The sequence below is a fragment of the Nonomuraea sp. NPDC049709 genome (assembly GCF_040674815.1).
Taxonomy (GTDB): domain Bacteria; phylum Actinomycetota; class Actinomycetes; order Streptosporangiales; family Streptosporangiaceae; genus Nonomuraea.
Window position 1 is genome coordinate 55059 of record NZ_JBFANM010000001.1, and the last position, 111427, is coordinate 166485.

Annotated in this window: 110 protein-coding genes, 4 tRNA genes, 4 pseudogenes and 1 riboswitch (2 of these 119 only partly in view); of the genes and pseudogenes, 54 read left to right on the forward strand and 64 right to left on the reverse strand. The window is 69.6% G+C overall.

The features are described from left to right. Positions 1-426 carry the 5' portion of a hypothetical protein gene (locus tag AB0J69_RS00285; protein ID WP_364111196.1) on the reverse strand. 171 nt of this gene lie to the left of the window's left edge, so only the first 426 of its 597 coding nucleotides appear in the window; its start codon is at positions 424-426; its stop codon lies beyond the left edge, outside the window. 235 nt (positions 427-661) lie between these two features. Here AB0J69_RS00285 and AB0J69_RS00290 point away from each other — a divergent pair, with 235 nt between their 5' ends. The 3 genes from AB0J69_RS00290 to AB0J69_RS00300 all read left to right on the forward strand — a co-directional run bounded on the left by AB0J69_RS00290 (position 662) and on the right by AB0J69_RS00300 (position 1819). Continuing rightward, entirely contained in the window at positions 662-946 is a 285-nt protein-coding gene (locus AB0J69_RS00290) for a DUF3027 domain-containing protein (protein ID WP_364111198.1), read from the forward strand. 188 nt (positions 947-1134) lie between these two features. Then, positions 1135-1401: a hypothetical protein gene (locus tag AB0J69_RS00295; RefSeq protein WP_364111200.1), complete on the forward strand. Its 267-nt coding sequence runs from the start codon at positions 1135-1137 to the stop codon at positions 1399-1401. Between the two features lie 79 nt (positions 1402-1480). After that, positions 1481-1819, forward strand: a complete 339-nt coding sequence (locus AB0J69_RS00300) for an Imm51 family immunity protein (RefSeq protein WP_364111202.1) — start codon at positions 1481-1483, stop codon at positions 1817-1819. A gap of 175 nt (positions 1820-1994) precedes the next feature. Here the strand turns inward: AB0J69_RS00300 and AB0J69_RS00305 are convergent, their stop codons facing one another. Further along, positions 1995-2183: a hypothetical protein gene (locus tag AB0J69_RS00305; RefSeq protein WP_364111204.1), complete on the reverse strand. Its 189-nt coding sequence runs from the start codon at positions 2181-2183 to the stop codon at positions 1995-1997. Positions 2184-2394: 211 nt separating this feature from the next. Here AB0J69_RS00305 and AB0J69_RS00310 point away from each other — a divergent pair, with 211 nt between their 5' ends. Next, positions 2395-3615: a tyrosine-type recombinase/integrase gene (locus AB0J69_RS00310; protein WP_364111206.1), complete on the forward strand. Its 1221-nt coding sequence runs from the start codon at positions 2395-2397 to the stop codon at positions 3613-3615. 334 nt (positions 3616-3949) lie between these two features. Here AB0J69_RS00310 and AB0J69_RS00315 read toward each other — a convergent pair whose 3' ends face one another. The 4 genes from AB0J69_RS00315 to AB0J69_RS00330 all read right to left on the reverse strand — a co-directional run bounded on the left by AB0J69_RS00315 (position 3950) and on the right by AB0J69_RS00330 (position 6448). Further along, the gene (locus AB0J69_RS00315) at positions 3950-4771 is read right to left on the reverse strand and encodes a hypothetical protein (protein WP_364111208.1); all 822 of its coding nucleotides are present in this window, start codon (positions 4769-4771) and stop codon (positions 3950-3952) included. Positions 4772-4854: 83 nt separating this feature from the next. Then, the gene (locus AB0J69_RS00320) at positions 4855-5724 is read right to left on the reverse strand and encodes a helix-turn-helix transcriptional regulator (protein ID WP_364111210.1); all 870 of its coding nucleotides are present in this window, start codon (positions 5722-5724) and stop codon (positions 4855-4857) included. 3 nt (positions 5725-5727) lie between these two features. After that, complete coding sequence (locus AB0J69_RS00325; protein ID WP_364111212.1) at positions 5728-6246, reverse strand: DUF6879 family protein; 519 nt, start codon at positions 6244-6246, stop codon at positions 5728-5730. Continuing rightward, complete coding sequence (locus tag AB0J69_RS00330; RefSeq protein ID WP_364111214.1) at positions 6224-6448, reverse strand: hypothetical protein; 225 nt, start codon at positions 6446-6448, stop codon at positions 6224-6226. The genes AB0J69_RS00325 and AB0J69_RS00330 overlap by 23 nt, the downstream gene beginning before the upstream one ends. A gap of 181 nt (positions 6449-6629) precedes the next feature. Between AB0J69_RS00330 and AB0J69_RS00335 the strand changes: the two genes are divergently transcribed. Together AB0J69_RS00335 and AB0J69_RS00340 are read left to right on the forward strand one after the other, a co-directional pair. After that, a complete protein-coding gene (locus AB0J69_RS00335) occupies positions 6630-6848 on the forward strand; it encodes a hypothetical protein (RefSeq protein ID WP_364111216.1) in 219 nt (72 codons plus the stop codon). Next, positions 6845-7495, forward strand: a complete 651-nt coding sequence (locus tag AB0J69_RS00340) for a hypothetical protein (RefSeq protein WP_364111218.1) — start codon at positions 6845-6847, stop codon at positions 7493-7495. Before AB0J69_RS00335 ends, AB0J69_RS00340 begins: the two co-directional genes overlap by 4 nt. 97 nt (positions 7496-7592) lie before the next feature. On the opposite strand, the gene AB0J69_RS00345 is transcribed toward AB0J69_RS00340, so the two are convergent. Both AB0J69_RS00345 and AB0J69_RS00350 read right to left on the reverse strand, forming a co-directional pair. Beyond that, complete coding sequence (locus AB0J69_RS00345) at positions 7593-8360, reverse strand: hypothetical protein (RefSeq protein WP_364111220.1); 768 nt, start codon at positions 8358-8360, stop codon at positions 7593-7595. Between the two features lie 53 nt (positions 8361-8413). Then, a complete protein-coding gene (locus tag AB0J69_RS00350; RefSeq protein ID WP_364111222.1) occupies positions 8414-8818 on the reverse strand; it encodes a hypothetical protein in 405 nt (134 codons plus the stop codon). Between the two features lie 27 nt (positions 8819-8845). Between AB0J69_RS00350 and AB0J69_RS00355 the strand changes: the two genes are divergently transcribed. Beyond that, positions 8846-9541 (forward strand): site-specific integrase, encoded by a 696-nt coding sequence (locus tag AB0J69_RS00355; protein ID WP_364111224.1) that lies wholly within the window; start codon positions 8846-8848, stop codon positions 9539-9541. A 94-nt stretch (positions 9542-9635) separates the two neighbouring features. Here AB0J69_RS00355 and AB0J69_RS00360 read toward each other — a convergent pair. After that, positions 9636-9724, reverse strand: a tRNA-Ser gene (locus tag AB0J69_RS00360). 185 nt (positions 9725-9909) lie between these two features. Next, positions 9910-10473: a YceI family protein gene (locus AB0J69_RS00365; RefSeq protein WP_364111226.1), complete on the reverse strand. Its 564-nt coding sequence runs from the start codon at positions 10471-10473 to the stop codon at positions 9910-9912. Between the two features lie 104 nt (positions 10474-10577). On the opposite strand from AB0J69_RS00365, the gene AB0J69_RS00370 reads away from it, so the two are divergent. After that, a complete protein-coding gene (locus AB0J69_RS00370; RefSeq protein WP_364111862.1) occupies positions 10578-11084 on the forward strand; it encodes a MarR family transcriptional regulator in 507 nt (168 codons plus the stop codon). On the opposite strand, the gene AB0J69_RS00375 is transcribed toward AB0J69_RS00370, so the two are convergent. Continuing rightward, positions 11050-11550: a SigE family RNA polymerase sigma factor gene (locus AB0J69_RS00375; protein ID WP_364111228.1), complete on the reverse strand. Its 501-nt coding sequence runs from the start codon at positions 11548-11550 to the stop codon at positions 11050-11052. The genes AB0J69_RS00370 and AB0J69_RS00375 overlap by 35 nt on opposite strands. Positions 11551-11771: 221 nt before the next feature. Between AB0J69_RS00375 and AB0J69_RS00380 the strand changes: the two genes are divergently transcribed. After that, positions 11772-12719, forward strand: a complete 948-nt coding sequence (locus AB0J69_RS00380; protein WP_364111230.1) for a hypothetical protein — start codon at positions 11772-11774, stop codon at positions 12717-12719. 4 nt (positions 12720-12723) lie between these two features. Then, positions 12724-13515, forward strand: coding sequence for a MauE/DoxX family redox-associated membrane protein (locus tag AB0J69_RS00385; protein WP_364111232.1), 792 nt, complete (start codon positions 12724-12726; stop codon positions 13513-13515). Between the two features lie 103 nt (positions 13516-13618). On the opposite strand, the gene AB0J69_RS00390 is transcribed toward AB0J69_RS00385, so the two are convergent. Then, positions 13619-14800, reverse strand: a complete 1182-nt coding sequence (locus AB0J69_RS00390) for an ATP-binding protein (RefSeq protein WP_364111234.1) — start codon at positions 14798-14800, stop codon at positions 13619-13621. A 283-nt stretch (positions 14801-15083) separates the two neighbouring features. On the opposite strand from AB0J69_RS00390, the gene AB0J69_RS00395 reads away from it, so the two are divergent. Further along, positions 15084-15542, forward strand: a complete 459-nt coding sequence (locus AB0J69_RS00395; protein ID WP_364111236.1) for a MaoC family dehydratase — start codon at positions 15084-15086, stop codon at positions 15540-15542. Between the two features lie 403 nt (positions 15543-15945). Here the strand turns inward: AB0J69_RS00395 and AB0J69_RS00400 are convergent, their stop codons facing one another. The 7 genes from AB0J69_RS00400 to AB0J69_RS00430 all read right to left on the reverse strand — a co-directional run bounded on the left by AB0J69_RS00400 (position 15946) and on the right by AB0J69_RS00430 (position 21798). Beyond that, entirely contained in the window at positions 15946-16242 is a 297-nt protein-coding gene (locus tag AB0J69_RS00400; protein ID WP_364111238.1) for a hypothetical protein, read from the reverse strand. 26 nt (positions 16243-16268) lie between these two features. Further along, the gene (locus tag AB0J69_RS00405) at positions 16269-17795 is read right to left on the reverse strand and encodes a radical SAM protein (RefSeq protein ID WP_364111240.1); all 1527 of its coding nucleotides are present in this window, start codon (positions 17793-17795) and stop codon (positions 16269-16271) included. After that, positions 17792-18523: a prolipoprotein diacylglyceryl transferase family protein gene (locus AB0J69_RS00410; protein ID WP_364111242.1), complete on the reverse strand. Its 732-nt coding sequence runs from the start codon at positions 18521-18523 to the stop codon at positions 17792-17794. The genes AB0J69_RS00405 and AB0J69_RS00410 overlap by 4 nt, the downstream gene beginning before the upstream one ends. Position 18524: 1 nt before the next feature. Beyond that, the gene (locus tag AB0J69_RS00415; RefSeq protein ID WP_364111244.1) at positions 18525-18797 is read right to left on the reverse strand and encodes a hypothetical protein; all 273 of its coding nucleotides are present in this window, start codon (positions 18795-18797) and stop codon (positions 18525-18527) included. Positions 18798-19432: 635 nt separating this feature from the next. Next, positions 19433-19615, reverse strand: a complete 183-nt coding sequence (locus AB0J69_RS00420; RefSeq protein WP_364111246.1) for a hypothetical protein — start codon at positions 19613-19615, stop codon at positions 19433-19435. Positions 19616-19858: 243 nt separating this feature from the next. Next, positions 19859-20524 carry a response regulator transcription factor gene (locus tag AB0J69_RS00425; RefSeq protein WP_364111248.1) on the reverse strand — a complete coding sequence of 222 codons (666 nt, stop codon included), beginning with the start codon at positions 20522-20524 and terminating at the stop codon, positions 19859-19861. Positions 20525-20559: 35 nt separating this feature from the next. Next, a complete protein-coding gene (locus AB0J69_RS00430; protein ID WP_364111250.1) occupies positions 20560-21798 on the reverse strand; it encodes a histidine kinase in 1239 nt (412 codons plus the stop codon). 382 nt (positions 21799-22180) lie between these two features. Here AB0J69_RS00430 and AB0J69_RS00435 point away from each other — a divergent pair, with 382 nt between their 5' ends. Together AB0J69_RS00435 and AB0J69_RS00440 are read left to right on the forward strand one after the other, a co-directional pair. Further along, on the forward strand, positions 22181-22579 hold the full coding sequence (locus AB0J69_RS00435; protein ID WP_364111252.1) for a hypothetical protein: 399 nt from the start codon (positions 22181-22183) through the stop codon (positions 22577-22579). 120 nt (positions 22580-22699) lie between these two features. Continuing rightward, a tRNA-Arg gene (locus AB0J69_RS00440) sits at positions 22700-22772 on the forward strand. A gap of 102 nt (positions 22773-22874) precedes the next feature. Here AB0J69_RS00440 and AB0J69_RS00445 read toward each other — a convergent pair. From AB0J69_RS00445 to AB0J69_RS00480, 8 genes are read right to left on the reverse strand one after another with little or no spacing between them, the layout of a single operon-like run. Then, on the reverse strand, positions 22875-24143 hold the full coding sequence (locus tag AB0J69_RS00445; protein WP_364111254.1) for a glycosyltransferase family 4 protein: 1269 nt from the start codon (positions 24141-24143) through the stop codon (positions 22875-22877). After that, positions 24140-25408, reverse strand: a complete 1269-nt coding sequence (locus AB0J69_RS00450; protein ID WP_364111256.1) for a hypothetical protein — start codon at positions 25406-25408, stop codon at positions 24140-24142. Before AB0J69_RS00450 ends, AB0J69_RS00445 begins: the two co-directional genes overlap by 4 nt. Then, positions 25405-26763 (reverse strand): glycosyltransferase family 4 protein, encoded by a 1359-nt coding sequence (locus AB0J69_RS00455; protein WP_364111258.1) that lies wholly within the window; start codon positions 26761-26763, stop codon positions 25405-25407. The genes AB0J69_RS00450 and AB0J69_RS00455 overlap by 4 nt, the downstream gene beginning before the upstream one ends. After that, complete coding sequence (locus AB0J69_RS00460) at positions 26751-27503, reverse strand: NTP transferase domain-containing protein (RefSeq protein WP_364111260.1); 753 nt, start codon at positions 27501-27503, stop codon at positions 26751-26753. Before AB0J69_RS00460 ends, AB0J69_RS00455 begins: the two co-directional genes overlap by 13 nt. Continuing rightward, positions 27496-28149 (reverse strand): HAD family phosphatase, encoded by a 654-nt coding sequence (locus AB0J69_RS00465; protein WP_364111262.1) that lies wholly within the window; start codon positions 28147-28149, stop codon positions 27496-27498. Before AB0J69_RS00465 ends, AB0J69_RS00460 begins: the two co-directional genes overlap by 8 nt. A gap of 8 nt (positions 28150-28157) precedes the next feature. Then, positions 28158-29351 carry a 2-phospho-L-lactate transferase CofD family protein gene (locus AB0J69_RS00470; RefSeq protein WP_364111264.1) on the reverse strand — a complete coding sequence of 398 codons (1194 nt, stop codon included), beginning with the start codon at positions 29349-29351 and terminating at the stop codon, positions 28158-28160. Next, on the reverse strand, positions 29348-30106 hold the full coding sequence (locus tag AB0J69_RS00475) for a glycosyltransferase family 2 protein (RefSeq protein WP_364111266.1): 759 nt from the start codon (positions 30104-30106) through the stop codon (positions 29348-29350). Before AB0J69_RS00475 ends, AB0J69_RS00470 begins: the two co-directional genes overlap by 4 nt. 59 nt (positions 30107-30165) lie before the next feature. Beyond that, positions 30166-30879: a hypothetical protein gene (locus AB0J69_RS00480; protein WP_364111268.1), complete on the reverse strand. Its 714-nt coding sequence runs from the start codon at positions 30877-30879 to the stop codon at positions 30166-30168. A 1358-nt stretch (positions 30880-32237) separates the two neighbouring features. Between AB0J69_RS00480 and AB0J69_RS00485 the strand changes: the two are divergent. Further along, positions 32238-33428 (forward strand): annotated as a pseudogene (locus AB0J69_RS00485) (BTAD domain-containing putative transcriptional regulator); the annotation flags it as partial. A gap of 1680 nt (positions 33429-35108) precedes the next feature. Here AB0J69_RS00485 and AB0J69_RS00490 read toward each other — a convergent pair. The 6 genes from AB0J69_RS00490 to AB0J69_RS00515 all read right to left on the reverse strand — a co-directional run bounded on the left by AB0J69_RS00490 (position 35109) and on the right by AB0J69_RS00515 (position 43178). Continuing rightward, positions 35109-35945 carry an ABC transporter permease gene (locus tag AB0J69_RS00490; protein WP_364111270.1) on the reverse strand — a complete coding sequence of 279 codons (837 nt, stop codon included), beginning with the start codon at positions 35943-35945 and terminating at the stop codon, positions 35109-35111. Then, positions 35942-36946, reverse strand: a complete 1005-nt coding sequence (locus AB0J69_RS00495) for an ATP-binding cassette domain-containing protein (RefSeq protein ID WP_364111272.1) — start codon at positions 36944-36946, stop codon at positions 35942-35944. Before AB0J69_RS00495 ends, AB0J69_RS00490 begins: the two co-directional genes overlap by 4 nt. Before the next feature lie 56 nt (positions 36947-37002). Beyond that, a complete protein-coding gene (locus AB0J69_RS00500) occupies positions 37003-41043 on the reverse strand; it encodes a trypsin-like peptidase domain-containing protein (protein WP_364111274.1) in 4041 nt (1346 codons plus the stop codon). A gap of 13 nt (positions 41044-41056) precedes the next feature. Next, positions 41057-41380 carry a trypco2 family protein gene (locus AB0J69_RS00505; RefSeq protein ID WP_364111276.1) on the reverse strand — a complete coding sequence of 108 codons (324 nt, stop codon included), beginning with the start codon at positions 41378-41380 and terminating at the stop codon, positions 41057-41059. 185 nt (positions 41381-41565) lie between these two features. Continuing rightward, complete coding sequence (locus tag AB0J69_RS00510) at positions 41566-42873, reverse strand: phosphatase PAP2 family protein (RefSeq protein WP_364111278.1); 1308 nt, start codon at positions 42871-42873, stop codon at positions 41566-41568. Between the two features lie 86 nt (positions 42874-42959). Beyond that, on the reverse strand, positions 42960-43178 hold the full coding sequence (locus AB0J69_RS00515; RefSeq protein ID WP_364111280.1) for a hypothetical protein: 219 nt from the start codon (positions 43176-43178) through the stop codon (positions 42960-42962). A gap of 92 nt (positions 43179-43270) precedes the next feature. On the opposite strand from AB0J69_RS00515, the gene AB0J69_RS00520 reads away from it, so the two are divergent. From AB0J69_RS00520 to AB0J69_RS00540, 5 genes are all read left to right on the forward strand, one after another. Then, positions 43271-45796, forward strand: a complete 2526-nt coding sequence (locus tag AB0J69_RS00520) for a glycoside hydrolase family 2 TIM barrel-domain containing protein (protein WP_364111282.1) — start codon at positions 43271-43273, stop codon at positions 45794-45796. Positions 45797-45806: 10 nt separating this feature from the next. After that, positions 45807-46607, forward strand: coding sequence for a PAS domain S-box protein (locus AB0J69_RS00525; RefSeq protein WP_364111284.1), 801 nt, complete (start codon positions 45807-45809; stop codon positions 46605-46607). Beyond that, positions 46597-47046, forward strand: a complete 450-nt coding sequence (locus tag AB0J69_RS00530) for a hypothetical protein (protein ID WP_364111286.1) — start codon at positions 46597-46599, stop codon at positions 47044-47046. Before AB0J69_RS00525 ends, AB0J69_RS00530 begins: the two co-directional genes overlap by 11 nt. A 96-nt stretch (positions 47047-47142) precedes the next feature. Next, positions 47143-48207 carry a DUF6745 domain-containing protein gene (locus tag AB0J69_RS00535; protein ID WP_364111288.1) on the forward strand — a complete coding sequence of 355 codons (1065 nt, stop codon included), beginning with the start codon at positions 47143-47145 and terminating at the stop codon, positions 48205-48207. A gap of 9 nt (positions 48208-48216) precedes the next feature. After that, positions 48217-48654 (forward strand): hypothetical protein, encoded by a 438-nt coding sequence (locus tag AB0J69_RS00540; protein ID WP_364111290.1) that lies wholly within the window; start codon positions 48217-48219, stop codon positions 48652-48654. On the opposite strand, the gene AB0J69_RS00545 is transcribed toward AB0J69_RS00540, so the two are convergent. From AB0J69_RS00545 to AB0J69_RS00555, 3 genes are all read right to left on the reverse strand, one after another. Next, positions 48651-49643 (reverse strand): LLM class flavin-dependent oxidoreductase, encoded by a 993-nt coding sequence (locus AB0J69_RS00545; RefSeq protein WP_364111292.1) that lies wholly within the window; start codon positions 49641-49643, stop codon positions 48651-48653. The two genes, AB0J69_RS00540 and AB0J69_RS00545, sit on opposite strands and share 4 nt — an antisense overlap. Positions 49644-49762: 119 nt before the next feature. Next, positions 49763-51094 (reverse strand): glycoside hydrolase family 6 protein, encoded by a 1332-nt coding sequence (locus tag AB0J69_RS00550; protein WP_364111294.1) that lies wholly within the window; start codon positions 51092-51094, stop codon positions 49763-49765. A 139-nt stretch (positions 51095-51233) separates the two neighbouring features. After that, positions 51234-51791, reverse strand: a complete 558-nt coding sequence (locus tag AB0J69_RS00555; protein ID WP_364111296.1) for a TetR family transcriptional regulator — start codon at positions 51789-51791, stop codon at positions 51234-51236. 97 nt (positions 51792-51888) lie between these two features. Here AB0J69_RS00555 and AB0J69_RS00560 point away from each other — a divergent pair, with 97 nt between their 5' ends. The 8 genes from AB0J69_RS00560 (at position 51889) to AB0J69_RS00595 (ending at position 60620) form a co-directional block, all read left to right on the forward strand. Continuing rightward, entirely contained in the window at positions 51889-53697 is a 1809-nt protein-coding gene (locus tag AB0J69_RS00560) for an MDR family MFS transporter (RefSeq protein ID WP_364111298.1), read from the forward strand. Further along, entirely contained in the window at positions 53694-54119 is a 426-nt protein-coding gene (locus AB0J69_RS00565) for a hypothetical protein (protein WP_364111300.1), read from the forward strand. The genes AB0J69_RS00560 and AB0J69_RS00565 overlap by 4 nt, the downstream gene beginning before the upstream one ends. Further along, positions 54116-54352 carry a hypothetical protein gene (locus AB0J69_RS00570; protein ID WP_364111302.1) on the forward strand — a complete coding sequence of 79 codons (237 nt, stop codon included), beginning with the start codon at positions 54116-54118 and terminating at the stop codon, positions 54350-54352. Before AB0J69_RS00565 ends, AB0J69_RS00570 begins: the two co-directional genes overlap by 4 nt. A gap of 13 nt (positions 54353-54365) precedes the next feature. Continuing rightward, complete coding sequence (locus tag AB0J69_RS00575) at positions 54366-54845, forward strand: universal stress protein (RefSeq protein ID WP_364111304.1); 480 nt, start codon at positions 54366-54368, stop codon at positions 54843-54845. Positions 54846-54874: 29 nt separating this feature from the next. Continuing rightward, positions 54875-55600 carry a M15 family metallopeptidase gene (locus tag AB0J69_RS00580; RefSeq protein ID WP_364111306.1) on the forward strand — a complete coding sequence of 242 codons (726 nt, stop codon included), beginning with the start codon at positions 54875-54877 and terminating at the stop codon, positions 55598-55600. A 111-nt stretch (positions 55601-55711) separates the two neighbouring features. Continuing rightward, complete coding sequence (dnaE, locus tag AB0J69_RS00585; RefSeq protein WP_364111308.1) at positions 55712-59266, forward strand: DNA polymerase III subunit alpha; 3555 nt, start codon at positions 55712-55714, stop codon at positions 59264-59266. Further along, complete coding sequence (locus AB0J69_RS00590) at positions 59263-59604, forward strand: DUF6300 family protein (RefSeq protein WP_364111310.1); 342 nt, start codon at positions 59263-59265, stop codon at positions 59602-59604. The genes dnaE and AB0J69_RS00590 overlap by 4 nt, the downstream gene beginning before the upstream one ends. A 170-nt stretch (positions 59605-59774) precedes the next feature. Further along, positions 59775-60620 carry an NUDIX domain-containing protein gene (locus AB0J69_RS00595; RefSeq protein ID WP_364111312.1) on the forward strand — a complete coding sequence of 282 codons (846 nt, stop codon included), beginning with the start codon at positions 59775-59777 and terminating at the stop codon, positions 60618-60620. Positions 60621-60671: 51 nt separating this feature from the next. Here AB0J69_RS00595 and AB0J69_RS00600 read toward each other — a convergent pair whose 3' ends face one another. After that, positions 60672-60998, reverse strand: coding sequence for an STAS domain-containing protein (locus tag AB0J69_RS00600; RefSeq protein WP_364111314.1), 327 nt, complete (start codon positions 60996-60998; stop codon positions 60672-60674). Positions 60999-61049: 51 nt separating this feature from the next. Here AB0J69_RS00600 and AB0J69_RS00605 point away from each other — a divergent pair. After that, positions 61050-61136, forward strand: a tRNA-Ser gene (locus AB0J69_RS00605). Between the two features lies 1 nt (position 61137). Here the strand turns inward: AB0J69_RS00605 and AB0J69_RS00610 are convergent. Further along, positions 61138-63228, reverse strand: a complete 2091-nt coding sequence (locus AB0J69_RS00610; protein ID WP_364111316.1) for an AAA family ATPase — start codon at positions 63226-63228, stop codon at positions 61138-61140. Positions 63229-63381: 153 nt separating this feature from the next. On the opposite strand from AB0J69_RS00610, the gene AB0J69_RS00615 reads away from it, so the two are divergent. Both AB0J69_RS00615 and AB0J69_RS00620 read left to right on the forward strand, forming a co-directional pair. Continuing rightward, positions 63382-64338 carry an NAD(P)H-quinone oxidoreductase gene (locus AB0J69_RS00615; protein WP_364111319.1) on the forward strand — a complete coding sequence of 319 codons (957 nt, stop codon included), beginning with the start codon at positions 63382-63384 and terminating at the stop codon, positions 64336-64338. 5 nt (positions 64339-64343) lie between these two features. Beyond that, on the forward strand, positions 64344-64865 hold the full coding sequence (locus AB0J69_RS00620) for a bacterial proteasome activator family protein (RefSeq protein ID WP_364111321.1): 522 nt from the start codon (positions 64344-64346) through the stop codon (positions 64863-64865). A 258-nt stretch (positions 64866-65123) separates the two neighbouring features. Here the strand turns inward: AB0J69_RS00620 and AB0J69_RS00625 are convergent, their stop codons facing one another. Next, positions 65124-65921 (reverse strand): Cof-type HAD-IIB family hydrolase, encoded by a 798-nt coding sequence (locus tag AB0J69_RS00625; protein ID WP_364111323.1) that lies wholly within the window; start codon positions 65919-65921, stop codon positions 65124-65126. A gap of 223 nt (positions 65922-66144) precedes the next feature. On the opposite strand from AB0J69_RS00625, the gene AB0J69_RS00630 reads away from it, so the two are divergent. Beyond that, positions 66145-66348 carry a cold-shock protein gene (locus AB0J69_RS00630; protein ID WP_043619750.1) on the forward strand — a complete coding sequence of 68 codons (204 nt, stop codon included), beginning with the start codon at positions 66145-66147 and terminating at the stop codon, positions 66346-66348. A gap of 160 nt (positions 66349-66508) precedes the next feature. After that, positions 66509-68077, forward strand: coding sequence for a hypothetical protein (locus tag AB0J69_RS00635; RefSeq protein WP_364111325.1), 1569 nt, complete (start codon positions 66509-66511; stop codon positions 68075-68077). On the opposite strand, the gene serS is transcribed toward AB0J69_RS00635, so the two are convergent. The 4 genes from serS to AB0J69_RS00655 all read right to left on the reverse strand — a co-directional run bounded on the left by serS (position 68038) and on the right by AB0J69_RS00655 (position 72409). Beyond that, a complete protein-coding gene (serS, locus tag AB0J69_RS00640) occupies positions 68038-69303 on the reverse strand; it encodes a serine--tRNA ligase (RefSeq protein ID WP_364111327.1) in 1266 nt (421 codons plus the stop codon). The genes AB0J69_RS00635 and serS overlap by 40 nt on opposite strands. 275 nt (positions 69304-69578) lie before the next feature. Further along, positions 69579-70499, reverse strand: coding sequence for a prephenate dehydratase (pheA, locus tag AB0J69_RS00645; protein WP_364111329.1), 921 nt, complete (start codon positions 70497-70499; stop codon positions 69579-69581). A gap of 262 nt (positions 70500-70761) precedes the next feature. Then, entirely contained in the window at positions 70762-71181 is a 420-nt protein-coding gene (locus AB0J69_RS00650; RefSeq protein ID WP_364111331.1) for a DUF4446 family protein, read from the reverse strand. A gap of 22 nt (positions 71182-71203) precedes the next feature. After that, on the reverse strand, positions 71204-72409 hold the full coding sequence (locus tag AB0J69_RS00655; RefSeq protein ID WP_364111333.1) for a glycosyltransferase 87 family protein: 1206 nt from the start codon (positions 72407-72409) through the stop codon (positions 71204-71206). 58 nt (positions 72410-72467) lie between these two features. On the opposite strand from AB0J69_RS00655, the gene AB0J69_RS00660 reads away from it, so the two are divergent. After that, positions 72468-75089, forward strand: coding sequence for a hypothetical protein (locus tag AB0J69_RS00660; protein WP_364111335.1), 2622 nt, complete (start codon positions 72468-72470; stop codon positions 75087-75089). 382 nt (positions 75090-75471) lie between these two features. Here the strand turns inward: AB0J69_RS00660 and mptB are convergent. The 4 genes and pseudogenes from mptB to AB0J69_RS00680 all read right to left on the reverse strand — a co-directional run. After that, positions 75472-76839, reverse strand: a pseudogene (gene mptB / locus AB0J69_RS00665) (polyprenol phosphomannose-dependent alpha 1,6 mannosyltransferase MptB); the annotation flags it as partial. Positions 76840-77122: 283 nt separating this feature from the next. Beyond that, positions 77123-77662, reverse strand: a complete 540-nt coding sequence (locus AB0J69_RS00670; protein ID WP_364111337.1) for a DinB family protein — start codon at positions 77660-77662, stop codon at positions 77123-77125. 50 nt (positions 77663-77712) lie between these two features. Continuing rightward, positions 77713-78468: a glycosyltransferase gene (locus tag AB0J69_RS00675; protein WP_364111339.1), complete on the reverse strand. Its 756-nt coding sequence runs from the start codon at positions 78466-78468 to the stop codon at positions 77713-77715. Then, positions 78465-78812 carry an STAS domain-containing protein gene (locus AB0J69_RS00680; protein WP_364111341.1) on the reverse strand — a complete coding sequence of 116 codons (348 nt, stop codon included), beginning with the start codon at positions 78810-78812 and terminating at the stop codon, positions 78465-78467. The genes AB0J69_RS00675 and AB0J69_RS00680 overlap by 4 nt, the downstream gene beginning before the upstream one ends. A 310-nt stretch (positions 78813-79122) precedes the next feature. Between AB0J69_RS00680 and AB0J69_RS00685 the strand changes: the two genes are divergently transcribed. Beyond that, complete coding sequence (locus AB0J69_RS00685; RefSeq protein ID WP_364111343.1) at positions 79123-79395, forward strand: hypothetical protein; 273 nt, start codon at positions 79123-79125, stop codon at positions 79393-79395. Positions 79396-79411: 16 nt separating this feature from the next. Here the strand turns inward: AB0J69_RS00685 and AB0J69_RS00690 are convergent, their stop codons facing one another. Then, a complete protein-coding gene (locus tag AB0J69_RS00690) occupies positions 79412-80518 on the reverse strand; it encodes a HAMP domain-containing sensor histidine kinase (protein ID WP_364111345.1) in 1107 nt (368 codons plus the stop codon). After that, positions 80515-81210: a response regulator transcription factor gene (locus AB0J69_RS00695; RefSeq protein WP_364111347.1), complete on the reverse strand. Its 696-nt coding sequence runs from the start codon at positions 81208-81210 to the stop codon at positions 80515-80517. Before AB0J69_RS00695 ends, AB0J69_RS00690 begins: the two co-directional genes overlap by 4 nt. Before the next feature lie 94 nt (positions 81211-81304). Between AB0J69_RS00695 and AB0J69_RS00700 the strand changes: the two genes are divergently transcribed. From AB0J69_RS00700 to yidC, 3 genes are all read left to right on the forward strand, one after another. After that, the gene (locus tag AB0J69_RS00700; RefSeq protein WP_364111349.1) at positions 81305-81475 is read left to right on the forward strand and encodes a hypothetical protein; all 171 of its coding nucleotides are present in this window, start codon (positions 81305-81307) and stop codon (positions 81473-81475) included. Beyond that, positions 81472-81672 (forward strand): DUF6412 domain-containing protein, encoded by a 201-nt coding sequence (locus AB0J69_RS00705; RefSeq protein ID WP_364111351.1) that lies wholly within the window; start codon positions 81472-81474, stop codon positions 81670-81672. Before AB0J69_RS00700 ends, AB0J69_RS00705 begins: the two co-directional genes overlap by 4 nt. Before the next feature lie 84 nt (positions 81673-81756). Then, positions 81757-82398 carry a membrane protein insertase YidC gene (gene yidC, locus AB0J69_RS00710; RefSeq protein ID WP_364111353.1) on the forward strand — a complete coding sequence of 214 codons (642 nt, stop codon included), beginning with the start codon at positions 81757-81759 and terminating at the stop codon, positions 82396-82398. On the opposite strand, the gene AB0J69_RS00715 is transcribed toward yidC, so the two are convergent. Together AB0J69_RS00715 and AB0J69_RS00720 are read right to left on the reverse strand one after the other, a co-directional pair. Beyond that, the gene (locus tag AB0J69_RS00715) at positions 82382-82804 is read right to left on the reverse strand and encodes an ATP-binding protein (protein WP_364111355.1); all 423 of its coding nucleotides are present in this window, start codon (positions 82802-82804) and stop codon (positions 82382-82384) included. The genes yidC and AB0J69_RS00715 overlap by 17 nt on opposite strands. 151 nt (positions 82805-82955) lie before the next feature. After that, on the reverse strand, positions 82956-84824 hold the full coding sequence (locus tag AB0J69_RS00720) for an ATP-binding protein (protein WP_364111357.1): 1869 nt from the start codon (positions 84822-84824) through the stop codon (positions 82956-82958). A 95-nt stretch (positions 84825-84919) separates the two neighbouring features. Here AB0J69_RS00720 and AB0J69_RS00725 point away from each other — a divergent pair, with 95 nt between their 5' ends. Then, positions 84920-85498: a methylated-DNA--[protein]-cysteine S-methyltransferase gene (locus AB0J69_RS00725; protein ID WP_364111359.1), complete on the forward strand. Its 579-nt coding sequence runs from the start codon at positions 84920-84922 to the stop codon at positions 85496-85498. Here the strand turns inward: AB0J69_RS00725 and AB0J69_RS00730 are convergent. Beyond that, on the reverse strand, positions 85458-86795 hold the full coding sequence (locus AB0J69_RS00730) for a cytosine permease (protein WP_364111361.1): 1338 nt from the start codon (positions 86793-86795) through the stop codon (positions 85458-85460). The genes AB0J69_RS00725 and AB0J69_RS00730 overlap by 41 nt on opposite strands. Beyond that, a riboswitch (TPP riboswitch) is annotated at positions 86786-86898 on the reverse strand. (Overlaps the previous gene by 10 nt.) 661 nt (positions 86899-87559) lie before the next feature. On the opposite strand from AB0J69_RS00730, the gene AB0J69_RS00735 reads away from it, so the two are divergent. Then, complete coding sequence (locus AB0J69_RS00735) at positions 87560-87928, forward strand: hypothetical protein (RefSeq protein WP_357840592.1); 369 nt, start codon at positions 87560-87562, stop codon at positions 87926-87928. Positions 87929-88087: 159 nt separating this feature from the next. Further along, entirely contained in the window at positions 88088-88537 is a 450-nt protein-coding gene (locus tag AB0J69_RS00740) for a hypothetical protein (RefSeq protein ID WP_364111364.1), read from the forward strand. Between the two features lie 11 nt (positions 88538-88548). Here the strand turns inward: AB0J69_RS00740 and AB0J69_RS00745 are convergent. The 3 genes and pseudogenes from AB0J69_RS00745 to AB0J69_RS00755 form a co-directional block, all read right to left on the reverse strand. Beyond that, positions 88549-89000, reverse strand: a pseudogene (locus tag AB0J69_RS00745) (adenosine deaminase); the annotation flags it as partial. 130 nt (positions 89001-89130) lie between these two features. After that, the gene (locus tag AB0J69_RS00750; RefSeq protein ID WP_364111366.1) at positions 89131-89454 is read right to left on the reverse strand and encodes a rhodanese-like domain-containing protein; all 324 of its coding nucleotides are present in this window, start codon (positions 89452-89454) and stop codon (positions 89131-89133) included. Further along, complete coding sequence (locus tag AB0J69_RS00755; protein ID WP_364111368.1) at positions 89451-89870, reverse strand: helix-turn-helix domain-containing protein; 420 nt, start codon at positions 89868-89870, stop codon at positions 89451-89453. Before AB0J69_RS00755 ends, AB0J69_RS00750 begins: the two co-directional genes overlap by 4 nt. Before the next feature lie 130 nt (positions 89871-90000). On the opposite strand from AB0J69_RS00755, the gene AB0J69_RS00760 reads away from it, so the two are divergent. Continuing rightward, positions 90001-91374 carry an MFS transporter gene (locus AB0J69_RS00760; protein ID WP_364111370.1) on the forward strand — a complete coding sequence of 458 codons (1374 nt, stop codon included), beginning with the start codon at positions 90001-90003 and terminating at the stop codon, positions 91372-91374. Here AB0J69_RS00760 and AB0J69_RS00765 read toward each other — a convergent pair. Next, a complete protein-coding gene (locus AB0J69_RS00765; RefSeq protein ID WP_364111372.1) occupies positions 91367-92245 on the reverse strand; it encodes a DNA-formamidopyrimidine glycosylase family protein in 879 nt (292 codons plus the stop codon). The two genes, AB0J69_RS00760 and AB0J69_RS00765, sit on opposite strands and share 8 nt — an antisense overlap. 42 nt (positions 92246-92287) lie before the next feature. After that, positions 92288-92892, reverse strand: a pseudogene (locus AB0J69_RS00770) (TenA family protein). 23 nt (positions 92893-92915) lie between these two features. On the opposite strand from AB0J69_RS00770, the gene AB0J69_RS00775 reads away from it, so the two are divergent. Next, positions 92916-93569 (forward strand): GPP34 family phosphoprotein, encoded by a 654-nt coding sequence (locus AB0J69_RS00775; RefSeq protein ID WP_364111374.1) that lies wholly within the window; start codon positions 92916-92918, stop codon positions 93567-93569. Positions 93570-93579: 10 nt separating this feature from the next. Here the strand turns inward: AB0J69_RS00775 and AB0J69_RS00780 are convergent, their stop codons facing one another. After that, entirely contained in the window at positions 93580-94845 is a 1266-nt protein-coding gene (locus tag AB0J69_RS00780; RefSeq protein WP_364111376.1) for an LCP family protein, read from the reverse strand. A gap of 244 nt (positions 94846-95089) precedes the next feature. On the opposite strand from AB0J69_RS00780, the gene AB0J69_RS00785 reads away from it, so the two are divergent. Both AB0J69_RS00785 and AB0J69_RS00790 read left to right on the forward strand, forming a co-directional pair. Then, entirely contained in the window at positions 95090-96439 is a 1350-nt protein-coding gene (locus AB0J69_RS00785) for a hemolysin family protein (protein WP_364111378.1), read from the forward strand. After that, the gene (locus tag AB0J69_RS00790; RefSeq protein ID WP_364111380.1) at positions 96436-97452 is read left to right on the forward strand and encodes a hemolysin family protein; all 1017 of its coding nucleotides are present in this window, start codon (positions 96436-96438) and stop codon (positions 97450-97452) included. Before AB0J69_RS00785 ends, AB0J69_RS00790 begins: the two co-directional genes overlap by 4 nt. 319 nt (positions 97453-97771) lie before the next feature. On the opposite strand, the gene AB0J69_RS00795 is transcribed toward AB0J69_RS00790, so the two are convergent. Next, positions 97772-97854, reverse strand: a tRNA-Leu gene (locus AB0J69_RS00795). A gap of 199 nt (positions 97855-98053) precedes the next feature. Here AB0J69_RS00795 and AB0J69_RS00800 point away from each other — a divergent pair. The 7 genes from AB0J69_RS00800 to pknB all read left to right on the forward strand — a co-directional run bounded on the left by AB0J69_RS00800 (position 98054) and on the right by pknB (position 106761). Further along, on the forward strand, positions 98054-98794 hold the full coding sequence (locus tag AB0J69_RS00800) for a DUF3662 and FHA domain-containing protein (RefSeq protein ID WP_043619792.1): 741 nt from the start codon (positions 98054-98056) through the stop codon (positions 98792-98794). Between the two features lie 17 nt (positions 98795-98811). Further along, on the forward strand, positions 98812-99282 hold the full coding sequence (locus AB0J69_RS00805) for an FHA domain-containing protein (protein WP_364111383.1): 471 nt from the start codon (positions 98812-98814) through the stop codon (positions 99280-99282). Continuing rightward, a complete protein-coding gene (locus AB0J69_RS00810) occupies positions 99279-100580 on the forward strand; it encodes a Stp1/IreP family PP2C-type Ser/Thr phosphatase (protein WP_364111385.1) in 1302 nt (433 codons plus the stop codon). The genes AB0J69_RS00805 and AB0J69_RS00810 overlap by 4 nt, the downstream gene beginning before the upstream one ends. Continuing rightward, positions 100581-101969 (forward strand): FtsW/RodA/SpoVE family cell cycle protein, encoded by a 1389-nt coding sequence (locus AB0J69_RS00815; protein WP_364111387.1) that lies wholly within the window; start codon positions 100581-100583, stop codon positions 101967-101969. Then, a complete protein-coding gene (locus AB0J69_RS00820) occupies positions 101966-103426 on the forward strand; it encodes a penicillin-binding protein 2 (RefSeq protein WP_364111389.1) in 1461 nt (486 codons plus the stop codon). The genes AB0J69_RS00815 and AB0J69_RS00820 overlap by 4 nt, the downstream gene beginning before the upstream one ends. Before the next feature lie 21 nt (positions 103427-103447). Next, positions 103448-104809: a serine/threonine-protein kinase gene (locus tag AB0J69_RS00825; protein WP_364111391.1), complete on the forward strand. Its 1362-nt coding sequence runs from the start codon at positions 103448-103450 to the stop codon at positions 104807-104809. An 83-nt stretch (positions 104810-104892) separates the two neighbouring features. After that, positions 104893-106761, forward strand: a complete 1869-nt coding sequence (gene pknB / locus AB0J69_RS00830) for a Stk1 family PASTA domain-containing Ser/Thr kinase (RefSeq protein WP_364111393.1) — start codon at positions 104893-104895, stop codon at positions 106759-106761. Positions 106762-106916: 155 nt separating this feature from the next. On the opposite strand, the gene AB0J69_RS00835 is transcribed toward pknB, so the two are convergent. The 3 genes from AB0J69_RS00835 to AB0J69_RS00845 are packed head-to-tail and all read right to left on the reverse strand — an operon-like array spanning position 106917 to position 108249. Further along, on the reverse strand, positions 106917-107489 hold the full coding sequence (locus tag AB0J69_RS00835) for a gamma-glutamyl-gamma-aminobutyrate hydrolase family protein (RefSeq protein WP_364111395.1): 573 nt from the start codon (positions 107487-107489) through the stop codon (positions 106917-106919). Beyond that, positions 107486-107641, reverse strand: coding sequence for a hypothetical protein (locus tag AB0J69_RS00840; RefSeq protein ID WP_364111397.1), 156 nt, complete (start codon positions 107639-107641; stop codon positions 107486-107488). The genes AB0J69_RS00835 and AB0J69_RS00840 overlap by 4 nt, the downstream gene beginning before the upstream one ends. Next, entirely contained in the window at positions 107638-108249 is a 612-nt protein-coding gene (locus AB0J69_RS00845) for a class E sortase (RefSeq protein WP_364111399.1), read from the reverse strand. Before AB0J69_RS00845 ends, AB0J69_RS00840 begins: the two co-directional genes overlap by 4 nt. A gap of 144 nt (positions 108250-108393) precedes the next feature. Here AB0J69_RS00845 and AB0J69_RS00850 point away from each other — a divergent pair, with 144 nt between their 5' ends. Continuing rightward, entirely contained in the window at positions 108394-108639 is a 246-nt protein-coding gene (locus AB0J69_RS00850) for a cell division protein CrgA (protein ID WP_364111401.1), read from the forward strand. Positions 108640-108673: 34 nt separating this feature from the next. On the opposite strand, the gene AB0J69_RS00855 is transcribed toward AB0J69_RS00850, so the two are convergent. Both AB0J69_RS00855 and AB0J69_RS00860 read right to left on the reverse strand, forming a co-directional pair. Beyond that, positions 108674-109534 (reverse strand): rhomboid family intramembrane serine protease, encoded by an 861-nt coding sequence (locus tag AB0J69_RS00855; protein ID WP_364111403.1) that lies wholly within the window; start codon positions 109532-109534, stop codon positions 108674-108676. A gap of 124 nt (positions 109535-109658) precedes the next feature. Then, positions 109659-110195: a peptidylprolyl isomerase gene (locus tag AB0J69_RS00860; RefSeq protein WP_364111405.1), complete on the reverse strand. Its 537-nt coding sequence runs from the start codon at positions 110193-110195 to the stop codon at positions 109659-109661. Positions 110196-110354: 159 nt separating this feature from the next. Between AB0J69_RS00860 and AB0J69_RS00865 the strand changes: the two genes are divergently transcribed. Together AB0J69_RS00865 and AB0J69_RS00870 are read left to right on the forward strand one after the other, a co-directional pair. After that, a complete protein-coding gene (locus AB0J69_RS00865) occupies positions 110355-110855 on the forward strand; it encodes a YtxH domain-containing protein (protein ID WP_364111407.1) in 501 nt (166 codons plus the stop codon). A 99-nt stretch (positions 110856-110954) separates the two neighbouring features. Continuing rightward, a protein-coding gene (locus AB0J69_RS00870) for a hypothetical protein (protein WP_364111409.1) crosses the window boundary here: on the forward strand, positions 110955-111427 show its 5' end (the start). 604 nt of this gene lie beyond the right edge of the window; the window shows 473 of its 1077 coding nt (coding positions 1-473); it begins with the start codon at positions 110955-110957; its stop codon lies off the right edge, out of view.

Consider the following 111427-nt stretch of genomic DNA (forward strand, 5'->3'; position numbering starts at 1 on the left):
GCCCTCCACCCAGAGGAAAGCGATGCTCCACAGAGGCCCACCCTCGGGTGTCCGCTGGCCGATGTCCCACATGGGCCGGAGCGCATCGTCAGGGGGTATCGGCAGTGCACGGCCTCCGTCCTCGGTGCGGGCGAGACGCAGTTCAGCCCTGAAGGCACCACTACGGGCCTCACCGCGCCGCCATTCGTACCAGTCAGCATCATTTTTGAGCCACATCAGGCGGGCGGCGTCGGCCAGCCAGCTCCAGAACTCAGGCGGCTGTGGATCCACATCACCAAGATCCTCAAGAAGGAGGAGGGCCATCTCCCAGTCGTCGTCTTCCAGACACTCCACGACGCGAGTCGCGTTGATGCCGGCCTCCTTGGTACGCGCGCCGGTGAGATAGAGCTGGACAGCCTTAAGAAGCGGGGAATCCTCGGAATCCACAGCCTGATTGTGACAGGCTCACGAACCCTGAACCTGCGGATTAAAAGATCCAGTTCGGGCCGTTCCGGATCGTTCAATGCAGGTCAACGCCTAACCGATGTCCATCCTGAACGGCTCTGAACGGCCTTGTATTGCACCCGAACTGCAACCGCGGATGGGCTGGCTGCTGGGAGGATGGGGGTCGCTGGGCAATCGCCGGAGCTGACGGTCTCGGATTTAGGTGGAGGCACCGAGAGTGGCCACTGGTGAGCCTTGGACAGGTAACGATCGAGATCACAACGATCAGTGCCATGAGCGGTGGGGTGCGTCGTTGAATCGCTCCACCGCCCAGCCTGGGTATGCGGACGAGTGGTACTACGCCCAGTGCGGAGGATGCCGTTTCTGGATCGCGCTGAGCGGTCAGCTCGGCTTGGACTACGGGGCCTGCACTAACCCCGCCTCGCCGTTTGACGGGCGGGTGCGGTTCGAGCACGATGGCTGCGGGCGGTTCGTCGGCCGCGAGGACGGCTCGTTCGGGTAGCAGCCCTGGTTGTTGCGCACCGTTGGTCGTGAACGTGGAACGTGACTACCACTTAACGCGCACGCTGTTATATGCCCTGACCGAAACTCTCCGGTTACGACCATGCTGACGCCGTTTGAGAGGGGCGCGATTCGCGGCAGAAGAGGATGTTTGGGCAGGTGCGGCGCGGATCTGCAACCATGGCCGATATGCAAGAATTCATCGACGATGATCCCGGCTATCTCGCGTGGCTCGCCGTTCATCCAAATGGCTTCGTGCTCAACACCTATCGTAGGCCCACCTCGGCGTACCTGGTCCTCCATCGCACCACCTGCCGGAGCATCAGCCTTCTGCCGAGCGGCGCTTTTACTTGGACCAAGGACTATCGGAAGATCTGCGGCGAGCGGGAGGAACTCGAATCGTACGCGCGCGACGCGGTCGGTGGCGACACCCGCCTCTGCGGGCAATGCCTATGAGTAGACCAAATGCGGCAGAAGAGTGCGTGGCCGACGAGCGTGCCTTGCAGCTCGGGATCGAAAGTGGCAGCATGCGCCGATGCACCCATTGAGGCTGATCGAGTCGACCCCGGGAAAGTACGCGCTGTTGCTGGACGCGGGAACCACGCAGGTAGACAACGTGATCGAGGAACTCGGTCACGAGCCAAACGGATATTTCTGGGAAGGCGTCGCGCAAGTGCTCGTCAGCACCGAGGCCCCTCCCCTGGAAGGCCGGTTCTCGTACGATCCCGAAGGCGGCATGTTCTGCGCGTACGGAAGGGACCGAAGCGCGCTGGAGGAGCTGGGCACCCGGATGGCGGCCATCGCGACAGATGCCGACCGCATGCGGCGGCTCGTTGCAGCCGCCGAGGCGGACGGTTTCGAATTTGACGACTGACCCGCCTGCTGCTGAGCAGCGGACGCCAAGCACGCCGGCCGTCGGGGCGCGCTCGATCCGACGTACGACCTTTGCGCACGCAGTAGGCCGAACGGTCAGCGGCATGAGCGTGTGCGTCGGCAGTGCCCCAGTATGGTGAGATGGCGGCGATGGTGATCCTGGAGCGGAGCACCGCCTACCGCTTCATGGCTCTGTAGCGCTTGAGGAGGGCCGTGATTTTGTCGTAGTCATGCGCGCCGTTCAGCTCCTCGAGCAAATCGTCGGGGCATAACTCGTAGAGGTCACCCCACCAGCGGCGCGCCTTGTTGTCCCAGATTCGGTAGCCGCCGGGAACGCCTCTGGCGACGTAGCGTCTCCTGCCCATGGTTCGTCACCCTGCAATCCGCCGGTCCGAGGGTCAAGCTCGGCGATCAGCCACGTTACTCGGTGAGCCAGGGTGAGGAACAAACCCTGGCTCGGCGATCGCCCCCAAGCACATACGGCGGCCAGCCATGCCGTGGCGATCGTAAGGGCTGCATCTGTGTGGCGGCGTGGCAACCCCGGCCAGGCCGTTCGGTCGGTGCGGAGCGGTAGGCGTGCGGCACCCGGCCCGGTGTCCCGCCGCCGTCCGGGACCGGCCCCAGGCCGCACGCCCGGACAGCGGGCGGGCGGAGGGCCGGGAGTGCGGCGGCGCGCCGCGCCGCCGCCTTGATGTGATCTGTGAACGCCTGGTGGTCTCGGGGAAGATGGCTCCGCGCACGCTCACGGACTACCGCTCCAGGACGCGCCACTGGATCATCCCGCTTCTTGGCCGACACAGACTGAACCGGGTCGCTCCAGAGCACCTCGACACCGCGTACACGACGATGCTCGACAAGGGCTTGTCGACAAGCACGGTCAAGGTGCACCGGATCATCTCCCGGGCCCTCAAGGTGGCTGTCAGGCGCGACAAGGTCACACGCAACGTGACCACCCTTGTGGAAGCACCCACGGCCGCGGAAATTGAGATCGAACCGCTGATGCGAGAGGAGGCGCGTCGGATTCTCGATGTGGCTGAGACCAAGAGGAACGGCGCCCGCTGGTCAGTGGCGCTCGCACTCGGCATCCGTCAGGGAGAGTCCCTCGGGCTCCGCTGGTCGTACATCGACATGAACACCGGGGAGATCCGGGCCTGGTTCCAGGTACAGCGCCAGGAGTGGCGGCACGGGTGCGACGACCCGCACGCCTGCGGCGAGGAGTGGCATCGTCGGCCATGTCACGCGCGGTGCAAGATCCACAAGCATGGGCCGACGTGTAAGCCGGGCTGCACGAAGCCGGGTCACGTCTGCTACAAGCGGCCTTGTCTCAAGGACTGCGCCGGTCACGCGGACAAGTGTCCAAAGCGAACCGGCGGTGGCCTCGTCTTTCGGCAGCGCAAGGGCAAGAACAAGCTCACCCTCCAGTGCCCACCCGAACTCCTCGCTCAGCTCAAGGCCCACCACGAGACGCAGGGTGCCGAACGGGAGAAGGCGGGAGATCGGTGGGAAGACCACGATCTGGTCTTCGCAACCAAGCACGGCACCGCCATCGAACGTACCGAAGACTGGAAGGTCTGGAAAGTCATCCTCAAGCAGGCCGGCGTCCGGGACGTCCGGGTCCACGACGCCCGTTACACCGCCGCGACGCTCCTCATCGAGCAGGGTGTGAACATCCGCGTCGTACAGCAGGTGCTCGGCCACACCCGGGTCACCACCACCGAGCGCTACACCCACGTATCCACACCCTTGATGCGTGACGCGGGGGAACGACTCGCCTCCGCTCTCTGGGGGAATCCGTAGCCGTTGCAACTAGCCCTGCAACTATGACGCCCTCAGAGATCAAAAAGGCCCTCTACCGAAGTTCGGTAGAGGGCCTCTCACGTGCGGAGGATCGGGGATTTTAACCCCGGATGGGCGGTAAACCCAAACCGCATTAGCAGTCCCTTAAATCTGGTTATGAGGTGTTCGGTGTCGTTCGACCTCATGGCGTTTCAGGAGGTCAATGGCTACTGCTTGTGCGGTCTGATTCGGGCTCCGATGGCACGGTGCGGCGTCGTTTGTGCCATCACGGTGCCATCTGGCACAGCGACATAAGGGTGATGTTGGCGGCGCTCGGGACGCCTCGGCGGTGGGCTCATTCAGCCTCGACCACGAGCTTCTTGGGAGGGGCGGTGATGTGCACAGGCGTTCCCCAGCCCTTGTAGAGGACGTTCGTCCTCACGGTATCAGCTCTCTGATCTGGGCCGTAGGGCTCGTAGACGATCTCGGCCTGGAATTGCCTGGGGAGATTATCCGGGCCCAACCAGAGCTTCCACGTGATGCGGCCTCCTGCCCAATCCCCTGTTCGTTTGCCGTAGTAGACGCCGGCCTGGCGCGAGCCGAGGTGGCCAACCTCAACCGAGCCGTCGTATCGGGCGGTGGGGACGCCGTCGTATCGGTCCTTGGTGGGTACTTTCTCGGCGCTGCGGGAGATCAGTTGGAGGAATTTCGGATTAAGCGCATCCACCAAGTTCTGTGACCAGAGGAAGCCTTCCGCATTCCGCCTATGACTCCACTTCTTCCCCTTGGGCAGCCTGTCCCAGAAGTTTTGGGTATAGGTGTCGCGGCCAATGTTAATCATGCGGAAAGGCTCCGGGTCTCGGTCGCCCACGGTGAAAGCCTCCGTAATGTCGCTGGCGTACACGCCAGTCTTGGCGGCGAACCGGTGCTTGCCGTGGGTGACCGTCAGGCTGGCGTCCGAGTCCAAGCCGTTGCGGGTCTTCTGGGAGAAAAGCACACCGCTCTTTTCTGCGAACTCACCCTTGAGCGCGGATATCGCCTGAGCCAGTGAACCGCTGGTCTGTGCGCGTGCCGCGCCTGCCAGAGGCGACGTGAGCAGCAGGGCCAGGACGCCTAGCAGCGCGCATAAGCTTCTCATGGGATCATCTTCGGCGATCGCTGATCTCGGCCTTGTCACCGGAGGATTGCAGGCACGACACCGGGCCGGACTTTCGCGAAGTGGACGTCTCCGATGCGTCAGCCGAGGGCAACCTTTTTCGGTCAGGGGGAAGCAGGTGTCTGCTCGTCCACTACTTGGATTGCCCTCGTAATCAGGGCGCGGGCGGCTTTGCCGTACACAGCCAGTTCGGCCAGTTCCATGAAGGTACGGGAGTACATCGCGATCTCGTGTGGCCGCGTGACCGTCAGATGGCCCGACACGAGTTCAACGGTCACCTCCTCGTCGTCGAACATGAAGAACGCTTCGGTGGGCCAGATGCTGGACCTGTCTGCGCCCAACGGGATGATGCCGAGCGACACGGAGGGCAGCGTGCTGACGGTCAGCAGGTGGCCGAGCTGGCCCGTCATGACGTCGGGGCCTCCGATCGGCTGGCGAAGGACGTTCTCCTCAAGGAGGACGACGAAACGATGATCGCCCATGTGAAGGACCTGCTGTTTGTCCACCCGGACCTGAACGGCGTCCTCCACGTCGTCGGGGAGATCGCGGCGCTGTTGGAGCGCGGTCAACACGGCGGTGATGTAGGCGCGCGTCTGGAGCGGGCCGGGTATGAGGTTGGGGGCGTAGAAGCGGAACCGCCGCGTACGCTCCCAGAGCGGCAGGACCGACTCCTGAGCGTGGCGGAGTCCTGTGCGTTCCATATGCCGCCACTCGACGAACATGCCCTCAATCGCCTCCAGGGAGGCGATGAGGTCCTCGGCCTGCTCCGGAACTCCGCAGTGCTCGCACCAAGCCCGTACGTCGTGGATCGAGGGGGGTCGATGTGCATGCTCGATCCGGCTGACCTTGGATGCGTGCCAACCCGCCAGCCGCCCGAGCTCTCGGCCCGACAAGCGGGCGTCCTTACGGATCCGGCGGAGCCGGGCGGCGAGGATTTGGAGCGCCTCGTGTGCGCTGGACGATGAGGAGCGCAAGGGTCAATCGACGTGGTAGTCGTCGTGCGGGACGGCGCGATGCCAGACCGCCTCGAAGGCTTCGCTGCACAGCTTGATCACGGCAGGGTCGGTGACATGCTCGACGTCCAACCAGTCGCCGTTGCCGCTGAAATGGTTGATCAGGAGTATCTCCTGATCGAACAGCCAGAAGTCGTTCCCGGGGAGCGCCAGATCAGTGGCCTGTCGGCGGGGAAGCCAACGCACCTGCTCACCTGCGCGGACGTTGGGAAAGGTGATGTCGTACTCGTAACGGATGTAGTCGCTCACGGGTTCGGAGACGATACGGGCCCGCCTTACTTCGGCTCCCCGCGCGACGGCGTCCACGATGTTCTGGAGCCAGGGCCGCCACCAGGAGGGCCGGTCGTCGGGATCGAGTCGGTGACCGGCTTGCCAGGCGTGGAAGTCGGGGTCGTCCAGCATGTACCCGTCGCGCATCTCCAGGTGTACGGCGGATCGTTTGCAGTGGCGTAGACCGTGCTCAATTTCTGCGCCAGTGGTCACCGTTCACCTCCGGCAGGAACTGGAGCATGCGCCGAGGGATACGGACGACTGCTTCACCGTCAGGGATCTTGCCGATCTCGGCGACCAAGTCCCGGACCGCCCAGCCCTGAATCCAGAGATCGCCCGTTTCGCTGTCTTGCCAGATGGTTGGCGAGCCCCCGTTGGGACTGTCCGGATCCTTTCCCAGGAATTCCAGGCTCATCGGAGATCCTCCTCGCCGAACGGATGCGTCATGCCTGAGTTTGCGTCCTCCCTAACCGTTCATCAAGAAAGTTGCCAAAGATTGCCCACTCCGTGTGGGCCGATCCCGAGACAAGGATCTTCACGGCAACGCTCGGCAACCTCATTGAGACACCACAGCTCACGTTCTTAGCGTCACAGTCATGCCCTCCGAACACGGTCCTCATCAGGCATGCGAGCGCAACGCCATGTCGGTTCCGATGGTCGTGGAGTTCGACACTTGGCGTGTCGGCGACATGCTGTATGGCCGGCACCGGGCGTCCAGTGACCTCATCGAGGCCGACTGCCCTCGACGGCTTGCGCTGCTCGCGATGGCCAAGAGTGTGGTTCACACCTGGCGTGAGGCGGAGACTTCCCAATGACCACCCTGCAACGACCAGTGAGCAGCGCGGCCGACAGCCCCGCACCACTGCGCGTCCCGTACGTCATCGCGTGGTCCGGCGAAGCGATCGAACACCGCCTGTTGTTCGCCAAGCAGCACCCCTTCGGCGACATCCGGCTCACCTATCCCGATCCACGTCCAAGCGATTGGATCGGGGGCATCCTTCGGGGCCGTATCCGTCAGAACCGGCGCGGCCAACCGCTGTGGCGGATGCTGAACGTCAGGCGCCAATGGCTGGCCATGCTACGCGGCCTGTGCCAGGTCTGCGGGAAGACCGGCAGGGACCCCCGAACCGGGCGCATGTGGTGGGTGATCACCGAGACCGCGTTCCGCGCGATGAGCCAAGACAGCGGGCTCACCAACGCCCCGCCCACCTGCCCCGCGTGCATCCCCGAGTCGCTGGCCTACTGTCCCCAGCTCCGCAAGTCCTCAGCGGTCTACACCGCCGCCAGCGCCGAACCGGTGGGGGTCCTGGCCGACACCTTCACCCCAGGTCCGGGCGGCACCATCATCCACACTGGGCACAACATCTACGTCGGGTTCGACGAATTCGCCCGCCACGCATCCTGCCTCGCCCTGCAAATGGTCGTCCGGTTGGACGGCATGCGCCTGGAGCCGGTCCCCTGAAGCTGCTCGGCTTGTCGCTGCGTGACCAGCGGCGGATCGAGCCGGTGGCCCCGCCCATGACATACAAGGAGGGCGTGTGCGGGGCCACCTTCCACCGCTACCGCGCGGTGTGACCTCCGTGGAACTCGCCGCCCGAGCGACCACCGGTCTTCACGAGCTGGCCATTGATGATCGCCATCCCGGTGGAATTGGCCTCCACGTCGGCCAGCCGCTCGTTCCTGCGCAGTTCTCCTGCGGGGTTGTCGGTGAGCCACTGGACGTGGTTCCGCGCCTCCGACAGGGCACGCTTCACGACCTCTCGTGACTCGCCGGTCTTGATCCTCAGCCGAGCCGCCGCGCCCTGGTCACCAGACAGGGCATCGGCAAGGCCGCGCTCGATGCCGTCGAGGATCTCCGCCACGACGCGGGGGTGGACCTCTCGGTCGGTTCCGGTGCGGACGTAGACGGGCCATTCGGTGCGGAGCGCGGTCAGGGTCGCAACGTCCTTGCTCGCCACCGCGTCCTTGATCAGGGCGCGCACGTCCATACCCTTGTCGAGCAGCGCCTTCGCTCGCGACCAAGCGCTCTGGCGCTTGACCTCGTCGAGCAACTCCCGCTGCGGGTCGCCCGGCGTGGACGACTGCTTGTCGAGCCAGGTCGTGATGTCCTGCACCGCGCGGTCGGCCTCGCGCTCGATCTGGTCGAGCTGGCCCGTAGCCTCCTCGCGCAGCTTCTCGGCCAGCTTCTCCCGATGCTCAATGGAGTAGCGGGCGTCACGTGACGTCATGCCGAGGGCCGCCACGAGGCCGTTGCGGACGGCGGTGACCTTCACCGGCAGGGCGTCGAGGTCGGTCTTGCGGAACTGGATGTCCATGGGGATGGCCATGGTCTTCTCCTTCTTCGTGCGTTTCCTGATCGGCTGGCCGCGTTCCGTGCGGCTCACCATGCGGTGTTGTCGGCCTGCGACTCGGCAGGCCAGGTGTAGGAGGCGGAGTGCCAGGTCAGCGGCCAGGCGTCCACCGGAACCCGCACCCCCAGCCGCGTCACGGTGTGGTCCACGTCGGCGACCCGCCGCCGCGCCTCCACGGGCGTCGGCCTGACGCAGGAGATCGCGTGCATGAGAGCGAGCACGAGATCGTCATGTCCGGCGCGCGCCGGGACCTCGATCCGCAGCGATCCGCCAGGCATCTGCTCGAACTCCAGGCTGCGGAGCTGCTTGAGCAGTTCCGGAACGCGCGGCAGCACGAGCTGACCGCGCTGCAACATCACCTTGAGCTTGCCGAAACCGGCCTGCTTGCGGCGGTTGTCGGTCCAGACGCCCGCCACGCCGTAGACGGCTCCCACGACGGCCAGGCGGCGTCCAAGCAGCGGGTGAAGAATCGTCCACTGCTGTGGACAACCGAGCGGGTCGAGCGGTGGAAGGAGACGGGGACCGTACCCGCCAAGGTCATGGTCTGGAGTCAGCACCACTGCGGGGCCTTGCTCGACCACATCACCGAGAGCAAGGAACGCCTCTACGCCCTGTACCACCTGGCCGCGTTCTGGGGCCTGCGTCGCGGTGAGCTTGTCGGACTCGACTGGGCAGACGTCGGATTGGAGACGCGTCGGATCCACATCCGCCAGTCCCAGCCCGACGACGAACTCGACGACACCAAGTCGGAGAACTCCGACCGCAAGCTGATGATCGACGACGAGACCACCCGCGTCCTCAAGGCGTGGCGCAAGGCCCAGCTCGAAGAGCGCATGCAGTGGGGTGAGGCGTGGGTGGACTCCGGGCGGGTCTTCACGCAGGAGAACGGGGAGCCGCTCAACCCCGACTACGTCTCCCGCCACTTCATCACCCTGTACGGCCGTGCCAAGCTGCCGCCCGTCAGGTTCCACGACCTCCGCCACGGCGCGGCCACGATGCTGCACGCGGCGGGCGTCTCCATGAAGGTGATCAGCGAGATCCTGGGACACGCCCGAGAGTCCTTCACCAGCGAGGTCTACGTCAGCGTGGCCGAAGAACTCCAGGAAGAGGCCGCGCAGGCAATCGCCGCGTTCGTGCCGCGCAAGAGCCGTATCTGACCGCCTGTGCCATCTCCGTGCCATCTGGAGCCCGAAATGATCTCCGACACGAGAAAGGGAGTATGCGATCTCTCGCATACTCCCTGCTCAAAAGCGGAGGATCGGGGATTTGAACCCCGGATGGTGTTGCCACCAAACCGCATTAGCAGTGCGGCGCCATAGACCTGACTAGGCGAATCCTCCTGGAAGCCACCGCGGCTCAGCACAGCGTACCGGCCTTCTGGCGAGGCGGCAAAGCGATTGCCCCGCCAGCCTTCATCAAGAGTTATCAACAGCCTGTGGGTAACTGCCTGTGGATGAAGCCCGCCCAGAGTTGGGGCGGGCTTCAGGGTTGTGGATAACCCGGGCGTGAAGCGGTGGACGACGGGTCAGGCGGCCGGGTTGGCCTCGCCCTCGATCTCGATCTTGACCTTCTTGCCCACGAGCACGCCGCCGGCCTCCAGCGCCTGGTTCCAGGTCAGGCCGAACTCCTCGCGGTCGAACTCCGTGCTGATCGAGAAGCCCCAGACGGCCTGGCCCCAGGGGTTCGTGCCGGCGCCGCCGTACTCGACCGTGAGCTCGACCTGCTTGGTGACGTCGCGGATGGTCAGGTCGCCCACGACGGTGAACTCGTCGCCGGAGTGGCCCACCACGCGGGTGCTCTTGAAGGTGATCTGCGGGAACTTCTCCGTCGACAGGAAGTCGTCGCTGCGCAGGTGGCCGTCGCGGTCCGGCATGCCGGTGCTGATGCTGTCGGTCTGGATGGCGAGCTCAGCGGTCGACTCGAGCGGGTTCTCCGCGATCGTGACGGAGCCGTTGAAGCTGTCGAAGTGGCCGCGGACCTTGCTGACCATCATGTGCTTGACGACGAAGCCGATGCGGGTGTGCGCTACGTCCAGGTTGTACGTGCCGGCGGCCGGGATGGTCAGGGACTCCCAGGTACGGGTGCTCATCGGGGTTCTCCTCAGAAAGCTTGCGGTGCGGATGTCTGCGGCAACAAATTTCTACACGAGGAATATTCCGCACGTCAACTATCGTCCGCTAGGGTATGAGCGTGATGAACTTTGACGACTCCCGCCTGACGGCCGTCGGGCTGCTGAGCGAGGTGCACGCCGGGTTGATGGGCCGGTTCGCGCCGGTGCTGACGGCGGCGGGGTTGTCCGAGATCGACTTCGAGACCGTCATCCGATTGGCACGTTCCCCCGGGCAGCGCTTGCGCATGAGCGACCTGGCCGCGCAGACCGGGCTGTCCACAAGCGGGATGACCAGGGTCGTCGATCGGCTCGAACGCGAGGGGCTGGTGAAGCGGGAGGCGTGTGCGAGCGACCGGCGGGCGTCGTACGCGGCACTCACCGACCCCGGGCGCGAGCGGCTGGAGTCCGTGCTGCCGCAGCACCTGCGGGACATCGACGAGTGCCTCACCGGCCTGCTGGAGGCGGCCGAGCTGGAGGCGTTCCTGAAGACCCTGCGCAAGATCAGAGACGTCGTACGCCCCTGCGCCACGGCCGGGGCCACCGAAGCCGGCGCGGTCAGCGAGTCGTCGGAAGTCCCAGTGCGGTCCTGAGCTTGGCCATCCCGCGCGAAACCGTGCTCTTGACCGTCCCCACGCTGATCCCCAGCGTCTTGGCGATCTCCGGCTCGGTCATGTCCTCGTAATAGCGCAGGACGATCGCGGCCCGCATGCGTTCGGGCAGTTCCCGCAGGGCCTGTTCGAGCGCCTCGTGAACCTCCGAGACCGCCACCGCTTCGTGGGCGACCGGCTCCGGCAACTCGTCCGACGGGTACTCCTCCAGCTTGCGCCGCCGCCACTGCGAGATGTTGATGTTGACCATGGCCCGGCGGACGTACCCGTCCAGCGCGCCCCGGTCCTCGATCCGGTCCCAGGCCAGGTACGTCTTGGTCAGCGCGTTCTGCAGCAGGTCCTCCGCGTCCAGCGGATGCCCGGTGAGCTGGTGGGCCGCGCGCAGCAGGGCGGGGCCGCGCGCCATGACGTACTCGCGGAACTCGTCTTCCCAACTGGTGGTCTGCATCGTGGCCAGAATCGCAGCCTGATGCCCGTTTAGGCCGGAACCACAATTCAGGTTTCGGCCCGCCGTGGATAAAGGTCCGTCAAGGTCGGTGGCGGTTTGTACGCCGCCGGAGATGAACTCCCTCCCCGGGGATGCGTATTTTGCTCCCATCTGGGCCACTACGGTGTGAGCCGCCCCCAAGTCGTGTGAATCTAGTACCCGATGAGGGCGAGGGAGGGTGGATGGGGTATCCGAGCGTTGAGCGCCGGCGGGTGCTCGCCGCGGCCGCGCTCGGCCGCGAGGGCGGCGTTCCCGGCCCCGACCCCGCCAACGGCGACCCCTTACGCGCGGTCGTCGGCGAGGTCTTGGACGTCAGCCCGCACCTGATCATCATCGAGACCCCCGACGGCGCCGAGGAGCGCCTCGTGATCGCGCCCTGGGCCACCGCCTGGCACGGCGCCGAGGCCGCCCCCGCCGACCTGCCCGTGGGCTCCATGGTGCTGATGCGCGCCCTGCGCGAGGGCCGCGTGGTCGAACGGATCTGGGCCGACACCACCCGCATCACTGGGACGATCCTCTCCATAGCGGGCCGCAAGGACCTGACGGTCGAGCTCGACTGCGGTCCCCACCGCGGCCACCGTACGGTCGTCATCCCCTACCGGGCGTCGGGACGGCTCCAGGTACGCCATCCCCGGTTCGAACCCGGCTACCTCTTCGACGCCATCGGCCTCAGGCGGGACGGCGCGAGCCTGGCCCTGCTGCCCGCCACCTCCCAGCCCCCTTACCCGGCGCGCTCCGTGCCGCCACCGCCCCCGGTGTACGCGGGCATGCAGTCGCGCATCTCGGGGACGGCTACCTGGTCGGACATGTTCGACGAGGAAGAGCGGGGCGCGGCCTACCCCATGCTGGAACGTTCTGACACCGGCTGCCCCCAGACGGGCGTGTCGTGCGCGGGCCTGCCGTACCTCGCGGTCGGGTCGTTGCTCCAGGTCAGGAACGTGTGCACGAACCGCTCCGCCAACGTCCCGGTGGTGGCGTGCGGCTGCATGGCCGGGCGCTTCTGCGACCGCTGCGTCGAGTGCGACACCTCGCCGCGCGGGCGGATCGCGGAGCTGTCGCCGCCCTCGTACGTCGAGCTCGGCGGTGACCTCGTCAAAGGCTGCTTCAACGCGCAGATCGGATTGGGGTAGGCCCGTGCTGGAATCGCAGCTCCCGCTCCTGGTCATGATGCTCCTCCTCGGCACGGCGGCGAAGGTGCTCGCCGTCGGCTCGGGGCGCGAGCCGGGGTCGCTGTCCAGGCTGGGGCCCGCGGTGCTGGTGCCCGGGCGCATGCAGGTCCCCGCGCTGCTGGTCTGCGCGGCCGGCGAGCTGGTGCTGGCCTCGGGGCTGCTGCTCACGACGCATCCGCTCTTCCGGTGGGGCACGGTCGCGTTCTTCGCGCTGTCCACGTACGTGCTGCTGGAGCTGCGCAGGCGGCGGCCCGACGCGGGGTGCGGCTGCTTCGGCGAGGTGAGCTCGGCGCCGGTCGGGCTGCGCTCGATCGGCCGGACGGTGGCGCTGACCGGGATGGCCGGGATGGCGCTGTGGACGCCGGTGACGGGCTGGGCGGCCGCGACCCGGCCGTCGTGGTTCACGGCCGCCGGGGTGGTCGTGCTCGCGATGTTGTCGCCGGAGATCGAGGAGCTGATCGACCGCGTACGCTATCGCGCCCCCTGCGAGCAGCGCCGCGGCCCCGCCGAGTCCGTGACCCTCGCCCGGCTCAGGTCGAGCGGCACCTGGCGGGCGCACCGGGGCGAGCTCGTCTCGGCCGAGCCGTACGACACCTGGCGCGAGCTGTGCTGGCGTTTCTTCGCCTTTCGCAACCACGACGATGACGACGTGGTCTTCGCCGTCTATCTGAGCGGCCGGCGCCCGGCGGTGCGGGTGGCCGTGGTCAGCGCGGCGGACAGCGGCTCTCTGCCGGAATATACGTCAGTATCGGCCTGACGCTAGAGAGCCCTAGATTTCCCTCGACAGGCATGACGATATAGCTCTATTGGGCTGTCTAGCTTCCCCACTAGACAGCCCAATAGAGGTCTAGGGGCGCCGCTCAGATCGGTTGAGCGCGCAGGAACTTCCCGAAGTGCGGCACCGTGAACGCGATCAGACCGCGCTCGGCGCTGTAGATGAGCCCTTTCTTGATGAGGCTGTCGCGGGCGGGCGAGAGGCTGGACGGCTTTCGCCCGAGGGCGTCGGCCACCTCGGCGGTCGCGACCGGCTCGTCGCCGATCTGCGCCATGGCGTGCATGTAGTCGCGCTCGGCCGGGGTGGCCCGCTCGTAGCGGCTGCCGAAGAACCCGACCGCGAGCTCCTCCTCGGCCTCCGGGGCGGAGACCTTGACGTCTTCGATGGTGATCGGGCTGCGCGGGGCCAGGTCCCAGGCGACCTTGCCGTACGCCTGCACGAAGTAGGGGTAGCCGTCGGCCGCCTCGTAGAGGGCGTCGAGCGCCTCCTGGGTGAACTCCACCTCTTCCTCGCGCGCCGGCAGGATCAGCGCCAGGTCGGCCGCCTCCCGGTCGAGCTTGTCGATGCGCGCGTAGCGGAAGAGCCGCTCGGAATAGCTCTTGCTGGCCGACAGCACGCTCGGCAGGTGCGGCAGCCCGGCCCCGACCACGATCAGCGGCCCGCCCGACTGCGACAGCTCGTGGCAGGCGGCGCAGAGCGCGGAGACGTCGGCGGCCTGCACGTCCTGCATCTCGTCGATGAACAGGGCGATGCCCACCGCCAGGTCGGTGGCCACGCTCGCCGCGTCGACGAACAGCTCGGTGAGGTCGATCTCGAGGTCGCCCGAGTCGGCGCGCCCGCGGCTGGCCGGCACCTCGATCCCGGGCGACCAGTGCGAGGTGCCCTTGGCCGCGGCCGGATCGCGCATCGCGAACGCCTTGAGCACCCCGAGGAACTCCTCGATGCGCTCTGGCGCGCGGTGCCGCGGGGCCAGCTCGCGGATCGCCATGTGCAGGGCCGCCGCCACGGGCCGCCTGATCGACTGGTCGGGCCGGGCCTCGATCTTGCCCGTGCCCCACAGCCGCTGCATGGCCATGGACTTGAACGTGTTGAGCAGAACGGTCTTGCCGACGCCCCGCAGGCCGGTCACGACCATGCTGCGCTCGGGACGGCCGCGGGCGACCCGCTCCAGCACGACCTCGAACTGCTGCAGCTCGCGATCACGCCCGGCGAGCTCCGGCGGGCGCTGTCCGGCGCCGGGAGCGTAGGGGTTTCGCACAGGGTCCACGCTCTCGGACTTTATTGCCGGATATAGCGGCCGTCTTAGATTTGGGAAGAAAGTGCTACGGCGTGTCCGAGCAGGGGCGGGCGCGAGCACCGTCATCGGACACACCCCCTCTCACCAGGCCGAACCTCTGTTCGATTGCGGTACCTAGAACTGTAGCGCGGACTCGAACACCTATGCGATGGTTTCGAGTAAAGATCTTCGCAACAGAAGACGCGGGCCCGGTGGCACCCTGCGGGGCACCCCGAACTTGGCAGCCGTCCGGGCCGGGCAATAGCGTTCGCCCATGCGGACGTTCGAGAATGTTCAGGAGCTCAAGGCGGCCGTCGGCGAGAAGTTCGGGCCGACCGAGTGGCGCACGGTCACTCAGGACCAGGTCAACCTCTTCGCTGACGCCACCGATGACCATCAGTGGATCCACGTGGACGTGGAGCGGGCCAAGGACGGGCCGTTCGGCGGCACGATCGCCCACGGATACCTGACCCTGTCGTTGCTGCCGGCGTTCATGTTCTCCCTGGTCAAGGTGGAGAACATCGCGATGGGCGTCAACTACGGGCTCAACAAGGTCCGCTTCCCCAGGCCGGTCCCCGTCGGCGCGCGGATCAGGGCCCTGGGCGAGCTCACAGACGTCAAGGGCACCCCCGCCGGCTACCTGTCCAGCCTGAAGATGACGATCGAGATCGAGGGCGAGAAGCGGCCGGCCTGCATCGCCGAGACGCTCAGCCTGTACGTCCCCGCCGAATAGGCGTGCAACAGACACCCCCGTTACGCGATCCCTGGGTTCGTGGAGGATTTCGACGAGCTCGTCCGGACCCGGGGCGACGCGCTTCTCCGGTACGGCTACGTGCTGTCCGGTAATTCCGAGGACGCGGCCGACCTCGGAATGGCGCCGACCCGGCCGGGCTGGCGGACTTCTGGATCATGCCCAGGGCGGGCGGCGAGGCCGAGCGCGTGGCCGAGGTCAACGGGGACGTCGACGCGATCGGGCTCACGGGCGACTCCCTGGTGTGGTCGCTGCGCAAGGGCGGCGTCCACCGCGTACCGCTGAGCGGCGGCACCCCCGAGCGGGGCTGGCCGGCACGGACGGGCTCCACCTCACGTCCTGGCCCTGAGCGGCAAGGAGTACACCGTCCTGGACCTGGCGGTCGTCACAGAATGATCGCCGCGAGCGCCGCCAGGCCGATGAGTCCGAGGTAGGCCAGCACGAGCCGGGTGTCCCTGAGCAGGCACTTGCTCCGGGTCAGCCCGGCTCGCCGCGCCTTCCAGTAACCCGCGAACCCGAGCGCCGCGAACCCCAGCACCGCCCACGGGCCGAGCAGCCAGGCCAGCAGCGCGACGGTCGCGTACACGCACAACCGGAGCGGATCGTACGGCTCGCCCCTCCCCGCGCCGCTGCTCGTCGATTCACCGCTCACGTGGTCACCGCTCACGTGGTCACCGCTCACGTGGTCACCACCCACCGATCCACCGCTCACCGGTTCACCGCCGCCACCGCCGAGAGTCGCTGGCGGGAGAGCTGCGGCCACGCCTGCACCGCGCAGAACGGCGCGCACTGGTCCTGCTCCGCCCGCGTGCCCACGTGCACGCAGCACTGCGTGAGCCGCTCCTCGATCATGGTCGAGATGTCCATGAACGGTTTGACCGTGATGCGCACCACCCGCTCCCCCAGCATCCTGCGCAGCTTCTTCCGCCGGCCGGGCAGGGCCGACGAGGCGAGGGTGAGGAGGGTGGAGACGCCGAGGTCGCAGTTCTCGCAGATGGTCCGCCACACGTCGCCGATCTGCGGATGCGACAGCGACGACTGCTCGGAGAGCAGGCCGAGCAGGGACTCCTGTACGGCCAGGCGCAGCTCGCGCGGGATCTCCGAGTCGGCGATGCGGTTGGAGACCAGGCCCAGGTTCTGCTTGAGGCGGTCGTGGCCGATCAGCTCGGTGAGGGAGCGCCACTGGCGGGCGTCGTCGCGGATGAGGTAGCCGACCGAGCAGCAGTGGGGGTGGGAGCAGGGCAGGGCGGTCAGGTCGCGCCAGGTCACCAGGCCGTCCGTCTGTGGGCCCAGGCGCTTGAGCACGCCGGTGTGGGTGAGGCGGTCCATCGGGTCGATGGTGCCCGACCTGCCCGAGCCGAACTGGGGTTGCAGGGACACGCCTCCGACGTACGGGGTGTCGAGGGCGAGGCGTACGACGTCGCCGATCTCGCCGTCGTTCACGCCCAGGGCGGCGGTCATGACGAGGGTGGTGAAGATCTCGCGCTCGGACAGGCGTCGCACCGCCTGCGCCTTGATCCGGGTCAGGTCGCCGCCCCGGTGGTGCCTGGACGCCTCGGCCGACGAGCCGTCGTACTGGAGGTAGACCTCCACCCGCTCCCGGTGCTCGGTGAGGAGGTCGAGCAGGGAGTCGTCCTTGGCGATCAGGACGCCGTTGGTGTTGAGCAGGATGCGGGTGACCGGGCGCGCGCTCAGCTCGGCGAGGAGGGTCTTGAGCTCGGGGTGGAGGGTGGGCTCGCCGCCGCTCAGCATGAGGACGTCGAGCTTGCCGTTCTCCCTCTGGAGGCGCTGGTCGACGTTCGCCAGGATGTCGGGGAGGGGGACGACGCCGGTCAGGTCGGGTGAGCTGTCGGCGAAGCAGGTGGGGCAGCGGAGGTTGCAGGCCTCGGCGATGTCCTCGAGGAGGATGCAGGTGTGCTGGGTCTGGAGTTCGGGGAGACCGCGGAGGTAGGCGGAGGGGATCGGGGCGAAGTTCCCTGAGATATCGGGTACGTGCTGCTTCGTGGGAGCGGTCCACTCCTCCAGGTACTTCAGGATTTCTGGGTCTTCGTCATACAACGTGCGGATAAGTCCGTGTTCGCGGCATCCGCGTTCCAGCCACACCCGTCCGTCGCGCTCGGCCAGATAGCCGCTCAGCCGCTCGACCTTGTCGAGGTCGCGGCCGTGGCAGCTCGGGCAGAACGCGTTGACGTACCTGAGGATGCGGTCACCCCGCAGACCCATCCCTGCACTCATGTCATGACCTTCCGCTCGAAAAGGGCATCGTAGTAGCCGCGCCGCCAGCCGTACCCGAGCCTGACGGCCAGCAGCAGCAACCCCGGGATCAGGAACCACTGGGGCCTGGTCAGGTCGAGCCAGACCGTCTCGTTGGCCCTGGTGAACTCGACGAGGAAGCGGAAGGCGGCGTACGCGGCGAGGTAGAGCGTGAACAGCTCGCCAGGCTGGGTGAGCCGCTTGCGGGCCCACAGGAGCGCGGCGAACGCGGCGAGCTGGAAGATGATCTCGTAGACGAACGACGGATGCATCGCCTGCCCGGTGAGGCAGCCTGGGCATTCGGGGACCGTCGCCGGGGCGTGCACCCCCCACGGCAGGTCGGTGGGCCGGCCCGGCGCCTCCGTCAGATGGCACCCGATCCGGCCCACGGCCATGCCCAGCGCCACCGCGGGGGCGAACAGGTCACCGGTGCGCTCCTTGTAGCCGATGATCCTCTTCGCCACCAGGACTCCGACGTACGCGCCGGTCAGGCCGCCGAGGATGCTGCGGGAGCCGTACAGCCAGAGGTTCTCGATCTCCAGCGTCTCCAGCCAGCCCGCCAGCCGCATCCCGATCGCGCCGCCGACCAGGGCTCCGGCCACCGCGATCAGCGATTGCTCGTTGAGCGCCCCGCGGCTTCTGGCCTCGCGTACGAAGACGATGGAGGCCACGAATACGCCGAGGCCGACGAATATCTCGTGGTAGGGCATGTCAGGCGTACAGGCCCGGGTTGATGCCGGTGCAGAACCCGGCGGACAGGATCGACCAGAGCGCCCATCCGATCATGAGACCCAGCCCGAGACCTCTGGCCCACGGCTTGCGGACGAAGCACAGGCCGATCCCCGCGCCGAGCCCGGACAGGGCCAGCAGCACCGTGCCGACGATCATGAAGGCGGTGCCGTCCTCGCCCATGGCGGCGAAGAAGATGAAGAAGCCGACCACGACGTTGAGGGCGCTGTAGATGGCCAGCCCGGCGAACAGCATCCCGATCAGCAGGCCCGTGGAGTTGGAGGCGGTGGTGGGCGGGAGCGGCGGCGGTGCGTACCCTGCCTGTCCGTACGGCCTGAAGGGCGGCTGTCCTGGGGGCGCCTGCCCAGGCGGGACCTGCCCTGACGAGAACTGTTCTGACGAGACCTGTCCCTGAGGCGCGCGCCCGGGATCCGGCGGCGCGAAGGACGGACGTCCAGGGCCGGGCGGCGAAACGTGCGCCGGCCGCCCAGGACGGTCAGCCTGCTCCCCTGACCCGCTCCCTCCCCTCGGGGACGGCGACGACAAAGGCCCCGGCACCCCGGATGGCGGCGGCATGAGCACCGGCTCCCCCGTGGGAGGCGGCGCCATGGGACCCGGCCCACCAGCGGAAGGCGGCATGGCCACGGAGCCCCCGGTCGAAGGCGGCGGCTTGGGCACCGACTCCCCACCCGGAGGCGGCAGGAACTCCGGCTCCCCGGCCGGCACCGCCCCTTGCCCCGATTCGTCAGGCTCTTCGGACGGCGACGACGACGAGGGCGGCGTCGGTGGTGGTGTGGTCATTGGCTTGGTCTACCCCCTGGTCATGATCAGACTAGGCGCCGCAATTGCCATCCGATCAACGCCTTCATCACAAAGTCGCACGAGTAGACCTACGTATACATCCCGGGATTGAGCCCGGTGCAATAGCCCGCCGACACGATCGACGCGAGCCCCCACCCGATCATCGTCCCCAGCCCCAGCCCCACCGACCACGACTTCCGCAGTCGAACGAGCAGCAGCCCGCCCCCGACACCCAACAGCGCCAGAACCCCGGCCCCCACCCCGATCGCCACGCTGGACTCCAAGCTCAGAACGACAAGCCCGACAGCCACGTTCACGACCAGATATGCGAAGACCCCCGCGACCGCCAACGCGACGACCACTCCTGGCCGCCGAGGCGGCTCAGAAGACCCCGACGAGGGCGGCAACGGCGGCGAAGGCGGCGAACTGCTCACGCCACGAACCTTACGCCCCAAGCCCCTCCATCCCCAGTACCCCTGCACCCCCAAGAGCCCTCGAAGGCCCAGCCCCCATCCCTAATCCGAGTAGTAATCCGAATAGTAGATCGCCGCCTGCACCCGGCTCCGCAACCCCAGTTTGTTCAGCACCCGACTGACATGCGTCTTGGTCGTCGCCTCGGCCATATCCAGCTCCCTGGCAATTTCAGCATTGGACAACCCACGCCCGATACACGCCAGGACCTCCCTCTCCCGAGGCGTCAACCCCGCCGATCCCCCCGCCGATCCCCCCGCCGGATCTCCCACCGCGTCCCGACGCACCGGCGACGCCTGCTCCGCGAATGCCGAGATCAACCTCCGCGTGACCCCTGGCGAAATGAGCCCGTCCCCCCGAGCCACCACCCGAACCGCCTCGACCAATGACTCGGCGTCGGTGTTCTTCAACAAAAAGCCCGCAGCCCCCGCCCGCAACGCCCCGAACACATATTCATCGACGTCGAACGTGGTGAGTATCAGCACGTCACAAACTCCGGCCAATTCCCGAGTGGCGGAAATCCCGTCGAGCCGAGGCATTCGTACATCCATCAACACCACGTCAGGCCGCAGCTCCCGAGCCATCGCCACGGCCTCCTCCCCATCGCCGGCCTCGCCCACGACCTCGATGTCGTCCGCCCCGTCCAGAATCAGCACGATCCCGACCCTGACCGCCGCATGATCGTCAGCTACCAGCACCCTGATGGCCACCAGTCTTCACCTCCAGCACAGCCCACGACAACAACTCAGGCCCCAGATCCACGCCCGGAGCCGCCCTCGTCCCCAGCGCCCGAACCAACCCCTGCCCGCGTCAGTGTCACGTCGGCAGCCGTGGGAAGCACCGCCAGCACCCGCCAGGAGCCCGTGTCACCACCAGCCGCGGCGCCCTCCGCACTCCAAACTTCTCCGGCGTCGAAGATCCCACCCACCAACGAGGCCCGCTCCCGCATCCCGACCAGCCCCGCCCCGGCGCCCGGCAACTCCGTACGCCCTCGTCCGCCAAGGGCGTTCTCAACGCTCACCAGAACCCGGCCGTCCTCGTAACCGACCACCACCGAGACCGGCGACTCACCGTGCTTGAGCGCGTTGGTGAGCGCCTCCTGCAGAATCCGGTAACCGGCGAGATCCACGGCCGCGGGCAGCTCCCTCACTTCCCCCTCCACCCGCATGTCCGCGGCCATCCCCGCCCGTCTCACCCTCTCGACCAAGGTCTCCGCATCCGCGAGCCGGGGCCGGGTGGCTTCGTTCTCGCCGTCATCCCCCTCCTGCCGCAACAGCCCGATCATGGCCCGCATCTCGGCCATCCCCTTGACGCTGTTCTCGCGCACGGACTCCATGATCTTCCGAACGGTGTCCCGATCAAGGTCCTTGCGCGAGAGCGCGGCCGTGGACTGTATGGCGATGGCGCTGAAGTGGTTGGCGATCATGTCATGCAGCTCGCGGGCCATGCGCGTACGCTCGGCGGATATCGCGGCCTGCCTGTCGAGCTCGGCGAGATGGGCGACCTGCTCGGCGCGTGCCCGCTCGGCCGCGGCCCGATCCCGCTGCTCGCGTACGACGGCGGCGGTGGTGACAGGCGTGATGAGCACCAGCCCGGCCTGCACCCCCATGACGGCCAGCATCCGCCAGTCCGCCGCGAGAAACCCGGCCACGGCCCCGCCCGCGACGGCCAGCACGGCGGTGACGCCGAGCAACACCCGAGCCAACCGCGCCGGCCCATAAAGCGCCGCAGCGTACAGATTGTCGGTGAAAACCAGCACCGTCCCCAACGACGGCCCCACGAACCCGTCCATCACGATCCCGACCACGCCGAGCCCCAAGGAGGCCAGCGGAGCCCGCCGCCGCACCAGAACCCCCGCACAGGTAAGAGCCAGCGGCACACCCAGCACCCACACGGGCACGCCGCGATCGATGTAGGACCTGCCCGCGATCAGCACCACCCCCATCGCGAAGGCAAGCCCAGCCCACAACTCCACCCGCTTCATGCACCCATCCCACCACCTCCCGCCACCCGCCCCCTCCTCCAGAAGTCCGCCTGTGGATACACCCTTCGATGTATCCACAGGCTTCCCTCACCACCGCTCACCCTGGCCCCACCAACACAGCGGCCACCCCCCGAAACACCCTCAGAAATGCCACTACAACCACCCAGAACACCGCCCCTAATGCCACCTCGCCAGGACTCCCACCAAGTAGAGCGCCAGCCTCAACACCGGCAGCTTTGTTACGCCTCGGCGAACAAATCCCCACCCACACCCGGCCCGGGTTCTCACGGCGACACACTGGTTGCGACCATGCGATCACAGAACGTGGGACCCGAGCGGCCGCGCCCGGGATCCCTTCCAGCTACCGCGAAGGTAGGGGTACGTGGATATAGAGGCGGAGATTCGCAAGCTGAAACTCCGTGTAGACGCCCTCGAAGCAACCGTGCGTTCCACCGGCGCAACCCCCATCCGCCCGAGGGCCCGACGCCGGCGCATGAACTTCCCGGCACAGAACTGCACGCCAATGGAGGACATACACGCCGACGTCACGACGGCGACGATCGACGTCGCCGAGGTGAAGATCCGCATCAAGGACCTGCAAGCTGAGCTGGCCCAGGACGTCTCCGCCCTGAACGACGAGATCGGGGGCTTCAGAAGGCAGACCAACGACCACTTCGCCAAGTTCCGTTCGCAGGCCCGGGACCAGCACGACTCCATCCATCACAGACTCACCGACCTGGGCCTCATGATCGAACGCCTACTGAAGAGATTGGACGCGTAGGCACAAGGTGGCCCCCACCCCACCGGGGGCCCACCTTCCAAGATCCAACCCGCGACCCCGAGATTGCCGTATCCGGTTCGAGGTACTGCCCAGAACCCGCTATGCTTGCTTAAGCACCGAGCGGCCGTAGCTCAATGGATAGAGCATCTGACTACGGATCAGAAGGTTACGGGTTCGACTCCTGTCGGCCGCGCTCCAGGTCAAAGGCTCTCCGGGATCATCCCGGAGGGCCTTTTTGGATCTCGTACAGCAGCGGTTTACAGCGCGGGACCGCACACGGTCCTCACCTGCTCGATCATCGCCTCGCGCGGTGGTCCGCCCCGGCTCCCCGTACGGAGAGCGCGGCCCGGTAGACCGCGATCGTCTCCGCCGCGGCCCTGACCCAGCTCAGCCGCTCCCTGACGAACCGTTCCCCGCTCTCTGCGAGAGCATGGCGGGCCACCGGATCCTCGATGAGGTCGATCACGGCATCGGCGATGGAGCCGGGGTCGGCGCTTCGCGCGAACCGCACGGCGGGGTCGGCGGGATCGCCGAGGAAGATCCGGGAGAACCCGTCGCCGAGGATCGTCGGCCTGGTCAGGGCCATGGCCTCGGTCGCTACCAGGCCGAACGGCTCGAAGAGCGAGGGGAAGACGCAGAGGTCGGCCAGCTCGTAGTACTCCAGTAACGCCGCGCCGTCGACGAACCCGCCGGAGGTGAGGACGCGCCCGTCCAGCCCGGCGTCCGCGACGAACCGCGCGACCCCGGCCTCGTCCCCCTCGCCGACGATCACCAGCAGGAGCCGGGGGAGCGCGACGGTGATCTTCCCCATCGCCTCCAGCAGCTGGTAGATCCCCTTCTGCCGTTCGATGCGGCCGACGAAGAGCAGCACCGGGTCGCCGTCCGCAATGCCGAGACGGGCGCGCAGCGCGGCGGCGCCGGAGCGGAGCGCGGCCCGGTCGACACCGGCGAGCCGCCGCTCGAACGTGCCGCCCAGGCAGACCACGTCGATCGTGTCCCGGTTCCACCCGGCGGCGGCGAGCTGCTCGCGCACCTCCGGGGTGGCGACCACGACCCGGCGGGCGATCCGTGCCAGCCACCGCTCGACGGCCGCGAACACGCTGAGCGGGTCGGTGATGCTGCGCTGCGGTGCGACTCCGTACTCGGTGGTGTGCACGTGGAAGACGACCGGCAGCCGCAGTACGTAGTGGCACAGCAGGGCGGCCAGGAAGTTCGTCGAGTCGTGCACGGCGACCAGGTCGGGCCGCTCGACGGGGGCCAGCCGCCGCAGCCGCAGGAAGTACCGCCAGTTGCTCACCACGACGTTCACCGCCAGCAGGACGAACTCGGCCCGGCGCGTCCGGTTGAGCCTGCGGCGGCGGCTGATCGCGCCTAGCAGGCGGCCCAGCGGCCGGTAGACGGTGACGCCGTCGCGCCGCTCGTGCACCGGCAGGCGCCCGTCGTTCAGCGTGAACACGGCCATCTCCAGGTCGCCGGTCAGGTGCGGGGTAATCTCCTCGACGTAGCGGCCGAGCCCCGCGGTGATGTTGGGCGGGAACTGGTTGATGACGTGGACGACTCTCACCGTTCGACCTCCGAAGGACGTGCTCGGTACACCCGGGCCGCGGCGGCGGCCACGACGGCGACCAGGACGAGATTGGTCAGTGCGAACGCCACCAGGCCCCCGGTCAGGCCCTGCCAGGAGATGAACACCGCCTGGCAGGCGAGCGCGGCGGGCGACCCGATGGCGAGGCAGGCGATGAGCACCTTCGCGCCCCGCACCCCGTCCATCGACAGGGTGAAGAGGTAGAGGTTGAACACCGTGTGGACGCCGATCCCCACCGCCGACAACGCCATCAGTCCGGGCGAGTACGGATACTCCGCGCGCAGCACCAGGAAGAACAGCGCGCTCGCGGCGAAGGAGAAGACCGCCGTGGCCACCGCGATCGCCGGCGCGACGTGGCCGATCCGCCGCAGCGCCGCGACCTTGTCGGCCGTCGCCAGCACGGGCAGCAGCACCAGCCCGATCCCCTCGGTGAACACCACGCCGAGCAGCCGCTTCGGGAAGCCGTTGTAGACCGAGTACACGCCGACGTCGCTGCCCGAGGCCCAGTGGTTGAGGAAGATCACGTCCACCCCGAACAGCACGGCGGTGAAGGCGGCGATGACGCTCATGTAGGCGCCGTGCCGCAGCAGCGAGCGGGCCAGGGACGCCGACCAGGAGCGCGGGACGACGTCGAAGCCGGCCACGGCCGCAAGGGCGAAGACGACGTTCGTGACGATCAGCGCGACCAGGTAGACCTCGGCGTCCCGGATCCCCGCGACCAGGAGGCAGTAGGCGGCCGTGGCCAGGTAGACGGCGGCGACGACGAGCTTGAGCCCCGCCACGTACGCGAACTTCTTCAGCCCGCGCAGGAAGCTCTCGGTCAGCTGGTTCACCGTCATCGACAGGGCCAGCGCCAGCGCGAAGCAGAGCGTACGGACGTCGACGCCGAGCAGGCGGGTCAGCAGCGGGGCGGCCAGCAGCCCGGCGGCGACCAGGCCGCCTCCCAGCGCCAGCGTGGTGAACAGCGCCGTCGTCACCAGGGCCGGCCGGTCCGGCGGCTCTGCCCTCGGCAGCTCCTGGAACATGACGTAGTTCAGGTTCAGCAGCATGCCGACGGTGACGATCAGCGCGATCGTCAGCACGAGGGTGAACCGGCCGAACGCCGCCGCGCCGATCCCCCAGGCGATGACGAGCGTGGTCGCCGCGGCCGTGCCGCTGGCGGCGATGCTCACCAGCGTGGGCCAGACGGCCCAGCCGCGGCCGCCGAGCAGCCGCGCTACCCGGTCGCGGAGCGCGGACGTCACCGGGCCACCTCCGCGTACGCCGCGAGCGTGGCTTCGGCCGTGCGCGCCCACGAGTATCGCGCGCGGACGTGCTCGGCGCCGCGCCGGGCGAGCCCCGCCGCGTGCTCCGGGTCGTCCAGGCAGCGCGACAGGGCCGCGGCCAGTTCGTCGGGCTCTCCGGCACGGCAGCGGACCGCTCCGTCGCCGACCACCTCCGGCGAGTAACCCGGCCCGACCACGACCGGCCGCCCCAGCGCCATCGCCTCTACCGCGACCAGCCCGAACGGCTCGTACGACGAGGGAAAGGCACACACGTCGGCGGCCAGGAAGTGCGCGAACACCTCGGGTGGGTCCAGGAACCGGTAGCCGGCGACCACGTGCCCGCCGACGCCCTCCCGCTCGATCAGCCGGGCCACCTCCGCGTCGTCGCCGCTGCCGACGAGCACGACCCGCAGGTCGCCGCGATCGCGGAGCAGCGCCGGCACCGCCTTGATCAGCGTGTGCACGCCCTTGTGCGACGACAGGCGCCCGGCGAAGACGACCAGCCTTCCGGCGCCGCCCGGCAGGTAGTTGGTCCTGACCTCCGCGCGGAGCCGGTCGCGCTCGGCGCCGGACAGCCCGGCCAGCCGTACCAGCTCGGGATCCTCGAACCCGTGCGGCACGACCCGCAGGCGCCCCGGCGGCCAGCCGCGCGCCACGAGCTCGTCCCGCATGCCCGCGCTCGGCACCACGATCAGGCTCGCCAGCCGGGCCTGCGCGTTCTCCAGCGCGGTGATGCCGGCGGTCACGGCGGTGCGGCGCGCCCCCGGGGCAGTGTTGTGCTCGCAGGTGTGCACGTGGAACACCACCGGCATCCGCCCGACCAACCGGCACAGGATCCCGGCGATGCACCCCATCCAGTCATGCACCGCCACGACCGCCCCGGAACGCCCACCAGCGCGCAGAATCCGCGCCGCGACCCGCACATTGAAGGCGATCAACCCGGCGATCCTCACCAACGGACGGACGGCCTCCCGAGGCCGGGCGGTTCCCGGCGTACGCGGGAGGGTGGTTTCGGGGCTGTGCGGGCGACCGCCCCCGGGCGTGTCAGAGTGGCTGGTTTCGGATGTGCCAGGGTTGGCCGCTTTCGGTGTGTGCGGGCCGGGCGCTGTGGCGGGAGCTCCGGCGGTGCGCAGCCGGTGCAGCGTGATGTCGCCGGTCCGCTCGACCCCTGCCGGCAGGTGCCGGCCGATCGCGCCGTACACCTCGATGGGGACGCCGGAGTCGCGCAGGGCGGGAAGCATCCGCTCGGCGTACCGTCCCAGACCGCCGACGACGTTCGGCGGGACCTCGGTGCAGACGACGTGGCAGCGGCGCGGCCGGGTCAGTCCGGGCACCGCTGGTACGCCTGCCGGGCGAAGTCGAGGTCGCCCGGGGTGTTGATGCCACGGGCCTCGAAGGGGTCGCTGACCGGCACCACGATCACCGGCCGGTCGCGGACCTGCGACAGGTACGGCAGGAACGGCAGGAAGTTGACCTCACCGGTGGCCGCACCCGGGGCGGCGTCGAGCAGGTAGCCCGCCCACGCCTCCGGCAGCCCGTCCGTGCCGAGGCAGAACACGCCGACGTCGCTGAGCCCGCCGGGCCGGCATTCGTCCCCCTCGCGGGACATCCGCACCCTGACCAGGGCCGATCCGTCCAGCTCGTACTCGACGTACGGCGAGGGCATCGGCACCAGCGGGAGGGTGAGGCCGTCATGGCGGGCCCGCACCACCTGCCGCACGGTCGCCGAGGACAGGTTCACCTGGTCGCCCCAGACCACCAGGATCCGGTCGTACCCCTCCCAGTGCGCGACGGCTCCGAAGATCGCGTCGCCCATGCCCGTCGGCCGCGCCTGGACGCTCACCGAGACGGCGCCGCGCTCGATTTCCTCGGCGGCGAGGCGGCGGAACGGGATCTCACCCGCCGGGGAGACCACCACGTGGACGTGCTCCACCCAGGGGCCCAGCCGCCGGTGCAGCAGGTGCCACACGGTGACGCCGTCGGCGACCTCCAGTGTGATCTTCGGGATGCCGAGGCCGAGCCTGGTCCCGCTCCCGGCCGCCGGGATCACCGCGCAGACGCGCTGGTCACTCACTGCCACTCACTCCCCAGTCGAGGAAGTCCACGATCTCGTCCAGATCCCGCACCTGGGCCGCCCCCGCGGCCGGTTCCACTGCGTTGACCTGCAACGTCACCAGTCCGGCGCCGACGGCGGAGGCGACGCCGTGCTCGGAGTCCTCCAGGGCCACGGCGTCGTCCGGGTCGACGGACCAGCGCTCGCAGGCGTGCCGGTAGAACGCCGGGTCCGGCTTGCCCCACGGGACGTCGTCCCCGGTGAGCACGCCGCTGAAGTAGCCGCCCAGCGAGCACGCCTCCAGGACCCGCTCGACCGACCCCCTGCTGCCGCTGGTGACCAGGTAGGCCGCGCGGCCGCCGCTGGTCAGGTGGTCGAGCAGCCGCCGCGCGCCGGGGAACACCGGCACCCTGCCCGCCTCCACGTACTCCCGGTACAGCAGCTGCTTCCGCCGGACCAGCCGTTCGGCCACGTCCCCGCCGACGCCCAGCCCGGTCACCACCTCCCGGGTGGTCGCCCCTGCATGCGCGTCGTACCGGAAGGAGCCGAGCGAGGACGGCGCCAGCTCCCCGATCGCGGCCCGGAACGCAGCCGCGTGAACGGGCGCGGAGTCGACCAGCGTGCCGTCCAAATCACAGAGCCAGACCCGCCGCCCAGCGACAAGCACCGCTGGGCTCATCGGGCCCTCGCCAGCGCGGCCTCGTCGGCGATCTCGGTCAGTGCGCGTACGGTGCGGGGGCCGCAGTGGACGCCGGGTCGTTCGGCGTCCTCCAGGTCGGCGGTGACCCATCGGGCGCCCGCCCAGACGCCGCCGGCGACGACGTCGGACGGCACTCCCGGTGCCTCGGGTGCGCGGTGGCTGAGGACGTGCGTGACGGTGCCGCGCTCGTTGCCCGGGTCGCCAAGGTAGGCCAGGGTACGGCCGACCAGCTCGGGCGCGCTCAGCCCTTGGACGTCGTGGTCGTCGCGGGTGTTGACGACGAACACCTTGGCCGCGGCCCGGCTCTCGGCGATCGCGTCCGCGATCCCCGGCGTCAGGTAACTGGGCAGCAGTGACGAGTGCGGCGTGCCGGGCCCGTACAAGAGAAGGTCGGCGTCCCTGATCGCGTCCCCGGCCTCCGGGTTCAGCGAGACCGGGGCGCGGAGGCCCGCCAGGATCCGCCGCACCTCCTCGACGGGTCTCGCCGCCAGCTCGGCCCGGCGCTCCGGGGTGACCGGCTCGCGGAGCAGGAACAGGTCGGTGATCGCGGCGGCGTCCTGCGGCGCGACGATGTCGGCCTCGTCGGCCAGGAGCCGGCCGTCCTGCTTGAGCGCGACCAAGTACGCGTTCTCGCCGCTGGTCACGTTCAACAGGCCGAGCGGTGACTCGAACGTCCGGGCGCACGCGCGTACCGCGGCGTTGAAGTCCTCGCCCAGCCGGAGGTACGCGCCGGCGAACACGAGGTTGCCGAGCGCGCAGTCGGTCAGGTCGAGCCCGTCGGGGTGGCTGTCGAGCCTGCGCAGGAACGCGGCCAGGTCCCGCGTGATCGCGGTGCGGGCTTCGGCCGGGAGGGCGGGGAACGCCGGTCCGGCGACCAGTTCGCCGAACTCCTCCCGCGTGGTCCCGGCCACGAGCCGGCGCTCCAGCACCGAGCGGAGCGCGGCCTGCCGCGGGTCGCGGTCGTCGAGATGGACCAGGAGGTTCTTGCGGAAGTCCGACGGGCCGAGCATCCCGGGGAGGTAACGCCGGAGCGCCCCGGTGGACCGCCCGTTGTCGTAGCCGTTGATCACCAGGGTGAGGTCGATCCCCGGCGTGCGCAGCAGGCCGCGCGCGATGCTGGCCCCGCCGCGCCCACCGCTGAAGAGGGTGACGGCGGTGCGGCCGCTCATCGGGCCCGCTCCGTCAACCCGCGCGCCGGTTCCTCCGGCGCCTCCGGGAGACGGAGCACGCCCCGGCGTAACAGCCACCGACGGTAGCCGAGATAGCCCACGAACAGGGCACGGTCCCGCGCGCCGCGCCAGAACCGCCACCCCCGGGCGCCGCCGCCGCGCTCCCGGTGCTCGATCGGGATCTCCACCCAGGTACGGCCGAGCTCCGTGACCCTGGCGGTGATCTCGGTCGAGCAGTTCATCCCGCTCGACTCCAGGGCCAGGGCGCGCAGCAGCGGGCCGCGTACCACCTTGAAGATCGAGTTGTAGTCGCGGTACCGGGTGCCGTGCGTGAGGTTGCTGACCGCGCCGCTGGCCGCCGAGCCCCACCGGTACGCGACGCCGTCGGCCTTCCTGATGCGGGCGCCGGAGAAGGCGTCCGCCTCGCCGGCCCGTACGCGGTCGAGGAACGCGTCCAGGTTGGCGATCGGGAACTGCCCGTCGGAGTCGAGCAGTACGACCCAGTCCAGCCGGGTGTGCGCGATGGCGGCGGCGATGGCCGCCCCGGCGCCGCGGTTCGCGGCGAAGTCGACGACGACCAGCTCGGGGCAGCCCTCCCGCAGCTCCGCGAGGATCTCGCCGGTCGCGTCGGTGCTGCCGTCGTTGCAGAGGACGATCTCCCAGGCGCCGATCGCCGGGTGCCCGGCCAAGTACTCCCGCCATTCGGTCACCGCCGCCGCGATGTTCGCAGCCTCGTTGTAGGCGGGCGCCGCCACCGAGATGTCGACGGTCGGCGGTACGTCGTAGGTGTCCAGCTTCGCCTCCTCGTGGTGTGTCAGTGACGGCCCGCCGGCGTGGGCGTCCCATTCCCCATCAGGCGGGCGATCCAGCGGTCCAGCGGGAGCAGGTTGATCCCGACGACGATCGGCACATGTGCCAGCGTGAACAGCACGGCCCCGCCGAACGAGATCGGCCCGCCGGTGATCACGTTGATGTGCGGCGCGTCGATGACGTCGGGGATGTCGACCGGGTTGACGAGCTGCCACATGATGTCGAGGAGCCCCGAGAACACGATGACGATGCCGCTGATCGCGATCTTCAGGCAGCGCCCGGGGCTGCCGCCGCCGATGCGGAAGGCGGCGGCTACGGTGAGCACGATCCCGGGATAGAGCAGCAGGTAAAGATGGGTGTAGAAGCTGTCGCCCTCGATACGCCCGACATCCCCGTAGTAGAAGTAACTCACCCTCGGGATCACGTACGCGGTGAAGAACACGAACGGGACGTACAACAGCCAGTGCAGCCGCTCCGACACCCACGGGAAGAACGCGATCGCGCAGCACAGGAAGGCGAAGGCGACCAGTTTCACGCCGAGCTCCCAGGCGGCGCCGATCTCCCGGCCGTGCGGGGTGGCCAGCCAGGTGAACCCGAAACCGAGCACCCCCGCGAGGAGGGCGATCCACCACAGGTGCAGGGCCCATCGGGTGGCGCCGGGGTTCTCCGCGTCCGTAGGGGGTAACGGAGACTGCGGTGTGTCGCCACGGACCGTCATGAAGCTCCGCATCTCCCATCCGACGTCGCCACTCGAAAGCTGGTGACCTGGAGAAACGCGTCGGATCCGGATTTACACCGAGATACCCGATATGACGGCTTCCCCGAAATCCACACATTCCCTGTCAGCATTCCGAAATGGGACCCTATACGTTCCTCTTCATAAATGGGGAGATTTCTGTGGATCTCGCGCCCGGGAGACCTCCGAGAATCGGCTGCCGGCGCCGATCGCTCGTTCGACCATGGGACGGCCGCGTAGAGAAGCGCGCTTCCGACGCGGCTTTCAGCGCGTCAGTCCGCGACCAGGTCCATCCGGAGGAACTCGGTGATGCGGAGCCGCGCACCGTCGGCGCCAGGACGTTCCGCACCCGGCCGGAGCCCGATCCGTACACCAGAACGATCAGGTAGCCGCCGTCAACGGCATGCGCCTGGAGCGGCGTGCGGTACGTCGCGCCCGAGACGCGACCGACGTGGGTCAGCACCGGCCACGTCCTGCCGGCGATCGCGCGGGGGTTGAACACCCGCTTGTTGGTGTGCCCCCACCACCTCGGCATCGGCATGTGGATCTCAGGCGTAGGGCGGCCGTCGATGCCGGTGGTGAGACACCCCGAAACGCGGAGAAGTAGTGAGTAGCCAAACCCCAGGTCGGGGCCAGTTCTGTGACATCGGCGCAGGTCTCAGCCGCCGCCCTTGCTGAAGTGCTGGTAGTCCTCGCGAATCATCTGCTGTACAGCAGCCGGATACAGCAACTACGCCTGACGTGATCACACGGCGGCGACCCGCATTCACCGCTTCACCAGCGCGGGAGGCTGCTGACGAGGTGTCTGCCCTTCCCTACGGATCAGAAGGTTACGGGTTCGACTCCTGTCGGCCGCGCTCCAGCTCAGGGGCCCATTTCCAGCAACGGGAATGGGTTCGTCCTCGTCGAGGTCGGTCTCGGGGACAGGCGGGCGGCGGGAAGCCGGGGTGCGTGGTCGGATCGGTTGCAGGATGGCGAGTGGTCCCGATCGCCTGGGCCTCGGTTCGCTCGTCGAGATACTCGTTCGGCCTCGCTCCTCACCTGTGACACGTCCGTAAGCTGAGGGGGTGTCCCCCGCATTGGTACTGCTCGACGGCGTCCGCTGGCGGGGTGGGCGGGTGGTCGGCGATCGCGCGCACACCCTGCTGGCCGTGCTGGCCTTGCACGGGCGGGCGGGGGTCGGTGACGAGCGCCTGGTCGAGGAGTTGTGGCCGGACGAGGCGCCGGCCAACCCGACGAAGGCGCTGCAGGTGGTCGTCTCGCGGACCAGGGCGGCGACGTGCGCCGACGTCGTGGTGCGGATCCCCCGTGGCTACCGGCTGGGGCTGCCCGCCGATCAGGTGGACGCGCTGCTGCTCGGCACGCTGGTGGAGCAGGCACGGGCCGCGCTGGGCGAGGACGACATGGCGCTCGCGCGCCACCGTGCGGAAGAAGCCATGAGTCTCCTGGCCGGCAGCTTGGACGGTGCCGCCGGTGCGCTCGCTGAGCTGCGGAGCGTTGCGGCCAGGTGGGTGAGCGAGGCTCGGCGGGTGGCGGCGATCGCGCAAGGCAGGAGCGGTGCGCACGAGAGCGCACTGCCGCTGCTGGAGGAGGTCGCGGCCGATCGGCCGCACGACGAGGAGCTGCTCGCCTGCCTCCTGCGAAGCGAGGCCGCCGTACGAGGTGCCGCCGCCGCGCTGGAGCGCTACGAGCGCTATCGCACGGGCCTGGTCGCGCGGCTCGGCACCGAACCGGGGCCCGAGCTGGCCCGCGTGTACGCCGAGCTCCTCGTCGCGGATCGGCCGGTGCGCGCGGGCATCCTGTTCGACGGTTCCTCGCTGCTCGGTCGTGCCGGCGACATCCGTGCGGTGCACGCCCTGTTGCAGACCAATCGGGTGGTCTCCATCGTCGGTCCCGGCGGGCTGGGCAAGACGCGGCTGGCCCACGTCGTGGGCAGGAACGCCACGCAACCTATCGCTCACTTCGTCGAGCTCGTCGGCGTCTCCTCGCCGGAGGGCGTGGTGGGCGAGGTGGGCTCGGCGCTCGGGGTCCGCGACTCGGTCAGCGGGCGTCATGCCCTGACCGCCGAGCAGCGCTCCGACGTTCGCGCGCGGATCTCCCAGCATCTCGACCAGGCTCCGGCGCTGCTGATCCTGGACAACTGCGAGCACGTGATCGAGGCCGTCGCCGACCTGGTGGCGTTCCTGTCGGTGACGACCCGCGACCTTCGGGTGCTCGTCACCTCGCGCGCCCCCTTGTCGATCCCCGCCGAACGCGTCTACCCGCTCGGGGAGTTGCCCACGGGCGACGCGGTGGAGTTGTTCCGCCAGCGCGCCACGGCCGCCCGCCCGGGGGTGCGGATCGACGAGGGCGCGGTCGAGGAGGTCGTCGCCCGCCTCGACGGGCTGCCGCTCGCGATCGAGCTGGCCGCGGCCAAGGTGCGGGTGATGGCGGTGGAGGAGATCGCGCGGCGGCTGGCGGACCGGTTCGCCCTGCTGCGCGGCGGCAACCGTACGGCCCCCGACCGGCACCAGACGCTGCTCGCGGTCATCGACTGGTCGTGGAACCTGCTGGAGGAGCCGGAACAGCGGGCGTGGCGGTGGTTGTCGCTGTTCGGCGACGGGTTCACGCTGGCCGCGGCCGAGCACGTACTCGGCCCGGACGCCCTGCACGTCGTGGACGCGCTGACCGAGCAGTCGATGCTGAGCGTCCGCGAGACGGCGTACGGCCTGCGCTACCGGATGCTGGAGACCGTCAGGGAGTTCGGGCGGATGCGGCTGAGGGAGGCCGGCGAGGAGGCGACCGCCCGGGCGGCGCAGCGGGAGTGGGCGACGGCGTACGCCCTCGGTCACGCCACCCAGCTGTTCGGCCCGGCGCAGTTCGCCGCGGCCGACGCGTTGCGCGCCGAGGAGAGCAACCTCGCCGATCTGCTCCGGCAGGCTCTCGGCGAGCCCGATCCCGGCACGGCGATCCAGTTGCTGGCCGGCGTCGGCGCGCTGTGGTCGATCCGCGGCGACCATCCCCGGATCCTCGCTCACCGGGACGCCATCACCCAGGTGATCACCGGCTGGCTGCCGCCGCCGCACCTCGTCGAGGCGACCAGGGCCGCCACGTTGATCATGCTCATGAACGTCATGATCATCACCGACCGCCGGGACGATCCGCTGCGCGATCTCCTCGGCGCGCTGCCGACCAGTGACGCGACGAATTCCCGCGTGGCGGCGATGGCCACGGTGGCGCTCGCGACCGACGGCCCCGACCTGCGACGCGTGCTGTCGGAGTTGCGCCGGAGCCCCGACTATGACGTGGCCCTGGCGGCGACGCACGCGAGCGTTCACGTCCTGGAGAACGCGGGAGACGTGGCCGGGGCGATCGAGGCCGCGGAGCGGACCCTGACGATGTTCCGCGAGGACGACGGGCCGTGGTTCCCCGCGATCATGCATGCCGTGCTGGCCCACCTGGTCATGCATCTCGGCGACCGGCGCCGGGCGATCGGGCACGCGCGAACCGCCATTCCCGTGCTGAGCCGGCTCGGCGCCGCCGACGACGAGACCCAGCTCCGCGCGCTGCTGCTGACCTCCGCGCTGGCCGACGGCGACCTCGGCGCCGCGGAGGCCGAACTCGCCGCGATCACCCGGATCAACGACAACGAGGCCGTGCTCGGCGGGATGGCGATGGTCTCGTTGTGCGCGGCCGAGCTCGCCCTGGCCCGCGGCGAGACGGCCGCCGCGCTCGCGGAATACCGCCGGGCCGTCCAGCGGGCGCGTGACCTGCGCCTGCCGGGGATACCGCACGAGGGTTCCATGCCGTGGACGATCGTCGCGGAGTCGGTCTCCCTGACGGCGTACGCGTACCACGCCCCGCCGGAAGCCGTCGGGTACGGCGAGGAGCTGTTCTCCCTCGTCGGCGGCCACGACGTGCTGTCCGTGGAAAGCCCCGTCATCGACTACCCGTTGTGCGGCTCCATGCTCTTCGCGCTCGGCGCCTGGGGGCTGCTGCGGGGTGCCATGGCTCCCGGCGACGCGATCCGGTTGCTGGTGCTGGCCGAGCGGTTCGCGTACAACGGCATCATGCCGAGCATGGCCTTCGAGCGGATCGAGCCGTACGCCGAGCGGGCCGCGCCGGGGATGATCGCCACCGTGCGAGCCGGGTACGGCGACCGGCGCGGCTCCGACTTGCTCGACGAGGCGCGGGATCTCGTCGAGCAGGTCTCCGGCCGTGACGGGCGAGGGTCACATGTGCCGCTTGTAGCTGCGTACCGACAGGGGCGCGAAGATCGCGATGACGATCAGGCATGCCAGGAGCGTCCAGGCCACCTCCCCGCTGACGAGGGCGCCGTTGGCGAGGTCGCGGGCGGCCGTGACCAGGTGTGAGACCGGGTTGACCCGGACGAACGCGGCCAGCCAGCCGGGCAGGGTCTCGACGGGGACGAACGCGTTCGACAGGAACGTCAGCGGGAACAAGATCATCATGGAGATGCCCTGGACGGCCTGGGCACTGCGGGCGATCGTGCCGACCCAGGTGAAGACCCACGCCAGCGACCAGCCCGTGACGATCGCCAGCAGGATCGCGGCGAGCACGCCGACCACTCCGCCGCCCGGACGATAGCCCATCACCAGGCCCATGGCGAAGGTCAGCGTGGCCGCGATCGTGTAGCGCAGCAGGTCGGCCACCATCGGGCCGGCGAGCGGCGCGATCCGGGCGATCGGCAACGACTTGAACCGGTCGAAGACGCCCTTCTCCATGTCCTCGCGGAGTTGCGTGCCCGTGGCCATGCACGTCGTCAGCACGGTCTGGGCGAGGATGCCGGGGATCATCAGCGGGAGGTAGCTCTCCACGTCGCCGGCGATGGCGCCGCCGAAGATGAAGGCGAACATCGCGGTGAACAGGATGGGCTGCAGCGCCACGTCGAAGAACTGCTCCGGGTTCCGGCGCATCTTCTTGAGCGCCCGCCACGCCATCGTCAGGGTCTGGCCGATCGTCTCCCCCAGGGAGACGCGCCGGTGGGCGGACGCCACGCGGTCGGCGGCCCGGACCGCCTCGCGGGCGGGTGCGATCGTGGTGCTCATCGGTTCTCCTCCGTGCCGGTCTGGCCGTCGCCGTCCGTCTCGTGGCCGGTGAGGACGAGGAACACCTCGTCCAGGCTGGGCTTGGCCACGCTGACCGAGGAGATCGACACCCCGGCGGTGCGCAGCGCGATCAGTACGTCCGCGGCCAGGTCGGCCTGGTCGAGTGCGACGTTGAGGCGGCCCTGCTCCGGGCTGAGTACCGGGTTGGAGCCGAGGACGCGCCGTACGACCCGCACGGCGGTGGGCACCTCGTCCGGATCGGCGAGCAGCAGCTGGAGGGCGGAGTTCCCGACCGCGGTCTTCAACTCGTCGGGGGTGCCCTCGGCGACCTTGCGGCCGTGGTCGATGACGGCGATGCGATCGGCGAGCTGGTCGGCCTCGTCCAGGTACTGGGTGGTCAGCAGCACCGTGCAGCCGTCGGCGACCAGGCCGCGGATGGTGTCCCACATCTGGCCGCGCGTGCGCGGATCGAGCCCGGTGGTCGGCTCGTCGAGGAAGATCAGCGGTGGCTTGGTGATCAGGCTGGCCGCCAGGTCGAGGCGCCGGCGCATGCCGCCGGAAAACTGCGCGATCGGTTTGTCGGCGGCCTCCTCCAGGCCGAACTGGCCCAGCAGGTCTATGGCGATGCGCCGGGCGCGCGGCGCGGCGATGCCCTGAAGGCGGCTGAAGAGCCAGAGGTTCTCGCGGGCGGTCAGGTTCTCGTCGACCGACGCGTACTGTCCGGTGACGCCGACCAGCTGGCGAATCACGTGCGGGTTGCCGGCCACGTCGACCCCGAAGATCTCGGCATGGCCCGCGTCGATCTTCAACAGGGTGGCCAGCATGCGTAGTGTCGTGGTCTTGCCGGCGCCGTTCGGGCCGAGGACGCCGAAGATCTCTCCGGGGCGTACCTCGAGGTCGATCCCGTCGACGGCGCGGTGCTCGCCGAACGTCTTGGCCAGCCCTTCCGCACGTACGGCCAGGTCGGTGCCCCCGGTACGTTCGAGTTCTGTGGTGCTCATGGCCTCACTCTCGGCGGCCCCGGTTTCACGGCACCCTCGGCCAGGTTTCACCGGTTCTACGAACTGACCCCGAGTTGTGCCGCGATCTCGTCCAGGCAGCGGGGCTCCAGCGCGGCCAGCGGGGTGATGACCTCGCTGACGAAGCCGCGGGCGAGTGAACGTCTGACCAGGTCGGAGGACGGCCGGTCACCGGTGGCCGCGGCGAGTGCCAGGCAGTAGGCCGCGTCCTCGTCGAGGTCGTCGATGACGGCGACCGTCTCGCTCAGGAGACCTGCTTCGAGCATCGCCTCGACCAGCCCGGTGAGCACGCTCTCGGCCGGCACCTCGGCCAACCGGCCGGCTTCGACGCGATAGCGGTCCCACAGACGCAGGCGGACGACCGCCTCCACCGGCACGGTCACGGTCGTCGCGACGCTTCCCGTCACCAGAACGGCGTGCTGCGCCAGGTCCAGGAGCGTCCGGTACTCCTCGGCGAGTCCTGTGGCCCGGCAGGCGGCGGCCAGCCATGGACGGGCCCAGAGGCCGTCATCGAAGGTCAGGGTCAGGTCCGCGATTCGGGTGAGCTCGGCCGTGAAGTCGCGGCACAGGGCCTGGTGACCGGAGTCGCACAATTCGACGACCATCGCGGCCACCTGCTCCTGCCGGCGCGCGACGTCAACAGGGGAACCGGCGTCTGATTCGCGCATCAGCGAGATCGCTCCGGCGATGTCATCCGACAGCAGGTGCGCACGCATCCTGAGGACAAGGGCCCGGGGGTCGCCCGCATTCGCGGCCAGGTCCATCGCCTCGTCGATGCGCCCTGTGCGCAGGAGCAGCTCGACGAGATCGCCGAGGACGCGGGACCGCCATCCGCTCGTGCCCGGCTCGTCCACGTTCTCGACTCCTTCGCGCACCAGGTCGATGAGCAGGTCGAGGTCGGCTGACGGGCGGTCGCCGAGGGCCTCGGCGGTGTCCAGGAGGATGTCGATCCGGTCCGTTTCCTCCGCCTGGAACGCCGCGGCGATCGCGAGGGTGTGCTCCAGACGGCCGAGGGACGCGGCCGCCGTCGCCACCGGGGTCGCCGCCCACGTGGCCTTGTGGTCATTGACGTCACTCAGCACCGTGCGCAGCGCCAGGTCCATGGCCACCTCAGCCAGTTCCGTCCTTCCGGCGCCACCGGCGGCACGTGCGAATGCCGCCAAGACGGCAGGAGACGCCGCACTCACGCTCTCCTCGAGGGCCGCGCCTATCTCTCCCACCACGGGGTCGGCGTCCTGGGGTGTGCCGGTGTCGAGGATGGCCAGCGCGGTTTCGGAGAGGGACTCCGCGCGGATGACGGGGTCGGCGATGTCCCGTCCTAGGGAGGTCGCCAGAAGCAGGTGCCCGTTGTTCCGGGCGGACGCCGCGGCATGCGCCAGCAGGTCGTCACGCTCTCCGGGCGTCGTGGCCGCGCCCTGCCGGGGATCGTGACCATGGGCGGCGAGGGTGGTGTGGACGAGCCTGCCGGGATCGTGGAACTGGAGGACCGCCGCGGCCGAGGGCAGCAGGTCCAGCAGGTGCCGAGCCCGTTCCTCGTCCTGGTAGGCCGCCGACTCCACGAGTTCGGCCGCGGGGAATTCACGGTTCAGCGCGGCGAGAAGCATCTCCGGTACGTTCCGGCGGCCTCCCTTGGCGAAATGGTCTTCGCAGGCGCGCAGCAGGGCGATTCTTCGGTCATTTCGGTCCAGGGCCGAGAGGTGGCGGAGCAGGCGGTCGATCTCGCCGAGGGAGCCGCACGCTTGGGCGAGATAGCCGCATATGTCCGGCCGGTTCTCGTCGTCGGCATGGACGACGGCCTCCTCGATCAGGTCCCGCGTCAGCGCCGGGTCGATCTCGGCCAAGGGACCGGCGACCGTGACGATCGACCAGGCTCGCTGATGGCCGTACAGGCCGTGCAGATGGTCGGTGACGATCTGACGGGCGATGCCGGCGGCATCGGGTTCGCCCCGTCGCGCCAGGGCGAGGGCCGCGCGCATCGCATGCTCCACGCGCTCCAGCTCCAGCCTTCCCGGTACGGCCATCGCCTCCAGGACGAGGCTCCGGGCCTCGACCGGACGGGAGCCGAACAGGAACTCCCCGACCGCCAGCAGGGCGTCCGCGCGCGAATAGGTGTTCTGGAGCGTACGGGCCAGCTGCACGCCTTCCTCGGTCCGGCCGAGCCGTACCAGGAGCAGCGGATACGAGGAGGGCACTCGGCGGATGTCGTCCTCGATGCGCATCCTCAGCAGGGCGACCCGGGCCAGCATGGTGAGGTCGCAGCCCGGGTCCGCCGCGAGCAGCCTGGACGCGTGCGACACCTCGGACAACGCGGCCAGATCGCCACCGGCCCGGCGGCGGAGCAGGGCACGCCGCTCGGACGAAGCCAGCCTGGCCAGGGTGTGACCGGCGCCCTCGGCGAGCAGGAGGGTCGGGTAGGCGTCGGTCAGGTAGTCCGGCGTCTCGTCGGGCCACCCGGCCTCGGCGAAGCCGAGCGCCCACGCGTCGATGGCCGCGCGGGTGTGCTCGACCTCCTCCTGGTCCAGATCCTCCCGTACGGTGGCAACCAGGGTGTCGTGCGCGAGCGTGTACCTGGTCGTCCGGCCGGGCCGCGGCTCCACCACGCGGGAGAGATCCCGTTCCAGGGTCCGGCGGATCGCCAGCGGGGCGTCGTGGGTCAGCGAGGCGATGTCCCTGCTGCTCAGCGCGCCGCCGGCGACCGCCATCGCGGTCAGGACCCGGCGCGGCAGCGGCTCGGTGAGCACGTGATCCAGCTCTTGGCGGGCGCGCAGGAGCAGGCTGGTCGCCAGGGGAAAGGGGGCCAGGACCCGGCGGCGGCAGCCGCGCAGCGGGTGGCTCCCGTCCACGTCCAGGGGAACGTGGGGGTGGCGGCTCGTCACCAGGACGTGCGCCGTCGTCCCGAGGCCGGTCGGCAGCTGCGCGGCGATGCTGGGCTCGGCCAGCTCCCGGAAGTCGTTCTCGTCCAGGCCGTCGACCATCAGCACCAGGGGACGTCCACGCCGCTCGTGGTCCCGCACCGCGCGTTCCCAAAGGCTGAGGAAGACGGCCGCGTCCGGGTCGGCGGGCGGGAACTCACCCAGCAGGGCCGCCAGTTGCTCGCACACCGCGCGATGGAACTGCTGGACCCGCATCTGCCCGTCACGCCGGGAGATGACGAACGACACCATGTCCATCCCGGGATGGGCGCCCGTGGCGAAGTGCGTGACCAATGACGTCTTTCCCGCCCAGGGCCCGGCGACGAGCAACAGGTACGGCTCCCGCCCGGTCGCGAACGCGGTGAGCTCGGCCAGCTCCTGCTCCCGCCCGGTCAGCTCCGGGCAGCGGGCCGCGTACTGGCGCAGCAGCGCCTCGTAGGCGGGGCGACGCCGCTCCTCCGGCGGACCGGGGACGCTGATCCGCTCCGGAACGACGCCGTGGCCGGCCAGGAGCGCGCGTGCGGCCGCGGTGCTCGGATCGGGCTCCCGCTCGGACTCCGCACGCGGTTCGTACGTGCCGATCGCGGCGGCCAGGCGTACCGCTTCGAGACCGCCGGAGTGCGCCGACTCCACGACCACGCCGACGGCCGCGCCCTGGCAGACGACGGCGGCACCCGAGAAACCGCTCCAGTCACGCGCCTCAAGGAGGCGCCCGTCCGCCCGATGCAGGACCAGGCGCCCCCGCTTCACGCTCGAACCCAGCGGGATGATCCCGTCGATCTGGTCGCTGTCGCGCCAGGTCGCCCTGTCGCCGTCCCTCCAGGTCCGGTGGCGGGGAAATCCGACCGCGGTGAACGGCAGCCGCCCGTCGGAGTCCTCCGGGACGACCCCGACGGCCACGGGGGCGAGCTCGCCGAGGCGGACGTCCGGAGCGAGTTCGACCAGCGCGATGTCCGCCCGAACGCCCTTCCAGACGGTCCGGCCGGCCACCGTGATCTCCTCCGGGCCCCCTCCGAACAGCCGTACCCTGACCGCGGTCCCGCCCTCGACGACGTGCCCGGCCGTCACCACCAGGGACGTGGCCAGCCGCAGCCCTGAGCCGTACCCCGTCGCGCCCTGCCGCTCGACCAGGAGCTCGACGCACCGTCCGACGAGCGAGCCGACCATGCGAGACACCGTCTCAACGCGGCGGCTCGGGCAACCGGTCGGTCACCGAGAGCGGACGGCCGTCCTCGTCGGTAGGCGTGAGGGTCATCCGGACCCTCTGGGTCCGGACACCGCTCCTCTTGCCCTCAGCACCCAGTTCGGCCACCCACAGCTTCAGCCCGCCCTTTCCGCCCGCTTCCCGCGTCACAGCGACCTCGAACTCCAGCTCCACGGCCCCGACACCGAACCTCACCCCACGGCCCTGCCCATCCTCCTGCGCCGTCTCCAGCTGATCGCGGAGCACGCGGATGTAGTCGGCCAGGGGGACACCCTCAGACTCGTTCATCAGATCACCCATCGTCGATCAGGTCCGCCGGACATGATCCCAATGGTTGCGCAAGACGCCCCGCGGCACCCGGTCTTCCGCTCCCTCCGGCCATCGCGTGCGCCTGCCGCGGCGGCCGAGGAACGCCTGGGCGACGCCCAGCTTCGACGTGCATGAGGACATGCCTCACCACGTCACTGCCCGGCCAGTGACGGCGGTCAGTGCCCGTGGGGCCGGAAGTAGTGCTTCACCATGTACGCGGTGACCTGCTTGCCGATCTTCGCGCCTTCCACGTCGGCCGTACGCGTGTGGATGCCGCCCCAGACGCGGGCGTTGACGACCTCCGCGAGCGCCTGCGAGAAGCTACGGAAGTGCCGGGTGGTGCCCGAGTCGGCACTGTAGCCGCTGAAGGAGATGTTGTCCCGGCCGAAGAAGTGTGTCAGCGCCGACATGCTCGCCCCGGTGAAGCAGGTGTGTCCGGACGTGAAGTCGGGGTGCGGCGGCGTGACGAGCAACGGCATCCAGCCGGGATCGCCCGCCGTGTCCGGGTTGCCGTCGTCGTCGGCGAGCTGGATCGCGGTGACCGGCCGCCAGAAGTTCCACGCCGCCTTCTCGTTGTAGCAGGCGATCGTGGCGTCGGCCTCGGCCATGTCGACCATCGCGAACATCCGTGCCGTCTGGAGCGTGCTCAGCCGCTGTTTCGTGGCGAGCTGGCGCTTGATCTCCCATTCGGCCAGGTGCCGGTCGTGCCACCAGATGGCGGCCTGCGTCTGGTCGGCCGTCCTGACCGTGCTGGTCGCCGAGCCGATCGCCTTGACCTCGTTGAAGTCGCGGGTGTAGCGGTCGCTGGTGAGCGACGGCGGGCCGGAGGTGCGGAACATGGACGCGCTGGGGAGGAGGAACGGCTTGAGGTGGGCGACCCAGGCCCCGTCGGAGGCGTTCGTGGGAGGCGCCGGCCGCCACTGTCCCGGCTGGGTGCCGACGGCCCAGGTCTGGTTGCCGAAGGCCCCGTCGTTCTCCCGGGCCGCGATCATCGCGGAGGCCGCCTGGGTGCCCACGGCGATCCCGCGTTCCTTGGCGGCGCCGTCGGGGATGGCGGCCAGCGACTCGTCGTACTGCGTCCGCAGCCTCGCCTCCTGGGCCGGGAACAGCGCGCTGAGCACGCCGAAGCCCGCGGTCGCGACGGCCGCGGGCGTCGACGCGGCGCCGCCGGCGGGCGGGGCGACCAGGTACGGCCGGTAGGGGGTGCCGGCGATCGCGTTCACCGCGTCGTAGATGGCGCCGTGGACCATGGCGAAGCTGCGTGCCTGGACCTGTGGCTGCTGACGGGCGATGTCCCAGATCGCCGTCTCGGCGTTTCTGTCCCAGACGATGACGGCATTTTCCGGCGCGGGAGAATCCGACGCGTGCGCCATTGACGAGCCGAGTCCGATCGGCGTCCCCGCGCCGACGACTCCCGCGACGGCTAAGCAAATGGCCTTGCGCCGCAGGACAGCCGCCCTGCCCGGCTCACGTGATTCAAGCATGCGAGCAAACTACTCTTCAGGTCACACGCGTTACAGCGGCCGGAATTTGGAATATCGATAATGGCTTGACCGAAATTCCGAAATGCTTATGGCATCGATGCCACCCGCTCCTGATCCTCGAGGAGACTCAGGACCGTGGCGACGTCGTCGGCGCTGACCGTCTGGTGGAGGCCCTTGTGGATCTCGGCGTCCGCGAGCCGGACACCGCGCCGGGTCGCGTAGAGGACGCCCTCGTCACTGTAGAAGAACGACCAATCGGGGAACGCGGTCCGTAGTGCATCGACATCGTGACCCATTGTAGTCATGTCGTTACTCTAGCGGCCGGGCCGGGAGCCGGTCCAGACGCCGGAACGATGGCCCCTGGATCATGTGGGAACGATGCCATATCGTACGTGGCATGACGTCCGTCTCCGTTCTCGACGAGGGCTGGGAGTTGCGGGGTTACCTCGGCGACGACTGGCAGTTGCACCGCGCCCAGTTGCACGCCCGCGACGGCCGGGACACCGGAGGGTGGGTGCCCGCCCGGGTCCCCGGGAGCGTCCTGGCCGACCTGCTGGCCGCGGGCCAGGTGCCCGACCCGTACGTGGGCCGGCAGAGCCTGCTCTCCGAATGGGTGCCGCAGCGCACCTGGGTGTACCGCACCCGCCTGCGCACCTCCGCCCTCGCCCCCGCGGAGCGCGCGTTCCTGGAGTTCGACGGCATCGACTACGCGGCCGCCGTCTACCTCGACGGGCACCGGATCGCGACCCACGAGGGCACGTACGTCCCGCTCGTCGTGGAGGTGACCGATCTCCTCGGCCCCGGCGAGCACACGCTGGCGGTCGTCATCGACCCCGCGCCCGTCAGCGAACCCCAGGTCGGCTACACCGCCAAGGTCGACGTGCACAAGGGCCGCATGGGCTACGGCTGGGACTTCTGCCCCCGCCTCGTCCACCAGGGCCTGTGGGCCCCGGTACGCCTGCGCACGACCGGGCCGCTGCGCGTGACCGACGTGTGGGCCAGGCCAGTGATCACCGGCGGGAGCGGCCGGGTCCGGGTGAGCCTGGCGACGGAGGGAAAGGGCGCGGGCACCGCCACGTGCACCCTGCGTACGGCCGGCGGCGAGATCGTGGCCGAGGCCACCGTCCCCCTCGACGGCCGCGACCCGGCCGCCGAGATCACCCTCCAGGTCGAGTCCCCCCGCCGCTGGCACCTCAACGGCACCGGCGAGCAGCCGCACCTCTACACGCTCACCACCACCGTCCACGGGAGCGACGAGCACCGCCTCCGCCTCGGTTTCCGCGACCTCCGCTTCACCCGCGACCCCGGAGCCCCGCCCACCGCCCTCCCCTACCGCCTGACCGTCGACGGCCATCCCACCACCGTCAAGGGCTGGAACTGGGTCCCGGCCGACGCCCTCTACGGCGCCACCGATCCGGCCAAGCTGCGCCACCTCCTCACCCTCGCCCGCGACGCCGGCGTGACCATGCTGCGGGTCTGGGGCGGCGGGCTCATCGAGACCGAGACCTTCTACGACCTGTGCGACGAGTACGGGATCCTCGTCTGGCAGGAGTTCGCTCAGTCCAGCTCCGGCATGCGCAGCCTGCCCAGCGACGACGAGGCGTTCGTGGCCCGGATGGCGGCCGAGGCCGAGCGGATCATCCCCACCCGCCGCAACCATCCCAGCCTGGCCGTCTGGTGCGGCGGCAACGAGTTGCAGCGGGCCGACGGCGTGCCGCTGAAGGACGAGGACTCCCCGGTGCTGGCGGCCCTGCACGAGGTGGTGGCGCGGCTCGACCCGGACCGGCACTGGTTGCCGACGTCACCGTCGGGGCCGGTGTTCGGCAACACCCTGGAGAGCGTGCGCACGAGCCCGGAGCAGCACGACGTGCACGGGCCCTGGGAGCACCAGGGACTCTCCGACCACTACCGGCTCTACGACGAGGGCCGCGGCCTGCTGCTGAGCGAGTTCGGCGTGGAGGGGATGAGCAACCTGCGGGCGATCGAGTCCGTCGTGCCCGCCCCCGAACGACGGCTCCCGACCACCCGCAACCCCGTCTGGGACCATCTCGGCCGCTGGTGGAACAACGAGCCGCTGGTGCAGGAGGCGTTCGGCGGCGCCATCGGGGATCTGGCGACGATGTCCAGGGCCGGCCAGTTCCTCCAGGCCGACGGCCTGCGGTACGCGATCGAGGCCAACCGGCGCCGGCCCTCGTGCTGCGGCGTGCTGCCCTGGCAGCTCAACGAGTCCTTCCCCAACGGGTGGTGCACCGCGGCCGTCGACTACTTCGGCGAGCCGAAGGCGGCCTACCACTACGTGCGCCGCGCGTACCGGCCGGTCCACGTGAGCGCGCGGCTCCCGGCGCCGCGCGTGACGGGCGGGGAGTTGGGCGCGGCGGTCTGGGCCTGGTGGGACGGCGGGCCGGCCGCCGTCACCGCGCGGGTCCTCCGCCTCGACGGGAGCCGGGTCGCCGAGGAGCGCTGGACGCCTGCTGCTCCCGGCCAGGTCGGCGAGCTCAGGTGCGCGGTCGATCAGACCTTCCTGCTCGACCTGTCCGTACGGGCGGGCGACCGCACGGCGACGAACCGGTACCTGCTCACGGCCGGCACCGACTTCCGCGACCTGCTCGCCCTGCCCGAGGCCCGCGTCAGCGCGCAGGTGGAGCCCCACGGCGCGGAGTGGACGCTGCGGCTGAGGCACGAGGAGGGACCGGCGGCCCCGTTCCTGCGCCTGCTCGACGCCCGCCCGGCCACCGAGCCCGGCTGGGTGCGCTGGGACGACAACGCCATCGATCTCCTGCCCGGCGAGGAGCGCGTCCTGCGCGGCGAGTGGGACGGCGTGCCGCCCGAGGGCCGCCGCGTGCTGCTCGACGCCTGGAATCTCGGCCCGCGCGTCTTGATGGAGCCCCCGATATTCCCCTCTAAGGCTAACTATATGCATTAGCCTTGCGACCGTGAGTAACGGTGACGCTGCCGGTGCGGCCCTCCTCCGCCGTACCACCTCCCGCATCCTGCACCGCATCGGACGGCGTGGCGCGTCCCTGGCCTTCGTGGGCCTGCTGTGCCTGGCCATCGCCGCCTCTCTCGCGTTCGCGCCCGCCGGCCAGCGCACCACCCCTGGCTACGCCGTGCTCGCCTCCGTCGCGCCGCTGAACTTATGGGCTCTGGCCTGGTGCGTCACCGGCGTGCTGTGCCTGGTGCAGATGTTCGGGCGGTCCGACCGGATCGCCTTCGCCGCCGCCACGGCGCTGGTCCTGCTCTACGGCCTGATCAACCTGATCTCCACCTTCACCGGAGCCAACCCGCGCGGCTGGGTCGCCGGGGCGGTGTGGCTGGCGTTCGGCGGCTGGATCGCGCTGATCGCCACCTGGCCGGAGGCCACCCCGCCGCCCGGGCGGTTCCCCGGGTCCACGCCGGCCGGGGCGGCGGCCGTCGTCGTGGCCGACGCCGGCGGGATCATCCAGTCGTGGAACCCCCAGGCCGCCGCGCTGTTCGGGTGGAGCACCGAGGAGGCGGTCGGGAGACCCCTGACGATCCTGATGCCACCGCGCTTCCGCGAGCAGCACGTGGCCGGGCTGAGCCGGGTGCTCGCCACCGGCCGCTCCGACCTGGCCGGGCGCGTCATTCCGCTGGTCGGCGTGCGGCGCGACGGCAGCGAGTTCGGCATCGCGCTGAGCGTCAACGCCTGGCAGAGCGACGACGGCATCGCCTACACCGGTGTGATCCGGCCCATGGGAGGCGGCGATGCTGACTGACGTGCTCATCCAGATCGCCATCGGAATCGTTCCGCTCGGCGTGGCGTACCTCGCCTTCCGCTCCGCCACCGACGCGAACCGGAAGACGCACCAGACCGCGCTGCTCCAGGTGGAGCGCCAGGCCGAGCTGGAGCGCTCCAAAGTCGACGCCGAAGCCTTCCTGCGGGCGAAGACGATCTACGAGGATGCCCTGAGCCAGTTGGAGAAGCAGCTCGCCCGGATGCAGGGCCAGGCCGCTCAGGTGGGCGCCGACCTGGCCACCGAGCAGGACGCCTCCACCTCGATGCGCGACCAGATCCGCCGGCTCCAGGCGCAGATCAGAGCGCTCGAACGTACGGTGCTGACGTTGCGCGCCCAGCTCCTCGCGGCGGGCCTGGCCCCCGCGCCCTCCTCCGAGACCACGGGCCCTTACCAACGCCGGCACCCGCCGGCGGAATGAACACGGCGAAACGAATGACGGTGGACAAGCGCCGCTCCCTTCTGTCACCATCGTTGACATGATCATGCGAAGGGAGGGCGCCACCGCCCTCGTCCCGTGAGTGATCTCGTGCAGCTCGAAGCTGCCGCGATCCGCGCACAATGGCTGGGCCGAGCGCTCTCGACGCTGCCCGCCGACCGTCCGGCCGCAGAGGCCGCCATCTCCGCCCTTTACCGGCTGATCGGGCGACCACCGCCCCGATTCCACTGGGTCGCCTCACCCCTCGCCGCCCTGGCGACCGTCCCCGTCGGGCTCCGGCCTTCCGAGAGCACCGAGCGCGTGCACGAGTGGCCGCTGCGGGCCCGCTTCTCCGAGGTCAAGGCCAGGCTTTGCGGGAGCATCGACGCCCTGGTGCGACCGGCGCAGCTCCCGATCGACCGGACCCTCCGTCAAGAGGTGCAGTTCTCGCTCCTCGGCTCCGTCAGCCGCTGCCTCCTCCCTCCCCTGCAACGGGCGCACAGCGGGGTACACCACACCACCTGGTACCACGTCCAGTACGTCAACTGGGTCGCCTACTACGACGCCCTCGACCGGGTCGCCGGTGTGGCGTTCACCGACGACCAGCGGCGGCAGTTCGACCTGTGGACGGCCGTGGCCAGGTCGTGCCACTGGTGGTGGCCCGGCGAACACGTGTGCGTCGTGTCCGAGCGGCCGGTATCCCTGCACACCGAGACCGGCGACGGCGGGGCCTGGCTGCATCACGGGGACGGCCCCGCCGTGCGGTACGGGGACGGATGGTCCGTGCACGCCTGGCACGGCACCGTGGTGCCGTCCTGGGTGATCGAGAACCCGACCGTCGAGCGGATCGCGGGCGAGCGCAACGTCGAGGTCAGGCGGTGCGCGATCGAGAAGCTGGGCTGGGGCGCGTACATCGAGCAGGCCGGGCTGCGGCTGCTCGCCACCGCGCCCGACCCCGGCAACCCCGGCTCCGAGCTGCGGCTCTACGACATGCGCCGGGACCTCAGGGTGCTCCTCGCGGTCAACGGATCGGTCGAGCGCGACGGCCGCCGGCGGAAGTACGGGCTGACCGTCCCCGCCTACTTCGACGACCCGATCTCCGCCGCCGGCTGGACCTACGGGCTGTCCGGCGAGCAGTACTCCAGACTCCTACGCAGAACCTGAGGTGATTCCATGACTGTTACGCTCGCTTCCCTCTCCCGCCAGACCGGACTCGCCGTGCTCGACCACCTCGAGCAGTCGGTACGCATCCCCGTCGTCGACGGCCTCCAGGCCCAGGGCGACCTCATCGTCATCCCGCTCCCCGTCGTCTCCGGCTCCGTGCGGGCCCGGCCCGAGGCCCGCTGGCAGCACGTTCCCCCTGAGGGCGTCGAACTGCTGCGCGGCGAGGCCGGCGGCAACCCGCACACGCTGGTCGCCGATCCGGGCACCTGCCGCTGGACCACGCAGGTCACGGACAGCGACAGGCTGGCGATCGGCATGTTCACCGCCACGGCCGTCGTCCATCTGCTTCATCCCGAGCACGGGGGCACGGGATGCGCACCGGGCACGTACGTGGTCCGCCGCCAGCGCGAGCACGAAGGCCACCGCGCCCGGCTCGTCGCCGACTAGGCGGGGTGTCCGGCCCCGTGCACCTCGGCCAGCAGCTCGGCCGAGCGCATCCACGCCTTCCGGTCGGTCGCGGAGAAGGCCACGATCAGCTCGTCGGCCCGCGCGTGCTCGGCGAACCGGTCCACGTACGCCTTCACCTCGGCCGGGTTACCCACGGCCGAATACCTGGCCATCTGCACGATCTGCTGGCCGGCCGGCGATTCGAGGATCATGTCGGCCTCCTCCGTGGTGAACGTGCGCCCCCGCCCGAGGAACCTGCTCACCCTGAGCCGCTTCGAGGCCAGGAACTGCTCCTCCGCCTCTTCCGTGGTCTCCGCCGCGATCACGTTGAGCGCGGCGATCACGTGCGGCCGGTCGAGCTGCGCGGACGGCTTGAACTCCTGCCGGTAGATCTCGACGGCCTCCTCCAGCGCGGCGGGCGCGAAGTGGGAGGCGAACGCGTACGGGAGCCCCAGCGCGGCCGCGAGCTGGGCCCCGAACAGGGAGGAGCCGAGGATGTACAGCGGCACGTTCGTCCCCTTGCCGGGCGTGGCGTCCACGCCCGGGATGCGGGACTCGCCGGTCAGGTAGCCCTGCAGCTCCAGCACGTCCTGCGGGAACGTGTCCGCGGCGGAGTGGGTGCGGCGCAGGGCCCGCATGGTCTGCTGGTCGCTGCCCGGGGCCCGGCCGAGGCCGAGGTCGATACGCCCGGGGTGAAGCGTCTCCAGCGTGCCGAACTGCTCGGCGATGGTCAGCGGGGAGTGGTTGGGCAGCATGACGCCACCCGCTCCGAGGCGGATCGTCCGGGTGTGTGCGGCCACGTGGGCGATGAGCACGCTGGTCGCGGAGGAGGCGATGCTCGCCATGTTGTGGTGCTCGGCGTACCAGATCCGCCGGTATCCCAGCTCTTCCGCCCGCTGGGCGAGGGCCACGCTGGCGGCGAAACTGTCGGCCGCCGTCTCGCCCTCGCCGATGTGCGCCAGATCAAGGATGGACAGCGGCAGAGCCATGAGTACGCGCCTTTCGCAGTGCGGTGTGACCTGGCTGTGTGCAACAGCCGCGAATGCGCCGTTATTTCATGACCGCATGGAGCCCCCGCGCCGCGGGGGCTCCATGATGTCGCGGTGCCTCAGGAGGCGGTGCAGCTGACCGTGGACGGAGTGCCGTTCTGGCCGGTGTGGTCGGCCAGGAAGCCGAACGTGGCCGTCGCGCCCGCGGCCACGGCGCCGTTCCAGTTGAGGTTCGTGACGCTGACGGTGCCGCCGCTGCCGGCCAGGGTGCCGTTCCAGAGCTGGGAGATCGTCTGCCCGTTCGGGAACGTCCAGCCGACTCTCCAGCCGCTCATCGCGGACGTGCCCGTGTTCCGCACGGTGACCTCGGCCTGGAAGCCGTTCGTCCACTGGCCGGTCACCTTGTACGTGGCGGTGCAGCCGCCCGGCCCCCCGGTCGGGGTCACGGTCGGGGTCACGGTGGGGGTTACGGTCGGCGTGCCGGTGGGCGGCGGGGCGGCGATGGCGAGGTCGTAGGCGCGCTGCGGCACGAACTGGCCGGCGCTCGCGATGCACCCGTCCGCCTCGCCCGGCGGCTTGACCCAGAGGTAGGCGTCGATCGCGGAGTCGCCCGTGTTCGTGGTGCTCCACGTGCCGGTGGCGCGGCCGGCCGGGTCGCACCACTCGCTGCCGGCGGGGCCGTTGCCGTTGCGGCTGGTGTCGATGACCGCCTTGAGCCGGGAAACGCCGGTCGCCGAGATGATGCTCTTCGCGTACGACACCAGCCCCGCCGTGGAGCGGTAGTTCGAGGTGTTGACCGCGATGCCGTCGGCGCTGTTGGCCACGTCGGCGCCGGTCAGCCTGGAGGCCGCCTCCGAGGCGGACAGCCAGGCGTCGTGCCCGATGTCGAAGTACACCTTGACCTGCGACGACGTGCCCTTGAGCTTCTTGCCGGCGTAGGCCATGGACGCCTTGACCTCGGCCTGCTCGGCGGAGTTCATGCAGTTGGTCATGATCGCCAGCGCGTCCGGTTCGAGCACGATGGAGGCGGGCCGGCCGCCGAGACCGGCCGCGATCTGGTCGATCCAGGCCCGGTAGGCCGCGTGGTCGGGCGCGCCGCCCGCGCTGGGGCCGCCGCAGTCGCGGTTCGGCATGGCGTACACGGCCATGATCGGAATCTTGCCGGCCGCCGCGGCAGCGCCCACGTACGCGTCCACCTGGCTCCGCACGGTCGTGGGGTTGTACGTGGCGAACCACCGCCCCTGCGGCACGGCCGCGATGCGGTCCCTGATCACGGCGGTACGGCTGTCGTTCGGGTTGGCGGCCACCCACTTGGCCGCGTTGGTCTGGGGATCCACGTAGAAAGCGGAGTCGGCGGCCTGGGCGGTGGACGAGGAGAGGACGACCGCCCCCGCCACGGCCGTGGCGGCCGCCGCGAGGAGCACCGCCAACATGGGCCTTCTGCGAGACATGAAATTAACTCCGTCCGTCATGTGGGAGCGCTCCCACCGGCTCCCCCGGATCGTAGGGAGCCACGCCGCCCGCACAAAGACATCGGATCGATCTTTAAGGTGTCGTAGCAGGTCGGAGCCGCCTTCAGCGGTGAAACTTTCAGCGCAGGCAGGCCTCGAAGACCGCGGTGAGGCGATCGACGTCGGCGGGCGTGGGCTGCTCGGGGCCGATCCGGCGGCGGGTGGCGCCGATGCCGAGGAAGACCGCCGTGGCCATGCGGGCCCGCGCGTGCGCGTCCGGCCCCGAGAGCTGGGCCTCCAGCGGCTTGAGCACCGCCGAGATCAGCCGCTCCCTGGCCACCGCCTGCACCTCGGGATGGGCCGCCGAGCGTTCGAGGGTGCGCAGGATGGCGCTGTCCGGCGGGTGCATCATGCGCTCGGCCGCGTATTCGGCCAGCCGGCGGGGCAGGGCCTCGGGGTCGCCCTCGAAGAGCGCGCTGAAGGTGGGCTCGCCTTGCAGGACCGCGCCGAACAGCCCCGCCTTCGACCCGAAATAGCGGCCCACCAGGGCGATGTTGGCCTCCGCCGCCGACGCGATCATGCGTACGGTCACCTGCTCGTAGCCCTGCTCGCCGAAGAGCGTGCGAGCCGCGTCCAGGATCCGCTCCCGGGTGGCCTCACGGTCGCGTGGCCTGGCCTCAGTCACCTGGGGACTCATGCCCGCACTCTACTCAACGAACACCCTACTTGCCGCGCGGCTAGTAAACATGCGTATACTCAACTCGGATAAAACTGTAAGAAGGGGATGTGGTGTCTTGGTAGCCCAGGCGCAGGCCGCATCTCCCACGAAGCGGCACTACACCCACCGCGAGATCCTCGAGGTCATGTCCGGGCTCATGCTCGCGATGCTCACGTCGATGATCTCGACCTCCGTGGTGGGCACCGCGCTGCCGACGATCGTGGGGGAACTAGGCGGCCAGGACCAGTACTCATGGGTCGCGAGCGCGACCATGCTGACGATGACGGTGTCCACGCCGTTGTGGGGAAAGCTGTCCGACCTGTTCGGGCGCAAGCTGCTCTTCCAGACCGCTCTGGGGTTGTTCGTCGCGGCCTCGCTGGTCGCCGGCCTGTCCCAGGACATGGGACAGCTCATCGCCGCGCGTGCCGTACAGGGCCTGGGTGTGGGTGGTTTGTCGGCTCTGTCGCAGGTGATCCTGGGTGACATCGTGTCCCCCAGGGAGCGCGGCCGCTACTCCGGCTACATGGGCGCCGTCTTCGGGATCTCCACGGTCGCGGGGCCGTTGCTGGGCGGGTTCATCGTGGACGCCGACTGGCTGGGCTGGCGCTGGTGCTTCTACGTGGTCGTGCCGTTCGCGCTGGTGTCCTTCGTGGTGATCCAGAAGGTGCTGAAGCTGCCGCGGGTCAAGCGGAGCACCTCGATCGACATCTGGGGCGCCACGACGATCACGGCCAGCGCGAGCGCGCTCATGCTGCTGCTGACGCTGGGCGGCACCGAGTTCGAGTGGAACTCGTTCTGGACCTACTTCCTGGTCGCGATCGCCCTGCTGGCGCTGGCACTGGCGGTGCTGTCGGAGCGGACCGCGCGTAACCCGATCCTGCCGCCGCGGCTGTTCCGCAACCCTACGTTCGTGCTCACCAGCCTCGCCTCGCTGTTCGTCGGCATGGCGATGTTCGGCGCGATGATCTACCTGCCGCAGTACCTGCAGATCGTCAAGGGGCTCAGCCCGACGAACTCCGGCCTGATGACGCTGCCCATGGTGATCGCGCTGTTCCTGGCCGGCGTGATCTCCGGCAAGATCGTCACCCAGACCGGCAAGTGGAAGATCTTCCCGGTCGCGGGCCTGCTCATCGTGGCCGTCGGGCTGTTCCTGCTGTCCAGGCTGCACGTGGACTCCAGCGAGTGGCTCATCGGGTTCGACGTGGCGGTGCTGGGCGTCGGGCTCGGCCTGTCCATGCAGATGCTCATCCTGGCCGCCCAGAACGGCTCCGAGCCGCGCGACATGGCCTCGACCACGTCGGGCGTGTCGTTCTTCCGGTCACTGGGTGGCGCCGTCGGCGTGGCCGCGTTCGGCGCGATCCTGACGAACCGGCTCAGGGACGAGATGACCGCGATGCTCTCCGCCGCGCACATCTCGGTGCCGGGCGGCTCGGGCGTCCAGCTCGGCAGCCCCGCCGCCATCCAGCAGCTGCCGACCCCGATCAAGAACATCGTGCTGGAGGCGTTCACCCGCGGTCTGGAGACCGTGTTCATCGTGGGCGTACCCATCGCGCTGCTCGGCTTCGTGGCCACGCTCTTCCTCAAGGAGCTGCCGCTGCGCGGCGCGAGCGGGCCGGCGGTCCCCGAGGCCAAGCCGCTCAACAAGGACGACCTCGTCCTGGCCGGCCTCCTGCTGGAGCTCATCGCCCAGCGCATCGAGCGGGTGAACGGCGAGCACTCCGCGCTGCTGACCGCGGTCGCCAGGATGGCGCCGCCCGACGATCGCCCGGAGCGCGAGCGGGCCCGGTCGGTCGTCCAGGACGTGCTGCGGCCCACCTCGCGCGCCCTGATCGCGCAGGCCACGCCACCACAGAAAGACCTCGTAACAGGAGGAATCTCGCAATGATTCGCAAGTTTGTGGGCGTCGTCGCGGCGACCCTGGCCGTCCTGGCCGGGTTGTGGCTGATGATCGCGCCCTTCGCGCTCGGCACCCAGCCGGAGGGCGCCGACTGGACGAACGCCACCCAGTCCGAGTTCTTCACCGGCCTGGGCGTGGCCGTCGTGGGGCTCGCGGGTGCGATCGCCTTTGTGCTGGCCCTTCATGAGGACCTGGTGGTGCGCGGGCTGGTGGTCCCGAAGCCGCGCCAGGCCGAGCCGGAGCCCGAGCCCGTGCCGGCCGCCGCGCCGCAGGCGTCCTCCGCCGAGCTGGCCGGCCTGCTGGCGCCGCTCGTCGAGGCGCTGCGTGCGGACCTGAACACCGGCCCCCGCTCCGGCGAGCACCGCCAGAACGGCAAGCCTTCCCTGGTCGGCATGGAGGAGACCCGATGAAGGCCAAGGCGGGCGTCTCGGCCCTCGTTCTGTTGTTCCTCGGCGGCCTCTGGCTGGTCGCCGCGCCGTTCGCGGTCGGCTACCAGCCGCGCGGCGGGGCGTACGCGGACGCGACGATCAACGATCTGTGGGTCGGCGGCGGGCTCGCCGGGCTCTCGTTCGTGGCTCTCGTGATCTACGCGGCGGACGCCCTGCGCGAGCTGGCCCGCCGCGGCAAGCACGCCGACGCCTGACGCGAGTCATGCCGTGTTCGGCAGTGGTACCGACCCCCAGTGGGAGCCGCTGGCAGGCAGGCTTCCCGCAGGGCAGTTCGAGATCGGCAAGGACGGCGCCGGCCTGCTGGTGGTGGGTTTCGACGGATCGGGCCCGAGCCGCAACGCACTCGCGTACGCGGCCGGGCTCGCCCGGAGGGACAACGCCGCCCTGCTCATCGCCTTCGTCGAGGCCCTCAACACCACCCCGACGTGGTTCTACGCCGGGTCGCCGATCATCCCCGACTCGGCGGCCGACCTGACGGAGGACCTCAGGGACGAGTTGCGCGGCGCCGGGGTGCCGTGGCAGTTCGTCAGCGTGCGCGGGGACACGGCCCGCGAGCTGGAGACGCTGGCCAGCGCGTACATGGCCGACGCCATCGTGGTGGGGCGCTCGCGCCGTTCCCTCTGGCGTGGCTCGGTTTCCGCCCGGCTGGCGAAACGGGCTCGCCGTACCCTGCTGATAGTCCCCTGACCAGGGCTGACGTCGCATATGGTGGCTAGATGAAACGTGCTGCCGCCATGGCGTTCGTGGTGCTCGCGTCCGTTTCGTGCGGCGCGGGGGAGCCGGTCGCCGCGCCCGCGCCGCCGGCTCCCGACCACGCAACGCTGGAATCACCCACGTCCACGCCCACCTCGGTCACGCCGACCCCGACGGGACCGCCCGCGTTCAGCTCGAAGGTCTCGCGGGTCTCCCGTGACCGCCTGCCGTACTCGTGGCGCCCCGGCTGCCCGGTCCACTACCGGGATCTCCGGCTGATCACGATGACGTACTGGGGCTTCGACAACAAGCCGCACACCGGCGAGATGGTCGTGCGCAAGACGGTCACCGACGACATCGAGACGGTCTTCAAGAAGCTGTACGACTGGCGCTGGCCCATCAAGCAGATGAAGCTGGTGGACGTGTTCAAGGGCGACGACTTCGACTCGATCGACGCGAACAACACCTCGGCCTTCAACTGCCGCCCGGCGACCGGGTCCAGCAACTGGTCGAACCACGCCTACGGGGAAGCAGTAGACATCAATCCCCGCGAAAACCCATATGTCACCGCAGACGGCGGCACCGCCCACCAGAACGCCAAGAAGTTCACCGAACGCCCGCTCAAGGGCAGGGGTGTGATCAACCCCGGCGACAAGGTCGTCAAGGCGTTCGCGCAGGTCGGCTGGGAGTGGGGCGGCTACTGGTCGGGGACCAAGGACTACCAGCACTTCTCCAAGGGCGGAGGCTGAGCACGGCTCTCCGGTGATCCCGCGCAAGCCCCACGCGTGATGCCCCAACAGCCCCATAAGACGGAATAGGCTCTTGCGGTAAGTCTGGCGGGGCGAGCGTTAGGGGACCGGGTGAGCAAGTCCTTCGTGCACCTGCACGTACACACCGAATACAGCATGCTGGACGGGGCGGCGAAGCTGAAACCCCTGTTCAAGGAGGCCGAGCGGCTGGAGATGCCGGCCATCGCGATGAGCGACCACGGCAACATGTTCGGTGCGTACGAGTTCCAGAAGGTCGCGGCGGGCTCCCCGGTCAAACCGATCATCGGGATCGAGGCGTACGTCGCGCCGGAGAACCGGTTCGTGAAGAAGCCGGTCTTCTGGGGCCAGCGGGCCGAGACCGGCGTGGCCGACGGCGAGGGCGGCAAGGACGTCTCCGGCGGCGGCCGGTTCACCCACATGACCATGTGGGCCAAGGACGCCGACGGCCTGCGCAACCTGTTCCGGCTGTCGTCCCTGGCCAGCTTCGAGGGCTACTACTCCAAGCCGCGCATGGACCAGAACCTGATCTCGCAGTACGCGAGCGGGATCATCGCCACGACCGGCTGCCCGTCCGGCGCGGTGCAGACCCGGATCCGGCTCGGCCAGTACGACGAGGCGGTCAGGGTCGCCGGCGAATACCAGGAGATCTTCGGGAAGGAAAACTACTTCCTGGAGCTGATGGACCACGGCATCAGCATCGAGCGCGAGGTGCGCGAGGACCTGCTGCGCCTGTCCAAGCAGCTCAACATCCCCCTGCTGGTCACCAACGACTCCCACTACGTGACCGAGGACCAGGCCGACGCCCACGACAGCCTCCTGTGCGTCGGCGTGGGCAAGAACAAGGACGACCCCAACAGGTTCCGGTTCAACGGCTCGGGCTACTACCTCAAGCCGGCCGAAGAGATGTACGCCCTGTTCCCCGAGCTGCCCGAGGGCTGCGACAACACGCTGCTGGTGGCCGAGATGATCGGCGACTACGGCGACGTGTTCGCCCAGGTGGACCGGATGCCCGACTACCCCGACGTGCCCGAGGGGGAGACGCAGGAGTCGTGGCTGCGCAAGGAGGTCGAGCGCGGCCTGGTCATGCGCTACGGCAACCCCGTCCCCGCCGAGGTGATCGAGCGGTACGAGACCGAGATGAAGGTCATCGGCCCGATGGGCTTCTCCTCCTACTTCCTCGTCGTCGCCGACATCTGCAAATACGCCCGCGACAACGGCATCCCGGTCGGCCCCGGCCGTGGCTCGGCCACCGGCTCGATCGTGGCCTACGCCACCCGCATCACCGAGCTCGACCCGCTGGAGCACGGCCTGCTGTTCGAGCGGTTCCTCAACCCCGAGCGCATCAACCCCCCGGACGTCGACCTCGACTTCGACGACCGCCAGCGCGACCGCATGGTGGCCTACGTCACCCAGAAGTACGGCAGCGAATACACCGCGCAGGTCAACACGTTCGGCACGATCAAGGCCAAGGCCGCCGTCAAGGACGCCAGCCGGATCCTCGGCTACCCGTTCGCCATGGGCGACAAGATCACCAAGGCGATGCCGCCGGACGTCATGGGCAAGGGCGTCCCCCTCGCGGACATCTTCAACGAGGGTCACCCCCGCTACAACGAGGGCACCGAGCTGCGCGCCCTGTACGACAACGACCCCGACGTGCGGAAGGTCATCGACACCGGCCGCGGCATCGAGGGCCTGATCCGCGGCACCGGCGTGCACGCCGCCGCCGTCATCCTGTCGTCGACGCCGCTGCTGGACCTGATCCCGATGCACATGCGGGACAAGGACGGCGTCGTCATCACCGGGTTCGACTACCCGTCCTGCGAGGACATGGGCCTGGTCAAGATGGACTTCCTGGGCCTGCGGAACCTGGGCATCATCGACCACGCCATCAAGATCATCAAGCAGAACCGGGGCATCGAGCTCGACACCCTGACGATGCCGCTCGACGACACCACGACCTACCAGCTCCTGGCCCGGGGCGACACCCTCGGCGTGTTCCAGCTCGACGGCGGCCCCATGCGCTCGCTGCTGAAGCTGATGGAGCCGACCCGGTTCGAGGACATCGCCGCCGTGCTCGCCCTCTACCGGCCCGGCCCGATGGCGGCCAACGCGCACACCAACTACGCCCACCGCAAGAACGGCCGCCAGGACATCGAGCCGATCCACCCCGAGCTCAAGGACGCGCTCGACCCCATCCTCGGCCCGACCTTCCACCTGCTCGTCTACCAGGAGCAGATCATGGCCGTCGCCCGGGAGCTGGCCGGCTACTCCCTCGGCGGCGCCGACCTGCTGCGCCGGGCCATGGGCAAGAAGAAGCCCGAGATCCTGGCCAAGGAGTTCGCCAACTTCCAGGCCGGCATGCGCGGCAACGGCTACAGCGACGAGGCCATCCAGGCGCTGTGGGACGTCATGCTGCCCTTCTCCGGCTACGCGTTCAACAAGTCCCACACCGCCGGCTACGGACTGGTCGCTTACTGGACCGCGTACCTGAAGGCCAACTACCCCGCCGAATACATGGCCGCCCTGCTCACCTCCGTGGGCGACGACAAGGACAAGGCGGCCATCTACCTGGCCGAGTGCCGCAAGATGGGCATCCAGGTGCTCCCGCCCGACGTCAACGACTCCCAGCTCGACTTCGTCGCCGTCGGGGACACCCAGGTCCGGTTCGGCATGGGCGCGGTCCGCAACGTCGGCGAGAACGTCGTCGAGGGGATCGTCAAGGCCCGCACCGAGAAGGGCCGCTTCGGCGACTTCAACGACTTCCTCGCCAAGGTGCCGCTCACCGCCTGCAACAAGCGCGTCATCGAATCCCTGATCAAGGCGGGCGCGTACGACTCGATGGAGCACCCGCGCAAGGGCCTGCTGATGATCCATGAGCAGGCCGTCGAGTCCGTCATCGACATCAAGAAGAACGAGGCCCACGGCCAGGACTCCCTGTTCGGCGGGCTCGCCGACGACGGCGAGGACGAGGTGTTCTCCATCGCCGTCCCGGACGGCGAGTGGGACAAGAAGACCAAGCTCGACTTCGAGCGGGAGATGCTCGGCCTGTACGTCTCCGACCACCCGCTGGCCGGCGCGGAGCGGCTGCTGGCCAGGAACCGCGACACCACGATCGCCGACCTGCTGGACAGCGGCCGCGACGACCGCGGCGACGTCCAGGTCTCCGGCCTGGTCACGAAGGTGGACCGGCGGGTGAACAAGGCGGGCAACACGTGGGCCATCCTCACCGTCGAGGACATGGACGCCGCCGTCGAATGCCTGTTCTTCCCGCGCAACTACGAGCTGTACGGGCCCGAGCTGCGGCCGGACATCGTGGTGTCCGTACGCGGCCAGATCAACAACCGCGACGGCGCCATCTCGATCTTCGCCCAGGAGATGACCCTCATCGACGTGTCCGGCGTCAACAGCGAGTCCGGCGCCCCGGTCACCCTGCAGCTGCGGGAGGAGCGCATCACCCCGACCCTGCTGGAGGAGCTGCGGCAGGTGCTGAAGATCCACCAGGGCCAGGTGCCGCTGCACATCAACGTACGCCGGCCGGCAGGCAAGATCATGGTGATGTCGTTGCCGGAGTGGCCGGTCAACGCCGCCCCGAGCTTCGCCGCCGACATCAAGGCCCTGCTCGGGCCCGAATCGATCTCCCTGTGAACCGCCGCATCGAGGTCCTCACCGCGGAAGCCGCGCCCGACTGCCCCCGCTGCGGCGGTCCGGGGCTGCTCCACTCGCGGGTGCCGCACACCTGGACCAACGCGGCGGGCCGGCGGGTGCGGGGCTACGGCGGGGTCGTGCTGTGCCCGGAATGCGACGCGGACAAGCCGCACGCGGCACCGCTGATCACGTGGTTCCACGTCAACGGCCAGGCGGACGACGGGGACGAGGAGTTCGTCCGGCTGCTCGTGGCGTGGGCGGCCGGCGTGTTCGTGCCGACGCTGGACGAGCGGGCGCTGGAGGCCGAGATCGAGCAGCGCAGGCGCGGCGGGCTGTAGCCCCACCCGGGCGAAAGGCCGGTCCCACGTTTGGGGACCGGCCTTCTCCATGCGCGTGCCGAGGGCGTTTGCGCAGGTCAACGCGGATATCCTGAGTTTCGGACACGCGGCGGCGCCCCGGGCGGCCGCGGCGGCAGCTCACCAAGGGCGGAGGCTGAGAGAATCCCCTCATGGCGGCTAAGGACGGCGACGGCTGGACCGAGTGCTCCCAAGGCCACAGGCACTGGGGGATCCACGGTGCCTCAGGACTCCTCGTCGTGCACCATGACGAGCTCGGCATCCCGTACGTGCTCATGCAGAAGCGCTCCTGGTGGAGCCACCACGGCGGCACGTGGGGGCTGCCCGGCGGAGCGCGCGACAGCCACGAGGACGCCGTCACCGGCGCGCTGCGCGAGGCCCACGAGGAGGCGGCGCTCGGCGGTGAGAGCCTGCGGGTGCAGGGCGTCTACCTCGACGACCACGGCGGGTGGACGTTCGAGACGGTGATCGCGGAGTCGGCCGAGCTGCTGGCCGCCGCCCCGGCCAACCGCGAGAGCACCGAGCTGCGCTGGCTGCCGCTGCCCGAGGTCACCACGCGGAAGCTGCACCCCGGCTTCGCCGCGACGTGGAGCGACCTCCAGGGCGCGATCAGGCCGGAGACGATCGTGCTCGACGTGGCCAACATCGTGGGCGCGCGGGCCGAGCACGGCTGGTGGCGCGACCGGCTGGGGGCGGCCACCCGGTTGCTCTACGACATCTCGGGGCTGCGGCTGGCGCATCCTGTGCTGGCGCAGTGGTATCCGCGGATGGTGGCGGTCGTGGAGGGCGCGGCGAGGAGCGCGCCGGCCGTGCCCGGGATCCAGGTGGTGGCGGCCACCGGCAGCGGTGACGACGCCATCGTGGACGTCGTACGCCAGGCCAGGCCGTGGGAGCGCGTGCTCGTCGTCACCGCGGACCGGGCGCTGAAGGAGCGGGTCGGCGAGCTGGGGGCCGAAACCATGGGCCCGAAATGGCTGCTGTCGCAGCTCGGCGGGTGAGCGGGCACCAGAAGTCGCCGGGCTCGGCGGGCGTCAGGGCCCCGGCGCGGGTCAGAAGTCGGCGGGGACCACGCGGTCGAAGGCGGCCTTGAGCCCCGTCACGTCGAGCACGCGCTGCAGCACGCCGTGCACCCCCACGATGCCTAACGAACCGGCCTGCGAGGCGACCCGGCGCTGGTGCTCCACCAGCACCCACAGGCCGCTGGAGTCACAGAACTCCAGCTCCCCGGCGTCGATCACGATCTCGATGCGCCCCTCGGTGAACAGCTGCACCAGAGTGTCCTTCAGCAGTGGCGCCGTGAGTTTGTCGAGGTCACCGACGACGCGCACGAGCGCACCGCAGCCACCGCGCTGCACCTCGACGCTGAGATCCGCCACCTCCTGAACGTACACCCCTGCCACCACAGCCGCTATCGTGGTTTCCGCACAGGAGGGTTCGCATAGTGGACGAGTGCAGCCGCCTTGAAAGCGGCCAGGTCAGCGATGGCCTCGTGGGTTCGAATCCCACACCCTCCGCTCACTCGCGGAGCCCCGCGAAGCCGTCGCCCACGCAGGCGGCGAGCTGCAGATAGGCCTCCCTGGTCGGCTCCTGGAGCCGGTCGAGGTCGATCTCCGCCCCCTCCTCCAGATGCGGGTCGTACGGCACCCGGACCACCGCGCGGCACCTGGCGGCGAAGTGGGCCTCCAGCTTCTTGATGTCCACCGCCGACTTCGACCGCGGCCGGACGCTGCACAGCACCACGGTCGCGTTCTTCACCAGGTCGCCGTAGTGGTGCGCCTCCAGCCAGTCGAGCGTCGCGGACGCCGCTCGGGCGCCGTCCACGGACGGGGAGCTGACCAGCACGATCTGGTCCGCCAGGCCGAGCACGCCACCCATCGCGGAGTGCAGCAGCCCGGTGCCGCAGTCGGTGATGCAGATCGAGTAGAAGTTCTCCAGCACCTGCGAGACGGACTGGTAGTCGGCGCCGCTGAACGCCTCCGACACCGAGGGGTCGCGGTCGGAGGCCAGGATCTCCAGCCGCGAGGGAGCCTGCGAGGTGAACGCCCTGATGTCCACGTAGCGCTTGACCTGGTCACGCTCGTTGAGCAGGTCGCGAACGGTGGCCGAGGTCTCCAGGACGAGCTTGTCGGACAGGGTGCCGCGATCCGGGTTGGCGTCCACGGCGATGACGCGGTCGCCGCGCATCTGGGCCAGGGTGGCGCCGAGGCCGACCGTGGTCGTGGTCTTGCCCACGCCGCCCTTCAGGCTCAGCACGGCCACGCGGTGGTGTCCCGCGGTGACCGGGGTGCGGGCCCTGGAGACGAGCTCGCGGCGGCGGCGCACCTCCGGCGGCTCGCCCGGCTTGATCCAGCCACCGGACGCCTTGTAGATCAGGCGGCGCCAGCCCTTGGAGGGGGCGTTACGCCGTCCGCGTAGCAGGGACTCCGGGTCGAGGCTCTCGGCGGTCGGGCGGCCGGTGACCGGGGGCCTGGGCGGGGCGGTGAACACAGGGATGGGGGCCGGGCGGCGGCGCGGGCGCGGCGCCGGCGGGATCTCCCGCTCAGCGGGCCGCCACTCGGGCTGCTGCTCGCTCCGCTGCGGACGCTGCTCAGGCTGCTGGTCGGTCCACTGCGGGCGGTGCTCCGGCTCCTCCGCCCACTGGGGACGGTGCTCCGGCTCGTCCGTCCACTGCGGGCGCTGATCCGGCTCCTCCGCCCACTGGGGACGGTGCTCGGGCTCCCCCGTCCGCTGGGGACGGTGCTCCGGCTCCTCCGCCCACTGCGGGCCCTGTTCGGGCTGCTGGCCCGACCACTGAGGACGCTGCTCGGGTTGCTGCTCCTGCCCCTGCGTACGCTCAGGCTCCTGGGGACGGACCTCCGGATCGGTCCACTGCGGGCGCTCGTTCCGTGGCAGCGTGTGCGACGACTCGGACCACAGCGAACGATCGGTGTGCGGCCGCGTCAGCGAGGAGTCCTCCTCGGGCGGCTGATCCCCCCACTTCGGGCGCTCGGCGCGCGGCTGGGTGTCCGCCCAGGCGACCCGCTCTTCCTTCGCCGGCTCCTCCTCGAGCGTCCGTTCCTTCGCCGCCTGCTCCGTCCCGGGCTGCTGCGTCGGGTGCTCCGCGACGGCGGGCTCCTCGGCGGGCTCGGGCCGCTGCGCCTCCTCCGTCTCGACGGGGAGCCGCTGTGACCAGTCGGACGTCGCCCAGGACGTCTCCTCCTGCTCCTCGGCCTGCTCCGGCTTGTCCGTGACCTGCTCCGGCGGAGGGAACGACAGGACGGCATAGGTGTCGGTGTCGTCGGGGCGCGGGAGCGGCTTCAGCGGGGCGAGGAAGGGGTCGTCGAGCTGCTCCTCGGGAGCCTGGGGCTCCTCCTTGACGCCGGCCCGGCCGAGCCACTCCCCGGCCTCGCTCTCCGCCTCCGGGACATCCTCGGCCGCCGCGGGGCCGTACACGGAGTCGACGGCCGCGCGGAACAGCGGCGGCGTCGGCGTTTCGTGCTGCTGCGGCACCAGCCGCCACGGGTCCGGGGGGTACGGCGAAGCGACCGGCTCCTCGACCGGAGCGGCCGAGGCGGTCACCGAAACGGGCGCCTCCTCCGTCTCCTTGATCGCATCCAGCCAGGCCAACTGTTCCTCGAGAGATTCCTCTCGATCGTGTCTTGCCACCGTGTTCCCCCTCGGGTGGGTCTAAAGGGGCAGCAAATACATTGCAGGTTAACGTGACCGGTTACCGCGCAGCCCGGCAACCCACAACTTCTTTGCCCGGCTACCGTGGTTCGCATGCGAGCCATTGAGATCGCCAGGCCGGGCGGACCAGAGGTGCTGGAGTGGCACGAAGTGCCGGAGCCGCACGTCGAGCGCGGAGACGTGCTCATCGACGTGGTCGCCTCGGCGGTGAATCGTGCCGATGTCCTGCAACGGCAAGGATTTTACGACCCGCCTCCAGGATCGTCACCGTACCCGGGGCTCGAGGTCTCGGGCGTGGTGGTCGAGGTCGGGGAGGACGTGGAGCAGTTCACACCCGGGGACGAGGTCTGCGCGCTGCTCGGGGGCGGCGGTTACGCCGAGCGCGTATCCGTTCCCTGGCAGCAGGTCATGCCCGTACCGGAGAAAGTGTCCCTGCGGGAGGCCGCCGGGCTGCCGGAGGTGGCGTGCACGGTCTGGTCCAACGTGTTCATGGTCGGGCGGCTGCGCAGGGGCGAGACGCTGCTGGTGCACGGCGGGGCCAGCGGGATCGGCACGTTCGCGGTGCAGCTCGCCAAGGCGCTCGGCGCGCACGTCATCACGACCGTCGGCTCGGCCGCCAAGGGCGAGCGGGTCAAGGAGCTGGGTGCCGACGAGATCATCAACTACCGCGAAGAGGACTTCGCCGACAAAGTACGCGCCGACGTGATCCTCGACATCATGGGCGCGAAATACCTCGCGGGCAACGTCCGGGCGCTCAAGACCGGCGGCCGGCTGGTGATCATCGGGCTGCAGGGCGGCCGCAAGGCCGAGCTGGACCTCGGGGCCATGCTCGCCAAGCGCGCCTCCGTGCACGCCACGGCCCTCCGCTCGCGTCCCGTGGACGAGAAGGGCGTCATCGTACGAAGTGTCGTCGACAACGTCTGGCCCCTGGTCGGGGCGGGTGCGGTGCGGCCCGTCGTGTACGCCGAGGTCCCCATGTCCGAGGCCGCCGAAGCTCACCGAATGTTGGATTCCGGAGAGCACGTCGGCAAGATCCTGCTAGTACGGTGAGTGTTATGAATGCTGAGGACAACAACACCCCCCACATCGTGGTGGTGGGCCCCGACTTCCAAGGCGGTCAGGGCGATAACGGCGAGGAAGATCGGTCGGTCACCAACCTGGTCGAGCAGCCCGCCAAGGTGATGCGTATCGGCAGCATGATCCGCCAGCTCCTCGAGGAGGTCCGGGCGGCTCCTCTCGACGAGGCAAGCCGCAAGCGGTTGAAGGAGATCCACGAGTCCTCCATCAAGGAGCTCGAGGACGGGTTGGCGCCGGAGCTGGTCGACGAGCTGGAGCGGCTCTCGCTCCCGTTCACCGACGAGAACGGCACGCCGCCGAGCGAGGCCGAGCTGCGCATCGCGCACGCCCAGCTGGTCGGATGGCTCGAAGGGTTGTTCCACGGCATCCAGACCACGCTGTTCGCGCAGCAGATGGCGGCCCGGGCACAGCTTGAGCAGATGCGCAGGGCACTGCCGGGTGTCCCGCAGGGCGACGAGCCCGGCCAGCGACCGCACGGCGGGTCGGGGCCCTATCTGTAGCCGGGCCTATCTGTAGTCGGGGCTCATCTGGAGCGGCACGGAGCGCCTGCTGCAGACAGCCGCTGAACGCGGCTATCTGGAGCGGGGTCCAGCGCCTGCTGCGGACAGTGGCCGGACGCGGCACGGGTTGAGCACCTGCTGTGGACGGACGCCGGGTGTCGGCCTCCACAGGAGGCCCGCGCGCCTGCTGTGGACAGGAGCTGGATCCGGCTGTCCATGGCGGCGCACACGCCTGCCGTGGACAGCCGCCGGCCGCGGCTATCCGTAGAGCTTCTCGATCACTCGGGCGACGCCGTCGTCGTCGTTGGTCGCGGTCACGTGATCGACCGCCGCCAGCACGTCGGGGTGGGCGTTCGCGACCGCGTACGACGTGCCTGCCCAGCTCAGCATGGGCAGGTCGTTCGGCATGTCACCGAACGCCACCGCCTGGGCGGGCTTGATCTCGTGCTGTGCCGCGAGCGCCGCCAGGGCCGTCGCCTTCGTCACGCCCTGCGCGCTCATCTCGATCAGGCCCCTGCTGCTGGAGTGCGTGGCCGTCACCAGATGCCCCACCAGCTCGTGCACGGTCGCCTGGAGCTCGTCCGCGCCCATGGCCGGATGGAGGGCCAGCAACTTGGCACACGGCTGTGAGGTCACCGAGGCGACTCGGGCCGCTCCCGCCCCTCGGTCCAAGCCGCCGAGCAGGAAATCTGACTCATGCGCAAAACCGGCTTCATACTCGACCGAAAATACGAGATCGGCCACGTTCGCTCTTAGCTGAGCGACGACTTCCTCGAGCACGTCCGTGGTGATCAGGTGAGATTCCACTATCCGTTCGGTATGGAGATCGTAGATCAGCGCTCCGTTTGCACAGATCGCCAGCCCACGGTGACGCACGGCACCCGCCACCCCACCCATCCACCGGGGCGGACGTCCGGTCACGAACGCCAGGACAGCCCCGGATTCCTCGACTTTGCCGAAGGCGGCAACCGTGCGGGGAGACACGGTTCCGTCGGTGCGCAACGCGGTACCGTCCAGGTCGGTGGCCACAAGACGGGGCGCGGGAAGGCTCTGCATAACAGGTTCCAGTTTGCCCGGTGATGCCGCCTGACAGAAATCTTCCTAGGGACGGGAACACCAACGCGCCAGAATGGTGTTAGATGTGATGGCGTTGTATTAGCTGATCCCGTAGTGAAAACCAGCATGACTTTGTCTGAGCCACCCCGGGTGCTTGCTGTACGACACACCGGGACCCACGAGGTGTGGGTCCCATAGATTCACATCCTGAGGGAGAGCTTTTATGGCTCAGGGAACCGTCAAGTGGTTCAACGCCGAGAAGGGCTTCGGCTTCATCGCCCCGGACGGCGGTGCGCCGGACGTGTTCGTGCACTTCTCCGAGATCGTCGGCAACGGCTACCGCAGCCTTGAAGACGGCCAGCGGGTCGAGTTCGAGATCACGCAGGGCCAGAAGGGGCCGCAGGCCTCTCAGGTCCGAGCCATCTGACCTGTAGCAGCGAGACAGACCGGAGTTCGCTTCCAGCGGGCTCCGGTCTTTTGCGTATGTCGAGTTGGTCACGGCTGTGACTCGACTCACACACCCCTTGAACCGTCGCGCCCGTCCAGCCATCGACCTGTGTATGAGGTACGCGTGGTTATGTCACCCCGTGACCGTTGCCGGGGTACTGGTGCTTTTGGTCAACGACCACCTGCTCAAGCAAGTCTGGCCCGGGTTCGTCACGGGCAAGCTCAGTGACGTCGCGGGGCTCGTGGTGGCGCCCGCTCTGGTGGCTCTGGTGTTCTGGCGGCGGGCCGACCTGGCTGCGACCGTACTGACGGGAGCGCTCTTCGCGGTCGTGAAATGCACGGAGACGGGCGCTGAGGTCGCCACCCAGGCCTGGACCCTGGTAGCGGGCCCTTCGCGCGTCCTGGCCGATCCTACGGATCTCCTGGCCCTACCTGCCCTCGCCCTGGCCTGGTGGGTACGCCGCCGCACCCTCGACCGCCCCGCCACGGCCCTGTGGACGCGCCGGCGCACGCTCGACCGCCCCGGCGTATTGGGGTCCAGCGCCCTTGACCGCCCCGGCGTACTCGGGTCCAGCGCCCTCGGACGCCCCCGCGCACTGCGGTCCAGCGCCCTCGACCGCCCCCGCGCACTGCGGTCAAGCGCCCTCGACCGCCCCGAGACGCAGCGGCCCGGCATCCTCCATCGCCCCATCACGGCCCGGTTGCGGATCATCGTGACGATGCCGCTGGCCGTGCTCGCGGTCACCGCCACGGCGGCTGCCGTGCCGCCGGCCTCGGCCGAGGCCGTGGAGGTGGACAGCGGCGGCCGGATCCTCGTCCACACCAACACCACGACGTCGTGGGTCTCCCACGACGGCGGCCGCACCTGGGACGAGACGGCCGGAGACCGTACCGGACCGGGCCAGAGCGCCCAGTGCACACCGGGCCAGGCCACGCGGTGCTACCGGGTGGCCCAGGACCGGATGGCCGTGGAGCAGTCGGACGACGGCGGGAGCACCTGGCAGCCGTCCTGGGCGCTGTCGGGCGACGACCTGAAGCGGCTGACCAGGCAGCACGAACAACCGGGCGACCTGCGCGCCGTCGCCCTGGGCGTACAGGCGCGACCGGGCGGCCACGTCGTCGTCGTGGCGAACGGCGTGGACGGCATCGTGGTCCGCGACCCGTCCGGCACGTGGCGGCGCGTGGGCTGGCCCGGGGCCGAGGCCACCGAGGTGGACCTGGACCCCGAGTGGAGCGTGGCGCTCTTCCTGGCCGCCTGCATGCTGTTCGGCGGCGCCGGGGCGGGCCTGCGTCAGTTCACCGGGGTGTACACGGGCTTCGCGACGGCCGCCTGCCTCGGCCTCCTGGCCGTGGTCGGGACGGACACCGACTTCCCGTACGTCGACACGGGCACGTTCCCGCTGGCCCTCGTCGGCCTGGCGGCGCTCCTGATCGGCACCGTGGTGTGCTTCGTGCTGGCGATCGGGGGCCGGGCGCGGCCCGTGCCGGCGGCCGTCGGCCTGCTGGGCGCGCCGCTGGTCTACGCGAGCGTCTACCTGCCCTTCTCGGGCTGGGCGCAGGGCACGCCGGAGTCGTACTTCGTCGCGGCCGCGCTCGCCGTGCTGCTGACCGCCCTCGTCGTGGCGGCGGGCGCCGTCCTCATCAGGAACGACGCCCGCCGCGCGAACGCCTACTTCTTCGACGGCACCAGCACGTCGAGCCCCACGTAGGGGCGCAGCGCCTCGGGAACCACCACGGAGCCGTCGGCCTGCTGGTGGTTCTCCAGGATCGCCACGATCCAGCGGGTCGTGGCGAGCGTGCCGTTGAGCGTGGCCAGGTGCTGGGGCTTGCCGTCCTTGTCGCGGAAGCGGACGGCGAGCCTGCGCGCCTGGAACTCGGTGCAGTTGGAGGTCGAGGTCAGCTCGCGGTAGCGGCCCTGGGTGGGGATCCACGCCTCGCAGTCGAACTTGCGGGCGGCCGACATGCCGAGGTCGCCGGCCGCGGTGTCGATGATCCGGTAGGGGACCTCGATCTTGGCCAGCATCTCCTTCTCCCAGGCGAGCAGGCGCAGGTGCTCCTCGTGAGCGTCTTCGGGACGCACGTAGGAGAACATCTCGACCTTGTCGAACTGGTGGACCCGGATGATGCCCCTGGTGTCCTTGCCGTACGAGCCCGCCTCGCGACGGAAGCACGACGACCAGCCCGCGTAACGCAGCGGCAGGTCGTCGGCGTTGAGGATCTCCTGGGCGTGGTAGCCCGCCAGCGACACCTCCGAGGTGCCGACCAGGTAGAGGTCGTCGTCGGGCAGCCGGTAGATCTCCTTGTCGTGGGCCACGTGGAAGCCGGTGCCCTGCATGGTCTCCGGCTTGACGAGCACCGGAGTGATCATCGGGATGAACCCGGCCTCGATCGCCTGCTGGATGGCCATGTTGAGCAGGCCGAGCTGCAGCCGCGCGCCGACGCCCTTGAGGAAGAAGAACCGCGAGCCCGACACCTTGGCGCCGCGCTCCATGTCGATGCAGTCGAGCCCCTCGCCCAGCTCCAGGTGGTCCCTGGGCTCGAAGTCGAACGTGCGGGGCTCGCCATATGTCTCGAGCACCACGTAGTCGTCCTCGCCGCCGGCCGGCGCGCCCTCCTCGACGATGTTGGGCACCGTCTGGAGCACCTCGTCCAGCTCGGCCGCGAGCTTCTCCGCCTCGGCCTCGGCCGCCTTGACCTGGCCCGCGAGGTCCTTGGCCCGCTGGAGCAGCGCGGCCTTCTCCTCGCCCTGCGCCTTGGAGACCGACTTGCCCATGCTCTTCTGCTCCGCGCGCAGAGACTCGAACGAGGTCAGCGCCGATCGGCGCCGCTCGTCGAGGTCGAGCAGCGTGTCGACGACGGCGTCGTCCTCACCGCGGGCACGCTGCGACGCCCGTAGCCGGTCGGGGTCCTCACGAAGGGTACGCAGGTCAATCACAAGGAAAAGGCTACCGGCGTACGGGTGCGCCCCGCCCCTGGATTCTCGGCCCTCGCTCCAGGACCCGCCCCGAAGCCCCTGCACCCGGCACCTCACCCCAGGCCCCGCCAGCCCGAACCCACCCCGGAGCCGCCGGCCCCGCCCGGCCGAACCCGCGTCCCGAACCGCCGGCCCCGCCCGGGCGAACCCGCGTCCCGAACCGCCGGCCCTGAACCACCAGACCCGCCCGCCCCGCACCGGCCCAGCCCGGCCCGAACCAGCCCAGCCCAGCCCCGTCAGACCCGCCCGGCCCGGATCCTCGCCAGCCAGTCGCCCGCCTCCGCGAACTCCGGGTCCGACGTGCCGCGCTTGATCTGCGGCGCGATGCCGTCGGCCCGCGGATAGCTGCCGAGGAAGCGCACCTCGCCACAAATGCGATGCAACCCGGCGATGGCCTCCCCGACCCGCGCGTCGGCGATGTGCCCCTCGAAGTCGAAGTGGAAGAAGTAGCGCCCGATGCCGTCACCGGTCGGCCGCGACTCGATGCGCGTCAGGTTGACCCCGCGCACGGAGAACTCGGTCAGCATCTCCAGCAGCGCGCCCGGGTGGTCGTCGGCCAGGAACACCACGAGCGTGGTGCGGTCGGAACCGGTCGCCTCCGGCAGCGGCCCGGGCCGGCCGACCTTGACGAACCTGGTCACGGTGTCGGACCTGTCACCGATGTCGGCCGCCAGCTCCACCAGCCCGTAGTGCTCGCCGGCGATGCGGGCGGCGATGGCGGCGTCGTACGGCGAGCCGGGCAGCGAGACCTCCTGCGCCGCGGCCGCCGTCGAGGGCGCGGCCACCACGACGGCGTCGGGCAGCTCGCGGGAGAGGAAGGCGCGGCACTGGGTGGTGGCCGCGGGATGCGTGTAGACCCGCTTGATGTGGCGAATCTCGGTGTCCGGCCGGGCCAGCAGCGAGAACTGCACCGGGAGCAGCAGCTCGGCGTTGATCAGCAGGGGGTCGCCCCAGGCGAACTCGTCGAGCGTCGTGGTGATCGCACCCTCGATCGAGTTCTCCAGCGGCACCACCGCGCCGTCGGCGTCACCGGTGCGGACGGCGTTGAGCGCGGCGGGCACGTTGGCGCAGGGCAACCGCTCGGCGGCGGGGTCGAGGAGCCGCAGGGCCTCTTCGGTGAAGGTCCCTTCGGGTCCGAGATAGGCGAGTCTGGGCATGCATACAGAGTATCCGCAGGTGAACGGGCCACGCGGCCCTTTCACCCGACGGCGTATCCGCAGGCGAGCCGGGGCGCGGGCCGCCTCAGGACCTCCTCGCAAACGACTCGCGGACCCTCCTGGGAACACCGCGCGACCAGCCGCGGCCCCTCCTGGGAGCACCGCGCAACCAGCCGCGGACCTTCCCTGGAACCACCGCGCAACCGGTCGCGGCGCCTCCTGGGAGCTCCTCGGACGGCTCGGGGCCTTACCTGGGAGCCCCTCACAACGATTCGGAGGCCCGGGAGGCGATGAGGGGCCCGAGGCCGAGCCTGGCCGCGCGTACCGCCTCTTCCTCCTCCGGCGACAGCTGCTGCTGCCCCTTCCCGCCCACCACGGGCCGCACGTACGTACGCGTCTCGCTACGCCCGTTGATGGACGTCAGCACGATCCCGTCACCCAGCCCGTTGATCATCGCCACCGAGAACGACAACCGCCCGGTCATCTCCGAGAGCGCGTCATAACGGCACACGGCGACGTCCCTGATGGCCTTGAGATCGCCCCGGCCCTCGCTGATCTGCCGGGAGAGCATGCGCTGGCAGTCCTCCACCGTCGCTCTGGCCTGCCGCAGCGCGAGATAACCGATCAATACGCCACTGACCCCGGCGACGACGCCCACGATCACCCATGTGGTAACGAGCACGGCACTGAGGGTAATGGTTAGGTCAAGCCGGCTCGCGCCGTTTCGGCAGCCAGGACACCAACATCCACACCAGAGCCAGCGCCCCCAGCCCGAACCCGTTCTGAACGATCTTCCCCAGTACCAGGCTCACCCCGGGGATGTCGGCCTGCTTGAGGGAAACGCCCCACCACGGGACCGTCATCACGTAATACAGCCACACGACCGCCGCCACCCGCAGCCTGACCGTGTCGCGCCCGTCGCCCACGATCGCCGCGAGCACCACGACCACCCAGGCCAGGTGGTGGATCCAGGCGACCGGCGAGAGCAGCACGGCCATCAGCCCGACGAGCGCGACCGCGGTGAGGGGATCATTCGCCTTGTACGCGTCCCGCGCCCCCCGGAACCCGTACCACCCGACCACGGCCACGATCACCACCCAGATCGCGGAGGTGAGCAGGTCGGGCATGTACAGCCGGATCAGCATGCCGCGGATCGACTGGTTGGTGGTGGCCGCGTTCGCGCCGAGGCGTTCGGGATCGAGCAGCGCCGAGAACCAGAAGTCGGACGCGTCCTGCGGGATCACCCCGAACGGCAGCAGCGTGAGCACCGCCGCCGCGAACGCCGCCATGAAGAACGTCCGCCACTGCCTGGTGACCAGCAGATAGATCAGGAAGACGCCCGGAGTCAGCTTGACCGCCGTGGCCAGCCCGATCAGGAACCCGCGAGGCCACCAGGGCCGCCGGGCCACGCAGTCGGCCACGCACAGGGCGACCAGCAGGATGTCCACCTGCCCGAACCGCACCTGGTCCCTGATCGGCATCAGGTACGTGCACAGCACCATGAGCAGCGCGAACACCCAGGGCGCGTACTTCCTGAGCGTCTCCCCCTCCAGCACCTGCCGGAACGAGAACCCCACCGTCACGGCCAGCGCCACGAAGATCCCGGCCGTCCACACCCACTGCGCCGTGACCCAGGACATCTTCGCCAGCACCACGGCCAGCATCGCGGCGATGGGCGGGTAGGTGAAGGGCAACAACTGCGGCGCGGGCGTGACGTAGTCGTACACCGGCCGTCCTTCGAGGAGCATCTGCCCCCCGGTACGGTAAACGTCCAGGTCGACGAGCCGTTGGTCATCGGGGTTGGTGAGCCACCCGTACACCAGCGGCGCCACGGCCGCCACGACGACGAGCGCCGCGAGCCCCCATGCCCACCACTGCCGCCGCATCACCCGCACCTCGCCACTTGTCACGGTGTGGCACGTTACCGTGGCTGTTGTTGATCGAGGGGCACACACTGGGGGTCCGTACATGCCGAACGCCACGCCGTACCCGCCTCAGGGCCGGTACGCGGAGCGCCACCACCTCGGCCGCCGCATCGCCGGCACCCTCGTCTCCGCCCTCCTCACCGTGCCCCTGACCACCCTCCTCACCACCACCCCCGCCACAGCCACCCCACCAGCTCCCGCCGCGCCCCTCCACGCAGCCGCCGCCCCCAGTACACCCATCACAAGCGCCCATCCCGCCTCCGCCGGCACTCGCACCGACAACGCCACCACCCCGCACCTCCGGTCGGCCATCACCGGCGGCACGCATGCGGCAGACGCCCCCGCCGCACCCCGGGGACGAGTGGCCCTGATCGGCGTTCCCGGACTGGAGTGGAGCGATCTGGACCGGACCAGGACCCCCAACCTGTGGCGCCTCGTGGGCGAAGGCGCCTCCGCCTCGCTCTCGACCCGAGCCGTACCACCCCCGGACCGCGGCACCACCTGCCCCACCGCCGGATGGCTCACCGTCTCAGCGGGCCAGCGAGCCGGCACGCCGGGCAAGGGCTGCCCGCCTCCACCCATCCCCCAGTCCAACCAGCAAACCGGGCAAGACGGGCAAACAGCCCAAGGCGCCACGATCCCCGGCTGGCGGGCCCTGGCCGCGCACCAGTCGGAGACCGGCTACGACGCCCAACTGGGCACGCTGGGCCAGCTCATCACCGACAACGGCGGCAAGGTCGCCGCGATCGGCCCGGGCGCCGCGCTAGCCGCCGCCGACAAGTCCGGAAATATCGCCAAATACGCCCCCACTCCCGATGCCCTGGGCGATCCAACCTCCTACAACCTGATCGTCCTCGAAGCCGCCGACCTCGCGAACGCCTGGATGCAACAGCCCCCCGACGAGTACGGCGTCCCCACCTCCCTCACCCCGGCAGCCCGCCAGGCAGCGGCCACCCGGGCGGACCAGCAGATCGGCACCCTGGTCAGCCGGCTCCCCGCCGACACCACGGTCCTGCTGGCAGGCGTCTCGGACGTGACCCCGAACGCCCACCTCCACGTGGCGCTCGCCGCGGGCCCCGGCCCGGACGGATCGCCGTACCCACACGGCTATCTCACCGCCACCTCCACCCGCCAGGACGCCCTGGTCACGATCACCGACCTCACCGCGACGACCATCCAGCTCCTGGGCCTGCCCGCCCCGCGCCAGGTCGTCGGCCGCCCCTGGCAACCCGGCGGATCCGCCCCCGCCACCGCGTCCGGCACGGTGACCGAACTGGCGGACGGAGACCTGGCCAGCCAGGTCCTGCGGGAGGTACGCGGCCCGTTCTTCACCGTCCTGGTCACGCTCCAGCTCCTCTTCTACGCCCTCGCCGCCCTCGCCCTCCGCCGCCGCCGCTCAACCACCCGCCCAAGCCCCTCAAGGCGTCCCGCCGCCGACACCGCCGCCGCCACGAAGAACGAGCGGAACGCCGCCACCACGGCACCCGCCGCCCCCACCGCAGAACACCCTGAAGACACCGCCAAGGCCGCAAAACGCGACGAAGAGTCCGCCACCACGACAACGCCCTCCACCACCCCCGTGGAAGACGCGAGCACCTCCAAGCTCCTCATCTCCATCCAGGTCGTCGCCGTGGTCAGCGGTGCCATCGCCGTCTCCACGTTCCTGGCCCAGCTGGTGCCGTGGTGGACCCTGCCGGTGCCCATGCTCTCCGTGATCCTGACGATCCTGGCCATCGCCGGCCTCATCACCGCCGTCGCCTTCGGCGGCCCCTGGCGGGCGCACGTGCTCGGCCCCCTCGCCACCGTCGCCGCCATCACCTCGCTCGCCCTCCTCCTCGACGTCATGACGGGCTCCAGACTCCAGGTGAACGCCGTCACCGGCTACGAGCCCGTGACCGGCGGCCGCTTCTACGGCTTCAGCAACATCGCCTTCGCCGTCTACGCGACGGGCACCGTCCTTGGCCTGGCCGGGGTGGCTCAGTGGCTGCTCGGCAGGGGGATGTCGAGGGCTGTGGTGGTGACGTTGTGCGGGTTGTACGGGGGATTCGCGGTCTTCGCGGACGGGTGGCCCTCCTGGGGCGCGGACTTCGGTGGTGTCCCGGCGTTCGTGGTCGGCTTGGCCGTCTTCCTGATCCTGCTCTCCGGCAAACAGGTGTCCCTGCTGAGGCTCCTGGTCGTGGGCCTGATCGGGGCGGTGCTCGTGGGTGCCCTCTCGGTGTTCGACTGGTTGCGTCCCGACTCCCAGCGAACCCACCTGGGCAACTTCGTACAGCAGATCATCGACGGTCAGGCCTGGACCGTCATCGGGCGCAAGTTCGGCGCCATGATCGGCGTAACCGTCGGCAACTGGTCACTGACCCTCCTCTCGCTGGTCGCGCTGGCCTTCCTGTTCCTGGTGCTGGCCCGGCCTTCCCGCTGGGGCGCCTCCGCGCTCGGCCAGGCGTACAAGCTGGCCCCGACGCTCAGGGCCGGCCTCTTCGGCGCCCTCACGTGCGCCTTCATCGGCTTCCTCATGAACGACTCCGGCATCGCCATCCCCGCTATGGCCCTGACGGTGGCGGTGCCGCTGACGCTCGCGGCCTGCGTTCGGGCCCTGCAGCTCGCCAAGCCCACACCACCAGCGCCGCAGCCAGGGCGAGCAGCACCCAGGCGAGCTGAGGCCTGAGCACGGTCCTGAGCCACTCCAGGTCGGCGGGCTGATCCTCCACTCTGGCCGGCAGGTACGCGAGCGACAGCACCAGCAGGTGCGCGACCACGAACCCGTCCAGCGCGGAGGCCCCCACGAGCGCCAGCAGCCCGAGCGCCAGCCCGTCGTACCAGGGCAGGATGTACGGCGTCGCGAACACGTACGCCACCACCAGCCCCACCGCCACGACCGGCGCGCCCAACCCCCCGCCCGAAGACCCGCCGTACAACGAGCTGCCATCCAACGACGCGCCACCCAACGCCTCGCCACGCAGCGAGCCCCCGCCCGAGGGCCCACCACCCAACGAGCCGCCGCCCACTGACGGGCCACGCAACGGGTCGCCGGTCAACGGCCTTCGGCGGCCGGCCCAGCGCAGCAGGGACCAGGCGATGAGCCCGAGCACCAGGAGCGAGCCGATCTGGATCTCCCCCCGGTATGCACTCCCGGTGCCCACGATCGACTGGAGCCAGCCCTGGACGAGCTTCCAGAACGAGGCATGGGAGATCGACTTGCTCGTCCGGGTCATCGGCGCGATCGCGTCCGGGCCGACGATCGCGTACCCGACGGCGACCACCACGACGGCGCAGCCCGCCATGAGCGCCAGGCGGGCAGGCCGACGCCGTAGCTCCCAGGCCGGACCGAGGGCCACGAGGCCGGCGTTGACCTTGATCGCCACCCCCAGCCCGAGCAGGACACCCGAGCCGACAGGTCGGCTTCTGGCCAGGAGCGCGGCCACCATGCAGGCGATGGCCAGCGTGTCGACGTGCAGGCCCGCGACCAGTTGGTAGAGCAGGAGGGGGTTGGCCGTCCACAGCAGGGCCGCCCTGAGGCGTCTGGCCGGGTCGTCCCTGGTGAAACGGTCTATGAGCAGGCCCGTCCCGATGAACGCGGCGGAGTTGAACAGGGCCAGCACGAATATCGTCAGGCGGAGCGAGTCGCCGCCCACCCAGCTCGCCACCGCCTGCACGGCCGTGGCCACGGGCCCGTAGACGCTCGGCTCCTCACGCCACGGCTCCTCCACCGCGTCGGCGACGGGATCGCCCGGCAGGTCCGCCGCGCCATGCGTGTACGGGCTGAGGCCCAGCGTCACCATGCGGCCATAGGCGGCGTAGTTGAGGTGGTCGCCGGAGCCCGAAGGGGGAAGGAACGCCAGGACGCCGGCGGCCACGCAGCCGATGAGGACCAGCAACCGGGCGCTGGGCAGCCACCTGGCGCCGGCCGACAGGCGCCACGGCCACCCAGAGGGCATATGGGACGGTTCGCCGCTCAGGGGTGGCTCAGCAGCGGATCCATCGCCCGGGCCCCGCTCGACTCCATCGCCGGGGCCTTGCCCGACCGAGCCGGGGCCTTGCCCGACCGAGCCGGTATCCGGCCCCCGTCCCGAGAATCCACCGTCGGGCTCTTGTCGGGACGAACCGCTCTGGGTCGGTGTGGTGGGGGTGGCACTTCGGGTGGGCTCGGAGGGGCCTCCCGGATCTGCTGCGGGCGGCTGTGCGGTGATGAGGTCTCGCCCGCCAGGGCGGCGCAGGAGCAGCAGAGTGGTCAGGAGGCCAACGCCGCCGAGGATGAGGGCGGCCGCCGCCAGGGCGACCGTCAGGTGCGGCTCTGGGTTGAGGCCGAGGGAATAGGGCGGGTGCCAGGCGGGGCCGTTCAGGGCCGGGACCAGTGGTGACGGGCCCAGCAGGCCGATGGTGATCGTCAGCAGGATCGAGGCGCCGATCGCCGCCATGGCCGCCCCGGCCAGCCGGGCTCGTGCCTGTCCGTGCCGCGTCGGTCGGGCCTGTCCGTGCCGCGTCTCCGAAGTCACCGGGAAATTCCAGCACACTCGCAAGACACCTTCGCCCGAACCGGTCCTGCCTGTGGATAACGGGGCCGAGCTGTGACTTCCTGTGGATAACCAGGTCCCCAACCCCCGTCGCCCCTGGTATCCGGCCTGTGGATACCTGTGGACAAAGGTCCGGACGGGCGGCTGAGCGAGCGGCCGACCATCCAGCGACCCGGCCGACCCCCGGCTACTCCCCGGTGAGCCCGTCCACCGACTCCCGGATGAGGTCGGCGTGTCCGTTGTGCCGGGCGTACTCCTCGATCATGTGGACGAGGATCCACCGCAGGCTCGGCGCCCGGCCGTCGGGCCACGTGCGCCGGGCCAGCTGTCCCAGACCGCCGTCCGCCAGCGCCTCCTTGACCAGCGCCCGCGACCGCGACACCGCGTCCTCCCAGAGCGCGTGCAGCTCCTCGGGCGAGTCCTGGGCGGCCGAGTTCCACTCCCAGTCACGGTCGGCCTCCCAGTCCACCGTGGCCCAGAGCGGCTGCCCCTCGCGCCCGTGCAGGTAGCGGGCGAACCAGTGGTTCTCGACGAAGGCCATGTGCTTGAGGATCCCGCCCAGCGTCATCGACGACACCCCGACGGTCGCCCTCAGCCCGGCCGCGTCCAGCCCGGCGCATTTCCACGCCAGGGTGGCGCGCTGATAGTCCAGGTAGCCCACGAGGGTGTCGGTCTCGTCGGCCGCGAGGGGAGGCTCGGGTCGGCCCTGCTCGTCAATATCGGTCATGGGCGGTGAGTTTAGGGTCCGGGGCGAACAAAGCCCGCGGCCGAATCGGGTCAGCGTTTCGGACGGAGCCGGTCGAGGTTCTGAACGACCAGAGGCTCGCGTACGGCCAGCGCCCGCGCCACGTCCCGCAGCTGCCGCGCCCGGTGGAGCTGCGCCCGCAGGTCCGTGCCCGTGGCCCGGTGCGACATGTCCACCTCGACCTCGGCCACCCGGTAGCCCTTGCGCAACAGGTCGATCGTCAGCGCCGTCTCCACCCCGAACCCGTGCGCCAGCGGCCGGGCCGCCTCGAAGGCCGCTCTGCTGAGGCAGCGTTGCCCGTTGAGCGGCTGGGCCGGGTCGAAGCCGGTGGCCCGGCGGATGCCCTCTTTCGACAGGCGGACGACTAAGCCATGCCCGCCGAGCTTCACCCTCGTCGTGAACACCGCGATCGTCATGTCGGCCGTGCCCTGGCGTACGGGCTCGATCAGCGGCGCCGCGGCCTGGGCCGTCTCGCCCAGGTCGGCGTCGAGGAAGAGCAGGTGGCGGGGGGTGGCGTCCTCGTCGAGGAGGCGCACCGCCTCGGCCCCCGTCTCCATCGCGGCGGCCTTGCCCCGGTTGCGGCTGTGCCGCACCACCCGGGCTCCGGCCGCGCGGGCCACCCTGCCGGTCTGGTCCGCCGAGCCGTCGTCCACGACCACGACGAGGTCGACGCCGGGCAGCGCCGCGGCGGCCTTGACGGTGGCCGCGATGCGGTCGGCCTCATTGGCGGCCGGGATGATGACAGCCGTGTCGCCGCCGTTCCGATCCGCACTCAGAGGTTCCGTCATGATCCCTCTGTTATGAGGAACTCCTGCGGCACCTCATCGTGCACGGTGAACACCGAGTCGAGCCCGGTGACCTGCAGAATCTTCCGTACGGCGGGACGCGGGGAAGCCACCTCGAGCGACCCTCCCTGCTCTTTCATGCGCTTGAGCGCCGAGAGCAGCACGTTCATCCCCGTGGAGTCGCAGAAATCCACGGCGGACATGTCGATGACCACCCGGCTAGGCCCTTCCTGCAGCAACCGAGTGAACTCGGACTGCAGGTGAGGCGCCGTGTAGAGGTCGATTTCTCCGGTGACCGCGACTAGCGCGCACCCGGCATGTGATCGAGTCGAGACCTTGAGCTCCACATGGGCAGGCTAGCGGCGCGAAGGCTTCCGGTCACGTTGTCACGCCGATAGGGGAACGACAGGTTTTTGTCCTGCGTTTGGGCTCCATGAAAACGGAGAGTACGCGAAGCTTGACAGCGTGACACCGGAACCGGCAACGCTTCACGGAGAGGGAGGGGCTGGGGCACGCGCGACGGGCCCCGCATCGATGAAGGCCGACAAACCCGAAGATCCACAGCGTCAGGGGCTCCGAGAACGCCTGGAGACCATCCTCATCAGCACAGAGAAGGCGACGTCATGGCATGACCAAGCGGGGCGCCTGCGCGGCCTGGTGAACCACGAAGGCTACGTCCCCATCCGCACCCGGCTCGCCATCGAGGACCTGGAGTTCCTCGCCGAGGCGCGCACCGAGCTGCTCAGGTTCACGGAGCTGGGGCTCAGGTTGCTCGATCTCCACCAGCCGCGGGACGCGGGGGGCATCACGAGCGACACCGCCCACCCGATCCTGCGGTGCCGGAGCTGCATGTGGCGCTGGCCTTGCCCGACATTTCGGGCAATGTCGGAGTCCTTTGGTGCATCGCGGGACCTGCCGGAGAGCGCCTGAGGGGCGAGACCGGCCGTCAGCCACTGACCAGGGGAAGCCGGATCTCGAACCGGCACCCCGGCCCGTCGTTGACCACCCCGATCACCCCGTCGTGCGCCTCCACGATCCCTTGCGCGATGGCCAGCCCCAGCCCGGCCCCTCCATCAGCGGTAGGAGTACGAGCAGCCTCCCCCCGGAAGGCCACTTCGAACACCCGAGGCAGATCCTCCTCGGGTATCCCCCCGCAACAGTCCGTGACCGACAAACAGGCCATGCCCTCCGCATCCACCCCGGCCCTGAGCACCACGGCCCGGTCGGACGGCGTGTGCCGGATGGCGTTGACCACCAGGTTGCCCAGGGCCCGGCCGAGGGCCCCCGCATCGGCCTCCACCGGCACCGCGGCCGCCGCCTCGGCCGTGAGCAGCACCCCCTTGGCCCGGGCGAGCGGCTCGGCCCCGGCCAGCGTGTCGGCGAGGAGGTCGGCCAGCCCGATCCTGGCCCGCGACAGCCGCAGCGACCCGGCGTGGATCCGCGACAGCTCGAACAGGTCGTCCACCATCCCCGACAGCCGCTCCACCTCGAGCCTGATCTGCCTGTGGTAGCGCGCGACCGTCCCGGAGTCGGACACCACCCCGTCCTCCAGTGCCTCGGCCATGGCGCGCATCCCGGCCAGCGGCGTACGCAGGTCGTGGCTCACCCACGCCACCAGCTCCCGCCGCGCCCCCTCCAGGGCCCGCTCCCGCGCGTACGCCTCCTCAAGGGTGTTCGCGATCGTCTGCAGCTCGGCCGGCAGCCCCTGGGGCGCGACGAACGGCAGGTCGCGTACGGCCGCCACCAGCCGCCTGCTCTCCCCGACCACCCGCTTGGCCAGCACGAACGCCACCCCCAGCCCCACCAGACCGCCCACGGCCACCACGCTCAGCACGAAGTCCTTGGTCGGCCCCTCGATGATCATCTTGGTGATGATCGCCACGACGCCCGCCAGCGTGGCCGCCACCGCGACCACCACGACCACGGCCAGCATCACCCCGATGGACCTGGTACGCAGCCGCCACATCACCCAGATGCCCGCCAGCGCGACCAGCAGCCCGAGCCCGGCCGTGACGCCCACGACCATGGGCAGGTCCCCCGGCTTGGGCATCATGGGCTCTCCAGCGGCTCGTAGCGGTAGCCGACCCCCCACACCGTGACGATCCTGCGCGGCTCGGTCGGGTCGGGCTCGATCTTCTCCCGCAGCCGCCGCACGTGCACGGTCACGGTGGAGGAGTCGCCGAACGACCACCCCCACACCTGGTTGAGCAGCGCCGACCGGCTGAACGCCTGCCGCGGGTTACGCATGAGGTAGGCCAGCAGGTCGAACTCCCGGGCCGTCAGCATCACCTCGGCGTCGCGCAGCCGTACCTCGTGGGCCCCCACGTCCACCAGCAGGTCCCCGTCGCGCAGCACCCCCGTGCCCCCGGTGACGGAGGCCCCGCGCGCCCGCCGCAGCACCGACTGCACGCGCAGCGCCAGCTCGCGCGGGCTGAACGGCTTGGTGACGTAGTCGTCGGCCCCGGTCTCCAGCCCGACCACCCGGTCGATCTCCTCGCCGAGCGCGGTCAGCATGATCACCGGGACCGGCCAGCGCTCCCTGAGCTTCCGGCACACTTGCAGCCCGTCGATCTTGGGCAGCATCAGGTCGAGCACCATGAGGTCGGGCGGGTTCGCCAGCGCCCTGCGCAGCGCCTCGACGCCGTCGCCGACGCACTCGACCTCGTGCCCGTCGCGCTCCAGATAGCGCGCCACGACCTCGGAGACCGTGGGATCGTCGTCCACCACCAGGATGCGCGTGTTCACGACTTCACGGTACGGCCGTGGTGCACGTAAGTGACATGTACGTCATTGGTTCGTAAGGCTCGCGGATCATGTCCCCAGGACGTACGGTTGCCTCATGGGTAGAGTCGTGATGCTCGTCATAGGGACCTTGCTGGGTCTCTTCGTGCTGTTCAATTTCTTGCTGCCGATGCTGGTCGGCCTGGTCAAGCTCGCTTTGATCGTCGGTGTGGTCGCTCTGCTCGTCTTCGTCGCGGTCACCGTTGTGGGCAAGTCGCGCTCGCAGTGACGCAAATCCTGTTCGATCCGTGGCTGGTGGGGATCACCATGGTGGCGATCCTGCTGCTGGCCACGTGGGCGGCCACGCTGCTGCCCACCCTCAGCGGGGAGCCGCCGAGCTTCCCGCTGACCTATGCGCGCCGCACGGCCTTCCAGCGGCAGCGCGATCCGGACGCGGCCGGTCGTTCGCGTCCGCGAGCCCCTTAGGCATGCCCCGCTTTCCAGTAAGGCGGGGCTCCCTCTGTGAGACGAGTGAGCCCCTCGTCCACCTCTCCTAGGGAACAAGGGCTCATGATCGATTCTCTCGTCACCTTTGTCATCGGCATGTCCGGCGGCAGCGCCGCGCTCGGGATCGTGCTGTTCACGCTGGCCGTACGCCTTCTGCTGCTGCCGCTCAACGTGCGCCAGGCCCGTACGATGAAGATCCGCGAGCGGCTCGCCCCCAAGCTGCGCGAGTTGCAGCAGCGCCACGGGCGCAATCCGGAACGCCTGTCGAAGGAGTTGTCCGCGCTCTACGCCAAGGAAGGCACGTCGCCGTTCGCGGGGTTCATGCCGATGCTGGCGCAGTTGCCGTTCATGTGGCTGATGTACCGGGTGGCCACGCATCCGACCGCGCTCGCCGGGCACGACCTTTTCGGGGCTCCGCTAGGGCAGCAGGTGGCGGGGTTGGTAGCCAATTACGGTCTGGTCAGCATGCCGGTTTTGGTCTTTGTATTGGTCATTCTGCTGATCGTGGCGGTGGCGTGGTTCTCCGCCCGGCAGATCAAGGTTCAGGAAGAGCAGCCGGAGCTGATGAAGAAGATCATGCGGCTGCTGCCGTACGGCTCCGTGCTGGCCGCTCTGGTGCTCCCCCTGGCGGCCGGCCTCTATCTGCTCGTCTCCACGGCCTGGACCGTCAGCGAGCGGGCCGTGCTCGCTAGCCGGCCTCTCTGAGTGCCGCCACCTGCCCGTTCATCGACTGACTGGGGGCGGGCAGGATGGCCCATACGGTGGTCGTGTCCCCGTCGTGCCTGACCCCCCAGCTCTCGGCCACGTATTCCACGATGCCGAGCCCCCGGCCCCCGAGCGAGGACAGGGTCGGGCGGCCCGCCCGCGGCTCGGTGGCCGCACCCCCATCGCTCACCGCCACTTCGATGTGATCGTCACTACGTAGCCAGGCAACCCTCACCATGCCCGACGGCAGCGGATGCGCGTGCCGCAGCGCGTTGCTCAGCAACTCGCTCACCACCAGCACGGCATCGTCGATCGCGGCGGAAAAGACCCCACTGTCCTGCAGGTCAGTGCTCAGACGCTGGCGGGCGACGGCAACGCTGGACGGCGCGTACGGCAGCAGCACCACGCTTGACACACCCACCTCCCCGTTACCTGTGCCCCCCGCGGGAACACTCCCCGGTACGACCGAAATGCCCCGTTACTCAATCCCAGAAACCGCATCTCGATCACAGCTTGTACACATTGGACGATAGATCAGCTCAACCGTGACCACCTCGTTACCGCATCGGTGTGTCGGATCCGATAGTGGAAACGCATCTCAGCACGAGCCGCATTCTGGTGCCTCCTCCAGGCCTCGGATGAGCGCTGACATCTCCGCCCTGCGCCCTGGCGAGACTGCGGACAATGTAGAGACCGAGCCCCACTCCACCAAACCGTCTTCGGTCGCCGCTGTCCACCTGGACGAAGCGCTCGAAGATCCGCTCCCTGTCGGCCGGGGCGATGCCGACCCCCTCGTCGTCGACCACCACGACGACGTTGTCGTCCTCCGGCCACGCCTCGACGCTGATCAGGCCGCCCTTCGGCGAGTACTTGAACGCGTTCTCCAGCAGCTGCCCCAGGACGATGTCCGTGGCCAGCGCGTCGCCCAGCACGTACGGCAGCCCGTCCGGCATGACCACCTCGACCCGGTGCCGGTCCGACAGAGCGGGCAGCCCCAGCGTGGCCGCGTCGATCCGCTCGGCCAGGTCGAACTCCTCGATCCGCACCTTGAGCTCGTCCGCCCCGGCCCTGGCGCCCAGCAGCAGGTGGTCCATGAGCTCGCCCAGGGACCTGGCCCGCTCGGCGATCGTGTGCACGGCGGAGCGGCGCTCGGGGTCGCCCATCTTGTCCCAGCGCGAGTCCAGCGTGCTGGCGAACCCCCGCACGATCGTGATCGGCGTACGCAGCTCGTGGCTGGTCGTGGCCAGGAACAGGTCCTTGGCCTCCTCCAGCTCCTTGGCCGCGGTCACGTCGCGGAAGTCGACGACCACCTCGCCGGTCTCCTCGATCTGCGCGCTCACCACGTCCAGCCACCGCCCGTTGTCCATCTGTGAGGTGACCTTCTCGCCCGGCTTGGGCAGCGGGAACGGCGGCGGCCCGCCGATCACGGACGCGGCGGGCAACGCGGTCAGCTCGGCGGCGGCCGGGTTCCACCGCACCACGTGGCCGGCCTGGTCGAGCACGGCGATGCCGTCGGCGCTGGCGTCGAACACGGCCCGCTCGTGCGCCCGCTGCCGCACCGCCTCCTGGTAGGCCACCGCGTTGCCGACGGCGATCCCCGCGTGCCCGGCCAGCAGCTCCAGCAGCTCCAGCTCCAGGTGTCCCGGCCTGCGCCGGGCGAACAGCGAGTAGAGCGCGCCGTACGGGCGCCCGCCGACGGCCGCCAGGCCGAGCGCGATCGTGTGCAGGCCGTTGAGCCGCGCCCACACCAGGTCGTCGAGCCCGTCGGACTCCAGCATCACGGTCTTGCCGGTGCGTAAGAGTTTGTCCACGAGGCTCGTACGCAGGTCGCTGGTGGTGCCCCTGATCGTGTCCGGCAACTGGTACGTGCTGACCACCCGCAACCTGTCACCCTCGATCAGCACGAACCCGCCCGCGTCCGCCCCCGTGAGCTCGGTGAGGTTGGCGGAGATCCGGTCGAGCACGGCCGACAGCTCCAGCTCGGAGTTGATGTCGCCGACCACGTCGGTCAGCCGGCGCACGAGCCTGGCCCGGCGCGCCATCCGGTTCCTGGCCACCTCGTCGGCCCGGGCGGGGTGGTAGACGCACACGTAGCCGCCCACGGCGTTGCCCAGTCGCAGGGCGCTGATGTCCACCCGCAGGTCGAGCACCGTGCCGTCGCTGCGCACGCGCTTGGTGCGCAGCGACACGGGCTCCCCCGTGCGTACGCGTTCCAGCACGGCGTTGTGCTCGGCGGTCAGCTCGTCCGGCACGATCGGCGCCCTGCGCCCGAGCAGCTCCTCCGCCGGCCACCCGAACACGCGCTCGGCCGCGGCGTTCCACACCAGCACGCTCTGGTCCCGATCGAGCGCCACGACGGCGTTGGGCGAGCTGGCGAGCGCCGCGCGAGCGATCTCATCGTCACTACCGGCCCATTCGTCCCCCACACCTCCATAGTGCACGTGGCGCGGTGGGTGCGTCGGGCGATCCGTCCGATACGCTGCGGTCACGGTAATTCCTGGCGGGTGGGAGGGTGAGGGGTATGTCGAGCAACGATCTCGATGCCCTGCTGCGGGTGACCTCCAGCACCTATCGGGGTGACACACCACCGGACATCGCCTTCGGCACCTACGACGGGGCCGTGGGCAGGCTGGTGCTGGCGGTGACCGGCAAGGGCATCGCCGCCTGCAGCTTCGAGCCGGAAAACGACGTCTTCGAGCTGGTCAGCAGGCATGTGGGCCGGTTCATCGGGCCCGACGCGAGACGCCTCGACCCCGTACGCAGAGAGCTCGACGCCTACTTCTCGGGGCGGCTGCGCGCGTTCGCCACGCCGGTGGACCTGACGCTGGCCACGACCTTCGCGCGCACGGTGCTGCAGAAGACCATGGCGGTCCCCTACGGCACCACCACCACGCTGGAGCAGATCGGCGAGAGCATCGGCCGGCCGCGGGCGCTGCGGGCGATCGGCAACGCGCTGGCCTCCAACCCCATCTGCGTGATCGTGCCCTGCCACCGGGTGGTGCGCGAGGACGGCGCGCTCGGCGACTACGCGGGGGGCGCGGCCGCCAAGCAGCACCTGCTCAACGTCGAGCGGCGGACCGCCGGGCCAGCAGCCCGATGAGCAGCGTCACCAGCGCGGCCACCAAGGCACCGCCCAGGGCGCCGTTCATCCACGGCTGCCGGACGAAACCGATGACCTCGCGCACGCCCGCCCACCACGAGTCCCACTGGGGGATCGTCGGCGTCGAGGTCGTCAGCCAGTAGGCGGCGAAGCCCAGCGCCCACGGCACCAACATCGACCAGCGCGAGGGCGCGTCCTCCGCGGTGTTCCAGCCCGCGCCGCGGCGCAGCAGGAAGTAGTCCACGGCGAGCACCGCGAACATCGGCACGAACACCGCCCCGATCACGCCGAGGAACACCCCGTACGAGGTGACGTCCACCAGCAGGGCGATCACCACGGTGAGCACGCCGATGCCGACGGAGAAGACGCGCCGGTCCATCCGCGGCATCAGGTTCTGCAGCGAGACCGTGGTGGAGTAGACGTTGGCGAAGGACTGGTCGGTCTCGCGCAGGACCAGGATGCCGAAGAACAGCGCGCCCAGCGGCACCGCCACGAACGGCCCGAACACCGACGTCTGGTCGGCCTGCACCCCGGCGGCGCCCGCGAGGGCCACCGCGTACACGCCCAGCCCCAGACACGCCACCTGGGCCAGGGTGTATCCGCCGACCACGCCGGTGAAGGCGGCCCTGCTGGAGCGCGAGTGGCGGGCGAAGTCGGCGGCCATCGGCACCCAGGACACCGAGAGCGCGATCACGTAGTCGACCGCGGCGGGGAAGGCCGTCCAGCTCCCACCCTCGGGAGAGGGGGCGTCGCGCAGGAAGAACACCGTGAACCAGATCATCGCGATGATCACGCCGACGGTGACGTACCGGCGCAGCAGCCGGATCGACCCGAGCGGCCAGATCGTCAGCGCGGTGGTCAGCACCCCCGCCACGACCACCCACACCTGGTACGGCACCGAGCCGAAGATCGCGGTGGCACCCTTCGCGATCACCCAGAGCTCGAAGGCCCCCCAGCCGATCATCTGCACGATGTTCAGCACCGTGGGCACGTAGGAGATCCTGGCCCCGAACAGCCCGCGCAGCAGCACCATCGACGGCTGCCCGGTCTGCGTGCCGGGGATGGCGGACAGTCCCACCATGGCGGTGCCGATCAGGCTGCCCACCACCGTGGCCACCAGCACCGCGGCCAGGCTGAGCGGGGCGTTGCCGAGCGGGTTGAGCAGCAGCAGTGCTCCGGAGAAGCCGAGGAGGCTGACCCCGAGGTTCGCCCAGAGAGCGCCCTGGTCGAGCACACCGAGGGTCTTCGGCGGGCGGCCTTCGAGGGTCAGCGGAACTTCTTCGACGCCATGCGTCATCGCACACTCCCTACGCCGGCATTACCCGGACAGGTTCATGCGGTCGGCAGCAGCAGTAGCTACCCTCTCAGCCTGGTTGCCCCAAGCTCCCGCGGGGGGTTGGTACACGAAGCCGGGATCATCCCAGCTCGCGCCCCCATGATGCACCATTCGTCCTAGATCGGCCACCACCGGGTAGCTGCCATCGCGCCCTCGGGAGAGTCCGTGCAGGTCCGCAGGAGTACAGCTACGTGCGTGGCGGTAGCTGTACTCGGTGGCCGTACGAACCGACCGCCCGCACGACGGATGAACAGCCGGAGAGGCCTCTCGCACCGCGTCGGCGGGCTGCCCACGCACGCATTCTTCAATGCCTTACGCACTCACGTTCGACTTCGCGCGTGCGAATCCTCCTGGATCCGACCGCCTGACGCTGTACATCACTGGAAACTCGACGGCGACAGCGGCCGGAGATCGTGCAATCTGACGATCAGCTGGGTTGCCGGCGCATCTGGCCGCTGATCGTCGTCACCCCCCAACTCCTTCAGCATCACTGCGAAGACTGGCGCCCCCGGCAAAGGGGTTCCGCCCGAAGTCATCTCTCGATGCCGGGTGACCAGGCGTATTCCGGTCGTATTCCACGCTGCTGCCGGCGAGTGCGACGATCACTCCGGTGCACCTCGGGCCGCCGGGATCGCTCATGTCACAAGCCTCGTCAGAGGCCGTATTCCACCCCCTGGCACCAGGCGCTCCGGCGGGCTGATCTCCGTCCGAGAGAAGGAAGAACGATGAACCCGCTCAAAACGGTCACCGTCGGCGTCGCTGTCGCGGTGGCGAGCGTCATTCTCGCGCAACCGGCCTTGGCGGCGAGTTTCCAACGGGATGTCGGCGACGGGATCGTCCGCTACGCCGACCCTGCCAACGAACTGTGCGTCCGGGCCGATGACACCACAGGGACGGCCTGGGTGAAGGTGACCCTGACCCGCCCGGGCGTGATCGGAAAGCCCATCGTCATCAGAGACGACAACATCCGCCACCCCGGCGCCACCTGCGCGGTGCTCCCCGCCTTCGACAACGTCACCTACCGGGCCGTCCACGAGAGCTACTGGAGCGGGCGCGACACCGTCCTGCGCGGGACGTTCACCTTCCAGACCTGACGCTCACGCAGGGCCCCCGCACCATCGATCGCCGCTCTTCGTCGCGATCCGCCACGAGGCGATACCTCGCACATCTCCCCCCGCCGGCCACGCGGAAGGGCTGAAGCGCACGCCCCACGGCCAACCGAACCAACCGAAACATCTCTTGCTGGAGGACTGTTGAAGACACGCATGCTGGGCGCCGCGCTGGGCATCGCAGTATTGAGCGGACTGCTGGTGCCAAGCCCGGCGCAGGCGGAAGACGAAGTGGCCTCCGCCTACGTGGCCCCCTATCGCGACAACGGTGGCGGGTCCGTCCGGGCGACCATCGGCTTCGCCAACCGGAAGAAGATCGTCGTTCGGAACTTCACGGTGCGCGACATCTGTCCCGGCGACAACGCTCCGGTGAAGGCCCAGGTTGTCTGGGTTCACATGGACGGAACCAGGGGGCACAGCGCCTGGAGGTCGGACAGCAACGGCTGCGGCACCCACGGCACCAACTTCGGAACCATCACCCGCACCAGCACCAAGCGCATAAAGTATGCCTACCTATCGCTGCGTGTCTACGCCCGAGAAGGCGGGATCCGGGGTGTCCAAATCAGCTACAAGGTAGACAACGGGTGGAACTGAGCCGCTGACTCTTAGGCTTTCAGCTGGTCGGCGTACCAGGACCTGATGACGTTGCCGATGATGGCCAGGCGTTCGTCGAAGGGGATGAAGGCGGACCTCATCGCGTTGATGGCGAACCAGCGGAAGTCGGGCAGGCCGTAGCCGAAGGCGTCGGCGAGCAGGGCGAGTTCGCGGGTCATCGAGGTGCCGCTCATCAGGCGATTGTCGGTGTTGACGGTGGCCCGCAAGCGAAGCTGGATGAGCAGGCCGATCGGGTGGTCGGCGATCGACGGGGCGGCACCGGTCTGGAGATTGCTGCTCGGCACATCTCCAGCGAAATCCGGAGATCGCGGACGTACGCCGCCAACCTGCCGAGCTCGGCCTCGCCGTCGGAGGTGAAGGCGATGTCGTCGATGATCCGGACGCCGTGGCCGAGCCGGTCGGCGCCACACCACTGGATCGCCTGCCAGATCGACGGCAGGCCGCATCGCGGTCACCAACTGGCGGGCGGCGATGGACCGGCCGGGATCCGCACGACCAGCCGGCTCTGTAGTTTGCGCCCTAATGACGCCTCAATGTCGGGCGAACGCCATAGTGGGGGCTTCAACGCCCCCTCATGCCACGAAGGGCTCCTGGCCCGTCTCGCTGACCATCGGCCGACGCGCGGACTCCCACGACTGCATGCCGCCCCCGACGTTGACCGCGTCGCGCCCGAGCTGGTTGAGCCAGGCCGCGACCTGCAGCGAACGGCCGCCCACCCGGCACACGACGTAGATCGTCCGGTCGCCGGGCACCTCGTCGACCCGGCCCTGGATCTGCGTCATGGGGATGTGCACGGCTTCGGGCGCGTGCCCGGCCAGCCATTCGTCCTGCTCGCGGACGTCGAGCAGGTAAGCGTCGGCGGGAACGGCGTTGGCCTCGATCTCAGGAACGGTCATGGCTCCATCATCTCGCGCCGCGCGTCGTAGGCCGCACGCGCCTCCGCGATCTCCGCCTGGTGCTCCTCGGTCCACGTGACCAGGGACTTGATGGTCTGGTGCAGCGTACGGCCGAGCGGCGTCAGCGCGTAGTCCACCCGGGGCGGCACCACGGGGTGAACCGTGCGGGTGACCAGGCCGTCGCGTTCGAGCTGGCGCAGGGTGACGCTGAGCATGCGCTGGCTGACGCCGTCGATCTCGCGGCGGAGCTGGGTGAAGCGCAGGCTCTGGCAGTCGAGCAGGGCGATCACCAGCAGCGACCACTTGTCCGCGATGCGGTCGAGGATCTGCCGGACCTCGCAGTCCTCGCGGGTGTCCCACTGGCGTACGTCGTAGTCGTCGTCCACGGTGCCTTCGCAGTAACTGAGTGATCTCAAAGTGCCGTCTTCCACGACATTTCATCCTGGCCCATGATGTGGACGGTTACAAGAGAGAACCGACATGCCGAGAAGTAACCGGGGGTTTGTTGTGTCTGTGCCCGCCCGTTCCTGGGGCGTACTGATCGTTTTGTGCGGTGCCATCTTCCTGGAGGGCATCGACGTGGCCATGCTGAACGTCGCCCTCCCGTCCATCCGGGCCGACCTCGGGCTGTCCACCAGCATGCTGAGCGGGGTCGTCAGCGCGTACGTGCTGGGGTACGGCGGTTTCATGCTGCTCGGCGGCCGGGCGGCCGACCTGCTGGGCCGGCGGCGGATGTTCCTGCTCTGGCTGGTGGTGTTCCTGCTCTTCTCCGGTCTGGGCGGCTTCGCGACCGAGGGCTGGGTGCTGCTGCTGGCCAGGTTCGTCACGGGGGTGGCCGCCGCGTTCATGACCCCGGCCGGCCTGTCCCTGATCACCACGAACTTCCCCGAGGGCAGGCAGCGCAACCGGGCCCTGCTCATCTACGCCGGCACGGCGGCGGGCGGGTTCGCGCTCGGGCTGGTGATCGGCGGCCTGCTGACCGCGATCGGGTGGCGCTGGGTGTTCTTCGCCCCCGTGCTGCTCTCGCTGGTCATCCTGCTGGCCGCGATCCCCCTGCTCAGGGAGCCGGCCACGGACCGCCCCGCGGTGCGGGGGTTCGACGTGGCGGGCGCGGTGAGCATCACGGGGGCGATGATGCTGCTGGTCTACGGTGTCGTACGCCTGGAGCACCCGTCCGACGGCCTGCCCCTGACCGTGGCGGTCTTCGCCACCGGCCTGGCGCTGGTCGCGGCCTTCGTCGCCATCGAGCGCCGCTCCGCCGTCCCGCTGGTCCGCCTCGGCATCCTGCGCTCGGGCCCGCTCGTCCGGGCCAACCTGATGGCCGCCCTGCTCACGGCCTCGTTCTTCGGCTTCCAGTTCCTGGTCACGCTCTACCTCCAGGAGCTGCGCGGCTGGTCCACCATCCAGACGGGCCTGGCCCTGCTGGCGGCCGCCGCCGACGTGGTGCTCGCGCCCACGCTCACGCCGTGGCTGGTCAACCGGTTCGGCAACGCCAAGGTCGTGCTCGGTGGCCTGCTGTCGGGCCTGCTCGCGTACGCGTTGTTCCTCGGGGTGGGCCTGGACTGGGCGTACGCGGCGATGCTGCCGTCGATGCTGCTGATCGGCCTGATGTTCGCCTTCGTCTACGGCCCGCTGACGATCGTGGCCACGGACGGCATCGCCGAGCACGAGCAGGGCCTGGCCGGCGGGCTGATCAACTCCTCGTTCCAGTTCGGGGCGGCCCTGGGCCTGTCCCTGGTGACCGCGGTCAACGTGGCCGCCCTGGGCACGGCGACGGGCGCCGAGGCGGGCCTGGCCGCGATGCGGACGGCCCTGGTGGTGCCCGTGACGGCGACCCTGCTGGCCGCGATCATCGCCGCCGCCGGCCTGCTTTCCCGGGTCCGCGACGAGAACCGGGTGCTGAGCGGCAGCGCTACTTGAGCAGCTTGGACAGGCGGCGGTCGGCCAGCGGCTTGCCGCCTGTCTGGCACGTGGGGCAGTACTGCAGCGAGGAGTCGGCGAACGAGACCTCGCGGATCGTGTCGCCGCACACGTCGCAGGGCTGCCCCGCACGGTTGTGGACGCGCAGCCCCGACTTCTTCTCCGCCTTGAGGTCCTTGGCCGCCAGCCCGTGCGCGCGCTCGACCGCGTCTCTCAGCGTGGTCACGATGGCCTCGTGCAGGTCTGCGACCTGCGCGTCGGTCAGCGTCGCGGCGATCTTGAACGGGGACATCTTGGCCGCGTGCAGCACCTCGTCCGAATAGGCGTTGCCGATGCCCGCGATGATCTTCTGGTCGCGCAGCAGCCCCTTGATCTGGGTGCGGTTGCCGCCCACGATGTGCTTGAGCGCGTCGACGGTGAACGTTTCGGCCAGGGGGTCGGGGCCGAGGGCGGCGATGCCGGGGACATCATCCGGGTTTTTCGTGACATAGACGGCGAGCCGCTTCTGCGTCCCCGCCTCGGTCAGCTCGAACCCGGGCGCCAGGCCCTCCTCGTCGGGCGCCAGCCTGACCCGCACCGCCAGCGGCCCCTTGCCCGGGCGCACCGCCTTGGCGCCCGAGAGGTCGTCGCGCCAGCGCAGCCACCCCGCGCGGGCCAGGTGGATGACCAGGTGCAGGCCGTCGCAGTCGAGGTCGAGGAACTTGCCGTGCCTGGTCACGCCGGTGACGGTCAGCCCGCCGAGCGCCGTGACCGGCGGGTCGAACGTCTTGAGCGCCTGGAAGGCGACCACGTCGACCCCCAGGATCGTGCGGCCCACCGCCCGCTCGCGCAGGAAGTGGGTGAGAGACTCCACTTCGGGAAGTTCGGGCATGCCACCAGACTACGGTGCCGGGTACAGTGCCGGCCGTACTGTCTAGGGCACGTCCCAGAAGGCCAGCTCGTGTGCCATCCCCGCCGCGAACAGGGCCTCGGCGCGCGCCGGGTCGGGATCGGCCTCATCGATCATCTGCGCGATCCGCGCGGTGAGCGCCTCGAACCCGGGGTCGGCGTACGTGTCCACCCAGGCCCGATATCTCGGCTCAGCAGGCGGATTCTCCGCCAAAATCCGCCCAAGACTCGAATATCCCCACATGCACGGATAAAGCGCCGCCAACCCCTCCCCGTACGACCCCGCCGACTCCAGCAGGAACGCCGTGTACGCCGCGCACGCCGGCCCCTTCACCGCCCCCTCCAGATCGGCCCCGAACTCCGCCGACATCGTCCGGTGCAGGCTCAGCTCGTCGTGGTACGTGGTGTGCGCCAGATCCACGAGATCGCCCAGATGCGCCGCGGGCGCCTGCCAGGCCAGCCGGGCGAACACCCGCACGTAGTCCAGCAGGAACAGGTAGTCCTGCTCCAGCCACGACCGGAACACCGGCTCGGGCAGTCACCGCGCCCGATCCCGGCCACCGTGGGGTGCTCGATCTGGGCCTGGAGCAGCGGGCGCCCGATGGCGTGCAACTTTTCGGAGATGGTCATGGCTGGGAGGTTAGTGTCGAAGCATGACGGTGACGATCGCCGAGGAGCTCCTCCTCCTGGCCCACAGCGAAGACCAGGGCAAGCCGCTGATCAGCGCGATCCAGCTCGATCCTGCCCTCGCCGGCGCGATCCTGGCCGAGCTGGCCATCCACGACCGGGTGGAGCTGTCGAAGAAGAAGCTGGCGGTCAAGGACCCGACCCCGCTGGGTGACGAGGAGCTCGACGCCGCCCTGGCCCTCATCACCGCCAAGGGCGGCACCAGGAACCCGGCCTGGTGGGTGCAGAAGCTGCAGTCGGGCAAGCTGCGCAACCGCCTGCTGACCCGCCTCGCCGCATCCGGAGTGCTGACGGAGGAGCGGGTCAAGGTGATGGGCATCTTCCCGGTCACGCGCTGGCCGGAGGCCCACCCCGGGGTCGAGGCGAACGTCAGGGAGCGGGTCTCCGCCGTCCTGGCGGGCGCCGACCCCGACGCTCGCACGGCCGTCCTGATCGCGATCACGCACGCGGCCAAGCTGGACCGCAAGGCGTTCCCCGGCGCCGACAAGGCACGCATCAAGGAGATCGCCGAGGGCGCCTGGGCGGCCGACGCGGTGGCCAAGACCATCGCCGCCATCAACGCCGCCGCCATGGTCGCCGTCACCGCGGCGGCCACGGCGGGGGCCGCCGGCAGCAGCTGACACAACCGGCTCAGCTGGCGTCCACGACCTCCTTGGGCACCGGCTTGTCCTCCTTCAGGGCGTTGAACAGCGCCAGGGCCTTCGCCCGGTCCCACTTGACCGCCGTGCCACCGGCGGGGATGACCTCGTTCCCACCGAACGGCACGACCGTGGTCACCGGGCTGTCACCCATGGCCAGCCCCAGCGAGAGCATGTTGAACACGCCCGTGCCCGAGTCGACCACGACCGCGTCCGTGGCGCTCATCGCCAGCGGGATCGCGGTGAACGGGTTGAGCAGCACTCCCGGACTGGCCGCCTTCTTCACGACCGCGCCGAGGAACTGCCGCTGCCGCTTGGTCCGCTCGAAGTCGGGCAGCGCGCCGCCCTTGCGGGTGCGTACGTATCCGAGGGCCTGGCCGCCGGTGAGCAGCTGCGTGCCCTTCTTGAGCTTGAGGCCCGCCTTGGGGTCGTCCACAGCTGCGCGGACGTTGATCTCGACCCCGCCGACGGCGTCCACGATTTCGACGAACCCGGCGAAGCCGATCTCCATGTAGTTGTCCACATGCACCCCGGTGACCGTCTCGACGGTGCGGACCAGGAGCTTGGGGCCGCCGATGGCGTAGGCGGAGTTGAGCTTGTCACGCCCCTTGCCCGGGATGGTGACCGCCGAGTCGCGCGGCAGGCTGACCAGGGTCGGCTTGTCGCTGCCCTCGGGGATGTGCAGCAGCATCATCGAGTCCGTACGCTGCCCGGCGGCCCGGCCGGTGGCCAGCTTCTTGCGCTGGGCGGCGGTCAGGCCCTTGCGGCTGTCGGAGCCGACGAGCAGCCAGTTGGTGCCCGGGGTGTCGGCGGGCCGGCCCGTGTAGTCGTCGAGCACGCCGTCGATGCCCGACAGCCTGGAGTCGATCCAGAAGACCAGGCCCACGGCGGCCACCAGCACCAGCACCAGGAACCCGGCGACGATCGTCAGGATGGTCTTCCCCGACGGTCGCTTGCGCGGCCCCCGCGGCCCCTTCTGGGAGGGCTCGCCACGCGACTTCAACGGCTTGACGGGGCTGCTGCCGGCGCGTTCCCGGCCGTACACCCGCGAGCTGCCCCTGGGCGGCTCCGCCCCGGGCGGGGCTTCCGCGGGAATAGGGGAGGCGGCGGGAAGCTTGTGCGTGGGTGCTCCCGGCCCTCCGGCGGGCATCCGGTGCGCGGGCGCGCCCCCGGATCGCAGGCCGTCACCAGGCCGTGGTGGCAGCGGGCGGCCGTCGCCTGGCGAGCGCATGGCCCGCGTCCGGTCGTCCTCGGTCACTTCGCCTTCTTCCCTTCGCTTTGTCATAGACGCTACGTCCAACCCCCCAGCAGTGAAGACGTTCCGCCAAGGTTTTCCCACGGAAAAGTACGCGGAACCAGCGGAGAGTCACTGCGGAAACATAGATGCCACCAGCGTCGTTACGGTTATGGACGACCTCTATCGAAGGGATGATCGTGTCCGATCCGGACCCCTGGAGTCTTCGCCCGTGCTCGGGCACGGGTTCCTCTGAGGGCTCACCACGGTGAGCGCCTATCTCGGGCTGCTGGCCCTCCTGCTTCTCACCGCGGCGACCGGCTACTTCGTCGCCCAGGAATTCGCCTTCGTCGCCGCCGACCGCGGCCTGCTTCGTGAGCAGGCCGCCGCGGGTGACGCGGCCGCCGCGAAGGCGCTCCAGGTGACCTCGCGCCTGTCCTTCATGCTCTCCGGCGCCCAGCTGGGCATCACGGTCACGGCACTGCTGGTCGGCTTCCTGGCCGAGCCCGCGATCGCCACCCTCGTACGGCCGTGGCTGACCGACGCGGGCCTGTCCGACGCCATGGTCACCGGCATCTCGGTGGCGTTGGGCGTCTTCGTGGCGACCGTCGTGCAGATGGTCTTCGGCGAGCTGGCCCCGAAGAACCTGGGCATCGCCAGACCGGAGCCGGTGGCCAAGTTCCTGGCCGGCTCGACGCTGGTCTACCTCGCGGTCGTGGGCCCGGTGGTGCGGCTGTTCGACTCGGCCGCCACGGGCCTGCTCAGGCGCGTCGGCATCGAGCCCATCGAGGAGGTGGAGCACGGCGCCACCCCTGAGGAGCTCTCCCGCATCATCGCGGAGTCGACCCAGGCCGGCGAGCTGCCGCCGAGACTTTCCGACCTCCTCGAACGAGCCCTGGAGTTCGGCGACCGCACGGCGGAAGAGATCATGGTCCCGCGCCCCCGTGTCGTGGTCCTGCGGGCCTCCCAGCCCATTTCGGACCTCCTCGACGCCATGCGCACCCGCGGCCACTCCCGCTACCCGGTCCTCGGCGACGACGGGGACGTGGTGGGAGTGACAGGCGTCCGCGAGCTCCTGGCCTCGGGCCTGGACGACGGCCGCATCGCCACCATCACCCGCCCCGCGCTCCTGGTCCCCGACTCGGTCCCGCTGCCGGCGGTCCTGGACCGGATGCGGGCGTCGAAGGACGACATAGCCTGCGTCATGGACGAGTACGGCGGCCTGGCGGGCGTCATCACCGTCGAGGACCTGGCGGAAGAGCTGGTCGGCGAGCTGGTGGACGAGAACGACCCGGAGCCGGCCGGCGCGGTGGAGCACCCCGGCGGCATCTGGGAGGTCCCGGGCCGGCTGCGCCTGGACGAGGTCGAACGCGCGACGGGCATCGCGCTCCCGGAGAGCGGCGACTATGACACCCTCGCCGGCCTGGTCCTGGCCAGGCTGGGCAGGATGCCGAACGCCGGCGACACGATCACGGTCCCGGTGACCCCCGAAACGGATCCGTTCACCCAGGACACGGGTGAGTACCTGGCGGAGCTGACAGTGATGTCGCTGAACCGCAGGGTCCCCGAGTGGGTCCGCCTGACACCGGTCCAGCACGCGGAGGCGACCCGCCGATGACCATGATCATCCTGAGCCTCGCCCTCCTGGCCTTCAACGCCCTCTTCGTGGCGGCCGAGTTCGCCTTCGTCTCCTCGCGGCGCCACCGCCTGGAGGAGATGGCGGTGGGCGGCAACCGCCTGGTCAGGCTGGCCGCGAAATCGGCCGCCGGCGGCAGCCGCCAGCTCTCCCTGATGCTCGCGGGCGCCCAGCTGGGCATCACCCTCTGCACCCTGGGCCTGGGCCAGGTGACAGAGCCGGCGATCGAGCACTACCTGGAGCCGGTCTTCGCCGCGATAGGGATCCCGGAGGCCATGCGCGTACCGATCGCCCTGGTGATAGCCCTGACGTTGGTCACGTTCCTGCACATGGTCATCGGCGAGATGGCCCCCAAGTCATGGGCGCTGACCCACCCGGAGCGCGCGGCGTTGCTCCTGACCTTCCCGTTCAGAGCCTTCACCACGGCGATGCGCCCCTTGCTCTCGGCCCTGAACGCCCTGACCAACCTCATCCTCCACCTCTTCGGAGTCCAGCCAAGAGACGAGCTGGCAACCACCAGAACCCCTCGCCAGCTGGCCATGCTGGTAGGCGAATCAGGCCGGATGGGCCTCCTGGACAGGGAGGAACACGACCTCCTGACCAGAGCCCTGAGACTGGACGACGAGGGCATAGAACGCCTGATGGTCCCCATAGACCAGGCGACGAAGGTCCCTCTGACCGCGACGGCGGCCCAGATCAGATCCACCGCAGCGGGCAGCACCCACCTGAGGCTCCTGGTGGAGGGCCCGACAGGCGTGGAGGGCGCCCTGCACGCCCGAGACGCCCTCCTGAACCCCTCGAGCAAGGCGAGCGACCTGTCCCGGCCCCTGCCGAAGCTCCCCTGCACCACCCAGGTCCCGGAGGCAGTGACGATCTTGCAGGAACAGAGATCCCACCTGGCTTTGGTGACGAATCAGGAGAAGACAGTCATCGGAATGGTGAGCCTCACCGACCTGGTGGGCGAACTACTGGACACAAGAGCGGCTGTGACCTAAAACACAGAGGGCCGGGCGGGACGCAAGCGTCAAGAAACCACCTTGCAACCACCCGGCCCTACAGTCCGAAGGGCGGCCACAGCCGTTACCAACAGGTTCTTGAAAAGAAAGACCCGCACCCTTGCGATCCGCCCAGCACTTCGCCAAGCTGCCAAGGACGCAACCGCGAGGGTGTGTGTCGGGGGTCTGGGGGCGAAAGTCCCCAGGAGCGCCAGCGACAAACGCTGGGGGTCCGGGGGTCATCCCCCGGATGGATATGACGAGGGGACCCGAGGAAGCAAGCCATAAGGCTTGCGACCAAGAGTCCCCAGTCACCGAGTGGGCGAGGAGGGATTTGAACCCTCACGTCCTTTCGGACACACGGACCTGAACCGTGCGCGTCTGCCGTTCCGCCACCCGCCCTTGTGGGTGCGGAAAGAACATTAGCACGGAACAGCCACTGGTACTGAACCCGGATACGATCGCATAAGACACGGGAGCGGAGGAGCTGGGCGCGACTGCCGACGAGCGCCAGGGACACCGTCCCGTGGAACGGGCGGAAACCGGGCGCCGGAAGCGTCTGGGGGCCGCGATCATATGCACGGAGGAAGGGAGGTACCCGGTGGGAGTCCTTCAGCGCTTCGAGCGAAGGCTCGAAGGCTTGGTTGAGGGAGCCTTTGCGCGGGCGTTCAAATCTGACCTTCAGCCGGTCGAGGTCGCCAGCGCGGTTCAGCGGGAGATGGATGAGCGTGCGGCGATCGTCGCTCAAGGTCGCACGCTCGTGCCCAACGACTTCGTGGTTGAGCTGTCCACGACCGACAGCGAACGGCTTGAGGTCTACGCCGACAGCATCAGCCACGAACTGGCCAACCTCGCCAGGGAGTACGCCAAGGAACAGGGCTACTCCTTCGTGGGACCGGTCCGGGTCCGCTTCGAGACCGCCGGCGATCTGGCTGTGGGCTTGTTCCGCATCCGGTCGGGGGTCATCCGCGGCGCGACGGTCGAGCAGGACGAGATCCGCCAGCCGGCGAGCGACCTGCCTCCGTCGAGACCGCACGCGTTCAACGGGCGGCCGCGGCTGCTCGTCTCCACCCAGGACGACCCGCAGGGTGACCGCTCTTACGAGCTGACCACTCCGGTGACCTTGCTCGGCAGGGGCACCGACTGCGATCTTCGTCTGGTCGATCCCGGCGTTTCGCGGCACCACGCGGAACTGCGCGTCGAGGGCCAGCTCGTGGTCCTGGTCGATCTGGGGTCGACGAACGGTACTTTTGTCAATGGCCAGCCGGTACGCAGGATCGAGCTCCAGAACGGCACGCGAGTGACCCTGGGGCGTACGACTCTGGTGTTCCGGCGCGATTAGGGGTAGACAGACGGTCCATGTCCGAGCTCACGCTGCTGCTGATCCGGCTCGCTTTCCTGGCGGTGCTGTGGTTCTTCGTCATTGCCGCAGTCGGCGTGATCCGGACTGACTTGTTCGGTTCACGCACGGCTTCCGCGGGTGCACGCAAAGCTGTGAAACCCGCCAAACCGGTGGCCAAGCCCAAGAGCAAAAAGGGCGAGCCACGCCAGCTCATCGTTACGGGTGGCCCTCTCCAAGGCACCACCATTAATCTCACGGAGACGCCCATCACCATTGGCCGGGCCAATGACGCCACGCTGGTAGTCACCGACGACTACGCTTCCAGCCGGCATGCCCGGCTCTTCCCTCAGGACGGTCAATGGATCGTGGAAGATCTTGGGTCCACCAACGGCACGTATCTCGACCGCTCGAAAGTCACCCGCCCGACCCCGGTGCCGCTCGGTGTTCCGATCCGCGTCGGCAAGACAGTCATTGAATTGCGCAAATGACCATCGCACTCCGCTACGCCGCCCGCTCGGACGTCGGCCTCCTCCGCGAAGGGAACGAGGACTCGGCGTACGCTAGCGGCCGCCTGCTCGCTGTCGCCGACGGCATGGGCGGGCACGCACACGGCGAGGTGGCGAGCTCAGTCGCCATCGCCGCCATGGCCTCTCTGGAAGAGGCCCAACAGGGTGGTGACCTGCTCAACGCCATCGAGGCAGCGGTACGCGACGCCAACCGCAAGCTGCACGAAATGGTGGGGCGGGATCCCAGCCTCAAAGGCATGGGCACGACTCTCACGGCCATGCTCTGGCACGGCACCCAGGTCGCCCTGGTGCACGTCGGCGACTCGCGCGCCTACCTGCTCAGACGCGGGGAGCTCTACCAGATCACGCATGACCACACGCTGGTGCAGCAACTCGTCGATGACGGGCGCATCACGCCGGAAGAGGCGGCCACGCATCCGCAGCGCTCGATCCTGCTGCGCGCGCTCGACGGAAGCGGCGAGGTCGATCCCGACCTCACGCTCCGCGAGGCGCAGGTGGGCGATCGCTACCTGCTGTGTTCCGACGGCCTGTCCGGTGTGGTGAGCGCGGAGACGCTGCACGCCACGCTCACCAACATCGACGACCCGGAGGAGGTCGTCCGCCAGCTCATCGACCTGGCGAACAGGGGTGGCGGGCCCGACAACATCACCTGTGTCCTGGCCGACGTGCTGGAGATCACCGATGGGCAGCTGGTGCCCGTGGAGGCCGCCATCGTCGGCGCCGCGGGGATGACCCGGCTGCGCGGGAATCCGCAGGACACCTCGCCGGGGCGAGCCGGCGCGGTGACCGCACCCCAGCCGGTGCTCACCGACGACGAATTCGATGAGCCGGTCGCCGAGACGGCGCCCCGGCGGTCCCGGAAGCGTCGTCGAGTGTGGCCCGTGCTGGTCACCGTGCTCGGCATAGGCATCGTCGGCGCCGGCGTCGGCGGTTACTTTGGATACCAGTGGACTCAGGACCAGTTCTTCGTCGGCGCTAGGGGCGACGAAGTGGTCGTGTACCAGGGGATCAAGAGGGAGGTCGGTCCGTTCCCGCTCTTCCACGTCTCCAAGCCCACGGGCAAGCAGCTCTCCCAGCTGTCCGAGGCCGACCAGGCGCTGATCAAGAGCGGCATTCCCGTCACCACCCTCGCCGAAGGCATCACGAGGATCAACAGCTTGAAGTTCTCCCAGGAACCGAAGGACGACAGCGAGACCTCCACGGAGGCGAGCGCGACCCCCACGCCCACCGCCACCGCGACCAAGACGAAACAGCAGTAGATGAGCGAAGTCGCCGTCTCCCCCGTCCCGATGCCGGCCAAACGGCGCGGGGCTCAGCTGGTCATGCTCGCGCTCGCGGTGCTGATCGTCATGGGCGCGTACGCGAACGTGGGCCTGGCGATGGACGGCCAGGTGCCCGCGGGCATGCTGACGTACGGCCTGAGCCTGGGCGGTCTGATGCTGGCCGCCTACCTGGTGCTCGCCAAGTTCGCCCCGTGGGCCGATCCCCTGATCCTGCCGCTCGTGACGCTGGTCAACGGCATCGGCCTGGTGATGATCTACCGGCTGGAGAACTCCGGCTCCAGGATGCAGGCGGGCGCCTCGGCCACCAACCAGATCATCATGACCGGCATCGGCGTGGTGCTCTTCGCCGTGACGCTGCTGGTGCTGCGCGACCACCGCACGCTGCAGCGGCTGACGTACACGGCAGGGCTGATCGGCGTGGTGTTGCTCATCTCGCCGCTGGTGCCGGGGCTGGGCAAGGAGATCAACGGCGCGCGCATCTGGATCGGGTTCGGCGCCGCCACGATCCAGCCGGCCGAGTTCGCGAAGATCGCGCTGGTCATCTTCTTCGCCGGCTATCTGGTCGCCAAGCGTGACGTGCTGGCGCTGGCCGGGCGGCGGCTGCTCTTCATCGACCTGCCCCGGGCCCGCGACCTCGGTCCGGTGCTGATCACCTGGGCGATCGCCATCGGCGTGCTGGTGCTGCAGAAGGACCTGGGCTCGTCGCTGCTGCTGTTCGGCGGCTTCGTGGTGATGCTCTACGTCGCCACGCAGCGCACCTCGTGGGTGCTGATCGGCATCCTGCTGTTCGGCGGCGGCGCGTTCCTGGCCGGGCAGATCTTCTCCCACGTGGGTGACCGCTTCGACGTCTGGCTCAACCCGAGTGCGAGCGAATACTACGATCGCGCCTTCGGCGGCAGCTTCCAGATCATGCAGGGCCTGTTCGGCCTCGGGGCGGGCGGCATCCTGGGCACCGGCCTGGGGCAGGGTCACCCCGACCTGATCCCGCTGGCCTTCTCCGACTTCATCTTCAGCGCCACCGGCGAGGAGCTCGGCCTGACCGGGCTGATGGCGATCCTGATGATCTACGCGCTGATCGTCCAGCGCGGCCTGCGCACCTCGCTCGCGGCCCGCGACCCCTACTCGAAGCTTCTGGCGGGCGGCCTGTCGTTCATCCTGGCCTGGCAGGTGTTCATCATCGTCGGCGGCGTGACCAACCTCATCCCGTTGACCGGCCTGGTGACCCCGTTCATGTCCCAGGGCGGCTCGGCGCTGCTCGCTAACTGGATCCTTATCGCGCTCCTGGTACGAACGTCAGATGCCGCGAGACGCCCCCCACCCCAGGCGATCCAGAACGAAGGACTGACGCAGGTGTTCCAGCGATGAACGGCACCCTGAAGCGCGTGGCCGTGGCCTGCCTGGCCATGTTCGCGCTCCTGATGATCAACGTGAACATCGTCCAGGCCGTGCGGTCCGAGGGGCTGCGGACCGACGCGCGCAACACCCGCAACTACTACGACCGCTACGCCATCGAGCGCGGCCGCATCACGGCCGGCGGCAAGGTGATCGCGCAGTCCGTCGAGACGGACAGCAACAACTTCCGGTTCGTCAGGAAATACGCCGAGGGCAAGCTCTACGCGCACGTCACCGGCTTCTTCTCGCCGGAGAGCGCGAGCGCGATCGAGGGCACCGAGAACAAGCTGCTCGACGGCTCCAGCGCTGACCTGCTGCTGCGGCGGAGCATCGACCTGTTCACGGGCGAGCCGACCAAGGGCGCCAACGTCGATCTCACGATCAACCCCAAGGCGCAGAAGGCCGCCTACGACGCGCTGCGGCAGAGCGGCAGGCGCGGCGCCGTGCTGGCGCTCGACCCGAAGACCGGGGCGATCCTGGCGATGGTGTCGCTGCCCACGTACGACCCCGCGGAGCTGTCCGGCACCGAGAAGGACCCGGTCTTCAAGCGCTATGACGAGCTGGCCAAGGACAAGAGCCAGCCGCTGCTCAACCGCACCATCGGCCAGACATACCCGCCCGGGTCGACGTTCAAGGTCGTGACGGCGGCGGCGTTCCTGGAGGACGACCCCTCGCGCGGCCCCGACACCACGGTGGAGGCCCCGCAGCGGCTGCCGCTGCCCAACACCAACATCAGCCTGCCCAACTACGGCGGCGCGGCCTGCGGCAGCGGCCAGGTCACCCTGATCTACGCGCTGGAGAGGTCCTGCAACACGCCCTTCGGTTCGATGGGCATGGAGCTGGGCTACGACAAGATGAACGAGCAGACCGAGAAGTTCGGCATGGGCGAGCCGCTCGCCGTGCCGATGTCGGTGGCCGCGAGCGACTTCGGTCCCGAGGAGGACAAGGCGGCCCTGGCGATGGCCTCGATCGGGCAGCGCAGCAACCGGATGACGCCGCTGCAGATGGCCATGATCGCCGCGGGCATCGGCAATGACGGCACGGTGATGAAGCCGTACCTCGTCAACAAGATCTCTGACGCCAAGGGCGAGACGATCGAGGAGGCCAAGCCCGATGAGCTGACCGAAGCGGTCAGTTCCGAGACGGCGGGCAAGTTGCGCGAGATGATGGTGAGCGTCGTGAACAACGGCACCGCCAACCTGGCGCAGGTCCCGGGCGTCCAAGTAGCGGGTAAGACAGGCACTGCGGAGACCTCCGACGGACAGCCGCCGCACGCCTGGTTCATCTCCTTCGCGCCCGCCGAGGACCCGAAGGTGGCCCTCGCGGTCATCGTCGAGTCCGGAGCGGCCAAGGTCGGCGCGGAGGCGACCGGCGGGCACACCGCCGCGCCGATCGCAAAGGCCGTGCTGGAGGCGGTGCTGAACAAGTGAGTGACGGTAACCTGCTGGGTCATGCGGCTCCGTAACCGCTATCTGCTGCTCTCCCGCATCGCCACGGGCGGTATGGGAGAGGTGTGGCGTGCCCGTGACGAGTTGCTCGGGCGCGAAGTGGCGGTGAAGATCCTGCGCAGCCACATCTACGCCGACCTCACGTTCCGGGAGCGGTTCCGGAACGAGGCGCGGATCACCGCGGCGCTGGCCGACCCCGGGGTGGCGCAGATCTTCGACTACGGCGAGCAGAGCGACGTGGCCTACCTCGTCATGGAGCTGGTGCACGGCGAGCCGCTGTCGGCCATCCTGGCGCGTAACGGCGCCATCGGGCCCGAGGTGGCGCTCGACGTGGTGCACCAGACGGCCAAGGCGCTGCACGCGGCCCACTCCGCCGGCATCATCCACCGCGACATCAAGCCCGGCAACCTGCTGGTCACCCCCGAGGGGACCATCAAGGTGACGGACTTCGGCATCGCGCGCGCCCTGGAGGCGGCGCCGGTGACGCAGACCGGCACCGTGCTGGGCACGGCCCAATACGTCAGCCCCGAGCAGGCGCAGGGCTTCCCGCTCACTCCGGCGACCGATCTCTACTCGCTGGGCGTGGTGGCGTACGAGTGCCTGGCGGGGCGCACGCCGTTCCGGGCGGACAGCCAGGTGGCGATCGCGCTGCAGCACCTCAACGAGCAGCCGCCGCCGCTCGGCGTGGACGTGCCCGCGCCGGTGCGTGAGCTGGTCATGGCGCTGCTGGCCAAGGAGCCCGAGCAGCGCCCGGCCACGGCGCTGGAGGTGGCCGACCGGGCATACGTGCTGCGCGAGTCGCTGGCCACCGTCGAGCACGGCGCCGAGCTCAGCATGCTCACCGACCCGGGGGGCTTCCGGGTACGCGAGCCGGCCCCCGAGGACGAGCAGGAAACCGACAACCTCCCTCGGGCCACCACGCTGCAGGAGCGGCCGGGAGGCAAGCGGCACAAGGGCGCCCGGACGCTGGCCCTGGTCGCCACGGCGGGCTGCGTGGCGGCGGTGGGGCTCACCGCCATCACGTTCGCCGACCGGCAGCCGCCGGCGCCGAAGCCCGAGGTGGCCGAGCCGTCCGGGTCCGCGACGGTGGCGCCGCCGCCCGATCAGGTCAAACCGACGAAGACGAAGACGCGCACGCGGCGACCTCCGGTGGTTCCGGTGAAGTCACCGAGGCCGATACCCTCGCGTTCGGCTACGGTAAGCAAGTCGGCAACTCCTACCAAGAAGCCGACACCGAAACCGACGTCGACCACCCGAACCCCTACGCCCACCCCGACCCCAACGCCCACCACTTCACCCACAACTCCGACACCTACCGCCTCGCCGGACCCGGGTGATACAAACCCGCCCAAAGAGGAGACGTGATGCGCTATGGGGTCGATGATGGACACCGGCGGCCCCCCGAGCAGGCCGGTACCCAAGATGAACGGTAAGGGACAGTGCAGGAAATGACTCAGCCTCGGCTACTCGGAGGTCGTTACGAGCTCGACGGTGTCGTCGGGCGCGGCGGCATGGCCGAGGTGTATCGCGCCCGAGACATCCGGCTGGACCGCATAGTCGCGATCAAAACCCTCCGCTCCGACCTGGCGCGTGACCACACCTTCCAGGCCCGGTTCCGCCGTGAGGCGCAGTCGGCGGCCTCCCTGAACCACCCGGCCGTCGTCGCGGTCTACGACACCGGTGAGGATGCCACCGACGGCACCCCCGTGCCGTACATCGTGATGGAGTTCGTCGACGGCAGGACGCTGCGCGACCTGCTGCGCCAGGACCGGCGGCTGCTGCCCGAGCGCGCGGTGGAGCTGGTGGACGGGATCCTGCGGGCGCTCGACTACAGCCACCGCGGCGGCATCGTGCACCGTGACATCAAGCCGGCCAACGTGATGATCACGCGGGCGGGCGACGTCAAGGTGATGGACTTCGGCATCGCGCGTGCGATGGCCGACTCCGCGGCCACGATGACGCAGACGGCGCAGGTGATCGGCACCGCCCAATACCTGTCGCCCGAGCAGGCGCGGGGCGAGCGGGTCGACGCGCGCAGCGACATCTACTCCACCGGCTGCGTCCTGTACGAGCTGCTCACCGGCCAGCCGCCGTTCACCGGCGACTCCCCGGTCGCGATCGCCTACCAGCACGTGCGCGAGGAGCCCATCCCGCCGTCGCAGATCGACCGCGACATCCCGCCGTGGGCCGACGCGATCGTGCTCAAGGCCATGGCCAAGGACCCGGCGCACCGCTACCAGAACGCGAGCGAGATGCGGGCCGACATCCAGCGGGCGATGTCCGGCATGCCGACCGACGCCCAGACGATGGCGATGTCCGGCAACATGGGCCAGGGCACGCGCATGATGACCGCGACCCAGTCGGCCGCCGGCCCGGCCACGCAGCGCACGGGTGCGATCCCGCCTTACGACTACGGCGACGGTGACGGCGGTGGTGGCCGCGGGGGCCGGCGCCGGGCGGGAGGCGGCGGCAACAACGCCGTCAAGACCGCGCTGTGGGTCATCATCCCGCTGCTGATCATCGGTGGTTTCATCACGGTCGGCTACATGGTCTTCGGCGGCAAGGACACGCCGACCGACACGCAGGTGACGATCCCGTCACTCGCCTCGCAGGAGCGGCAATACGCCGAGGACCAGCTCAAGGGGCTCGGGCTCACCGTGCAGGTGGTGCAGGAGTTCAGCTCCGACATCGAGAAGGGCGCCGTGATCAAGACGGAGCCCCCCGAGAACACCAAGGTCGACAAGGAGTCGACGGTCAAGCTGGTCGTGTCCAAGGGCACGGAGAAGATCAAGGTTCCTGACGGGCTGGTCGGCCTGTCCCAGGAGGAGGCCACCAAGCTCCTGGAGGAGAGCGAGCTGCGCGGCGTCATCAAGACCAGAAACTCCTCCAGGCCGCAGGGCACGGTCATCGCCACCGAGCCCAAGGCCGGCGCGGAGGTCGAGAAGGGCGGCACGGTCACCCTCTTCATCCCGAAGGAGCTGGGTGAGGTGCCCAGCGTGATCGGCCTGACCGTGGAGGACGCCACCGCCCAGCTCAAGTCCGCCGGCTTCAAGGTCAAGGTCTCCGAGCAGCCCAGCAACGAGCCCGAGGGCACGGTCTTCCAGCAGAACCCGGGCGAGGGCACCAAATACCCGGCGAACACGACGGTCACGATCGTGGTGTCCACCGGTCCCGAGGACACGGCGCCGCCCGCCAACACCGACTTCCCGACCGAGGACGTCCCGACGGACGAGCCGACCGACGACTTCCCGTCGGAAGAGCCGACCGAGGACAACCCGATCGGTGATGACGGCCTCGGTGGCGGCGTGGGCGGCTGAGGCCGGCACGTCCCGTACACGCGGAAGGGCCGCCCTCCGGGGCGGCCCTTCTCCGTGCTGCCGGGGGAAGACCTGCGGAGAACAAAGAACGCCCCCGCCGCTCGGGGGCAACGGCGGGGACGCTCACTTGTACGTCGCTCCACGCTAGACGTTTGTTACAAGATTTCGCGCAGCCAATTCCGCAGCAGCCGGTGGCCGTGCTCGGACAGCACGGATTCGGGGTGGAACTGGATGCCCTCGATGGGCGCCACGCGGTGCCGCAGGCCCATGATGACGCCGTCGTCCGTGCGGGCGGTCACGTCGAGCACCTGGGGCACGGTCTCGGGCAGCACGGCCAGGGAGTGGTAGCGGGTCATCAGCACGGGTGAGGGCAGGTCCTCGAAGACGCCCCTGCCGTCGTGGGTGATGGCGCTGGTCTGCCCGTGGAAGAGCTCGGGTGCGCGGGCCACGGTGGCGCCGTAGGCGATGGCGATGGCCTGGTGGCCCAGGCAGACGCCGAGCAGCGGCCGGTTGCTCGCGGCCGCGTGGTGGACCAGGGGGACGCTCACGCCGGCCGCCTCGGGCGTGCCGGGGCCGGGGCTGATGAGGACGCCGTCGAAGCCGTCGGCGTCGTGCACGCGTACGTCGTCGCGCGGCCGCACGTCGCACTCGGCGCCCAGCTCGCGCAGGTACTGCACGATGGTGTGCACGAAGCTGTCGTGGTTGTCCACGACGAGCACGCGGCTCATTTCCTCACCGTCACCTCGTCCAGCGTCACCAGCGGCTCCAGGAGCGGGAACACGACATACCAGAGTACGGCCACCGCCGCGGCGACCAGCACGGCGGCCGTCAGGGCCCGGATGAGCGGGCGGCCGGCGCCAGAGCCAGGCGTACATGTCACTCCTCGCGGGGTTCGATCTGGTCGAGGACGCCGTGCACGATGAGCCGCTCGGCGGCGGAGTATTCGGGGTGGCAGGTGGACAGCGTGATGTGGGCGCGGACGGGGCGGAGACCGGGCTTGCCGGGCACGGGGGCGAGCACGTCGACCTCGTCGGGCCGCACGATGTCCTGGGACGTCACGCGGTAGGTGTAGCGCGCCTCGCGGGCCTCCACGACGATCTCGTCGTCGGGTTCGAGCTCGTCGAGCTCGTTGAACGGGGCCGCGTACGTGGTGCGGTGCCCCGACAGGACGAAGTTGCCGACCTGGCCCGGCATGGCGCTGTCGGGGTAGTGGCCCTGGCCCTTCCTGAGCTGCGCGGCGCCGACGCCCTCGATCACCGCGTACCGGTAGTCGGGGCCGAGCTTGGGGATGCGCAGCAGGGCGAGGGCCTGGCCGAGCTCGATCCGGTCGAGGCGGCCCCGGTCTTTCGCGGCCAGCTCACGCTGGAGCAGCAGTTGCCGGCTCTCGGTGTAGGCGCCGGTGCCCCAGAGCAGGTAGGCGCAGAACAGCATGAGGATCAGGCCCGCGGTGATGCTGGTCTCCCCCACGGCCCGGAGCGTGGCCCGCATCCGATCAGCGTATTCGGCCACGATACGGCCCCTGGGGATCGCCATGTCGTGCGCGTGGCGACTATCCTGGGGCACGCTTCAACTACGCTTAACGAAGAGCCTGTGGACGATCCGGATGCCCAGGCCCTCAGCAGGAGTTACCCAGTGCCCAAGTCCAAGGCTCGCAAGAAGGCGGTTTACACGCCGCCGCAGAGATCTCAGCAGGTCAAGGTCAGCCCGCGCTGGCTGGCACCCACGATGGTCGTCGCATGGATCGTCGGCATCCTGTGGATCGCGATCTACTACGTCGCACCGCAGGCGCCGTTCTTCAGCGACCTCCAGAACTGGAACCTGCTGATCGGGTTTGTTTTCATCATCTTCGGGGTGGTTCTTTCCACCCGCTGGCGTTAGTTCTTTCCACAGTCTTTTCCACAGCCTGGGGAAGCTAGGCCGCGCTCAGGATGGCCGAAACTCTGACCATCACGAGCACGGCCAGCACCGCCAGCGCTCCCGCGATCACCAGCACCTGCCAGAGGGTCCGGTTGTTCTTGGGGGCGTAGGCCAGCGCGCCCGCCAGCAGCGAGCCGGTGATCAGCCCGCCGATGTGCCCGGTCCAGCTGATGCCCGAGACCAGGAACGTGATCGCCAGGTTGATCACGATGAGCACGGCGATGCCGCGCACGTCGAGGTTGAGCTTGCGGCCCACCACGAACACCGCGCCGAAGAGGCCGAAGATGGCCCCGGAGGCGCCGACGGTGGGCTGGGTGAGCGGGTCGAGCCAGAGGCCCAGCACCGAGCCGCCGAGCGCGCTGATCAGGTAGAGCGCGGTGTAGCGGACGTGGCCGAAGGCGCGCTCCAGGTAGGGGCCGACCACATAGAGCGCCCAGCAGTTGAACAGGATGTGGAAAACTCCGCCGTGCACGAAGGCCGCGCTGATCAGGCGGTAGTACTGGTCGCCCAGGGCCACGCCGGCGGGCCACATGGCGAGCTGGCCGGTGATCGCGTCGCTGAGATATTGGCCGCCGAAGACCAGGACGTTGATGACCAGGATGGCGTAGGTGACGATCGGCGTGCGTACGACGTTGCCGCCGAACGTGGACCTGGCCTGGCGGATGCCTTTGTTGCCCTCGGCCACGCACTCGGGGCACTGGAAGCCGACCGCCGCGTCACGCATGCAGTCGGGGCAGATGGGACGCTCACAACGCTGGCAGCGGACCCAGGTCTCCCTGTCGGGGTGCCGGTAGCACGTGGGCACCGCCTCAGCGGGCTGCTCGGGCTGCGGGGGCGGCGGCGGCTGGCTGGTCATGACCGAAAGCCTATGGCTTGTGCGGGCATGCCGCGTGGCCTCTCCACCGCCGGCCACCGCAGGGCTCCGCACCCCGCCGTGCCCCGTCAGGAGGGGGTACGGCGGGGGGCCGGCTCCGCCGGGGTCAGGCGGGGACGCGGTCGATGGTGACCGACTGCAGGATGACGTCCTCGGCCGGACGGTCGCGACGGTCGGTGCGGGTCTTGGCGATGGCGTCGACGACGTCCTGGCCCTCGATGACCTCGCCGAAGATGGAGTGCTTGCCGTTGAGGTGCGGCGTCGGCACGACCGTGATGAAGAACTGCGAGCCGTTGGTGCCCTTGCCGAAGCGGATGCCCGCGTTGGCCATGGCCAGCAGGTAGGGCCGGTTGAAGTAGAGGTCCGGGTGGATCTCGTCGTCGAACTCGTAGCCCGGGCCGCCGATGCCCTGGCCCAGCGGGTCACCGCCCTGAATCATGAAACCGGAGATGACCCGGTGGAAGATCGTGCCGTCGTAGTAGCGGCCGGTGCTCTTCTCGCCGGTGCCCGGGTGCGTCCATTCGCGGGAGCCTTCAGCCAGCTCAACGAAGTTCCGTACCGTTTTCGGCGCCTTGGTGGGAAAGAGCTCTACCTTGATATTGCCGCGGTTGGTCTGCAGGTTTGCGATCAGCTTCTCAGCCACGAGACAGCTGCCCCCCTCTATGCACAGGGTTGGTTCTGTGGTGTTTTGTGGACTATGGCCCTAAGGGCCTTCCGAGCCATCCTCCCATGGACGGCCATGATTGAGCCGCCTTGTCCAGGGAAGGTCAGGCTCGGGGCCCCAACGACAGGGGAGGTTGTCGTGTCCCTGACACTGAGAAAACGCCGCGTGGTCATAGAAGTACCCGCCACGTGGATGGGCCGAATGAAGGCCCGGGCCGTACACACCGGCCAACGCATGGCGCCGATGGCGGACCAGGCCAAAGTGGTCGCCGCCCAGCGCATCGAAGACGCCCGCTACTGGGCGGCGCCGCGGCTGGAGTCCGCGGCGCACGGGTTCGAGGACCAGGTGGCACCGCGGGTCAGCTCGATGCTGACCACGGCCGCCAGGAAGATCGATCCCACGCCGTCGCGGTCGAGGCGGTGGCCGATGTTCATGCTGCTGACCGGCCTCGCGGTGGGGACGATCGGTTACATGTTCTACCGCCGCAACGCACAGCAGTGGACCGAGCACATGAAGGACTCCGCCTCCGATGCCTCACGTTGGGTCAATGAGAAGGCGGACAGGACTTCGGAGTCCGCGGACCGAATGGCGGCCAACGTGTCGAACAGGGCGGATGAAGCGTCTCGCAAGATGTCGTGATTCCGCCGGGAAGCGCGCCCTCGAACCGGAACGGGGGCGCGCTTCGCCGTCTCCAGGGGACTGTTGACGTACGACCAAGCGCTTGCTACAAACCCGGGCATGGCGCTGTCACCCCTCGACGACTATCCCGTGCACCAGGCCGCGCAGGTCATGCGGCACGTGACCACCGGCGACCGCAACTTCTACGACCGCTACTACTTCAACTGCCACGCCGCCTCCGACGAGCTCATGCTGATCGTCGGCCTCGGCCAGTACCCCAATCTCGGCGTCACCGACGCCTTCGCCTGCGTGCGCACGCCGGAGCTGCACCGCGTCGTACGGGCCTCCCGCGAGCTGGGCGCCGACCGGATGGACACCCGGGTCGGCCCCTTCCGCGTCGAGGTCGTCGAAGGGCTCAAGCGGCTCAGGGTGGTCCTGGAGCCGAACGAGCACGGCCTGTCCTTCGACCTCCTGTGGGAGGGCACGATCCCGGCCGTGCTGGAGCCCCGGCACTTCCTGCGGTGGCAGGAGCGGGTGGTGTTCGACTCCGTACGCCTGGCGCAGACAGGGCAGTGGTCCGGAAACATCAGGAT

What these genes read in the sequence shown, in the direction of transcription:
- AB0J69_RS00295 (WP_364111200.1), top strand. Translation starts at nt 1,135, where the DNA reads ATGCAAGAATTCATCGACGATGATCCCGGCTATCTCGCGTGGCTCGCC.
- AB0J69_RS00300 (WP_364111202.1), top strand. Translation starts at nt 1,481, where the DNA reads ATGCACCCATTGAGGCTGATCGAGTCGACCCCGGGAAAGTACGCGCTG.
- AB0J69_RS00305 (WP_364111204.1), bottom strand. Translation starts at nt 2,183, where the DNA reads ATGGGCAGGAGACGCTACGTCGCCAGAGGCGTTCCCGGCGGCTACCGA.
- AB0J69_RS00330 (WP_364111214.1), bottom strand. Translation starts at nt 6,448, where the DNA reads ATGAGCCTGGAATTCCTGGGAAAGGATCCGGACAGTCCCAACGGGGGC.
- AB0J69_RS00335 (WP_364111216.1), top strand. Translation starts at nt 6,630, where the DNA reads ATGCCCTCCGAACACGGTCCTCATCAGGCATGCGAGCGCAACGCCATG.
- AB0J69_RS00340 (WP_364111218.1), top strand. Translation starts at nt 6,845, where the DNA reads ATGACCACCCTGCAACGACCAGTGAGCAGCGCGGCCGACAGCCCCGCA.
- AB0J69_RS00345 (WP_364111220.1), bottom strand. Translation starts at nt 8,360, where the DNA reads ATGGCCATCCCCATGGACATCCAGTTCCGCAAGACCGACCTCGACGCC.
- AB0J69_RS00365 (WP_364111226.1), bottom strand. Translation starts at nt 10,473, where the DNA reads ATGAGCACCCGTACCTGGGAGTCCCTGACCATCCCGGCCGCCGGCACG.
- AB0J69_RS00370 (WP_364111862.1), top strand. Translation starts at nt 10,578, where the DNA reads ATGAACTTTGACGACTCCCGCCTGACGGCCGTCGGGCTGCTGAGCGAG.
- AB0J69_RS00375 (WP_364111228.1), bottom strand. Translation starts at nt 11,550, where the DNA reads ATGCAGACCACCAGTTGGGAAGACGAGTTCCGCGAGTACGTCATGGCG.
- AB0J69_RS00380 (WP_364111230.1), top strand. Translation starts at nt 11,772, where the DNA reads ATGGGGTATCCGAGCGTTGAGCGCCGGCGGGTGCTCGCCGCGGCCGCG.
- AB0J69_RS00395 (WP_364111236.1), top strand. Translation starts at nt 15,084, where the DNA reads ATGCGGACGTTCGAGAATGTTCAGGAGCTCAAGGCGGCCGTCGGCGAG.
- AB0J69_RS00405 (WP_364111240.1), bottom strand. Translation starts at nt 17,795, where the DNA reads ATGAGTGCAGGGATGGGTCTGCGGGGTGACCGCATCCTCAGGTACGTC.
- AB0J69_RS00410 (WP_364111242.1), bottom strand. Translation starts at nt 18,523, where the DNA reads ATGCCCTACCACGAGATATTCGTCGGCCTCGGCGTATTCGTGGCCTCC.
- AB0J69_RS00415 (WP_364111244.1), bottom strand. Translation starts at nt 18,797, where the DNA reads ATGCTGTTCGCCGGGCTGGCCATCTACAGCGCCCTCAACGTCGTGGTC.
- AB0J69_RS00430 (WP_364111250.1), bottom strand. Translation starts at nt 21,798, where the DNA reads ATGAAGCGGGTGGAGTTGTGGGCTGGGCTTGCCTTCGCGATGGGGGTG.
- AB0J69_RS00470 (WP_364111264.1), bottom strand. Translation starts at nt 29,351, where the DNA reads ATGAGCGGCCGCACCGCCGTCACCCTCTTCAGCGGTGGGCGCGGCGGG.
- AB0J69_RS00480 (WP_364111268.1), bottom strand. Translation starts at nt 30,879, where the DNA reads ATGACGGTCCGTGGCGACACACCGCAGTCTCCGTTACCCCCTACGGAC.
- AB0J69_RS00490 (WP_364111270.1), bottom strand. Translation starts at nt 35,945, where the DNA reads ATGAGCACCACGATCGCACCCGCCCGCGAGGCGGTCCGGGCCGCCGAC.
- AB0J69_RS00495 (WP_364111272.1), bottom strand. Translation starts at nt 36,946, where the DNA reads ATGAGCACCACAGAACTCGAACGTACCGGGGGCACCGACCTGGCCGTA.
- AB0J69_RS00500 (WP_364111274.1), bottom strand. Translation starts at nt 41,043, where the DNA reads ATGGTCGGCTCGCTCGTCGGACGGTGCGTCGAGCTCCTGGTCGAGCGG.
- AB0J69_RS00505 (WP_364111276.1), bottom strand. Translation starts at nt 41,380, where the DNA reads ATGGGTGATCTGATGAACGAGTCTGAGGGTGTCCCCCTGGCCGACTAC.
- AB0J69_RS00510 (WP_364111278.1), bottom strand. Translation starts at nt 42,873, where the DNA reads ATGCTTGAATCACGTGAGCCGGGCAGGGCGGCTGTCCTGCGGCGCAAG.
- AB0J69_RS00515 (WP_364111280.1), bottom strand. Translation starts at nt 43,178, where the DNA reads ATGACTACAATGGGTCACGATGTCGATGCACTACGGACCGCGTTCCCC.
- AB0J69_RS00520 (WP_364111282.1), top strand. Translation starts at nt 43,271, where the DNA reads ATGACGTCCGTCTCCGTTCTCGACGAGGGCTGGGAGTTGCGGGGTTAC.
- AB0J69_RS00530 (WP_364111286.1), top strand. Translation starts at nt 46,597, where the DNA reads ATGCTGACTGACGTGCTCATCCAGATCGCCATCGGAATCGTTCCGCTC.
- AB0J69_RS00540 (WP_364111290.1), top strand. Translation starts at nt 48,217, where the DNA reads ATGACTGTTACGCTCGCTTCCCTCTCCCGCCAGACCGGACTCGCCGTG.
- AB0J69_RS00545 (WP_364111292.1), bottom strand. Translation starts at nt 49,643, where the DNA reads ATGGCTCTGCCGCTGTCCATCCTTGATCTGGCGCACATCGGCGAGGGC.
- AB0J69_RS00550 (WP_364111294.1), bottom strand. Translation starts at nt 51,094, where the DNA reads ATGTCTCGCAGAAGGCCCATGTTGGCGGTGCTCCTCGCGGCGGCCGCC.
- AB0J69_RS00555 (WP_364111296.1), bottom strand. Translation starts at nt 51,791, where the DNA reads ATGAGTCCCCAGGTGACTGAGGCCAGGCCACGCGACCGTGAGGCCACC.
- AB0J69_RS00565 (WP_364111300.1), top strand. Translation starts at nt 53,694, where the DNA reads ATGATTCGCAAGTTTGTGGGCGTCGTCGCGGCGACCCTGGCCGTCCTG.
- AB0J69_RS00570 (WP_364111302.1), top strand. Translation starts at nt 54,116, where the DNA reads ATGAAGGCCAAGGCGGGCGTCTCGGCCCTCGTTCTGTTGTTCCTCGGC.
- AB0J69_RS00580 (WP_364111306.1), top strand. Translation starts at nt 54,875, where the DNA reads ATGAAACGTGCTGCCGCCATGGCGTTCGTGGTGCTCGCGTCCGTTTCG.
- AB0J69_RS00595 (WP_364111312.1), top strand. Translation starts at nt 59,775, where the DNA reads ATGGCGGCTAAGGACGGCGACGGCTGGACCGAGTGCTCCCAAGGCCAC.
- AB0J69_RS00615 (WP_364111319.1), top strand. Translation starts at nt 63,382, where the DNA reads ATGCGAGCCATTGAGATCGCCAGGCCGGGCGGACCAGAGGTGCTGGAG.
- AB0J69_RS00620 (WP_364111321.1), top strand. Translation starts at nt 64,344, where the DNA reads ATGAATGCTGAGGACAACAACACCCCCCACATCGTGGTGGTGGGCCCC.
- AB0J69_RS00625 (WP_364111323.1), bottom strand. Translation starts at nt 65,921, where the DNA reads ATGCAGAGCCTTCCCGCGCCCCGTCTTGTGGCCACCGACCTGGACGGT.
- AB0J69_RS00630 (WP_043619750.1), top strand. Translation starts at nt 66,145, where the DNA reads ATGGCTCAGGGAACCGTCAAGTGGTTCAACGCCGAGAAGGGCTTCGGC.
- pheA (WP_364111329.1), bottom strand. Translation starts at nt 70,499, where the DNA reads ATGCCCAGACTCGCCTATCTCGGACCCGAAGGGACCTTCACCGAAGAG.
- AB0J69_RS00660 (WP_364111335.1), top strand. Translation starts at nt 72,468, where the DNA reads ATGCCGAACGCCACGCCGTACCCGCCTCAGGGCCGGTACGCGGAGCGC.
- AB0J69_RS00670 (WP_364111337.1), bottom strand. Translation starts at nt 77,662, where the DNA reads ATGACCGATATTGACGAGCAGGGCCGACCCGAGCCTCCCCTCGCGGCC.
- AB0J69_RS00675 (WP_364111339.1), bottom strand. Translation starts at nt 78,468, where the DNA reads ATGACGGAACCTCTGAGTGCGGATCGGAACGGCGGCGACACGGCTGTC.
- AB0J69_RS00690 (WP_364111345.1), bottom strand. Translation starts at nt 80,518, where the DNA reads ATGATGCCCAAGCCGGGGGACCTGCCCATGGTCGTGGGCGTCACGGCC.
- AB0J69_RS00700 (WP_364111349.1), top strand. Translation starts at nt 81,305, where the DNA reads ATGGGTAGAGTCGTGATGCTCGTCATAGGGACCTTGCTGGGTCTCTTC.
- yidC (WP_364111353.1), top strand. Translation starts at nt 81,757, where the DNA reads ATGATCGATTCTCTCGTCACCTTTGTCATCGGCATGTCCGGCGGCAGC.
- AB0J69_RS00725 (WP_364111359.1), top strand. Translation starts at nt 84,920, where the DNA reads ATGTCGAGCAACGATCTCGATGCCCTGCTGCGGGTGACCTCCAGCACC.
- AB0J69_RS00730 (WP_364111361.1), bottom strand. Translation starts at nt 86,795, where the DNA reads ATGACGCATGGCGTCGAAGAAGTTCCGCTGACCCTCGAAGGCCGCCCG.
- AB0J69_RS00735 (WP_357840592.1), top strand. Translation starts at nt 87,560, where the DNA reads ATGAACCCGCTCAAAACGGTCACCGTCGGCGTCGCTGTCGCGGTGGCG.
- AB0J69_RS00750 (WP_364111366.1), bottom strand. Translation starts at nt 89,454, where the DNA reads ATGACCGTTCCTGAGATCGAGGCCAACGCCGTTCCCGCCGACGCTTAC.
- AB0J69_RS00765 (WP_364111372.1), bottom strand. Translation starts at nt 92,245, where the DNA reads ATGCCCGAACTTCCCGAAGTGGAGTCTCTCACCCACTTCCTGCGCGAG.
- AB0J69_RS00775 (WP_364111374.1), top strand. Translation starts at nt 92,916, where the DNA reads ATGACGGTGACGATCGCCGAGGAGCTCCTCCTCCTGGCCCACAGCGAA.
- AB0J69_RS00790 (WP_364111380.1), top strand. Translation starts at nt 96,436, where the DNA reads ATGACCATGATCATCCTGAGCCTCGCCCTCCTGGCCTTCAACGCCCTC.
- AB0J69_RS00805 (WP_364111383.1), top strand. Translation starts at nt 98,812, where the DNA reads ATGTCCGAGCTCACGCTGCTGCTGATCCGGCTCGCTTTCCTGGCGGTG.
- AB0J69_RS00810 (WP_364111385.1), top strand. Translation starts at nt 99,279, where the DNA reads ATGACCATCGCACTCCGCTACGCCGCCCGCTCGGACGTCGGCCTCCTC.
- AB0J69_RS00815 (WP_364111387.1), top strand. Translation starts at nt 100,581, where the DNA reads ATGAGCGAAGTCGCCGTCTCCCCCGTCCCGATGCCGGCCAAACGGCGC.
- AB0J69_RS00820 (WP_364111389.1), top strand. Translation starts at nt 101,966, where the DNA reads ATGAACGGCACCCTGAAGCGCGTGGCCGTGGCCTGCCTGGCCATGTTC.
- AB0J69_RS00825 (WP_364111391.1), top strand. Translation starts at nt 103,448, where the DNA reads ATGCGGCTCCGTAACCGCTATCTGCTGCTCTCCCGCATCGCCACGGGC.
- pknB (WP_364111393.1), top strand. Translation starts at nt 104,893, where the DNA reads ATGACTCAGCCTCGGCTACTCGGAGGTCGTTACGAGCTCGACGGTGTC.
- AB0J69_RS00835 (WP_364111395.1), bottom strand. Translation starts at nt 107,489, where the DNA reads ATGAGCCGCGTGCTCGTCGTGGACAACCACGACAGCTTCGTGCACACC.
- AB0J69_RS00845 (WP_364111399.1), bottom strand. Translation starts at nt 108,249, where the DNA reads ATGCGGGCCACGCTCCGGGCCGTGGGGGAGACCAGCATCACCGCGGGC.
- AB0J69_RS00855 (WP_364111403.1), bottom strand. Translation starts at nt 109,534, where the DNA reads ATGACCAGCCAGCCGCCGCCGCCCCCGCAGCCCGAGCAGCCCGCTGAG.